This is a genomic window from Arthrobacter sp. B055-34, assembly GCF_059090425.1.
The window spans coordinates 56,390-168,789 of record NZ_JBNHFQ010000008.1 but is presented as its reverse complement, the minus strand read 5'-3'; the positions used below and the strand labels follow the sequence as shown (position 1 = coordinate 168,789).

Genomic DNA, 112,400 nt, shown 5'->3' with positions numbered 1-112,400 from the left:
TGCCGGTCAATGACCTTTGTGAAAGGGACCCGCCTGTGAGCCCCGCGGACATTCCGGTGCCGGAGGGCCATCTGGTCATAGATGCCGTCACCAAGTCCTTTGGAGATACGTTTGTGCTCCGCGGCGTCAGCCTGTCCGTGCAGAGGGGAATTACGACGGCGATCGTGGGCCCCTCGGGCAGCGGCAAGACCACCTTGCTCCGGTTGATTGCCGGCTTCGAGGCACCGGACTCCGGCCGCATTACGCTCGACGGCGAGGCGGTGGCCAACGGTGGCCGGCTGGTTCCCGCGCACCGGCGGAACGTGGGTTATGTGGCCCAGGACGGAGCGCTCTTCCCGCACCTGAGCGTGGGCCGGAATATCGCCTTCGGGCTGGAGAAGAAGCGGTTTACTTCCCGGTCGGCGGTGGAACGCCGGGTCGCCGAACTGCTGGCCATGGTCTCGCTGGAACCCGGATACGCCGGGCGCCGGCCGGACGAGCTCTCCGGCGGCCAGCAGCAGCGCGTCGCCCTGGCCCGGGCGCTGGCTCGCGAGCCGGAGCTGATGCTGCTGGACGAACCGTTCAGCGCGTTGGACGCCGGCCTCCGGGTGGCTACCCGCAAGGCGGTTGCCCGCACCCTTGCCGCTGCCGGCGTGACCACCATCCTGGTCACGCACGACCAGGCCGAGGCGCTCTCCTTCGCCGACCAGGTGGCGGTGATGCGCCGCGGCGTCCTGGCCCAGATCGGCAATCCCTTTGTGGTTTACACCCGGCCCGCGGACCGGGAAACGGCCGAGTTCCTGGGCGATGCGGTGATCCTCAACGCGGAACTGCAGGGCTCCCTGGCCACCTGCGCGCTTGGCGGTATCCCGGTCCGCCGGCCCACATGCCAGGGGAAGGTGCACCTGATGCTGCGCCCGGAGCAGATCCGGATTTCCGATGGCGGCCCTATCCGCGGCACCGTACTGGAGACGGACTTCTTCGGCCCGGAGGTGACGGTGCGGCTGGAACTTCACGGTCCCGAGGACGGCCAGGGAAACAGGCAGCGCGGGGAGACCATCACCATCCGCCACTGGAATGCGACGCTGGCCAAGCCCGGTTCGGAACTGTTCCTGCGGGTGATCGGCGAGGGCGTGGCCTTCCCGGCCTGAGTCTTTCCCGAACCTGGGCTACGGCTTCTTCTTCTGCGGGTACGGTGCCTCATGCCGGGCCAGCATCTCCACGAAACCGGCGATCTTCTTCCGCCGGGCGTCCTCGGTCTTGAGCTGGCTGAGCCGGAAGATCAGCGCGAACCGGTTCTGCGAGGTCAGCACGTCGAACATGGCCTGCGCCCGAGGCACGGCAGCGATCGCTGCGGCGAGATCCGCGGGTACTTCCGCCGTCGCGGGTCCGGCATAGGCTTTGTCCCACCGCCCATCGGCCTGCGCCGCCGCGACCGCCGCACGGCCGGCGTCGTGCATTTTTCCTGCCGCTTCCAGCTGCTCGATCCGCGCCACGTTGCGCAGCGACCAGATGCTGCGCTTGCCCCGCGGACTGAACCGCTGGAAGGAACTTTCGGCGTCGCGCCGCTTGGCCTGCCCGTCGATCCAGCCGAAACACAGCGCTTCTTCGAGGGCGCCGGCATAGTCGAGCGTGGTGACGGTTCCGCCCTTCTTGTGCAGCACCAGCCACACACCGGGCGAGCTGTCATGGTGCTCCTGAAGCCAGGCACGCCAGGCTGCGGCGTCGGGCAGCAGCAGTTCGGGGAGTTCGACAGCCATGCGCAAACACTAGCCGCGCAACCGGCCGCCGCGCCATACTCTGGGAAGAGGCCGCTACCGAGGAGACAAAAAATGCTGCGTGTCCGCCCCGTCCACTACACCTCCCGCATGCACGAGTACAAGGAACTGCTGACCGCGCTCGGGCTCGCCTTCACCGCCGACTACGAGACCTGGATGGAGTTCGACGCCGGCCACGGTCGGCTCGCCGTCCACGCCATGCCCGCAGGGCCCGACGACGGCGTCACCTCTCTCGGCTTCGAGGCGCGGGACCTGGAGGAATTCCGCCGCCGGACCGAGGAAGCGGGGACGCGGGCCGAGCCGTTCTCGGCGGACCACGGCGGCAGCGTGAAGGTCACCTCGCCGGAGGGCACCGTGTTCCTGGTGGACCGGGCGAACGAGGCGGCCGAACCCCATGATGCGGATCGGTCACTGACGGTAGCCGCGGTGTGGACCACAACCGAGCTGCCCACCGCGGCCAAGGTGCTCGCGGACATCGGTGCCCGCCGGCGCTCCGCGGCACGGGCTGGTGGCCAGTCCGAGTTGAGCCAGGTGGACTGGGACCTGACCGACGTGGGCCGGGTTGACTTCGCCACCAAGAACGGCGGGATTATCACGGTGCAGCAGGGCACTGCCGCCGGGATTGCCCTCGGCTTCGAGTACGACGGCGGGCTCGAGGTTCTGCGCGACAGGTTGGCCTCGGCCGGAATCCAGGCACGGCTGGCCGAGGACGACGCCGGCGCCCGCGTCCTCCTCGTGCCGGACCCGGACGCCTCTGAGAGTGCGAGCGGTGCAGGCGGCGCAGGCGGCGGGAATATCAGCATCCGCGAGGCAACCGCACCCCGGGCGTGAACTTACGCTCTACGGAAAACCCGCACCCTCCCGGCTGGCCCCGCGTGACGGGCGCATCAGCCGTGCGGTACAACAAGTACATGAATGTTCGCACTCCCGACCCGTATCCAGGCTGGCTCTCCGAAGAGGATCTCTACGAGGCTCGGCAGCGTTTGCCCATGGTCTATGTGGAGGCCGTGCCGGTACGGCTGGATTCCCTCGGCTATGTGACCGAAGTCGGGCTCCTGCTGCAGGCTTCGGACGAGGGGCAGATGGTGCGCACCTTCGTCTCGGGGCGGGTGATGTACCGGGAGACCATCCGTGCGGCGCTCATCCGGCATCTGGAAAAGGACCTTGGACCGCTGGCGTTCCCGCAGCTGCCGGCCTCCCCCGTGCCCTTTACCGTGGCCGAGTACTTCCCCTCCCCATCGGAAACCGGGATGACGGATGACCGCCAGCACTGCGTCGCGCTGGCCTACCTGATCCCCGTCACCGGTGAGTGCGAGCCCCGGCAGGACGCGCTGGAACTGACCTGGATGACGCCGGACGACGCCCTGAGCTCGGAGGTCCAGTCGGAGTTCGTCGGCGGGCGCGGCAACCTGCTGCGCCATGCGCTGGCCCACGCCGGCTGGTGCCGCTGACCTCCTGATAACGACGGCGGAGGTCCGGCTTTCGTCTCCGGCGCACCGACCGTTGCTCCCGGCGGAATGCCGGACGGCGCGCCCTCCGGCCGCCGTCGTAATCCCTGCCTTCCGCGGCGTGCAGCACCCCAACGGGTGTCCCTGATCCGCTGCCTTCGTTAGCCGCACGGTATGAAGGATGCCGGCTGCTGCCACGTGCTACCGGCGTGGCGCAACTTCGGCTTGAGAGGTAACAAATTCATATACTGAGGTTTGACCCTGAGCTTTGGAGGACCACCCAATGACCGAGCAACAGCCACAGACATACGTCCATAATGTCAAAGCTGAGGCGGTTGAACCGGGCCATATGTTTCTGCGTCGGCGCGGAAAACAATCGGCCGCGGTGGTGTCCTCCGCCGTCGAAAAGGATGATTTCGGCTCGCCGGCCTTGGTGATTGCGAAGCTGGCGGACGGAACGCAGGTGCGCATCGCCCACGGTTCGAGCATCCGGGTTGCCTCCACGCGGCCCTTCCAGAAGGCTCCGACCGTCCTAACCAACAGCGACCTTGAGCTGATCCCGGCCGAGGAGGGCACTCCGGAGGCGGTCATCGTGGGCACCGCGCGGGCCCATCCGAAGGACATCAGGGTCCAGCGCCTCGCCGCCCGCCTGAGCAAGGGACTGAACACTAAGGCCGGCAGCAACCTGCAGGATGTCCGCGATCTGGCCCACCGGCTGTTCGTCGACCTGGCGGATGAGGACAACGCCCTCCGTGTCTGCCGCCTGGTAACGGATCTGCCCTTCGACGGCAACTTCGGCCGCTGGAAGTGGATCCAGTCCACGCTGGCGATCGCCGCCTACATCACCCACGAGGCCGGGGACATCGAGGAGTCGCAGCGGCTCGGCGACGCCATGCGCGCCCCGGACGAGGCCGAAGAGGAAGATCCGCTGCGCGCCAAGATGAACGCCGTGGTACGCCAGCGCCAGCTCAACGAGCCCAACCTCTACGACTCGGAAATCCACCGGGCCATGGCCTCCGGCGACCAATCGGCGGAGCACGAATGGCGCGTCGAACGCCTTTCCACCTTGATGTACCTGCGCACCCACGGCGGCTCCGAGACCCTGGAGCCGGCCGAACTGGACCGCCGCATCGCGAATGAACTGGTGGCCATCCGCGCACTGAACGGCAAGCTGACCGCCCCCTGACCACCGTCCTGCCCAGACCTCTGGCGGGTCCAAGGGGCCGGGGGTAAAGTCGGCCTCATGACGGATAGCGCTGTGAAAACAGAATCAGAATCTGGTCCCCGCAAGCTCAGCGTCCACATCAACGCAGACGCCCAGCAGGTATGGATCATGCTGCGCGAACCGAAACGGCTTGCGCAATGGCACGGCTGGGAGCTGGACGGCCTCGATGAGGAGATCAAAGAGATCTACTTTGCCGGCGCCGTCGAAAGCCCTGATCACAAGAAGCTCACGCTGGGCAATGGCGATACGTTCATCATCGAGCCGGTAGAGGACGGCGTCCAGCTGACGCTCGAACGCGGACTCCTGGACCCGGCATCGGAAATGGCGCATTGGGACAAGGACCTCACCGAGGGGTGGACCACGTTCCTCCAGCAGCTGCGTTTCATGCTCGAGCGGCACCCGAACACCCCGCGCCAGACCACGTACTTTTCCGCTGATTCCGTGCCCGAAGGCGGCTTGCTGCAGAGCCTGGGATTGAAGGACCTGCCGGAGCCCGACGAGCCGTACGAGGCGACCCTGAGCACGGGCGAATCGATCAGCGGGAAGGTCTGGTTCCGCACTGAAGCGCAGCTAGGGCTGACGGTCCAGTCCTATGCCGAGCACGGGGACGGTCTGCTGATTCTCGCCACCATGCCCCAACTTATGGACGAAAGGCCCGACGGCGGCACTCAGGTTCTGATTACCACCTACGGCTTGGGCGCCAAGTCGCTGGCCGCCATCCGGGACGCCTGGGACGGCTGGCGGACGCAGCACTTTCCCTCCTCGGAGCCGTTGTCCACGCGCAGCCGCTCCCGCGACGAACTGCCCGTCCGCTAGAGCCAACGCTTCGCCGGATTGTCCTAAAGACTTAGCTTCTTTTCCGCTCCATCTTTTGAACGTGTTCATTTTCGTGCTTTACTGGAAATTGAACACGTTCAATTCATCGGGCTCCGGTCGGAAGGTGCGCTATGGCAGCCGAAGAGAAACCAGCTCGCACGCCCAAAAGTGCGCAGACCCGGGCGGCTCTCGTCGAGACGGCTCTCCAGATGTTCCGCAGCCAAGGCTATGACAAGACCACCATGCGTTCCATTGCCGATAAGGCAGGACTCTCCGTTGGCAACGCCTACTACTACTTCCCATCCAAGGACGCGCTGGTTCTCGAACTCTATAACCGGCTGCAGGATGAGCACCGGGAGCGGGCCGTTGCCCTCCTGGAGGATGGAAAAGGCCTGAACGCACAGCTACGGGCGATCCTTCACACCGGCATCGACGTGATGACGCCGTACCACGAATTCGGCGCAAACTTCATCAATGTAGCCATTGCGCCGAAATCGCCCACCAGCCCTTTCGGACCAGGCGCAGGAGTTGCGCGCGGCAAGGCTGTCGCACTCTTCCGCGAGGCGCTGCAACGCTCACGCCAGCAACCGCCGCCGGCCATTCGCGAAGAGCTGCCCGAGCTGCTCTGGCTGCTGTACATGGGCATCACTTTGTTCTGGGTCTACGACCAGTCTCCGGGGCAGAAACGAACGCGCAGCTTGATCGACAAGACCGCGCCGCTTGTCGCCAAGCTCGTAGCGCTGTCACGGCTTCCGGGGGTTCGGAAGATCACCGAGGACATCGCGGATCTTGTGCGGGAGGTAAAACATGACTGACCATGCCGAGAAGCCGGCAAACGTTCCCGCGACCGTGGTTTTGGCCGGAGCATCAGGCTTTATTGGACGCTGGTTCCAGGATCAATTTGCCGAAGCCGGCATCGCCGTGCGCACCATCGGACGCCAGCCCGAAGACAGTGCGCACTGGGACAATCCCGAGACGATGGCCAATGCCTTGAACGGCGCCGATTTGCTGGTCAATCTCGCCGGGCGTTCCGTCAGCTGCCGCTACAGCCAGCGCAACCGGGACGAAATCCTGGACTCGCGCACGCGGACCACCGCGCAACTTGGCAGCGCTTTGGCATCGGTTCAGCGGCAGGGCGGAACGCCGCCGTCGTTATGGGTTAATGCGAGCACCGGGACGATTTACCGGCACGCCGAGGACCGCCCGCAGACCGAAGCCGAGGGTGAATTGGGCATCGGATTTTCCGTTGACGTTGCCAAGGCATGGGAGCAGGCCCTGCACGACGCCGCAACACCGGGAGTCCGGCAGGTTGCCCTGCGCATCGCCATTGTGTTGGGTCCCGGAGGCGGTGTGATGGATCCGTTCAAGAACTTGGCCCGCTGCGGTTTGGGCGGCCATATGGGCACCGGGAACCAGAAGTTCAGCTGGATCCATGTCCAGGATCTTTACCGGGCGGTGCTGCATCTTTATGCGCATCCAGAACTGTCCGGGCCGGTCAACGCTGCCGCGCCTGAGGTGGTCAGCAACCGCGAACTGATGCAGGCCGTACGTCACGCCTACCGGATGCCCGCGGGCCTTCCGACGCCGCGCTGGCTGCTGGAGCTGGGAGCAGTGATGATCCGGACGGAGACGGAGCTGGTGCTCAAGAGCCGCTGGGTAGGCGCGGAAAAGCTGGCTCAGTCAGGCTTTGCCTTCCGCTATCCCAACTTGGACGCCGCGCTGGCGAGCATCGTCGGCCTGTCGCCTGGTCCTGCTGTGCCGCGCGCCTGAACCCGTCAGGCCTCGGGATCCTGGTGCTTCCGCAGCCGGCGGCGGGTCTTTTCCCGCAGCGTTCGCTGATGCATCAGGTAGACCAGGCTGAGGCCTACCAGCGCGCCGATGGCCGTCTGGATGGCACGGTCCACCATCAGGGCGGTAGGGTCCGTAGGCGCCGCCAGCTCGGTCATCAGCAGTGCCAGCGGCGTGATGAAGATGAGCGCCAGGGCGTAGTGGCGCAGCACAAACATCTCCGCAGCGAACTGCAGCACGATCACTATCAGCACCATTACCCACGGCGCCGGATGCGGTGCCAGCAGCAGTCCGGCGGCAGCCACCCCGGCAAACGTACCCAGGATGCGGTGGACGCCCTTGTTCACGCGCTGCGCCAGGCTCGGACCGGCGATCGGTGCCACGGCGGCCACCATCGCCCAATAGTTGTGGCCCAGGCCCGCCATCGTTGCCAGCGCCCCCGCGGCAAGGGCGGCAAGGGCGTTGGCGCCGGCTTCGACGCCGAATTCGCGCCAATGTCCGGGAGTCAGGATGCGGTGTTCGGGCGCGGCCATGGAGGTCCGCCAAGCCGGCCGCAAGCGGCTGCTGATGCCGATCAGCATGGCCAGCACCACGCTGGCCAGACCGGTCAGCATCGCCTGCCAGAGCGGCGTCGTCAGCGGGATGGAGCCGACGGCGGCGTAGCCGAAGGTAAAGAAGATGACCCCGGCGGGACGCAGCTGGAAATAGTTCACCGCCAGCGACCACAGCCCGGCCACGATGGTGGTGCCGAAAACGATTCCCCAGGGGCCGGCGCCGGCCGCCGAGGTCAGGGCGCCCGCAAACATGACCAGCAGGATCAGCACGCCGAACTGGCCCTGATGCCGGAGCCGCACGCCGTGGGCCTCGCCGCGGCCGTATATGCCGGTAAAGGCACCGAAAGCGGCGAAGATCATCAGGTCGAAGCGGCCCGCCGCCAGCAGGATGAGCAGCGGCAGTCCCACGCTGACGGCACAGCGCGTGGCCACAACGTGATCCCGGCGGGCCGGGCCCACGCGGAAAAACTCGCGCACATGGTGTTTCACGTTACGGCTCACCGCCTTTCATCAAGCGTTTACAGCCTGCCACGGCCGGACATGCGGCCAATTTATCGTGCAAACAGGAGACTGCCTCAATTTTGTGAGCAGTCAGACAAGGCCCCGGCAGAACCGCCAGCCCCGCGGCGTAAGGCAAAATGGATAGGTGCCGCAATCTGATTTCTCCTTCACCGTAGGCAAACGCCTGTCCGAAACCGCCCCACCCACCGCCGCCCAGATCGAGGCCAACGCCGGTGATTTCAAGGGGCGCACCGGCACCATCGCCACCCCGCATGGCGACATCCAGACGCCGGCGTTCATCGCCGTCGGCACCAAGGCCACGGTGAAGGCTGTGCTCCCCGAATCCATGAAGGACCTCGGCGCGCAGGCACTGCTGGCCAATGCTTACCACCTTTACCTGCAGCCCGGCCCGGAGATTCTTGACGAGGCCGGCGGCCTGGGGAAGTTCATGAACTGGGCCGGCCCCACCTTCACCGACTCGGGCGGTTTCCAGGTGATGAGCCTGGGCTCCGGCTTCAAGAAGGTCATCAATATGGACGCGGCCGCCGAGGCCGGGGCCGGTTCCGGCGCCGATGACCGCGTGGCGGCGGGCAAGGAACGCCTCGCCCACGTGGATGACGACGGCGTCTGGTTCAAGTCCCACCTCAACGGCGACCGGCACCGGTTCACGCCGGAAATCTCTATGCAGGTCCAGCACCAGCTCGGCGCGGACATCATGTTCGCCTTCGACGAGCTGACCACGCTGATGAACTCCCGCGCCTACCAAGAGCTCAGCCTGGAGCGCACCCGGCTCTGGGCCGAGCGCTGCATCGTGGAGCACGAGCGGCTGACCAAGGAGCGCTCGCACCGGCCGTACCAGGCCCTGTTCGGCGTCATCCAGGGCGCCCAGTACGAGGACCTGCGCCGCAAGGCCAGCAGCGACCTCGGCGCCATGAACTTCGACGGCTTCGGCATCGGCGGCGCGTTGGAAAAGGAGAACCTGGGCACCATCGTGCGCTGGTGCAACGAGGAACTCCCCGAGGACAAGCCGCGCCACCTGCTGGGCATTTCCGAACCCGACGACATCTTCACCGCTATCGAAAACGGCGCGGACACCTTCGACTGCGTCTCCCCCACCCGGGTGGCCCGCAACTCCGCCTTCTACACGCCGGACGGCCGGAAAAACCTCTCCAACGCCAAGTTCAAGCGGGACTTCACCCCGCTGGTGGAGGGCTGCGACTGCTACGCCTGCACCAACTACACCCGCGCCTACATCCACCACCTGTTCAAGGCCAACGAGATGGTCAGCCACACCCTGATCTCCATCCACAACGAGCGCTTCACCGTGAAACTGGTCGACGACGCCCGCCTGGCCATCGAGGACGGCTCCTTCTTCGACTTCAAAAGCGAGGTCTTGGGACGCTACTACGCCTGACCCCCGGCCGGCGGAACCTGCGGTACAGCAACCACAAACCAAGTACGACGGCGGCAATCACCACGATCACGAGTGCCGGCAACAGTACGGCAGCCAAGGCGAGCGACAGGCTCGCCGTGTCCTCCACGGTGCTGACCACCGGCGCCGCCGTACCGACGGTCGCGGCGTTCAGCACCGGCCGGGTCATCATCTTCACCAGGTGGACGGCAAAGGCGATAACGATGCCGATGACCACCGGGATCCAGGCGTCGCCGCCGAAGAACGCATCCGGGTCTGAAACGGTCACGGTTTCCGAGGACACGCCGCTCCCGAAGACGATGCCGCCGGCAGCGGGCCGGATGATGGTCTGGATCCAGTCGTTGATGCTGTCCACCATCGGGATTTTGTCCGCGGCGATCTCCAGCACCAGCAGCAGGCCCACAATCAGCAGCACCCACCCGTTGCCCAGCCACGCCCACTCGGCGGGCAGCTGGACCAGGTCCGTGTACCGGTCCAGCAGGCCAAGGATCAGCATCGGAATGAACGCATTCAGTCCCGCTGCCGCAGACAATCCCGTGCCGGTCAGGATTTCGAACATGGCATAAAAGTAATCCCAATTCACGGGTCCGACGTGGCCAAACGCTTCTATACTGGCGCCATGGGACCGTCGCTGGTTTTTGGCGCCGTGGCTTCCAGTGCACTGGTGCTGGGCGCGCTCATCGGAGTGAAGTTCGAGCTGCCCAAGCGGTTCCTGGCCATGTTGCTCTCCTTCGCGGCGGGCGCGTTGATCACCGCGTTGAGTTTCGAGCTCTTCCAGGACGCCTACCAGCACGGCGGCATCTGGCGGGCGGCCATCGGGCTCTTCGTGGGCGCGGCGGTCTTCACCGCCTTGAGTGCCTTGCTTGACCGCTGGGCCCAGCCCAAGTCGCGGCCTACCCCGGCCGACCAATATCAGGGCAGCGCCAAGCTGGACACCAACGCGGCTGCCGAGGACCGCGCCCCCACCAAGGAATCCACCCGGGGTGCAGCAGGCATGGCCCTGCTGGCCGCCGTAACCCTCGACGGCGTGCCGGAGAACGTCGCCCTGGGCGTCGCGCTGACGGAAGGAACCGGCGGGCTGGCCCTGCTGGCCGCGATCTTCGTGTCCAACCTGCCGGAGTCCCTTGTGGGCGCTTCCTCCATGCGCAGCCAAGGCAAGACCACGGGCAAGATCCTCGGCCTGTGGCTGGCGTGCGCGGTGCTGCTCGTCATCGCGGTCGTTATTGGGGCCGGCCCCCTGTCGGGCAGCGACCCGGAAACGATCTCCCTGCCGCTGGCTTTCGCCGCTGGCGCAGTGATCGCCTCGCTTGCGGACACCCTCATGCCCGAGGCGTTCGAGCACGGCGGTCCGGCGGTAGCGCTGAGCACCGCCGCCGGCTTTGTCCTGTCGTTTGTGCTGTCGCTCGCCTAAGGATGACCGCTCAGTTCTCCACCGCCACTTCCCCGCCGCACTTTCCCGTGGCCGGGCCATTGACGCGCGCCCTGCAAGCGGGTAATCCGGTGTACATGACTCCAACAGGATTAACGCAGGACGCCGGCTGGGAAATGGGAGTCCGCAAGACGGTTCCGGCACCGTTGCCCCGGGTCTGGGATTTCCTCATCGGCGAGGGTCTGCCGCTGTGGCTGGGCGAAACGGCCCTCGGCACCCGCCGCCGCGACCAATACGAAACCGCGGACGGCACCCGGGGCGAAATTCGCAGTTTCCACCCGCACGAGCGGATCAGACTGACCTGGGAACCGCAGGACTGGGATCACGATTCCATCCTGCAGATCACACTGATGCAGGTACAGGCAGGCACCACCATCGGCTTCCACCAGGAGCATCTGGCCAGTGCCGCTGAGCGGGAGAAGATGCTGGATCACTGGCACGACGTTGCCGATCGGATCGCCGCCGCCCTTGGCAAGAGAACCGCGCGTTAGGGCGCTGCCGTCAGGGCGCGGCCCGGGGTGAGGTCGCTGCCTGCTTTAGGACGCAACCCCGTACGAAGGTTCCCGCTTCTTCACCCAGCCGATGGCCGCCGTCGTAAGCGGAACGAAGAGGAACTCAACCAGGGTTTTGTAGACAAAGCCGACGACGACGTAGTTCACGAACGTCGGGAAGTCGGTGATGCCGATGACCGAGGCCGCGATCGAGCAGAAGATCAGGGTGTCCGCGAATTCGCCGACGCCGGTGGAGCCCATCAGCCGCGCCCACAGCTTGCGTTCCCCGAAGCGCTCCTTCATCTTGACCAGCACCCAGGAATTCAGCGTCTGGCCGACCAGGAAGCCCAGCAGGCTCGCGAGCACAATCAAGGGCACCGGGCCGAGGGCCAGCTCCAGCGCCTCCTGCTTGGCGAGGCCGAAATCGTCGTTGAAGCCGGGCAGCGCGATGATGACCCAGTAGCAGAGCGAGGCGAAAACGGACAGGGCGAACGTGGTGAGGATGGCCTTGCGCGCCACCTTGAAGCCGTACACCTCGCTGACCACGTCGCCCAGGATGTAGGCCAGCGGGAAGAGGAAGAAACCGCCGTCGGTAATGATCGGGCCGATGGCCACGCCCTTGGACGCGCCGATGTTGGACAGGATCAGCACCACGGCCATGGCCGCAAGCATGATGCCGAAATACGGGCTGCCGATCGAGGCGAACTTGGCCGGCGCGTGGCCGGGGCGGGATTTCTGCAGGTCAGTCATTGTGGTTTTGTACCTTTTTAGAAGTAGTGGTTCGCGCAACGCCGCGATGCTGCCGGTAGTGCCGGCGTCGAAAGGGTTGGCTGTATTAGCACTGGGCCCGTCTGCACCCGGACCGGCATCAATTCTCCCACGTCACCGGAGGAATGGTTGCGTTACCGGCGCTTCGATCTATTCTGGGGTTAGACCCTCAGTCCGGCGCCGGCAGGGGACAGTGCCGCGGCGACTGTCACTGACCTCGGAAGGGGCACGCAATGACGCAGGACGGGACCAACGCGGATCCTCTCGAGCCAGGCCTCCCGGAGGACGAGCAGTTCGCGGACGAACTGCTGGACCACAGGCCCGGCCACCGCATCACGTTCGGCCCGTTGGCGTTCTTTACCGGTTTCTTCGTCACGATCGCCGCCTTCTCGCTCACCCTGATGCTGATCTCGATCGTCGGCGGCACGTTCAGCTGGCGGCAGGTCTGGCCGACCTTCGGAATGGCGTTCGTGGTGCTGCTCTACGCCGCCGGCATCGGCCTGATCATCGGCGCACCCATCGCCTTCCTGCTGGGCCTGGCGCTGCGGCCGGTGCGCCGCCAGTGGGTCCACGTGCTGGTGTTCTTCGTGGTCATTACCCTGGTGGCCTGGTTGATTTTCAGCGTGATGTACGGCGGGGCGGCGTGGGAGACGCTGCTGCTGGCCGCGCTGATCGGGCTGTGCGCCGCCATCGGCCGGGCCTCGGTGTGGAAGCTGGTGACCGTCTACGACTGAGGGTGCAGGGTCCGGTGGCGCCCAGATCCGGCCAGCGGAACGACGGCGGTGCAGGCCCGTGGATCGCGCCCGGTTGGCCATCGGCGGGGGTCACGGTGGAAAATGGACGCATGCCTTCTTCCACTGACATTTCCGCGGACGCTGCCCTGACTGCCCGTCCCGCCATCACGCTGACGATTGCGGGCTCCGAAGCCACCGGTGGCGCCGGTGCTCAGGCGGACCTGAAGACCTTCCAGGAACTCGGCACCTACGGCATCACCGCCCTGACGTGCATTGTCTCCTTCAATCCGAAGGACAACTGGAACCACCGCTTCGTCCCGGTCGACGCGAACGTCATCGCCGACCAGCTCGAAGCCATCCAGACCTGCTACGAGGGCTCGCTGAAGACCGTCAAGATCGGCATGCTCGGCTCCCCCGTCACTATCGACACGGTAGCCAGCGCCCTGGGCAACCAGGAGTGGGACAACATCGTGCTGGACCCCGTACTGATCTGCAAGGGCCAGGAACCCGGCCACGCACTGGACACGGACCAGGCACTCAAGGCGCAGGTCCTGCCGCTGGCTACCTTCGTCACCCCGAACCATTTCGAGGCCGAATCCCTCTCCGGCATCACGATCAACAATGTCGAGGATCTGGAAAAGGCCGCCCGCATCATCCACGAAGCCTCCGGCGCTGCGGTGCTGGCCAAGGGCGGCGTACGCCTTGAGGGCCCGGATGCCGTGGACGTCTTCTTCGACGGCGAGACCCTCGAGGTACTCAGCGCACCGAAGATCGGCGAGGTGGCCGTCAGCGGCGCCGGTTGCTCCTTGGCTGCGGCCGTAACCGCCGAACTGGCCAAGGGTGCCACTCCGCTGGAGGCCGCCCGGACCGCGAAGGCCTTCGTGACGGAGGGCATCAAGGCGCGCGTCTCCTCCCACGCCCCGTTCGACGCACTCTGGCAGGGCTTCGCCAACTAAGGCCGGGTCCGGCGTCCGTTCCGCTCGCTTTCAGGCGTTTCCGCGCCTTTTCCGCCCTGTTCAGACCCAAGTTCAGACTTATCGGTCCAACTTTAGGCTTCAAGCGTCCCGCTGACTTGGGACGATGTTTCGGGTGCGTTTTAAACATGGGTCGCTAGCGGGGACCAGGTCGAACAACGACGGCGGGGGCCGTGTTGGGCAGAGGCCCACAGATTCCGCTGGTCAGAGGTCCCGGGGATTCCGCGTGTCGCGCCGGATCGGGTGGTCCTCCGGGACCTCCACCAGCACGATGCGCACGCCGTCCGGATCGGCGATCCACATCTCCAGCAGACCCCACGGTTCCTCCACCGGCGCACGCAATATGTCCACCCCGGCGGCCTGAAGCTTCTTCCACTCGGCCTCGATGTCGCGGACCTGGATCCACAACTCCAGCCGCCCGGCGCCCTCATCGCCGCGCTGCCCGGATACCTCGAGCAGACCGTTGCCGAGGAAGAATACGATGCCGGGGCTTTCGGGATCGCCGAATTCACGGTAGACGGCCAGCCCCAGGGCGTCGCGGTAAAAGGCCTGGCTCTTCGCCGGGTCGGAAGGCCGCAGGAGTATGCGACTGCTCAATGGCTCCATTCCGCGATCTTGTCCCAGCCATCCCCGGGCGTCAACCGCTGGCGGGTCGGCGGCGGTACGTCGGCGCGGGACCGCTTCGAGCGGGAAGTGGAACAGGCAGCCCTCCCGAACTGCCCTCAGCGGGAGTACTCTAGGGCCAGCGTCGATGCTGCTTCGATGAAGGAGAAGGCTGTGCCCGGGAACTATGTCGCCACCTCGACAATCTTGATCGACGCTCCGACGAGCCAGGTCTGGTCCGTCATCACGGACCCCGAATCGATCCAGGAGTTCATGTTCGGCACCACCGTCGTCACTGACTGGACCGTTGGCAGCCCGATCAACTGGCGGGGCGAGTGGAAAGGCAAGGCCTACGAGGACAAGGGCGTAATCCTTGCGGTCGAACCCGGTAAGCGGCTGGTGCACACACACTTCAGCCCGCTCTCCGGTCAGGCCGACGTGCCGGAGAATTACCACACGCTGACCTGGACGCTTGAGAACAAGGCAGACAAGACCAAGCTGACCCTCTCGCAAGACAACAACGCCAGCGCCGAAGAGGCGGAGCACTCGAAGGGCATGTGGGACAGCTTGGTCCAGGGCGTGAAGACGGTCGCTGAGCGAAGCTAGCCCTTAAGCTACCCCTTGACTGCCCCTCGCAACGACTGCCACCATGAACGGCACATGGCGCATCTTGCGCAGCATGCGCAATTGAAGAGTTCGGACTGGCGCCAAACTCTCGAAGGAGCAGCACCGCATGTCGCAGATCATTCCCGGTTCCGGCCGGGCCCAGCAGGCCGCCGCGAACCTGCCTGGCCCCGTCCCGCATCCCGACATCACGCTCTACACGCGGCTGCGGAAATCACCCTACTTCTGGAAGTCGCGGGAGCACGGCGTAGCAGCCTACAGCGTCTACAACCACACCTACCACCCGCGCCACTATGGCGATCCGGTCAGCGAATACTGGTCCCTGCTGAACGATGTCACCCTTTGGGACGTCGGCGTGGAGCGGCAGCTGCAGATCAGCGGCCCGCAGGCGTTCGACTTCGCCAACATGCTCACCCCGCGCGACCTGACCAAGTGCCAGGTGGGCCAGTGCAAATACGTCTTCATCACCGCTCCTGACGGCGGAATCATCAACGATCCCATCCTGCTCCGCGTGGCGGAGGACAAGTTCTGGCTCTCGCTCGCAGACAGCGACGTGTACCTCTGGGCCATGGGGCTGGCGCACGCAGGCGGCTGGGACGTCACCGTCGAAGAAGTCGACGTCGCGCCGGTCCAGATCCAGGGCCCCAAGGCCAAGGGGCTGATGAGCGACCTCTTCGGGCCCCAGATCCTCGACATGCCCTACTACCACCTGCAGCACCACACTCTCAACGGCATGGACGTCGTGGTCAGCCGCACCGGCTACACCGGCGAGATCGGCTACGAAATCTACCTCTACAACGCCACCCTGAACGCCGGGAAGCTGTGGGATACGATCTGGGCGGCCGGGCAACCTCATGACCTCCGCGTGATCGGCCCCTGCCATATCCGCCGGATCGAGGCCGGCATGCTGGCGTACGGCTGCGACATCACCCTGAACACCAATCCGCTGGAGGTCGGCTACGGCTACGACTGGATGGTTGACCTGGACCAGGAGGCCGACTTCATTGGCAGGGAGGCGCTCCGCAAGGCCCGCACCGACGGGATCGGCCGGCTCATGGTCGGCGTGGAGATCGGCGGCGACCCACTGGGCAGCTACAACGACGGATCCATGATCGAACCGTTCCGTGTCACGACGCACGGCGGCGTCCCGGCCGGCGAAGTCACCAGCGCCTGCCACTCCCCTCGGCTGGAACGCAACATCGGACTGGCCATGGTCTCGATCGCCCACAGCCGCCTCGGCACGGAACTTACTATCCATACGCCCGACGGCGAACGCCCGGGAACCGTCGTCCAGAAACCTTTCGTGGATCCCACCAAGGCAACACCCAAAGACTGAACAACCACCGCCCGGCCCGCCGCGGCGACCCCGCGCCGGGTCGGACACCTCTTTATTACGACGCCGGGGCGCGTCTTACGTGACCGGCGCCGCCTTTGTACGCCTGCGGATAATGTGGACGGACAGACCCGAAGGCGGAAGGAGAGCTGTGGCGGCTCCGGTCATGACTCGGCAGCGCACGGATGCGGCGTGGATCGTCGTCGTGCTTGCGGGCATTACCGCAGCCATGCACATTTGGAAGCTGCCGTCGGCGATCCCCGTCATCCAGTCCGAGCTGGACATGTCCCTGGTGGAGGCCGGGGTGCTGCTGGGACTCGTGCAGGTGGCAGGCATGGCGGGCGGACTGGCCGTTTCCCTGTTCGCCGAGATGATCGGCGCGCGCCGCTGCCTGCTGATCGGACTCGGCCTGCTGTTCGCCGGCTCCGTGGTGGGCGGTTTCGCGGAGACCGCCGGACTGCTGATGGTTTGCCGGGCCGTGGAAGGTGCCGGATTCCTGCTGGCTACCGTGGTCGCACCCGGCCTGATCCGCACCAACACTCCCCTGCGTCGGGTCAACACAGCCGTGGGATTTTGGAGCGCTTACCAAGGATGCGCCACGTTCGTTGGCCTGATCGCGAGCGCGCTCGTGCTGCAGGTGACAGACTGGCATACCTGGTGGTGGATCATGGCCGCCCTGACCCTGGTGCCGGTGCCGCTGGTGCTCGCCTTCGTTCCGAAGGATCCGGCGGGCGACGGCAGCGGACCAAAGGCAGCGGTACGGCGGATCGGCGTGACCGTGCGCTCGCCGAAACCGTGGGTGGCCGGCGTCGTCTTCGGTTGTTACACCATCCAGTGGATGGCCGTGGTTGGCTTCCTTCCGACCATTTACCAGCAGAACGGCGTCACCGGGATCTGGCCGGGCGTGCTCAGCGCGGTGGTCGGCGGCCTCAATGCCGTCGGCGCCATCGCCACGGCTCCCCTGCTGCAGCGCGGCGTCACCGCCCGCCGGCTCATCATCCCCACCTTCATCCTCATGGGTACGACGTCGTTGCTCACCTTTGCGGTGGACTGGACCACGGTGCCGGGAGGCATTGCAATCCAGTTCGCTTGCGTGGCGGCCTTCTCCCTGGTGGGGGCCGCGATTCCCTCCACGCTCACGCGGATGGCCGTCGACCTGGCCCCGCCCGGTGGCTCCACCCCGGCGGCCATGGGCCTGATGCAGCAGATCTTCAACGTCGGCAATTTCACCGGGCCGGCCATCGTCGCCTGGCTGGCCACCGCCACCGGGGGCTGGGACTCCACCTGGTGGATGACCTGTACCTTCGCCGCGCTCGGGATCGGGCTGAGCCTCTACTTGAGCGAGAAGCGCCTCGGCCTGAGCTTCGCGCACCGCTAACTGCACCAGGGCCCGCATCGGCCGCTAGTTGCGGCGGTATCAAGCGTGGATACCGGCGCTCCATTGCTCCCCGACGGCAAGCAGCATTGACTGGAACGCCACCTCCGCCGGCGCCCGCACTCTGTCGTGGCGTTGGGCCAGCATGACCCGCCGCGAAGGCACGGAATCACCCAGCTGCAGCACCTTGACGCCAGGATGCTGATTGACGACAGCAGTCTGAGGCGCCAGAGCGATGCCGAGCCCGACGCTCACCATCGCCTGCGCTTCCTGGTAGTCGTTGGCTTGGAAGGCAATATGGGGTGCGAAGCCGGCGGAATTACAGCTCCGTTCGAGCACTTCGGCCACCGGATGCTCGTTGGCCCGGACAATCCACTGCTCCTGGGCAAGATCGGCCATCTCCACTTTGCCCATCCCTGCCAGCCTGTGTTCGGCGCCGACTACCAGCACCGTGGGTTCGACGAAGACCTGCGTGAGCTCGAACATCTTCGGATCAAGCCGGTGCCAGTCATACTCCCAGAGGAGGCAGAGACCCACATCGCCTTTGGCAAGCAGCTCAACCAGCCCGTCGAGCCTGCTGCTGCGTACGTCCAGCCGGATGGCGGGATACTCGCGGCGGAACCTGCTGATAACGATCGGCAGGAACGATCCTCCAAGCGTCGGGAACGTACCCAGGCTCAAGCTGCCGCGCTTGAGTCCGGCGATCTGCGCAAGGTCAGCAACGGCTGCGTCCATTTCCCTCAGGATAGAGCGGGCATGGCTGGCAAGGACGTGCCCGGCATCGGTAGGCACCATGCCCCGGGAGCGGCGCTGGAGCAACGGCTGACCCACCTCTTCCTCTAGTTTGCGCAGCTGCTGCGACACCGCCGACGGGGTATAGAACAACTCGTCTGCCGCGGCGGTAACCGAACCTGTCTCGACAACCTTCAGTAATATCTGCAGTCTCTTGATATCCAGCATGCCTGACTCCTTTAGCGCTGCTTCAACATACTTTAGAAAACGAGTTTTGGCTACATAGTGTCTCGACTCCCGACCAGTCCGCGGCCGACGTCATGGTGTCTTTCTGGCTGGCGGCGCCCTTCCTGACCCCGACTCATGGTGAATGAAGGAACACTACACATAAGTCCAGTTTTGGTAACTGGTAATTAACTCTCGCTGCCCTCACTATCGAATCAACAAACTTCGTGGGCCCCATCACATCGGGGCGCCCAATCTCCGATTCCTAAAGTAGGTGAGAACAATTACCAGATCAGTCGACGCCGTCTGGATGCGCGGCGGAACCAGCAAGTGCTGGGTGTTCGAACGAGAGCAGCTGGATATCCCCGGCTACACGGTGGACGAGGTCCTGCTTCGGCTTTTCGGCAGCCCGGACTCACGACAGGTCGACGGCGTTGGGGGCGGGACCTCGACAACCAGCAAGGCTGTCATCCTGTCCCCTTCCCAGGAACCGGATACGGATGTTGACTACACCTTCGCCCAGGTCGGCATTGACGAGGGCAAGGTCGATTGGGGCAGCAACTGCGGCAACTGTTCCGCCGTCGTCGCCCTCTACGCGATGGACCGCGGCTGGGTCCAGCCGCAAGGGGACGAGACGCTGGTCCGTGCCCTCAACACGAACACGCAACAGCAGATTGTGCAGCGGGTTGCGACGCCGGGCGGCAAGTGGCAACCGGAGCTCGACACGATGATTCCCGGTGTACCCTTCCCGGGCACCGAAGTGGGCTTGGGCTTCGTCGAGCCGGCAGGCAAGACCACCGGCAGCCTTCTGCCGACAGGCAACGCCGCCGACCTGCTGATGGTGGGCGGCCGCGCCGTCGAGGCTTCAATGGTTGATGCCGGCGCGCCGCTGGTGATCATTTCAGCAACCACAGCAGGCCTCGGCGAGACTGATTTCAGGGAGTGGGGCCTGGAAGTACTTCCCGAGCTGGAGAATCTGGACGCCATCCGCCGCGCCGGCGCCGTCGCCATGGGCCTGTCCGACACACCGGAGAGCGCCGAACGTGCCATCCCCAAGCTGGCCATCGCCGCTCCGTCGGACAGCCCGGGCGAGGCCGACGTCCAGATCATGATGCTCTCCATGGGCAACCCCCACCCCGCTTTGGCCGTCACCGGGAGCATCGGCCTGACGCTGGCGGCGGGTACGCCCGGCACAGTTGTCGAACGTGCTCTCAAGTCACCTGCGGGCACTTCCTTGAACATCCGCACGCCGGCAGGAATCATTTCCACGTGGCGCAGCACCATGGACGGCAGCGAAATCGTCGGCTCGGTCCGCACCGCCAGGATCCTTGCCCGCGCTTCCCTTCCGCTGCCCCCGCTGCTTGCTGCTGAAGGGCACGCACTGGAACCTGCAAGGCACAGCCAGTCAAAGGAGACACCGATGGTCCAGCTGCCCCCTGCGTCGCAGGATAACGACGACGACAACGGGCGCGACGATCTGCCGCCCGCCGACAACGAATTGGCCGAACTGGCCGATCCGCCGCAGCATTCGCGCCGCACAGTGCTGACCGCCGTCGGGCTCTTCGCCGCGCTCGGCCTGGGCACCACCGTATTCGGCGGCGGCCTGCTGCGGCCGCCGGTTACGACAGCCGACGGAGACTACGCCGGGGAGACCATCAAGATGGTCATCCCGCTGGCGGAGGGCGGCGGCACCGATACGTGGGCCCGGTTCATCGGCACGGAGATGGTCCATTTTGTTCCGGGCGTACCCGGATTCGCGCCAACCAACGAGTCCGGCGGCGAAGGCATCACCGGAAGCAATCACTTCGCCACTTCCGCCAAGGACGATGGCACCGAGCTGCTGGTCAGCACCGCAACCACCGTGGTCCCCTGGGTTCTCGGCCGGCACGCGGTCAAGTACTCCTTCAGCGACCTGACGCCGGTGCTGGTCAACGGGACAGGCGGAGTCATCTACGCCCGGACCGCCGCCGGCATCAAGTCCGTCAAGGATCTCATCGGCCGCGACAAGCCGCTGGTCTTCGGCGGCATCAGCGCGACCGGCCTCGACCTGACCACCCTCGTCGCCTTCGACCTGCTCGAGGCGGAGACCACGGCCACGTTCGGCTTCGAGGGACGCGGGCCAGTCAACCTGGCGCTCCAGCGCGGCGAGATCGATATCGACTACACCACCACTTCCTCCTACGGCTCGGCTGTTGAAGGCATCGCCGAGGAAGGAAAGGCCGTAGTACTGATGTCCTTCGGCCAGCTGGACGCAGACGGCAAGGTCATCCGCGATCCGAACTTCCCCGACGTCCCCACCGTCGTCGAGGTCTACCGCGAACTGCACGGAACCGAACCAAGCGGCGAAAAGCTCGAAGCGTACAAGACACTGCTCGGCCTGACCTACACCTACCAAAAGGGTCTGTGGGCGCCCGCCGGCACCCCGGACGAAGCCGTGAAGCTGCTGCGCGAGTCCGCCCACAAGATGGCCACGGACAAGGCCTTCAACGCCAAAGCGGACAAGATTCTGGGCGGTTACCCGATTACGGCCGATGCACAGTTGCCCGCACGCGTTGCCGAGGCCTACACAGTGACGGATGCAACCAAGAAGTATGTGCTGCGCCTGCTCAAAGACACCTACGACATCGAAGTCGACTAAGGAATAACAATGCTTGATTCAGCTATGGCCGCATTGGCCTCATTGGCGGACCCGGCACTGCTGTTAATGCTGCTCGTCGGCGTTGTGGCAGGCCTGGTCATGGGCCTCATCCCGGGCCTCGGCGGCACCGGAGCGGTGGCGATCCTGCTGCCCATCACCTTCGGTATGGAACCCGCCCCGGCGCTGGCCCTGCTCATCGGAGCCCTCGCCGTCGTCCATACCTCGGACACCGTCTCGGCGGTACTGCTCGGCGCACCGGGATCGGCGTCGGCATCGGTGACGATGCTCGACGGCTACTCAATGGCCCGCAAGGGCCAGGCCAAACGTGCACTCAGCCTGGCCTTCCTCTCCTCCATGGCGGGCGGCCTCATCGGTGCCGTTGGCCTGACGCTGGCGATCCCGCTGGCCCGGCCGCTGGTGCTCTCCTTTGCCAGCCCGGAACTGTTCATGCTGACCGTCCTCGGTGTCGCGCTGGCCGCGGTTCTCTCACGCGGCAACGTGGTGAAGGGCCTGGTCGCCGGCCTCATGGGCCTCCTGCTCGGCATGGTGGGCACCTCGCCCACCACCGCAGAAGAGCGCTTCACTTTCGGCAGCCTGTTCCTCGGCGACGGGCTCTCCCTGGTCGCCGTTGCGCTGGGCATCTTCGGTCTCGCGGAGATCGCGTCCCGGGCCAGCCAGCGCCGCGGCGAAAATGCTCCGGTCAAGGTCACGGGCGGCTGGGGTTCGGGTATCCGCGAGTGGCTCACCCACTGGTCGCAGGTCATCCGCGGCTCGCTGATCGGCATCTGGGCCGGCGTGCTCCCCGGCGTCGGCGCGACCGCCGGCACCTGGCTGGCCTACGGCCAGGCCGTGGCCACTGCGAAAGACAAGCGCAAGTTCGGCAAGGGCGACCCGCGCGGCATCGTCGGACCGGAAAGCGCCAACAACTCGGTGGAGGCCGGGGACCTGATCCCCACGCTGCTGTTCGGCATCCCCGGCGGCGTCCCCTCCGCGATGCTCCTGGGCATGCTGCTGACCTACGGGATCCAGCCGGGACCGTCCATCATCACGGACCACCTTGACCTGATGTACCTGATCATCTGGTCCTTCGCCATTGCCTCCGTGCTCGGCGCGTTGTTCTGCTTCCTGACCGTGCGCCCGCTGGCTTCACTGACCAAGGTTCCGTTCGCCGTCTTGGCGTCCGGCCTCGTTGCGGTCATGCTGCTGGGCTCCTTCCAGGAGGGCGGCCAGCTGGGCGACCTCTGGGTCATGGTGCTGCTGGGCGTGGCCGGCTGGGTCCTGAAGTCCACCGGCTTCCCGCGGGCTCCATTCCTGATCGGCTTTGTCCTGGCCATTCCGCTGGAACGCTACTACTTCCTGACCGACAGCCTATACAACGGGTTCGAGTGGATGCTGCGTCCGGGCACCATGGTGTTCCTGGCGATCCTGGTGCTGCCGATCCTGTGGAACATCTTCAAGTGGATCCGTGCCCGCCGCCGGCTGGACCGCGACGACGACCCGACGCAGGAGAATGCCGTCGACGCCGAAAGCCCGCTGAAGAACTCCACCTGGTCGCTGGCCACCGCACTGGTAGTCATCGTGATCTTCGCTGGCTCGCTGGTCGTCTCCTCCGGGTTCTCCCCGGAAGCACGGCTGGTGCCGCAGCTGGTCGGCTGGGGCGGTCTCATCATGGGCCTTGCCCTGCTCGGCCAGGAAATCCTTATCCGGCGACGGGCCGGGCAGCTCCGAGCCGCCATGCCCGAGCGGGTTGCGGTGGAAGCGGCGTCGTCGTCCATCGTCACTGGGTCCACCAGCTCCGCGCACGCCAGCGGCTCGGCTGGTTCCGCCGGGGTCACCGGCTCAACCTCCACCGAATCGATTTCCTCGGCAGGCACGGGGACAGGCTCCCGCCGGGCCGCCAGCTCCGTGTCCACTGCCCTACCTTCGGCGGAGCCGGCAACGAGCGACGCCCCTGCGAGCGGCCAGGCGTCCCCAGGGTATGGGCCGGGCTGGACCAAAGAGGCAGGATTCGCCTTCAAGACGTTCGGCTGGATGGCAGGGTTCCTGATTTTGATCGGCATCCTTGGCTACCTCATTGCCGTCATGATCTTCGTTCCGGCCTTCCTGCTCATCGTCGCCCGGGCCAAAACCAAGACGACGATCATCTACACGGCCGTTCTCTACGTGGTACTGCTGGCCCTGCCGACACTGCTGCCCATCGACCTGCCGCAGGGCTGGCTCAGCCAGCTTGTCGGCTGAGCCAGCGAACGATACGAAAGCGAAAGGAACCAACGATGACAATCCTCGCCTGCTTTACCGACACCCCTGAAGGCCGGACCGCAGTTCGGCGTGCAGTCGAAGAAGCCGGGCGGCTCGACTCCGATGTGCTGATCGCGAATATCGACACCGATCGACGGGAGCTGTCGCTGGCGGAGTTGGACATCGATCCGGCCGAGTTCAACAGTGGAGGCCGTACGGTTGCCGTGTTGCCGCCGTCGTCGGTCATCCATGACGCAGCGGATCTGGTGCTGCAGACCGAGCAGGAGCGCAAGGTCGCCCTGATCGTCCTGGGCCTGCGCCGACGTTCCCGGGTGGGAAAGCTCATCCTCGGCAGCCACGCGCAGCGGATCCTGCTCGACGCCGGCTGTCCGGTCCTGACCGTCAAGGCGAACTGACCGGGAAATGAAACTCGTCCCCGGGCATTGCATGCAAGCGATGCCCGGGGACGAGTTGTTTAAGGCCTCAGGCACGTACCACCGGCAGGTCGCTCCACTCGGTGGTGTAGCGCGGGGAGGAGAAGTCCCGCTTCATGGACCAGGCGGCCGGAACGGCAAGCCCGCCCTGGCCGAGGCCGATGGCCGCTTCGCCGAATTTGGCGCGGACGCTGCCGAGCAGGTCGCCGATGTGCCGCTGGTCCAGATCGCTGACAAACGGATCCAGCGTCTGCTGCCCGTCGGCCGGCTCGAGTCCGGTAAACAAAACACCCGCCCGCACATAGGAAGTCCCTTCAGTGATGCAGGTCCGCATTGTCGCCACCGCCGTCCTGGTCAGCTGGATGGGATCCTGCGTCGGCACCGGCAGCCGGGCGCTTGCGGAGGGAAACGACTTCTCCCCGCCGCCGAACCTGCTGGTTCCCGCCGTCACCGTCAGCACCGAGGCGCTCAGACCCTCGGCCGCCATTCGGGCTGCACCGCGCTGGGCGTAAACCGCCATCACCTGGTCCATCTCCTCTGCGCTGGTTACCGGCGTCGAGAAGCTGCGTGAGAACATGATCTGCTGTTTGTCGGCCCGCTCCTCGGAGTGCGGGATGCAGGCAGTTCCGTTGAGTTCCAGCACCGTCCGCTGAAGCACCACCGAGAACCGCTTGCGGATCAGTTGCGGGTCCGCCGCCTTCAAATCCGCGACAGTCTCGATTCCCATCGCATTCAGCCGCTTCGCGGTCCGGCCGCCCACGCCCCACAGCCCCGTGACCGGCACGCGCGACTGGATCCGCGCGACCTCCGCGGACGGCATGGAGTCCAGTGAGCAGACGCCTTGCATGTGTGGATTGCGCTTGGCGATGTGGTTCACGAACTTGGCGAGCGTCTTGGTGCCGGCTACTCCTACACACACCGGAACACCGACGTGCCGCATGACGGCCGCCCGGATCCGTGCGGCCGTCCCGAGGAGCTGCCGTTCATCCCCGGGCAGCCCCAGGAAACACTCGTCGATCGAGTAGACCTCCTGCCAGCTGCCGAAGCGGCCCAGGACCTCCATCACGCGCGCGCTCAAATCGCCATAGAGTTCGTAGTTGCTGGAACGGGCCACCAGCCCCCACCGCTCGGCCTCCGGCGCCACCTTGAACCACGGCGTTCCGGTGGCGATGCCCAGCTGCTTCGCCTCCTCGGAGCGCGCCACGACGCAGCCATCGTTATTGGAGAGTACGACGACGGGACGCCGCTCGAGCGCGGGGTCGAAGACCCGCTCGCAGGAGACATAGAAATTGTTGACATCCACCAGCGCGATGCGTCCGCCGCAGAGTGCTGGTTCGCTAGACCCGGAGAGTGCTGGTTCGCTAGACATGGTGCAGGCACCGGGTGACGACGCCCCAGATGCTCAAGTCGGCGAGCTCGGGCACTTCGGTGGGGACTCCGCCGTCGTCCGTCTGCAGTCTGACGTGGTCGCCGGAGAGATGCAGGCGCCGGATGATCAGTTCACCGTTGACCACGGCCACAACTACGGAGCCGTCCCGCGGGGTAAGGGACCGGTCCACGATGAGCTCATCGCCGTCGCTGATGCCCGACGCAGCCATGGAATTGCCGCTCACCCGCATGACAAAGGTGCAGGTACGGTCGCGGATCAGATGCCGGTTCAGGTCGATGCCGCCGTGGAAATAGTCCTGCGCAGGAGAAGGAAACCCGCGCGCATCCCCGGGCCCGCTGTCGTCGTCGTTCATCTCCGGGCCTGGACCGGATGGTGAAGGCGTTTCCATACCGAACACAGCAGCCGCCGCCCTTCGAATCTATCTTCGATGGATAACCTTACCACCGGGTGGATGGGGAATTTCTTGAGCTAATTTTGCGCAAGAACCGGCCCAACGCTTGAGTTGCCGCTGGCACGATTATGATCCACAGGCGATGGAGACAGCACAGATTCGGGCACGAGCCCCGACCACCTCCTCGGCTGAGTCATACAGGGTGGGGGACCCTCAGATGAACGAACCAACGGACAACCGTCCATGTATAGCGATAATCAGCGGCCAGTTGCTGTTCGCAGAACTGCTGTCCGGGGCGCTTGCATCCCACAACCTCCTATCCGGAGGCTTTGCCGGCAGCGCGGCGGAAGGCATCGTGCTGTGCCGTGGCCTGCAGCCGGACGCTGTGGTCCTTGACTATCGGCTGCCTGATAGGGAGGGCCTGGAGACGGCCGAGCAGATCCTGTCCGATTCACCGGCTACGCGGATCATCCTGCTGACCGCCCACCCGTCCCACGACCTGCTTGGCCGTGCGGCGGACCTGGGCATCTGCGGACTGCTGCCGCTGCACGGCACAGTCGATTCGCTGTTCGATGCGATCGAGCACGCTCGGCCCGGTGCCATGGTGATCCATCCGTCCTTCCTGGTGCCAATCGCGGCACCCATCGGCGCGCCCGGCCTGCCGACCTTGAGCAGGCGCGAACGGCAGGTTCTGTCGCTTCTGGCAGAAGGTTGCGACGTCAAGACTTCGGCCAAGCGGCTGAATGTCACGATCAGCACCTGTCGTGGGTACGTGAAATCCGTTCTGTCGAAGCTGGACGCGCACACGCAGCTGGAAGCGGTGGCCGTGGCCAGGCGGATGCAGCTGCTGGAACCGGCCCAGCCGGTTTAGCGGCCTGCTCCCCCATGGTCTTTCACTAGGGGTCGGCAACGAGCAGGCCTGGGCTGGTTCGCAATTGCTAACCGAAACTTCATGGGCGACCGTTGACGCCCACGGCCGGAAGATTCGAAAGTTATGGGCGGATTTCACCCGCGGCGTCCCCATCGCTGCTAACGGGCAGGTCCCTGATGTGCTGAGCTATAGCGCGGCTTCCGGGACATAGTCGGAAACCATCCCCAGAATAGGGGGACCGTTGGGGATTGATTTTTGGGACTGAGATTTTTCGAAGGACGGCAGGGCAAGCTTGGTCCTATCTTGATCCCCAGAAACCGCTGACACTGGTCCCGAAGTGATCAAGACTCCGGAGTCCGGCGACGCTCGCCCCAGCCCGCCGGGCTCCGGATCCCCTTATCCCAACAGACGCCGGGAACTTCAAAAAGGTTGAACAGATAACCCGACTCAGCGGTTGCCGCGAATGATGTCGTCTGGCATTCCAACGACATCGTGGGCCCGCTATCGTGTGTCCAGCGTCCTCACGTGCAGGTTGAGCCCGTTGCTCATCGGTGACTGTGTCGGGCCAGGATCGGCACCCCGAACGAGGGCAACAGATGGCAACTCCTTTCCCACCGTGTCGAGGGTCACCGAGACTGGGGGTAATGCCCGGGATGCTCCCGGGCACCGACGGCCGCGATCGGGTCCTCGGTACACCGTGGGGAGCGTCGCACTGCGCGCCTCTCCAACTCTGTTCAAAGGAGAACTTCGTTGACCACAGCCAATTCGCGCGTGAGACGACGGCGCGGCATGGTGGGCCTCGCCGCCGCGCTGCCACTAACCTTCATCCTGGGCGCCGGCGCCGTAGCCGCTGCGCCCCAGTCCACCAATGAGGGCAATCACGGAAAGCCCGCGGCGCTGGAGACCCGCGCCAAGGAGATCATCAAGGTCAAGGGGCGGCAGTTCAAGGACCTGAATGGCAACGGCAAGCTTGACGTCTACGAGGACTGGCGAAAGCCGGTCGAGGCTCGAGTCGCCGATCTCGTCGGGCAGATGACGCTTGAGGAGAAGGCAGGCCTCATGCTCATCGACACGGTGAACGCCTCGTGCGACCCAGCGACTGGCAAGTTCGGCACCGTACCCGATACCGCCCGCGACTACATCGACAGCCAGCAGATGCACCGGTTCATCTTCCGCAACGTCGTCGACAGCGGTGAGCGGGATGCCTGCCAGCCCAGCGGCGGCGGCTTCGGGACCAACGTGCGCGTCACCCCGGGCGAGGCGGCGACGTTCATGAACGAGATCCAGCAGCTGAGCGAGGCCACCCGTCTCGGCATCCCGGTGCTGTACAAGTCGAACGCCCGCAACCACATCGATCCCCAGGCCAGGGCCGGCATCAACGAGGCATCCGGCGCATTCTCCGCATTCCCCAAGGAAGCAGGCATCGCCGCGGCCGCCCTCGGCGAGCAGGCGAAGGCCACCGGCGAGGCGACCGATGGCGACATGTCCGTCGTCGAGGACTTCGCCGACGTCATGGGCGACGAATGGTCCTCCATCGGCCTGCGTGGCATGTACGGCTACATGGCCGACCTGTCCACCGAGCCGCGCTGGTACCGCACGCACGAGACGTTCACCGAGGACGCCGACCTGGGCGCGAACATCATGGGCCAGCTCGTGGAGTCGCTTCAGGGTGAGGTCGGCAAGGACGGCAACTCCCTGAGTGCAGAGACCGACGTCGCGCTCACGATGAAACACTTCCCGGGCGGCGGCCCGCAGGAGCTCGGCCTCGACCCGCACTACGCCTTCGGCAAGGCGCAGGTCTACCCCGGGGATGCCTTCGGCTACCACCTCAAGCCCTTCGAGGCCGCCATCGAGGCCGGAGTCTCGTCGATCATGCCGTACTACGGCGTGCCGGTCGACGTCACCTACGAGGGCGTGGACTACGACGAGGTCGGCATGGCCTTCTCCGACCAGATCGTTAACGGGTTGCTGCGCGACCAGATGGGCTTCGACGGCTACGTAAACTCCGATACCGGCATCATCAACGATCGTGCCTGGGGACTCGAGGACGCTACCGTTCCCGAGCGCGTCGCCGCGGCCATCAACGGTGGCACGGACACCCTCTCGGGGTTCAACGAGGTGCAAACGATCACCGACCTCGTCGAAGCGAAACTCGTGACCGAGGACCGTGTGGACCTCGCCGCGGAGCGCCTTCTCGCCCCGATGTTCGAGATGGGCCTGTTCGAGGACCCATACGTCGACCCCGTGGTCGCGACGGCCACGGTCGGCAGTGACGAGAACCGCGAGGTCGCCCTCGACCTGCAGCGCAAGTCCACCGTGCTGCTGCAGAACCAGGAGGTCGACGGCGACTCCGTGCTCCCCCTCGACGGCGACGAAACTGTGTACGTGCTCGGCAACGTTGACGCAGCAGAGGTTGCGGCCTCCGGCTACGAGGTCATCGACGGCAACGACCCGGCCGAGCAGCGCACTGCTGCGGACGCCGACGTCGCGCTCATCTCGATGACCGCGCGGAACGTCAACACCGGCGGCTACGTCAGCAACGACCCGGCCACGGGCCTCAACCCCGAGCACATGAATCCGAGCGCCATCGAGGGCTTCGACGGCCTCGACGGGCAGAGCCCGTACGGTGCGGCGGACGCGTGTGTGGTCAACGGCGGTGGCGCGTGCACCGATGACGGGCTGCGCTTCGGCGGCTCCTTCCCGTGGGAGTCGAGCACGCTCGACTTCACCGGCATGAAGGACGCCGAGTCATGGGAGGTCACCCCGTCGCTCGACGCGGTGCAGCAGGTGATGACCGAGGTCGGTGCCGAGAACACCGTGCTCGACATCTACTTCCGCCAGCCGTTCGTGCTCGACGAGGCCAGCGGCCTACGCGACGCCGGTGCCATCCTCGCCAACTTCGGCAACACCACCACGGCGCTCATGGACGTCGTCTCGGGCGAGTTCAACCCGCAGGGCCGGATGCCCTTCGCGTTGGCCGGAACTCGTGAGGCGATCCTCCAGCAGAACAGCGACACTCCGGGTTACGACGAAACGGACGACGGGGCGCTCTTCCCCTACGGTTTCGGCCTCAGCTACAAGGAGTAACGCTTTCTCTTCCATTGAAGCGGCGGGCTACCAGAACGGTGGTCCGCCGCTTCACTGTGCCGCGCGAATGGCTAGGTCAGGGAGAATCTGGTGGCGGCGAGACGTCATCCGGGTCCAACTCCGGGCGATAACGCAAGTAGCGTAGGGGGTGCCGGAAGGACTGCCCGGACCAGGCCGTATCGGCGGAGACCTCGACAACGATGGGTTCGATGAGGGTCAGCTCGGTCCCTTCCCTGGTGGCGTTGAACCGGTCCATCGCGGTGGACTTCACGCGTTGCGGCCATGGATGCTGGCCGGCAGGTGGCTGCAGCCGCGACCCCAGTAGTTTGGCCGCCGCCGGCTTGAGCGGAACAGAGCGCCCCACTATCCGCAGCTCACCGTCGAGGGGCAAGCCGGCGACGATTGCTTGCGGCTTGGCCATCGGACCGATGACGGCTGCGCAGACGACGTCCAGCGTTTCCCTGTGCTTGACCTTGAGCCATTGGCGCTGGCCGCCGTCGTAACTTTGACCGGCGCCTTTGATGACCAGACCTTCGACGCCGGTTGCCGGCAAATCGCGGAACCAGGCGGCGGCTTTTTCCGGATCCGCAGTCACCGGCGACAGCTCCAATGGGCCGGACCATTCCTTGGCCAGTTCCTCGAGCAGTGCGCGGCGGTCGCGCAGCGGCTCCTGCCGAATGTCATGGCCGGCCACTGCGAGCAGATCGAAAGCGACGAAGTGCGCGGGCTTGTCCTCAACCTGATGCCACAAGGAGCGGGCAGATGCACTCAGACGCTGCTGCAGGAGCGAGAAATCCAGCCGGTTCTGCGACCAGATCACTGCCTCACCGTCCACCAGACATCCGGGCGGCAGGTGCTCGTGAGCAGCTGCCACCAGGTCCGGGAAGTAGCGGGTGAGGTCCTTGCCCTGGCGGGACTGTAAGAACGTGTCATCACCGTCCCGGCAGACGAGGAGCCGATAGCCGTCCCATTTGGGTTCAAAGAGGCATCCGCCGGGCAGGGCGCCCGGTTTGGGGATCATTGGGACACTGCGGGCCAACGCCACGTCCAGCGGTGGCCGCAGCTCCGGCGGCAGGCGGTCGGACACTAAGCGAACCGGAACGCCATGCCTACACCGGCGCCCCGGCAGGACGTCCGTTCGAGGCCCTGCGCAGGAGGTCGTTCGCGTCCCTGCGGTCGAGTTCCTGCCGGATCTCGTCGACGCGGAATTCCGTCTCGGGGTCGGGGGAACCTGCACGCTGATATTCCAGATCCAGCTGCCGGTGCAACAGGCTGTTGAGCACGTGGAGCCGCGTGTCCGAAAGCGTGGTCAGGTCAGCGGGGAAGGGCGCATCCGGCGGCAGACTGCTGGCGGTCATCGAAATACCTACGCTGCTGCCGGCTGTGCCGGCCTGATCGGCTGGCTGCTGTCCGGCAGTTCGCCCTGCCTGCAAGCGCCTGAATTCGTGGGAAGGACAATGCTCATACTGCCGATTCCCGCGATCTCCAGCTTTCCGGTCATTTCGCCCAACTCGGTGTAGCCGAGGGCGTCCAGGACAGTTGGCTCCAGATAATCGGCCTCGCGCAGGTCAAGACAGATCTGCGCATCAGCGGCCAGGCCTTTGGTACGAATCAGCAGAGGCAGGAGCGCTTTGTAGTTCCGGGCGGTTACACAGCCGCGGACTTCGATGCGGACCGAAGTCATGTCGGTATCGAGGTACACGCAGACGTTCAAACTATGTTCCATTAGTCCTTCTCAAAGGAATGGGAATTGCGGCGCCTGCTTCACCGCTTCAAGACTAGGCATGAGCCTGTTGCGTTCACAATGCCTCGGGGCCACTTTTAGGCCGCGGAAGGGGAAAATAGCTCAGGCAGATGCGAGTGCCCTGCGCAGGAAGGAGTCGATCACGCTGCCGGCGGTCTCGTAGACAGTAGTATCCCGGCCATCGGATTGTTTCAATGTGCACGCTCTGCCTGTCCGGCTCTTGACCCGCTCGTTCAAGCAGATCAGCGCGGACAGCACCTCCTCCAGCTCCGCGTCCTCGTCGGACGTGGAGTGAAGCAGTCGGGCATGTGCGGCCTGCAGCAGCGGTCCTGGGTTGCAGTGCAGCTCACGACGGAACAGCAGCCGGCAGTTGTCGTAGGCCTGCAGCGCTTCAATGTAGCGCGCTCCTTGTTCCAGTCCGTCCACCAAAGCTGTCCATGCGCGTTCGTTCAGCGGCTCCGCCGCAACAGCCTGCCGCGCCCAGTGGACGGCTTCGTCCGTTTTTCCCAGCTTCAGTGCCATCTCGGCTGCCCTGGCACTGCAGTCGGCGACTTGCGCCGCATGCCGGGCGCGAGCTGACTCCGCCCATTCGAAAGTCAGCTCATCGCTCAGCAAGGGCGCGGACGCCAGCTCCAGCGCGCTGACGAGCTTAGAATAAGCCTCCGCCGGTTTGGTGCCGTCTGCCGCGCCGATGGTCCGTTCGAACAGGTCAAGATCCACCTGAACCAGCTTCGGGTCCAGAATGTAGCTGCCCTTGTCGGTGCGCAGCGGGCCCTTCTTCGCCTGCCCTGGCTGTATGTTCCGACGGATGACACTGACGTAGCTTTCCACCGTGGCGCTGGCCGCCGACGGCGGGCTGCCGTGCCAGAGGATATTGATGATTTGTTCCCGCGGGACCGGCCGGCCCAACTGCAGCGCCAAAATTTCCAGGATCTGGCGGGCCTTCGGGCTGCCGAGCTTGGCCGCCGTCAATACCTGCCCGTCCCGCTCCACGCGCAAGGGACCGATGAGTTTGATGGAAATACCCACGGATGGACCAATAAGTCTGTTCATGATGTGCCCCAACCCCCGATAAACCAACGCCCTAGCGGGCATCTGACCTAATAGTCGGCGTACTGCCGCCGGTTCACCAGCCCACGGTGGAGGGTAGGGTGCACCCTCAAATTCGGGGAGCGGGACCCGGGACCTCGGACCCTAGTGCTGATGGAAGAACTAGGGCGCTCGAAGGGATGCAGATTTCAGCGTGTCCCGGCCGAAGTTTTTTGCAAGTTTTCGGCGAATCATGGCGACATGTCAGCAATAGATGTCAGAACTGACGGCCGGGCAAAAACTGGCCGTCGCACGATCGCCATTCCCCTGGCGCTCGTGGCTGTGCTCGGACTTGCGTTCGGGTACCTGTTCCTCACCGCAGAGGTGAAAACCAGTGCTCCGCTGGGCGCATCTGCTGAGGTTGAAGGCGGGGTGGCCAGCATTACCGGGGTCGTTCCGCTCGAAAGCGATGGATGGCAGCCGCCCTCTCCTGTGGCTGCCCTCCAGAAAAATCCGCAGGAAGGCACACACCGCGTTCGCATCCAGGTGCAGTTCACCGCCTTGGAAAAGACCGGCTTGCCGTTGGATCCTGGCGGATTCTTCGTTGACGGACTCGGCTCGGGAAAGCCCGGCCCGCTGTGGACCTCGTCGTCCTCCACGACGCTGGCCCAGGGTGAATTCGCCAACACCACCATGGTGTTCGAACTTCCGGACAAGGCCATCGCCTTGGTCCTCGAAGACGCCGCCGGCAGCCGACTCTCCCTCGGCGTCGAACACCACACGGCTGGCTAAGCAGCCAGCTTGATCCACGAAGTCATCATTGGGAAGTGACTCGATATGTCAGTAACAAGACGGCAACTCCTCACCTGGGGAGGTCTAGGAGTTGTCGGGGCCGGTTTGGTAACCGTCCCCATTTCTACCGTGAGTGCCAAATCGGCCAGCCAACTAAGTTCGCGGGATATGCCTCGGCCATACAAGGCGGCATTTACCAGACCGCCACGGCTTAAGCCGGATTCAGTCAGCTACGAATCCGACGGCACCCCGGTCAACCACTACACCCTCGCGATGCGCCAAGCGCAAGCCCAGATCCTGCCGACGAAAAAGACCGGAATTCTGGGCTACAACGGAATATTTCCCGGTCCGACGATCGAGCTCGACCAAGGCACCAAGGCAGTGGTGCACATGCGCAACCGGATGCCGAAGAACCACCCGCAGTGGAACCACCACCTGTTGGCGGCATCGACGCATCTGCACGGTTCGGCGTCGCTGCCTCAGTATGACGGCTACGCCAGTGATGTCATCCAGCCAGGCTTTTGCAAGGACTACCACTACCCGAATTCCCAGCCCGCACGGACACTGTGGTACCACGACCACGGCGTCCATTTCACCGCGCAGAACGTCTATTCCGGTCTGGCCGGGGTGTATGTGATGCATGATCAGCTGGAACGGGAATTGCTGCCGCAGGGCGACTTTGATGTGCCCTTGGTGGTCAGCGATGCGATGTTTGCAGCGAACGGTTCCCTCGCTTACGACGACCGGGAACATTCGGGTTTGTGGGGCGACATTATTCTGGTCAACGGGCAGCCGTGGCCGGTGATGAAGGTACAGCCCAGGGTCTACCGTTTCCGTGTCCTGAACGCCTCCATTTCGCGGTCCTACCGGTTCGCCCTCAGCAGCGGCCAGCCCTTCCACATAGTCGGAACGGACGGCGGCCTCATGCCAGCGACCCAGTCCGTCAAGAATTTTCGCCAGGGCATGGCCGAGCGGTACGAAGTCCTGATCGACTTCAGCAAATACACGCCCGGGACACGAGTGGAACTGAAGAATCTTTCCAACGACAACAACCGCGATTACGACCACACCAACAAGGTGATGAGGTTCGACGTCGTTGCTGCCGCCGCCGACATGAAATCGGACCCGAAGTGGAACCAAATTCCTACCAAATTGGTGGACAGCGAAGTCATGTCCCTGACCGACGACGACGCAGACGAAAAGCGCCGCTTCCGGTTGGAAAAGGACGGCGTGGTTGAACCGTGGACGTTCAACGGCGTCACCTGGGAAGACGTGATCGCCAGCAACTTCAAACTGGCCAGCGCGGATCCGGCGCTCAATTCCGTGGAAGTGTGGGAGATCGAGAACAAGTCCGGCGGGTGGTTCCATCCGGTGCACATCCACCTGGTCGACTTCAGGGTCCTCAGCCGCAACGGCAAGGCACCTTTCGCCTGGGAGCGCGGGCCCAAGGATGTGGTCTACGTCGGGGAGAACGAAAAGGTGGACCTCGTCATGAGGTTCGGCCCGCATGAGGGCCGCTACATGGTCCACTGCCATAATCTGCCGCATGAGGACCATTCCATGATGTTCCAGTTCCGGGTGGGCCTGGGCGAAGACGATCCAGACCCCTGTGATCCGATGACGGCGGCCATGGCGGAACTCGACACTGACCCGGACTAAGCCGTCATGCCTACCGGCGCGACACAACGTCCCTCCGTTTCCAGTCCCCGGAAACGGAGGGGCCGGGGCGGACTGGTCCTGCTGGGCCTGGCCAGCCTTCTGGCCATCCGAATCTGGGTGGTGGAGCCCGCCTTCGTGGATTCGGACAGCATGGAGCCCACGCTGAATCCGGGCAGCGTGGTGTTTGTCTTCAAGGCGGCACCCCAGCTGTCCGGAATCCATCCCGGCGACGTAGTGGTTTTCCAGTCGCCCGAAGACAATTCGACGATGATCAAGCGGGTGGTGGCCGTGGGAAACCAGACCGTGGAGGTCCGGGACGCCGTGCTGTTTGTCGATGGCATCGCTCCGGATGAGCCGTTTGTGGATTACAAGTCCATTGACGGCACCCACTTCTCCTTGCGGCATGTGCCTCCCGGGGAAGTGTTTGTGCTAGGAGACAACCGCGAGCGCTCCATCGATTCCCGCGATTTCGGTACGCTGCCGCTTTCCTCCCTCCAGGGCCTGGTGCTCGGAGCGGGAAAGTAGGAGCGAATCCGGACATCTGTTCCTCTGGCGCGCCCGCCGGATCTTGCGACCGGGAAGCTAAGGAATTTTCAAGAAGCAGCAGACAGTCTCAATCTCATTCCTGGACGCCATAAACGGCAGCGGCACAGGAAAAACCGGGGGAAATGTCATCAGCTCGGGTCGAGGGTCAGCCAACGGCCCGGGCACACAAACAGCGGATCTGCCGGTCCGCAATTCCTGAAGGGTAAGAAAATGCAACACAGACCAACTGGCCAGGGGCAGCGTAGGACGCGCACAGCTCTGGTCACCCTTACCGCAGCAAGCCTTTCCGCCACGGCCTTGTTCACAGTGCAAGCCGCCATGGCAGCCAATCCGCCAACAGGACCAGGCAATATCGAAATCTTTGCCAAGCGCGACATGGTAGCCATCGAAGGCTACGCGGCGCAGGCCGGGCAGAAGGCCGATATCACGGTCACCCGCGGTGGCAGCGTTATCGGTATGACCAGCGGCACCGTCGATACCACCGGCTTCCTTGAGGTCAACCATCCCGGCGGTGTCTGCTGGGGCATGGTCACTCCGAATATTCAGGGCGGCGACGAGGTCAACGTGCAGTTCGCCGATGGCAGCAGTGACGGCGCCGTCACCGGTTCCGCCAAGATCGATTCAGTCGAGAAGGTTGATATGCCTGCCACGGACGCAGCGGGCGACGTGGAAGGCCAGGTCGTCATCAACGGCACCTACGGCGAGGACGTCGATCCCGCCCGGATGGAAGTCGAGATCGTCAACCCGGACATGCGAGACATGGGCATCGGCGAGCGCGCCATCGGTTGGCCGTCGGACGATGCTCCGACCACCTACGCCGTCGAAGGAACCGCGGAGGGCGGCAACTTCACGGTGACCTATGGCTTCTTCTCCGCGGCAGAGCGGGATGCAGCCTTCGCCGGCGATCCGGCCGTAGCCACCTGGCAGGCAGACGCCACCGGGGTCGAGATGCAGCTCGGCCTGACCATCTCCGAGTTCAAGGAAATCGATGGCCCGGGCTTCGGAGGCTGCCCAGCCGGACCCACCGGCCAAGCCGCGAACGCCCCCGCCAATGTTTTCGCCAGCGCCAATGGCAGCGGCAGCATTACCGCCACATGGGAGCCGGCGACAGTTCCGGCCGACGCTCCGGCCATCACCGGCTACGAGCTGATCGCCAAGGACACCGTGCTCAACCAGGAAGTCAGCACTTACGTCGGCGCGGAAGCAACCGCCGCGACCCTGCGTGGACTCGTGGACGGCCAGGCTTACCCGGTAGAAGTTGTCGCTATGAATGGCCAGTCCAGCAGCACCGCTGCCTCCGGCGGGACCGTCATGGTCAGTGACGCTGCGCCCAGCGAACCTGGTGCACCTGCTGCAGCTGGCGGCGTGAGCGTCAAGGACGGCTCCATGGCCGGTTCAGCGGAGGTGACCTGGACCGCCGCTGCCGCGAACGGGTCCGCCGTCACCGGCTACCGGGTGGATGCGATGGCCGGCGATGGCACCGTCGCTGCCACCACTGACGCTGGAGCTGGCGCCACCTCTGCCTTGCTCGAGGGGCTGACCGGGGGCAGCGAGTATGGCTTCGTTGTCACTGCCATCAGCGCCGCCGGTGAGACGCCGGCCGAATCCGTCAGGTATGCCCTCGGCTCGCCTAAACTGACCGCTCCTACTGCGCCCACCGTGGTTCGGGTCGTTCCCGGCAACGGCTCTGCCAACGTCGAATGGCAGCCGGCAACCGCGGGCAACACCCCGATCACCGGCTATCGCCTCGCCGCCACTCCTGAGACCGGGGAGCCGATCGCCGTCGAAACCGACGCCGCAGCCCGCCACGCCGTACTCGAAGGACTGACCAACGGCACCACTTACACACTGAGTCTGTACGCAACTAGCGCCGCCGGGGACAGCGCAGCGGCAGCCTTCGGATCCAACGCCTCCGTCACACTGACTCCCAACGACCAGCTGACGGGGACCGCAGAGTTCCGTACGCGGGACCGGGAGTGGCGCATCAGCGGCAGCGCCAGCATCACCACCAGCAACACCATCACTATCACCAACGCTGATGGCGCCCGTATCGGCACTGCCACCGTCGGGGCTGACGGCGCCTGGACCTACCGAGGCCGCAACTCGACCACCGCCTACACACCGACTATCAAGGTGACATCCTCCGCTGGAGGATCAGCTACGATCAACGCGACCAGCCGCCGCTGACGCAAAGCCACGCAAAATCATGGCTGCCTGCCCGTCAAACCCGACGGGCAGGCAGCCCATTGTCCAGAAGCCCTGTCCGCCGGATCACCCCGGCGGACAGGTCCTTTGTCGCGTTCGATTCAGCGTTCTACTGCGGCAAGGATGGCCTTGCCGAGCTCGGCAGGTTTCGTGAACTGCGGCCAGTGCCCCGTGGGCAGGTCCACATACTCAACCTCGCGGATGCGCGCCAGCTCCGCCACATAGGGATGGCCGGATGCGATCCATTCGGTAAGCACTGACGACGGGAACTCGCACGCGATGACGGTGGCCGGAACGTCGTAGCGCCGCTTGTCGGTCAAGTGCTGTTTGTCGTACGCGACCCCGCGCGGCTGCGGTATGGCCCGTGCACGGAAAGCCGCCCGAAGCCCGTCGTCCAGATCCACAAGATCAGCTTCGTCGAAGCCGTCCCAGGGAGGCAGCGGAATTTCATCGCCTTCCGCCGGCAGTTCGTCGTTGATGACGCCGCCGTCCGCCAGCGGACCGCTGTCCACGTAGACAGCGCGAGCCACGCGCACCGGTCGCGCATCGACGACGCCGTGGATGATGGCACCGCCTCCGGAGTGGCCGACCAGCACTACCTGCCCGTCAATCCCATCGACCGCCGCAACAACGTCGTCGATATGGTTCCGCAGCCCGATACCCGCCCGTGATGCGTTCACGGACTCCAGCCCAGGCAACGTCAAAGGGTGGACTGTGTGGCCTGCCGCGACCAGCGCCGGCGTGACCTCCGACCACGAGGAAGCGTCCAGCCAGAATCCGGGAACAAGGATGATATCCATGCCCGGTACCCTACGCGGGCCCAATCGCAAATGGTACGCACCGGCCCGAAACTGCTGCCGCCAGCCCGCAGAAAAGAGCCCGCAATCAGGACGGGAGATACCCGATCTTTTCGAGGCTGCCGGATCTAGACTTTAAGCCGAACCGCAACTTCGCCGGTCCGGTGGACGAGAGGAATAGACATGCCGCTCTATCTTTCAAAGTTCAGCTACACTCCGGAGACCTGGGCCAGGTTGATCAGCAAGCCCGAGGACCGGCGCCAAGCCGCACAGGCGTACATCGAGGCGGTTGGCGGCAAGCTCCACGGTTTCTGGTACGCCTTCGGTTCCTATGACGGATACACGCTGTGGGAAGCCCCGGACAACGTTTCCATGGCCGCCGTGGCGCTCGCCATCACCGGAGGCGGCGCGCTGAGCACCTTGGAAACAACCGTGCTGATGACGGTCGACGACACGATGCAGGCGCTGCGGCACGCCGACCAGGTCCGCTACCGCGCTCCCGGCACCTGATTTCAAAAACGTACGACGGCGGGACTTTCGGCCCGATTTTGCCCGACCAAGGCTTCGCCAAGGTTATTTTCAGCTTGTACCCAGCTTCCGCTCCTACCTTGAGAAATCTCATTTCGGATCTGCGGTCGGAGGTCATCCATCCTCCCCGCAGGGGTTCCGGGGTTATCCCGTTGGGACGGGGCTCCGGAAGGGGAAATTCACAGCTGAGGGCGTTTAGCCCGATGGGAAAGTGTGCGCGGTGACGACGACGTCTTCGCGCACAGATCCCGTTTATATCTATGCAATTGGGGCAGAACTATGAACAACAACATCTTGAAAGTCGTAACCGACGTACTAGCAACCGTGGCACTCGTAGCGTTGGGAGCTGGCCCCGTGTCGGCGGCACGGAGCAGTTACGGAGCGCACGTTTACAAAGATTCCGGGTCTGTCTACGAGTACAACATGGTGACGACTCCCAACTCAAAGTTAGTCGTCCAGTACAACGAGCACAGCGGATACGGCAAGGACTCGTCCTGGAAGATCGCCAGCCATGGCCATGAACTCATGGACGACGAGGGGACCAAGGAAACGCACGGCAAATACTCGTACTCCGACAGCAGCGGGTCCAAGTCCGAATACTCATTCCACGCCTCCAAGGGAAAGACTCAGGAACGTTCCCGGTCCAAGGGTGGACACTAGGCGCTATGCGTGCGGCTTCACTGCAGCGCCTCCCCAGCTTCCCGCGGCTCGGTGAAATCGCAGGTACCGGGATGGCGTTCGGGCAGGAGGCAGGTCCGGCCAGTCGGAAGGTGAAGGTTGGCACAGCGGCCGGCCCGCGCTACGTCTTCGCGAACATGCAGGTTGGCCAGGTCGGGCCGTTCCTGGCCAACGTGATGAGACTGCGGAGCTGCGGGATCTGGTTCTTGGGCGATCATCTCTAGCAACCGATCTTCGTAGTGGACGGTTTGTGCGGGAGTCCTGCCATAGCGGCGCGCTTTCCAGTCTGGCGCCGTCACGTTAACTAACGATGTCATCCGGATTGTTTTTCGATGACGGACGAGCCCAAAGAACCTCAGACCTGAGCCAACTTCGCTCAATTTTTCAGGCAGGCGGAATAATTCTCCAGCCTCAGCGTTAACATGAGTCGAAGGTACTCAAGTTCCTGAGGAGGATACATGCCATTGTTCTTCGGACCTGCAGCATCAGGCAGCGGCTCATTCGACGAATTCCTGGCCCGCTACCTGCAGGGCCAGCGGGCCGCACAAGCCCGGCGCCCCATCGACATCACCCGGCTGCTGAGCCGCCGCTCGCATGAGCTGCTCGGTTACGCGGCCCGCTTCGCCACCGACCACGGCCACTCCGAAGTCGACGCGCTGCACATCCTGCGCGTCATGGTCGAACAGGAGCCGACCGCCAGCAACCTCAAGCAGGCCGGCGCCGAGCCAGCCGCCATCGCCAAGGCCGCCGAGCAGCGACTGCCGGGAGAATCGGACGAAAAGCCGGATACTCCGCCGTCGCTCACCCAGTCGGCCCAGCGCGTACTGCTGGACGCCCACCAGGTAGCCCGCTCCTTCGGGTCCACCTACATCGACCCCGAACACCTCTTCATCGCATTCGTCCTTAACACGGAGTCGCCCGCGGGACAGCTGCTGGCTGCGGCCGGCGTCACGCCGCAGTCGCTGCAGGAAGGTGCCCGGGAAGCCCAGTCCAACGGCGCGGGCAACCGGCAGGGCTCAAACGCGGCCGCCGAAAATTCGGAAACCCCGATGCTGGACCAGTTCGGTACGGACCTGACCGCTTTGGCGCGCGAGAACAAGCTGGATCCGGTGATCGGCCGATCGGAGGAAATCGAGCAGACTATCGAGATCCTGGCCCGGCGCACCAAGAACAACCCGGTGCTGATCGGCGAAGCCGGCGTAGGCAAGACCGCCATCGCGGAAGGCCTGGCGCAGGCGATCGAGGCCGGCGACGTCCCGCAGCAGCTGCGCGGCAAGCGCGTGGTCTCCCTCGACCTGCCCGGCATGCTCGCCGGAACCCGCTACCGCGGCGACTTCGAGGAGCGGCTGACCAAGACGATGGACGAGATCAGCGCCAACAGCCAGAGCATGATCGTGTTCATCGACGAGCTGCACACCGTGGTCGGCGCGGGCGGTTCGGGCGAGGGCGGCATGGATGCCGGCGACATCCTCAAGCCGCGCCTTGCCCGGGGCGAACTGCACCTGGTCGGCGCCACCACGCTCGGTGAGTACCGCAAGATCGAGAAGGATCCGGCACTGGAACGCCGCTTCCAGCCGGTCACGGTCGGCGAGCCCAGCGTCGAGGACGCGGTCCGGATCCTCGCGGGGCTGAAGGACCGCTACGAGGAACACCACGGCGTCACCTACACCGACGAGGCGATCCGCGCCGCCGTCGAAATGTCCGCCCGGTACATCACGGACCGCTTCCTGCCGGATAAGGCGATCGACCTGATCGACCAGGCCGGCGCGCGGCTGAGCCTGCAGCGGGGTCCACGCGTCGACGTCGCGGCGCTGCGGGAACAGGCCGCAACTCTGGAAGCGTCCAAGAACGCCGCGGTGGCCGAGGAGCACTACGAGGAAGCCTCCCGCCTGCGCGACGAGATCGAGGCGGTGAACCAGCAGATCGCCGCCGCCGAGGGAACCCAGGCCGGCCACGGCGCAACGGAAGCCAACGACGGCGGGGCGAGCGCCGGCGTCGTACGCTCACCGTCCGTGGTGGGCGAGACCGAGATCGCCGCGATCATCGCCCGCGCCACCGGCATTCCCGCCGCACGGCTGACCGAGGGCGACCGCGCACGGCTCGCCCGCCTCGAGGAGGACCTGCACCAGCGGGTCATCGGGCAGGACGACGCGGTGGCCGCCATCGCCAAATCCGTACGGCGCAACCGCACGGGCATGGGCGACGAGGGCAGGCCCGTGGGCAGCTTCCTGTTCCTCGGCCCCACCGGCGTGGGCAAAACCGAGCTCGCCAAGGCGCTGGCCGAGTCCCTGTTCGGCGACGAGAAGGCCATGGCGCGCTTCGACATGAGCGAGTTCGGCGAGCGCCACACCGTTAGCCGCCTGGTCGGGGCTCCCCCGGGCTACGTGGGCTATGACGAGGCCGGCCAGCTGACCGAACGCGTACGGCGCCGGCCGTACTCCGTGGTGCTGCTCGACGAAATCGAGAAGGCCCACCCGGACGTGTTCAACCTGCTGCTCCAGGTGCTCGACGACGGCCGCCTCACCGACAGCCAGGGCCGCACGGTGGATTTCCGCAACACCGTGGTCATCATGACCTCGAACCTCGGCTCGGAATTCCTGGCCAGCAAGGGCGGCGCCCTGGGCTTCACCGCGAACAACGACGGCGACGGCTTCGGTTCCGAACCGGAGCTGCGCGCCCGGGTGATGGGCCGGCTGCGCGAGAGCATGCGGCCGGAGTTCATCAACCGGATCGACGAGATCGTGCTGTTCCGCAAGCTCAGCCAGGAGCAGCTGCGCGAGATTGTCCGGCTGCAGCTGGGCAAGACCGAAGCCCGGCTGCAGGCCCAGGGCATCGGACTGGCGGTCAGCGAGGAGGCCGTGGCGTGGATCGCCGAGGCCGGTTACGAACCGGAGTACGGCGCCCGGCCGCTGCGCCGCGTCATCCAGCGCGAGCTTGATGACCGGATCGCGGACCTGCTAGTTACCGAGGCACTGCACGACGGCGGAAGGGTCACCGTGACCGTCGACGGCGGACAGCTGCGGGTTTCCGCAGGCCTGGAAGCGCCGATGGCCGCGTAAGGCCTGCGGCACCGTTGCCTGAGCGGTCAGGCACCCAAAGAGCCAGCCGGGAAGAGTTGCATCTTCCCGGCCGGCTCTTTGTCTAATCTGACCAGCAGCTACCTAAGCCGGCGTGTTCTTACCCTTTTCTTCCAGGTCCTTGAGCCGTGCGTGCCGCAGAGCCTCGAACTCCCGGTCCTTCCTCAGTTCCATGACCAAGCATGTTCCGAGGAGGGCCACGATGACGGTGAAGGGCAACGCTGAGAGCATCGCCGCCTGCTGCAGGGCCGTTAGCCCGCCGACCAGCAGCAGGAGAACCGCGCAGGCTCCGGTCAGTCCGCCCCACAGCCCGAGGACCGGCTTGCTTGGCTCCAGGCTTCCCTTCGAGGACAGCATGCTCAGGACAAACGTGTTCGCGTCGGCACCCGATATGAAGAAGAGTGCAACCAGGACAACCGTGACCACTGCTGTGAGCTGGACTAGCGGCAGATTCTCCAGCATTGCAAAGAATGCGCTATTGATGTTCTCAGTTGTCGCCGCACCGATGCCTGCGCCGTTCATGTCCATCTGAATGGCGGAGCCGCCAAAGATCGTGAACCAGGCGAAGAAGACCAGGCTGGGCACGCCGAGCACGCCTGCCACGAACTGGCGGATTGTGCGACCGCGGGAAATTTTCGCCAGGAAGACTCCGACGAAAGCGCCCCAGCTGAGCCACCAAGCCATCATGAAGTAGGTCCACCACTGCATCCACTGCAGATTGTCCGGGGTGCTGGGGGTTATTAGGCTGACCTGCAGGAAGTCACTGAAGTACTGCCCGACAGACCGGAAAAACAGGTTGGAAATGAAGTTGGTCGGGCCGGCGATGAAGACATAGATGGCCAACGCCAACGACAGCGTCATGGTGATCTGGCTGATGTACTTAATGCCACGGTTCACGCCGGAGAGCGCCGAAAGGGTGAAGAGGACCGTCACCACAGCAATAATCAGAATCTGGGTGACGAGGCCGGACGAGACCCCGAAGACACGTCCCAGGCCCTCGGCGATCTGCGAGGCGCCCAGCCCCAGCGAAGTCGTGGTGCCAAAGAGAGTGGCGATGATGGCGAAAACGTCGATCATCTTGCCAAACCACCCGTCCACCAGCTTGCCGAAGATCGGACGCAGCATCGGGGAAACCAAGCCGGGGCGCTTCTTGCGGTGGGTCGAATACCCGATCGCCAGGCCGAAAATTCCGAAGACCGCCCAGGCATGCGGGCCCCAATCGAAGAAGCTGAACTGCATGGCCCGGACTGCGGCTTCCATCGTTTCGGGCTGCGCCAGGGCATGCGGCGGCGCCATGAAATGGGAAATGGGTTCCGCCACACCGTAACTAATGAGGCCGATCCCCATCACAGCCGACAGGATCATGGCCAGCCACGCCCACGTACTGTATTCGGGCCGGTCTGTATCGGAGCCGAGCCGGATTCCACCAAAGCGGCTGAAGCCCAGGTAGAGCATGAGACCGATGCACAGCAGAGTCACCACCAGGTAGCTCCATCCCACGGAGGCTGCCACCCAGTTCATGCTGGCCGTCATGACGTCGCCCAGACTCTGAGGCGACACCGAAGACCACAAGACAAAGGCCGCGATCAGAGCGATGGACGACCAGAAAACGGCACCAAGGCGCGTTGTACCGGCGCCGTTCGGCTCGTCGGGCAAATTATCTTGAGGCATGTCATCCACCGTCGGACGGGTGATTTGTTGAACCATGAGTGGTCTCCGAATCTCAGGAGTAGGGCGTCGCACGGACGTCAGAGCTGGGACAGGCCTTCACTGTCGAAGAAGCGGCCTGCCTGATATACCATCGGCGACGTCTCGCTCACTTCTGCGTGGCGGACGCGGCAAATAAAGATGGTGTGGGTTTTCGCCTGGAAGCGTTCCCGGATCTCGGCTTCAAGCGCCGCGGAAGATCCGTCGATCAACGGTGATCCGCTGGGGCCTGCGTGCCAGTCCAGATCGGCAAACTTGTCCGCCGATTTTGAGGCGAAAGTGGAAACGGTGTCTTTTTGCTGGTTGCTCAGGATATTGATGCCCAGGTGGCTGGAGGCGAACAGGGCGGGGTAGGTGGAGGATGTTTTCTGGATGCAGACCATGACCAGCGGCGGTTCCAGCGAAACGGAGGCGTAGGCGTTCACCGCAAGCCCCTTGGGAACGCCGTTTTCGTTGGTCGTGACTACGGTAACACCGGTGACGAACTGCCGGTTGAAGGTCTTCATGATCTCAAGGTCCGGCTCACCCGCGAGCGAATCGACGACGACGTCGGGGTCTGCCGGTGCCATCGCGTCGCCCAGATGGCGGATGCCGAGGGACGCGAGCAGTTCGCTGCTGTCCCAGGTAACGGTCTCCTGCTTGATCAGGCCGTTTTCCATGGTCAGGAAATTGGAGCCGCGCGTCTGCACCCGGCGTCCCGTGGGCGGTACGCCCATGAACGGAGCCGTATGCGTCCCGGTCGAGGTCCAGAAAATCGCAGCGGTCTCACCGTTGACGACCACAGCATCGACCGAAGTCACCAGATCCGGGAATCCTTCCCGGATCGCGAGGATTTCATTTTGGTGCTGCGTAAGGCTGGAAGCCTTGCCGCTGCCCTTGCTGACCCTGACGTAGTCCGGAGTGACCAGCGAGCCAAGCGCTTCCACTTCTCCGCGGTCCCAAGCGGCTTCCCATGCGTTCGCTACTGCGTTCTCAAAAGTCTGTTGCATGGCAGATAGCGTAATCTGCATCACGTCCAACGGTCAACAGGCAAATCGAAAAACTCGGAAAGTCCTGAAAACATAGGGATTCTTTTCAGTAATTGCCGCCCCCACTTGACGACGTGATGCATGCAACATAATCTCTCATGTATGCAACAGACGATCGTGAATCAGCCGGGCAGAAATGGTGCCCTCCAGGGAGAGCCGCTGCTCGACAAGGTGCGCACCCTTATCCTCGGCGGCGACTATCCACCCGGAGCCCCAGTGTCCGAGGTATTCCTCGCGCAGGAATTCGACGTCAGCCGCACTCCCGTCCGCGAGGCATTGAAGCAGCTGCAGCATGAAGGTCTGGTGGAGATCCGCCCGAAGGTCGGCACCTTCGTCCGTGAACCCACGCGACGCGAGATTGTCGAACTGTTCCAGCTCAAGGAAAGCTTCGAAGGACTCGCAGCAGGCCTGCTGGCCCGCCGGGGCAAAGTACGGGAGATCTCCATCCTTGAACGCAACGTGGAGGAGTCCGACGAAGCCGCGGCCGAGCAGGACGTCGAACGCTATGCCGAGCTGGTCCACGAGTTCCATCACACGATCATCACGGGTGCGGACAACAGCAAACTTGCCGAGCACTACGAGCGGCTGATGAACCAACTGGCCTACCACCGGCTGGTACTGCGCACGGCCGGTCACCCTGGCCGCATCAGCTCCTCCACCTCGGAACACCGCACCGTGCTGGCCATGATCAAAGACAAAGACCATTTCGGAGCCGAAGCGGCCATGCGCAACCACGTCTATGCATCTTCCCGCGAAGTCCTGACGGATTCGCGCGACCGAACTGACTGAAGACATCCTTAGCTAGACCATTTTTGAGCCACCCTGAAAGGACCAACCATGCGCTTTTCGATTTTCCACGGCCTCGGCGCCCCCGGCGATCTGGCCAACTACAACCAGCATATGAAGGACGCCCGCGAGTTCGCGGTAGCCGCTGAGAAGTATGGCTTCTGGTCCACTTGGTACACGGAGCACCACTTCGGGCACGAGGGGCAGGAGCTGACCCCGAACCCGATCATGATGGGTGTCGACATTGCCGCCCGCACCTCTAATATCCGCATCGGCCAGGCCGCCTCGATCGTCACCTTCTGGCACCCGCTGCGGCTTGCCGAGGATCTTGCCCTTCTGGACCAGCTCTCCGACGGCCGCCTCGAAGTAGGCGTGGGCCGGGGTCTGTATGGCCGCGAAGCACTGAACCTGAACCCGGCGGCCGATCCGCGCGACCAGGAAAAGAACCGCGCGCTGTTCGCCGAGACCATGGAGATCCTGCAGAAGGCCTGGAACAACGAGTTCTTCAGCCACAAGGGCGAGTTCTACGAGTTCCCCGCGCCGGGTGTGAAGTGGAGCCACCCGCTCTCGCCGGCCACGCCGGACTTCACCGAAAACGGGGAGATCACGAAGATGGCGGTGGTTCCCCGCCCGCTGCAGCCCGAACTCCCGCTCTGGCAGGTCATCGACACACCCCGCTCCATCATCAGCGCCGCCGAAACCGGCGTGCAGGGCATCTTCTGGCTGCCGCCCGTGTCCGCACTCAAGGGCCGGTTCGAGCTGTACCGCGAGCATGCTTCCAAGGCCCAGGGCCGCGAGGTTCCGCTCGGCGAGGGCATCGCCCTGGTCCGCGATGTCTACGTGGCGGACACGATGGAGCAGGCCCGCGAAGAGTTCGAGGAAGCGGTCCTGAACACCTACAAATGGATCACCCACTGGCGCGGCCTGTCGAACCTGATGGAAGAGGGCGAAGAGCTCACCGACGAGCACAAGCTGGACTTCGACCTCCTGATGGACCGCAACATGCTAGTCGGCACGCCCGAATTCGTCACCGAAAAGATCCACGAGCTGAAGCGCGAAGTCGGCCTCGAGCACATGATGCTCTGGACCACGCACCCGGGCCTGAAGCACGAGAAGGCAATGCGCAGCCTCGAGCTGTTCTCCGAGAAAGTGAAGCCCCACTTTGACTAGCATTGAGCAGCCCAGGCCCGACGCAGCCGCCGGCATCCGGAAGATCGTCTACTACCAGGAAGAGATTCTGGTAGAGAACGGGTCCATGCCGCCGGTGCCGGCCCTGCGTGCCACCGCAGCCGCTGTTATTACCAACCCATGGAAAGGCACCGGACCGGACATCGACTTGGGACCCGAGGCCCAGCGGATCGCTCCGCACATCGCCAAGGCGCTGACCGACCGTCTGATTGACGGACTCGGCGGTGTTGAGGAGATCGAAGCCTTCGGCAAAGCCGCCATCGTCGGAACCGGAGGCGAGATCGAGCACGCCGGTGCACTGATCCACACTCCGTTCTTTGGCAACCTCGTCCGGGAGTACCTCGACGGCTCCTCCATCATCTGCTTCGCCGACGACCGGGCCGAAGCCGGGCAACCGCTGGTCGTGCCGATGTGGCACAAGACCCACGCGGCAACCCGCAGCCACTACCAGACCATTACCGCCCGGATTCCGGACGGGCCCCGGCCCGACGAGATCGTCGTCGTTGCCGCGGCCTCAACCGGACCCCGTCCGCACGCCAGAATCGGCGACCGCAAAACAGACCCTGCAGTAACTTCCCGCACGCTTGAAGGAGCCACCGTATGAACGTCCGCAAGATCGTCACCCTGGTTGAAGAGACTCTCACCGAGGGCGGCCGGCCCGTCGAACCTAACGCCCGTGTCGTCGTCGTCGCCGCGATCATCGAGAACCCCTGGCACGGACAGGGATTCGTCGAAGACCTCAGCGCCGGCATCGACGCGGTAGCGTCCGACATCGGCGAACTGCTCGCACCGCGTGTGGTCAAGACTCTGGGCGGGAACGTCGAAGCGTACGGCAAGGCCGCGATCGTCGGCCTGGACGGCGAGATCGAGCATGGTTCGGCCCTGATCCACACGCTGAAGTTCGGCGACCATTTCCGCAACGCGGCCAACGCCACCACCCTGCTGCCTGCTGTGGAAAAGCGCGGACCGGCCGGAGTCACGTTCGATATCCCGCTCAAGCACATCACCGACGCGACCATCCGCTCGCACCACCAGAGCATTGAGGTCCGTCTGGCCGATGCGCCGCACCCGGGCGAGATCGTCATCGCCCTCGCCGCCGCATCCCAGGGCCGTCCGCAGCAGCGGTTGGCAGCCCTGTCAACGGAACAGTAACCATGGATGCGAAACTGCCCATCGTCCTGCTCCACGGTGTGGGGCTGGACAGCACCATGTGGGACCAGTTCCGGGACGAAATACGCCGGACCAGCGACCGTGAGGTCCTTGCCCTGGATCTGCCCGGCCACGGCAGCCGGCCGCCGCTGGAACGGGAAGTTTCGCTTGGCGACCTGGCCGACGACGTCGGGAACCGGCTCCCAGCGCGAGCCCACCTTGTAGGGTTTTCGCTGGGGGCGCTGATCGCCCAGCATCTGGCCCGGTTCCATCCGGAGCGGGTGGCCACCCTCACCAGCGTCAGTTCGGTCTGCCTTCGGACACTTCAGGAGGCTGAGTCCGTGGATGCCCGGCTGCAGAATGCCTCCGCGGACTTCTCCGGGAGCGTCGAGGCGTCCATCGAGCGCTGGTTCCCGGCCGATGCCGGCACGGATCCGGCCACGGTGGCCGGCGTCCGCCGGACGCTGCTGGCCAACGATCCGAGCTCCTACCTTCACGCGTACCGCGTGTTTGCCACAGCCGACGCCGAAATCGGGGCCGAGCTTGGGACCATCGCGGTGCCGTCCCTGGCCGTGACCGGAGACCAAGACCCGGGCTCCACGCCGGAGATGACCCGGCGCTTAGGCGAGGCAATTCCCGGGGCACGCACCGCCGTCGTACCTAATACCCGGCACATGCTTCCCGTACAGCGCCCGGCGGAACTGGCACGCATCATCATCGAGTTCATCGAAGAATCGAGTCGAGATATCCATGACTAGCCAATACGAGCACTTCATCAACGGCAAATGGGCCACCCCGGCCGAAGGCGCCTATTTCGAGAGCAGCAACCCGGCTACCCTCGAGGTCCTCTACGCGGCCGCCCGCGGCAGCAAGGCCGATGTCGATACGGCCGTCCGCGCTGCCCGCGCCGCCTTTGAGAGTCCGCTCTGGCGTGACCTGAGCCAGACCAAGCGCGGCCATCTCCTGCGCAAGCTGGGAGACCTCGTCGGCGAGCATGCCGAGGAACTGGCGCAGATGGAAACCGCGGACAACGGCAAGCTGCTGCGCGAGATGCGCGGGCAGCTGGCAACGTTGCCCGAGTACCTGTACTACTACGCCGGACTGGCGGACAAGGTGCAGGGCAGCCAGATTCCGACGATGAATCCCGCCGTCCTCAACTACACCCAGCGCGAACCGCTCGGCGTGGTCGGGGCCATCACCCCCTGGAACTCGCCGCTGACCTTGACGACGTCGAAGCTTGCCCCCGCGCTGGCTGCCGGCAACACCGTGGTCATCAAGCCGTCCGAATACACGTCCCGCACTGTGCTGCGGCTGGCCGAACTGACCGTCGAGGCCGGGTTCCCCGACGGCGTGATCAACGTTGTCACCGGCCTCGGTGCCGAGGCCGGCGCCGCCCTGGTGGACCACCCGGAGATTGCCAAGATCTCCTTCACCGGTTCCACCGCCACCGGTTCCGCCATCGCGGCTTCCGCGGCAGCCCGCTTCATCGGCTGCACTCTGGAGCTCGGCGGCAAGAGCCCGAACATTGTGTTCGAAGACGCCAATATTTCGAACGCTGCCATGGGAGTGGTGGCAGGCATCTTCGCCGCGGCCGGCCAGACCTGCATTGCCGGCAGCCGCGTCTTCGCACACCGGTCCGTGTACGACGAGCTGCTGGAGAAAGTCTCCGCGCGGGCCAAGAGCATCGTGATCGGCGATCCCCGCGAGGACAGCACCGAACTCGGTCCGCTGGCGTTCGCTGCCCAGCAGGAAAAGGTCGGCTCCTACGTCGAACTGGGCGTCTCGGAAGGCGCCAAGGTACTGACCGGCGGCGGCCGGCCCGAGATTGATCTGCCCGGTTACTTCTACGCGCCCACTGTCCTGACCGACGTCGATAATTCCATGCGCGTGGTCCGCGAGGAGATCTTCGGACCGGTCGCGGCCATCATGCCCTTCGACTCCGAGGAAGAGGTCCTGCGCCTGGCCAATGACACGCAGTACGGCCTCGCGGCCGGCGTTTGGACGCAGAACCTGGCCAGGGCGCACCGGATGAGCCGCCGTCTGGAAGCCGGCACCGTCTGGGTCAACACCTACCGCGCGATGTCGCCGATGTCGCCGCGGCAGGGATTCAAGAACAGCGGCGTGGGCATCGAGCACGGGCTGGAGTCCATGCACGAATACACGCGGTTGAAGAGCGTCTGGATCAACACCGATGAGGGCCCCGTAGCGGACCCGTTCGTCATGCGCGCATAGGAGAAAAGAATGCCACTGATTGATGTGTCCATAGCCGAGGGCCGCACGCCGGAGCAGCTGCGGGAACTGACCGCTGCCCTGCACCGGGCCGCGGAAGAATCCGTCGGCGCGCTTCCAGAAAACACTACGGTGATTATCCGTGAGGTTCCGACCACGCTTTGGTCGAAGGGAAACCAGACCATATCGGAACGGCAGCAGGCAGCGCTAGAACAGGAGGGTTCCTGATGTATGTGGAGGTCCAGTCTGCCGAGGACACATCCGTGCAGGACGTTGAAAACCTCCGCGAGCTTGCTGTGCGTGCTCACGGCATGGACGTGGATGGGATTACTGCCGCCCTGCAGGCCAGCGGCTTAGGAGCGGTGGAAGGCGACCATGCCTGGCTGGATGTGGAGAGGCTTCGCCGCAGTGGGCCTGCCGAACTGTCCCAGTGGAGCGAGGGCTTCGACGGGATGATCTCGTATGCCGGGAAGCGAGGCTGGCTCAAAAAGGACGGCACCAGGGTCCGCGCCCATCTGGAGCATGTGGCGTAGATGAGTTGAGGAACCAAGGGCCGGCCGGGACGAACCTATCGTCCCGGCCGGCCCTTGTGCTTCTCCAGTACTCTTTGTCGCATGCTGGACGATGAAGATATTGTGCGGGCCTTCAACGACGCGATCAACCGGCGGGACGTCGATGGTCTAGCCGCGCTAATGTCGCCGACCCACCGCTTCATTGATACGTCAGGTGCAACGATCGAAGGCAAGGACGCCTGTATCGAAGCCTGGCGCCAGTTCTTCGCGGCCTTTCCGGACTACCGCAACGTCTTTGACGACGTGCGGGCCGTGGCGAACGGACGGGTGGAAGTGCTGGGCCGTTCTGAATGCAGCGTCCCGGAGTTGAATGGCCCAGCCCTGTGGCAGGTATCCGTCCGGGACGGCTTGATCGACGAGTGGCGTGTCATGGAGTTCCCCAGCGACTGACCGCACGGGTCGAGTACGACGCGCGCGGGCGGCCGGGAGGAGGTGCATCTTCCCGGCCGCCCGCGTACAGCTACGGGTTCTTAGATCCGTACAGCCGCTGTTTCGCCTTCGTTCTGTATGGAAGTGCTGGTCTCTGGGGCCGCTGCCGCCGCAGGCTCGTCCAGCTGCTGGATATCCTGGCCGGACCGGTCCTTCGCCGCAAGCAGGGCCACCAGACTCATGCCGGAGAACGCTATCCAGAGGCACGCCACCATCCACAGGGACCCGCCGCCGGCGACTACCAGCGCCGTCGCAATCAATGGCGTGAAACCGGCACCCAGGGTGGAGGCCAGCTGGTAGCCGATGGAGGTGCCGGAATAGCGTACCGACGTCGGGAACAGCTCGCCCACGAAAGCACCGTAGGGCCCGGAGGTGAAGCCCTGGACAGCTGACAGCCCGAGGAAGATCGCGAGCATGAACGCCACGGTTGAGCCCATTTCCAGCAGGGACATGACGGGGAAGGCCAGCAGCATGGCGCCGATGTTGCCCCAAATCAGAACCTTGCGGCGGCCCAGCCGGTCGGAGAGCTTGGAGGCAATGATGATCATCACGATCGTGCTGACGCCGCCAAGGGCCTTGAGGTTCAGCACCTCTCCCGGTGCGAGCACGGCCTGCTGCACCGCGTAGGAAATAGCCCAGGCACCCATCAGGCCCTGTGCCATCTGGCCGGAGAGCCCGGCGCCCACGGCGATCAGCAGTGACTTGGGATGCTCGCGGAACAGCTCGGCTGCCGGAACACGCTTCTTCTTTGCCTCGCTCTTCGCCGAGATTTCCTTGAAGACCCGGGACTCCGAGACGCGCATCCGGATGAAGATCGCCAGTCCCATCAGTACAGCCGAGAGAACGAACGGCACCCGCCAGCCCCACTCCAGGAACTGTCCGTCCGGCAGCGTTGTCATCGCCGAAAGCATCAGTGTGCCGAGGATGGTGCCGGCAGGTGCGCCCATGTAGGCGAAGGCTGACGCGAATCCACGGGACTCTTTCTTCGCGTTCTCAAAGGCCAGCAGCATCGCCCCGCCCCATTCGCCGCCAACGGCGATGCCTTGGAACAGGCGGAGTGCAACCAGCAGGATGGGAGCCCAGACGCCGATCTGTTCGCTCGTCGGCAGCAGGCCGATGAGCGTGGACGCGATGCCCATCATCAGGACAGTACCGACGAGGATTGCCTTGCGCCCCAGCAGATCGCCAAGATGGCCGAAGATAAATCCGCCCAACGGACGGGCGATATACCCCACGGCGAGGGTGCCGAAGGAAACGAGGATTGCCAGGTTCGGGTCCATACCGGCGAAAAACACCTGGTTGAATACAATGCCGGCGGCGGTTGCGTAGAGGATGAAGTCGTAATATTCGACGGCGGTGCCCAGGAAGCTGGAGAAGAGGATCCTGCGCATTTCGCGCGGGCCCGCGGTATAGCTTCCGCCGGGCACAACCGGATTCTGCGGTTGAGTGGTCATGACGTGTCCTTAATCTTTACCGGGCGGCTGCGCTGCCGGCGGTGACGGGCGTGGCCAGCACTTCGGTGTCGTGGCGGCCGAAAGGGATGACCTCGAGATCATCGGGGATGCTCAAGGTCCCGTTGTAGGTGGAGCGGGCCTCGGCCCAGGCCTCCGGTGGTGAATAACTCGGAACCAGATGGTGCAGCGCAAGGTGGCGCGCACCGGCGTCGTACGCAATTTGGCCGGCCTCCGCGGCAGTTGTGTGGGCGCGGCGGTGATGGTCCATGGTGGCCTGGAGCATCTCCGCGTCCGAGTACTGGCGGGCGAGAATTTCCAGGTTGATTGCCTCGTGCAGCAGCAGATCCGTGCCGCTGGCCAGGCGCACCATGTTGGTGCAGGGGGCGGTGTCGCCCGAGATGGTCACGGAGCCGGCCTCGGTATCGAACCTGAAGGCAAAGGCGGGCGCCGTCGGGTGGTGCGAAACCAGGATGGCGCTCACGGTAACGTTCGCGTCCCGGAACACCTCGAAGGGCTCCATTTCCGGGGCGACGTTGGTGTCCGGATCGAAGCCGCTGCCCGCGGGCAAGGTGATCTCCCGCGGCTCGAACTGCTCGGTCGGACTCTTGGCGAGCGAATCGAAAATCCGGTCGTTGCAGTCCGTGGCATACGCGCCGAGCAGACCCTCCACCAGCCCCGCAACGCCAGGCGTCGGCCGCAGCGGCGCGACGGGCGCCGGGACGGAGGTGGCGCGGGGCGAGAGCGGCGGCAGCTTACCCCGGTCCCCCGGACCAACAATGGGGATGGGCCCGCGCGGAGAGTTCTTCAGCTCGAACGCCCCGAAGAGCAGCAGCGAGGGCAGGTCCACCGTGTGGTCCGAGTGCATATGCGTGATGAAAATGCCGCCCAGATCCGCCATGTCGAGGCCAGCCGCATTGGCCTGGCGGCCCGCGCCCTGGCCGCAGTCCACCAGGTACCACGTGTTATTGACGACGACGGCGGTGGCTATGCCGAAGCGCGGCGCGCCCTGGTGGTCCTTCCACCAGCGGGGTCCGCCGGCGGTGCCGAGGGTGATCACGTAGGGCGCCTGATGCTGCACGGGGCCGGTCCTTTCCAAAGGGGCGAAATTGTTCCTTCTTCGAGGATGGTGTGGCGGATCACATTTGTCGAACTACAATAACTGACGAGACCTACAAGGAGAGCTTATGAAGGAGATCACCCTCCGCCAGCTGGAGTACTTCGCGGCCGTGGCGGAAACGCAGTCGGTGACCGAGGCGGCCAAGCGCTGCAATGTTTCGCAGGCGGCCGTGAGCCTGGCGTTGGCCCAGTTGGAGGAGGCCGTGGGCGCAACACTCGCCATCCGCCGGCGAGGCAAGGGCATGGCGCTCACGGCCGAGGGGCAGACTGTCGCCACCCGTGCACGCCAGGTAGCTGAACAAATCGCCGATCTGGCCGCCGCCGTGGACCGAGTGCACGGCGAACTGTCCGGCAGGCTGGTGATCGGCGTGTTCCGGACGCTGGCTATGCACGCCATCCCGCCTCTGGTGGACTGGTTTACGGCACGGCATCCCCAGGTGGAACTGGATTTTATCGAGGGCGCCGGGCCGGACATACAGGAGGCAATGCTGGCGGGTCGGGCCCAGCTGTGTGTACTCTACGAAGCCCAGTTGATGCCTGATTGCTCGCCCGAGTTGCTCATGGAGGCGAAGCGGCAGGTGGTATTCAGCCCCGATCATCCGCTGGCCGCCAAGGACAAAGTGAGCTTGGCAGAGTTGGCGCAGTATCCTGCCATACTGATCGACGAAGAGCCGGCTCTCCAGCGGACTATGGCCGAGTTTGCCAGGGCTGGAGTGGAGCCATTGGTGCGGTGGCGCTCCGCCAGCGTCCAGGCCATCCACAACGTGGTGGGGCGCAATCTGGCCTACTCGCTGCTGATGCAGCCATCGCCGCTGAGCCCGGAAGGCCGCCCGTTGGTGTTCCGGCAACTGTCCGGGGACGTGCCGACAAACTCGGTGTTGGCCGCCTTGCCCGCGGGAGTTGTGCGGAGCGCGCTAGTCAATGAGGCGCTGGCGGCGCTGCACGCGCACTGGGAAAACTAGGGCAGAGGAGGCAAATTGGCCGCCACTCACTAGCGGCACAGACGCGTGCCAGCAGGCCGGGAAGCACAAGTTCGTCTTCCCGGCCTGGCAGCTTTTAGTTAGCCGTTACGCCAACCGTTTCATCACCGGCTACCGCCAGTTCCGGCTGCGCTTCCCGCCGCTTCGGGATGAGCGCCACTGCGGATGCCGCCAGCACGGCGATGGCAGCAAAAATGATGAAGTTCCACTCGAACGGCAAAGCCGCGCTGCCGATCCAGCCGCCGATCAACGGCCCGCAGATAGCACCAATTCGAGCGAAGCTCAGCGCCCAGCCGGTGGCTGTGGCACGCACCTTTGCCGGATAGTAATCGGCAATGTAGCCGGTCAGGACCAGAGAGGTCGAGATGGATCCGATGCCGGCGAAGGCCACGAATACGAGGTTCACCACCATATTTCCCGGGAACATCAGCAGCAGGATGCCGCCGCCGCCCAGGAGGTAGAAGGCAACGAGGATGAGCTTTTGCCCGTACTTGTCCGCAGCCCGGCCGAGGGCGAGTCCACCTGCCGCCGAGGCGAGGCTGAAGACCAACAGGAAGGTCAGCGAAGAGCCCAGGTCGTAACCGGCGGATTTCATGATGGACGGCAGCCAGGTGTTCAGGCCATAGACAAGAACCATGCCGCAGAACAGGGAAATCCAGAAGAAGACAGTGGAACGCAGGTACCGGGGTGAGAACATCGCGGTGATGGTCCGCCACCATGGTTCCGCGGAGGCCCCACTCGTCGTGGGAGCGGTTACCGCCGGAATGTAAGGTGCAATTCCAAGCCGTGCTGCCAGCCGGTCGGCTTCAGGGCGCTTGCCCTTGGCCTCCAGATAATCCAGCGACTCGGGCAACAGCTTGGCGATAATCGGAAGCAGAACTACGGGGAGCGCGCCGAAGGCGATTACCCAACGCCAGCCGATTGTCGGCAACAGGAACATTGCAACCAGGGCTGCGGCAACAATGCCGAGGGAGTACCCCGAGTACATGACGCCATAGTTATAGGAGCGTTTCTTCGGCGCTGAGTACTCGATAGTCAGGGCAGCTGCGACGGGGATGACGCCGCCCATGCCCAGCCCGCCGATCAAGCGGAAAAGGCCGAAGATCTCCGGTGTGGGTGCAATGGCTGCACCGGCTTGGGTCAAAGTAAAGATGACCATCGAGAGCAGGAGCATCTTCTTGCGGCCGAACAAGTCACTAAGCGTGCCGATGAAGAGGGCGCCGAGCAGCATTCCTACCAGGGCGTAAGCGCCGAGGCCGCCGAGTTCCAGCGGCGAAAGGTCCCAGGCGCGGTATTCCGCCAGCGCGGGCAGGACGGCGCCGAGGACACCGACGTCGTAGCCTTCGGCCAGGATCGCCAGCCAGCAGCAAAAAAGCACCAGGCGGGTTGTCCGCGGGGGTACGTTCCAATCATTTATGGGCGTCGTTGCCACATGTTTCTCATTTCATTTCTTGAAGGGAGGTTGGTATTGCTGAGCTCGGGTGGCGGGACGGATCATAAGGATCTGTCCCGCCACCCATGTTTACCTGAACCCGCTTCCCTGCGGGAACTACTTGACCAAAGCAGGCTCCGCGTTACGCGCGGGACGCCACCGCAGGTGGGCGTTGGCCAGCTCGTCTTCGGTCTCACGCAGCAGGGACAGCCGGGGCCGGACCGCGTCGGTACGCGAGCTCGGCGGCTTACGCCGTCCGGCCCGGAACTGCGGGATCCATTCCGCGCCTTGACCCTTGTAGTCCTGCTCTGCGGCGGCGTGTAGCGTCCACTGCGGGTCATACAGGTGCGTACGGCCCAGTGCGATCAGGTCCGCGCGTCCGGCGAGCAGGATCGAGTTGACGTCGTCGTACGAGGAGATGGCGCCGACGGCGATCACTGCGATCCCTGCCGGTTCGGCCACTTCCTGTCGGATCCGGTCTGCATACGGGGTCTGGTAGCTGCGGCCGTAAGCGGGTTTTTCTTCCTTGCCCACTTGGCCGGTGGAGACGTCGATACCGTCGGCGCCGTGAGCGGCGAAGGCTTTGGCGATCTGAACGGCGTCATCGACGGTGTTGCCGCCGTCGATCCAGTCGGTCGCGGAGATACGGACTGTGAGCGGTTTCTGTGCCGGCCATGCGGCGCGCACGGCGTCGAACACCTCCAGCGGGTACCGCAGCCGGTTTTCAAGGCTGCCGCCGTACTCGTCGGTCCGCTTGTTGGCTACCGGGGACAGGAATGACGAGAGCAGGTAGCCGTGGGCCGCGTGTACCTCGAGCAGGTCGAAGCCGGCTTCGTCGGCTCGGCGGGCGGCGGCTACGAAGTCCGCTTTCACCCGGTCCATTTCGTCGCGGTCCATCTCGCGCGGCGTCTGGCTGCCCTGCCCGTACGGCAGTGCCGAGGGGCCCACCGCTTCCCAGTTGCCGGACTCGAGCGGTTCGTCGATGCCTTCCCACATCAGCCGGGTGGACGCCTTGCGTCCGGCATGCCCGATCTGGGCACCGATCTTGGCCGAAGAGTTGCCGTGGACGAAGCCTGCTATTTCCTTCCAGCTGTCCCGCTGAACATCGTTGTACAAACCGGTGCAGCCAGGAGTGATGCGCCCTTCTGCGGAAACACACACCATTTCGGTCATGATGAGCCCGGCGCCACCGAGGGCCTTGCTGCCCAGGTGTACCTTGTGGAAATCCCCGGGCACGCCGTCGGTAGCCGAGTACATGTCCATGGGCGAGACCACGATGCGGTTCTTCAGCTCCAGCCCGCCGATCCGGTAGGGCTGGAACATGGCAGGTGCTACCTTGGTCAGGCCTTGGGACTCGGCGAACTGGCGGTCCACCCGGTCGGCAAATTCGGAATCGCGCAGCCGCAGGTTGTCCTGGGTGATGCGGCGGCTGCGGGTGAGCAGGTTGAACGCGAACTGGGTCGGTTCCTGGTCCTTGTACTGGCCGATGCGCTCGAACCATTCCAGCGAAGCCTGGGCGGCACGCTGGGTGGATTCGACTACCGGCCGGCGCTCGGTCTCGTAAGCGGCGAGTGCTGATTCAAGGTCCGCGTGCTCATGCAGGCAGGCGGCCAGTGCGAGGGAGTCTTCCATGGCCAGCTTGGTACCGGAGCCGATGGAGAAGTGTGCGGTGTGCGCGGCGTCGCCGAGCAGGACGACGTTGTTATGCCGCCAGCTGCGGTTGCGGACGGTAGTGAAGTTGATCCACTTGGAGTTGTTGGCCAGCACGTCGTGGCCGGCAAGTTCCTCGGCGAAGATCTCCTGGATTTTGGCGATCGCCTTCTCGTCCGAGACGCCGGGCGGGAAGACGTCATTGGCGGTCTCGTCGAAGCCGGCGGCATGCCAGACGTCTTCGTGCATCTCGACAATGAAGGTGGATCCGGCGTCCGAGTACGGGTAGCCGTGGATCTGCATGATCCCGAACTCGGTCTCCTTGACGAAGAACTTGAAGGCCTCGAACACCTGGTCCGTGCCCAGCCACATGAACTTGTTGGGCCGCGGGTCCAGGCTGGGTCCGAAGGAGTCCGCGTACTTCGCACGGATCTGGGAGTTCACCCCGTCCGCGGCAAGCACCAAGTCGTATTCGGCTTCCAGTTCTTCCACTGGCGGGGCCATTGTCGAGAAACGCACGTCCACGCCGAGTTCAATACTGCGGCGCTGCAGCAGTTCCAGCAGTTCCTTGCGGCTCATCGCGGCGAAGCCCTGGCCGCCCACCGTAATGGTCTCGTCCTTGAAGTGGATGTCGATGTCCGACCAGCGGGCGAACCGGCGGCTCATGTAGTCAGCCACCACCGGATCGGCGTTGCCGATCCCGCCCAAGGTTTCGTCTGAAAAAACGACGCCGAAACCGAAGGTATCGCTGGCGGCGTTACGTTCCCACACCGTCACCTTATGTGCCGGATCCAGCTGCTTCATCAGTGCCCCGAAGTACAGGCCGCCCGGGCCGCCTCCGACGATTGCGATCTTCATTTTCATTGTCCTTTCAGCGGCCTTGGCCTGCGCCGGCTAATTCTGTGATTTCTTCCGAGACGGCAGCGCGCAATTTGAAGTGCTGCAGCTTGCCGCTGGGATTGCGGGGCAGTTCGGTCACGAACCGCACGTCCCTCGGATACTTGTACGGCGCGATGGTCGCCTTGACGAAGTCCTGGATTTCTTTGCGCTTGGCTGCATCGGCTGCAACACCGTCGCGCAGCACGATGAATGCGCAGACCACGCTGCCGCGTTCCGGGTCGGGCCGGCCTATAACGGCGTTCTCCACCACGTCCGGGTGCTGGTCGATCGCGGCTTCGACTTCGGGGGCGCCGATGTTGTAGCCGGAAGAGACGATCATGTTGTCGGAGCGGGCCTGGTAGTAGAAGTACCCTTCCTCATCGCGCACGAACGTGTCGCCGGTGACGTTCCAGCCGTTGTGAACGTAGTTCAGCTGGCGCTCGTCGTTCAGGTAACGGCAGCCGGTCGGGCCGATCACGGCCAGCCGGCCGGGCTCGTTCGGAGCGGCCTCGTTGCCGTCCTCGTCGAAGATCGTTGCGCGGAACCCCGGGATGGCAACGCCGGTCGCGCCCGGGCGGATATCGTCTCCGGCGGCGGAAATGAACACGTGGAGCATTTCCGTGGCGCCGATGCCGTTGACCAGCGAGAGTCCCGTGGCCTCGTGCACCGCTTCCCAGGTTTCCTTGGGCAGATGCTCGCCGGCCGAGACCGCGACGCGCAGGTTCTTGAGCAAGTCACCCCGGCCCTCTTTCAGGATGGCCCGGTAGGCCGTCGGCGCCGTGAAGAGCACGGTGGCACCGGCGGCAGCGGCCTGCCGGGCCAGATCCATCGGCGTGGCCCGTTCGGTCAGCAACGCCGAGGCACCGAAGCGCAGCGGGAAGACCACCAACCCACCGAGGCCGAACGTGAAGGCCAGCGGCGGCGAACCGGCGAAGACGTCCTCGGCGGTGGGCTTGAGGATATGCCGCGCGAAGGTGTCGGCGTTCGCCAGGATGTCCCGGTGGAAGTGCATCGTAATTTTCGGCGTGCCGGTGGTGCCCGACGTCGGTCCGAGCAGGGCCACATCATCCGCCGCCGTCCGCACATCCTCAAAGCGTCCGCTCTTCGCGTCGCAACGGACGGTGAGGTCGCCGTCGTCGTTGGCTCCGTAAGTAACGACGGCGGTGCCTGCGCCCACAGCACCGTGCAGGTCGGCGGAAAAACGGTGGTCCGAAATGGCCACCACGGGGCAGGCCAGTTCGCAGATCTTGGCGACTTCGCTGGCCCGCAGTACCGGCATGGTCGTGACAACCACGGCCCCGGCCTTGAGTACGCCGAGCCAGGCCGCCACGAGCCAGGGATTGTTCGGTCCGCGCAGCAGTACGCGGTTGCCCGGGACCACGCCGAGGTCCTCCGTCAGGACCTGGGCTACCTGGTTGGCGCGCTGCTTCAGGCGGCCGTAGCTCCAGGTTTCTCCCTCGGGGGTGTGCAGCGCGGGCCGGTCGGGACCGAAGGCCTCGACTGCCTCGTCGATGAGGGCCGTCGCGGCGTTGAGGCGGTCCGGATACTGCAGTTCATCGAGGGTGAATTCAAGGACCGGCCACTGCTCGAACGGCGGCAGGTTATCGCGTGTGAAGGTATCCACGTGCGCCGATGGTGATAGTTCCATGGCGTTCCTTTCGAATGCTGGATGAAGCGGATGGTGACCGGTGAGGGTCAGTTGCCGGCGCGGATCATGCCTTCCTGGGCAACGGTAGCCAGGAGTCGGCCGGACCGGTCGAAGAACCGGCCGGTGGCCAGGCCCCTGTTGCGCTGGCCGGAGAGTGCCTCCTGGGCGTAGAGCACCCAGTCGTCGGCGCGGCCGTCGCGGTGGAACCACATCGAGTGGTCGAGGCTGGCTGTGGACAGTCCGGGCTGCGACCAGTGCAGCCCTTTGACCCGAAGGATCGGTTCCAGGATGGTGTAGTCGCAGACATATGCCAATGCGGTACGGTGCAGGTCTGCGGTGCTCTGCTCATCCGGGCCGTCGGGCAGGCGGTCGAAGGCTTTGACCCAGACTGCCTGCTGCGGCGCCTGTTCGCCCTCGACCTGCACGTACACCGGACCGGGGACATGGCGCATGTCGAAGCTGCGGCCGGCCGACCAGTAGGCGGCGGCATCACCGTCGACGCCGTCCAGCGCCTGGGCCGCACTGCGCAGTGACTCGGGCTCCACCGCTGCCGGCATCGCGGATTGGAAGTCCGGTCCGTCCTCAGGAACTTGGAACGAGCCCATGGCCGCGAACACGGTCTTGCCGCCCTGGTAGCCGCGGACGCTGCGGGTGGAGTAGCCGCGGCCGTCGCGCAGCCGCTCCACCTCGTAGCGGACCACGGCGCCGATGTCGACCGGACGCATGAAGTAGCTGTGCATCGAGTGCAGCTGCCGGTCCGCGCCGACCGAGCGCATCATCGCCGCGGCGGACTGCGCGACCATGTCTCCCCCGTAGGCCTTGGGCCACGGTACGTACTGCGTGGTTGCCTCGTAGGCCTCGTCGAAGACCTGCGGTTCCACGGCCTGCAGTTCGATGGCGCGCAGGAAGGTCTCGGCGGTGAGGGTGCCCGTCATGGTGTTCATGCCCGGCGGTATCCTTCCAGCGTCTCGTCGGCAACATCGTCGAGATTCACCACAAGGTTTTCCGGGGTGCGGGCGGTCAGCCAGACCAACTCTTCGGTCACTGACATGTTTGCTTCAACGTGCGGCATGAAAGGCGGCACGAAGACCCAGTCGCCGGCTTTCATATCGATGAACTCGGTGTAGTCCTCGCCGAAATAGATGCGGCCGTGGCCGCGCAGAACGTAGCCGCCCGTCTCGGCCTCGCCGTGGTGATGCGGCAGCGAGCGGTATCCGGGAACGTTGGACACCTGGCCAAACCAGATCTTGGTGGCCGGAGTGTGCTGGATGCTGACGCCGGAGATGCGTACGCAGTCTCCGGATTGGGCTGTGTTGGTGTCTTCGCTACCCGCGCGGGTCACCACGGGGACCACCTTGCCGTCGGTTCCAGCGTAGATGGAGTTGTCGCCCTCTGTGCGGTACTGGATGGCTGTCTCGGTCATGCTGCGCTCCTTCTCGGTTGTTCAGTGCCAGTTCAGTTGTTCAAAGCGAGTTCGTGGATCAGGACCCTGTTCTCCAGGCGTCCGATGCCGTCAATTTCGGTGGTAATCACGTCGCCGTCGGCGAGGAAGCGCGGTGGCTTCATGCCCATTCCCACTCCTCCGGGCGTGCCGGTCAGGACCAGATCCCCGGGACGGAGGGTCGTGAACTGCGAAATGTAGGAGAGCAACCGCGCCGGCCCGAAAACCAGCGTCCGCGTGTTGCCCTGCTGCACCAGTTCACCGTTGACGTAGCCGCGGACCTCGAAGCCGCTGCCGTCGAATTCGTCGGCGGTGGCCAGGACCGGTCCCACCGGGGTGGTGGCGTCAAAAGCCTTGCCTTGGAACCACTGCAGGGTCCGGTTCTGCCAGTCCCGCATCGAAACGTCGTTCGCCACCGTGTAGCCGGCGATCGCAGCCTCGGCTTCGGCCTCGTTCGCCCGGGTGATCGTTCCGCCGACCACCACGGCCAGTTCCGCTTCCCAGTCCACCCGATCGCTCCCGCGCACGGTCAGCTCGGCCGTCGGCGCCGCCAGCGTGTCGGCGAACTTGGCGAACAGCGTGGGATATTCCGGCAGTTCCCGGCCCATTTCCTGGATGTGGTCGCCGTAGTTCAGCCCGCAGCAGATCACCTTGCCGACCTGCGGGAGCAGCGGCGCCAGCCCGGATTCCGGAACGCTCAAGACCGCGGACTTGGGAGCAGTGCGGATGCTCTCCCCTGCCTTGGTCCGCCAATACGGATCGGCTAGAAGGGCGCCGACGTTCGCCGCGCCGAGCGGAAGGAAGGCACCGGTACCAACCTGGACTGCCGCCGTCGTTGTCGATGCGCCGCTGCGCACGGTGGCCAATTTCATGCTTTCGGTCTCCTTTGATTCGATGTGTCGACTTTTTTACGGCCGTCACATATGCTCAAGCTAGCACGGTCGAAAGGATCTGCACTAGAGGTTTTTCGAAAATCTTCGATTGGATAGCCCGATGCCAAGGAGGCAGAAAATGAGCAGCCAGACAACAGCGCGCAAACGCACCATCAACCCGGAGTCCCTGCCGAAACCGTCCGGTTACGCGCACGGCATCCTTGCGGGGAACACAGTTTTCCTTGGAGGCCAGACAGCCTTGGACAAGGACATGAACATCGTGCCGGGCGGCATTGTGGAGCAGTTCCGCCAGGCCTTCTCGAACGTCCTGGCCACACTTGAAGAGGCGGGCGGCTCCCCGGAGGACCTGGTCAGCGTGACCATCTACCTCACCGATGTAGACGACTACATGGCCAACGGCCGGGAGATCGGCCGCCTCTGGCGCGAGATGGCGGGCTCCGAATATCCCGCGATGGCGGGAATCGGTGTGAGCCGGCTCTGGCAGAAGGAAGCCATGATCGAGATCCAGGGCATCGCTGTCATCCCGGAAGCCTAGAAACCGGAAGCCGAACAGCGGTCCATCGGAGCATTCTTCCAACGGCCCGCTGTTTTTCCGTGACTGAGCCCTTCCTCAGACCGGCAAACGTGGTTCATGAATTCGGCCTGTTGGTGGCGCACTCGGCGGGCCTCTCCTGCCGCGCACACCGGCTTGGCCGGGCTTCTCGCGGGACCGGTTTCGTGCAAGTCTTGATTCTTGTCAAGGCGCCCGGACGCGGGTTCCGGGTGAACGCGCGTCAGGACGCCGATGCAATCAAAAAGAGGAGGATGGTGCAGTGGTCTCCCTTCTGCCCACGAACCTGCACTACTTCGCAGAGGTTTCCAGGACGGGGTCGGTATCCGAGGCCGCCTTGGCGCTGCACGTTGCGCCCTCGGCCATCAGCCGCCAGATTGCCAATTTGGAACATTCCTTGGGAGCACCTTTGTTTCACCGGCACGCCCGCGGCATGCAGTTGACGGAAACGGGTGAGGGTTTATTGGCCTATGTCCGCCGTGCCGAAATAGAGACGCGTTCCTTAATCGCTTCCATCGCTTCCGGCAGTGCAGGACAAATTCAACAGATCAGTGTCGCCGCGACCGAGGGCTTTGCCCACCGACTCCTGCCGGTAACCATGGCCCAGTTGCGCCGCATCCACCCGTCTGCATCCTTCAAGTTGCACGTTGTCAGCAACCACGAGGCCACCAGGATGGCGCGTGAAGGGCTGGTGGACGTTGCTGCGACATATTCCGTGGGGCATCAGGAAGGGGTACGCATAGAACATTCCTCGACCTGGCCGCTGCACGCGGTGGTTGCCGCCAACCACCCGTTGGCGGGCCGCCAGTCGGTGACGCTCGCGGACTTGGCCGATCATGCGTTGGCGCTGCCTATGCGCGACACAAGTCAACGGGAGCTTCTCGACTCAGCAGCACGCAGCGAGGGGCTCCAGCTCGTGGTGGCCTTTGAATGCAGCAGGGTAGGGCCCATCTACGAGTTCGCCAGGACAGGTGAGGGCGTGGGATTCATCAGTGAACTCGGATCCCACCGGCCCGATGACGACCTTGTACATGTGCCGGTCGCCCACTATGTCTTCGGGCAGCGCAGTGCCCAATTGCAGACTCCGCCGGGAAAGTGGCAGCCACCGGTCGTGCTTGAATTCCTGCGGCTGCTCATTGCTGAACTTGAAAAATCTGCAACTTTTGATCCGGCCGCGGCGAGGAAAGTGGCCGGCGAGTAGCACTGCTGCGCGCAGTGGCTGCAGGCACCGTCCGCCATGGACGCTGCTTTCCGCCTTGCGGTCGTTGATGCGCGCGGCGGGGACAGGAGGGGAGAACTTTACGATGTGTCCGGCAGGAGCCGCTCCAGCAGGCGTCGGCAACAGCGGTAGGCCTTGTGGGACGGATCAATGATGTCAAAGTGGTCCCCCGTGACCTCGTGCAGCTCGACCGGGTCTCCGGCAGCACGGGCGGCCCTGGCGTAGTTGGCCGACTGGTCGAACGGGACGTCCACGTCCTCCGTGCCCTGAACCGCCAGGACCGGCACTCCGATGGGCAACGCCTTCATCGGGTCTGCGACGTCGAAAGCTTCGGGGAGTTCGTCAGGCGTCCCTCCCACGAGGTTGACCGCCGCACGGTCGCTCAGCGCAAGCTTTTCGACTGCAGCCAGATCAAGCAGGCCCGCCTGGCTCACTACCCCGGACGGCCGGACTTTAGGCGCTGCCCCAGGCGCGCCCGGTGGGAGAGTGTGGCGGCCGGCTGCCCAGACAGCCAGATGGCCGCCCGCCGAGTGCCCCAAAACGGCAACCCGGCTCAAGTCCAGCCCGTACCCCGGAACCAGCTCCGCAAGGTGGTCGATTCCAGCGGCAATGTCCTCGAACGTCGCCGGCCAACCGCCGGCACCGATCTTGCCGTCGGTGCCTGCCCGCCGGTATTCCAGGTTCCAGACAATGAAGCCGCTGCACACGAGGTCTTCTGCAATCGGGGCGCCTAGCTCCGCGGTGTACTTGTCCCGCCAGTAACCGCCGTGGATCACCACGACGGTCCCCCGAGGAGTATCCCGGTTCGGGAAATAGAGATCTCCCCATTGGTCGGCATGAGGCCCGTAGGCCAGCCGCTGAGGCGTTGCCTGATAATTGTTATGCACGTCCTTGTCCTATCGAGAGGGGCGCCAGCCTTCAGAGCATTTCCTTCAAGCAGTCCCGGATCGCTTCGATCCCGACCTGAAGCTCTGTGAAGGATGTACTCAGCGGCGACAGACCAATGCGCAGACCATGCGGCGGCCGGAAATCCGGGATGACTCCCCGCTGCCACAGGGTAGCCACCACCTCGCGAAAGCGTGGATGGTCAATGGTCACATGCGAACCGCGCACGGCCGGGTCCCGCGGACTGGCCAGTTCTACTCCAAGGGGGGTGAGTATCTCGTCCGTTAGCGCGATTGCCCGTTCAGTGAGCAGTACCGATTTATCCCGTACGGCCTCGAGACCGGCCTCGGCGATGAGCTCGACCATATGCCTGAGCGGCTGCATGGCGAGGATGGGCGGGGTACCTGTCAGGAAGCGGCGTACGTCTTCAGCGGGCCGGTAGTCGCGTGACATGCCGAAGGGGTCGTGTGCCCCCATCCAGCCCCAGATGGGTTGTTGAAGTTGCTGCTGCAGGCCGGCACTAACATAGCCGAAGGCCGGTGCTCCCGGACCCCCGTTAAGGTATTTGTAGGTGCAGCCGACGGCGAGGTCCACGCCCCATTCGTCCAGATGCACGGGCACTGCCCCCGCTGAATGGCAAAGATCCCACAGCATCAACGCGCCGGCTTCGTGAACGATTTCGGTTATCGTTGCGGCATCGGCGAGGAATCCCGAGCGGTAAGCGACGTGGCTCAGAAGAACTACCGCAGTGCGGGAGCAGACGACGTCTATGAGGTCTTCGGGGCGCACACCACCTGTGGAGCCCGGCTGGATCCATTGGATGGTGGCCCCAAGCTCGGCGGCGATACCTTCGACGATGAACCGGTCGGTGGGAAAATTCTCCCGGTCGAGGACAATTTCGCTGCGTCCCGGCCTGCCACCCATCGCCGCCCGGAGAAGCTTGTAGAGCATTACCGAAGTGGAATCCGCAACGATGGTCTGGCCAGGGGCAGCACCCAGGACCACGTGCGCCAAGCGGTCTCCCAGTCGGACCGGTTCCTGCATCCAGGACTCGTCCCAACTGCGAATCAACCGTTCGCCCCACTGAGTGTCGATAAAGTCCTCTAACTGACCCGGTGTCACGGCCAGGGGGCGCCCCAGCGAGTTGCCATCAAGATAGGCGCGGACTTCCCCGTTCTTTGGCTTCAGGAAGCGGGCGCGGAAGTGCGCCAGCGGATCAGCGGCGTCCAAAGCGGAGGCGGGGATAACGGTTGTGGCTGACGTCATGAGTGATCCTTGGCGAACGAGGGGACGGCAGGGGCGCCGATTTCTGTGCGGACGGCATAAAGCTCCGGAAAGAACGTGAGGTCAAGTGCCCGTTTGAGGAAGTCCACACCGGAAGATCCTCCTGTCCCGGTCTTGAATCCGATGGTTCGTTGCACGGTACGCAAGTGGCGGAACCGCCAGGCCTGGAAGTTGTCCTCAAGGTCAACCAGGTCCTCGCAGGCTTCGTAGACGCCCCAGGGCGTGTCATCGGACTCGTAGACCTGTTGAAAAACCGGAACCAGGTCCTCCCTAAACACCCAGGGTTGGGTGACATCACGGTGAAGGACATCCTCGGGGACGGAGTAGCCCGCGCGGGCGAGGGAACGCAGGAACGCGTCGTAGAGAGTGGGTTCGTTCAGCAGCCCGGCCAGCAGTTCGTACGCTTGGGGCTCGCTCTTGAACACCTCAAGCATCTGCCGGTGCTTGTTGCCGAGGATGAACTCCACGGCCCGGTACTGGTAGGACTGGAATCCTGATGAGCTGCCCAAGGAGTCCCGGAACTGGGCGTATTCGCGGGGAGTCAGAGTGCCAAGGACGGACCACTGTTCGGTCAGCGTGCGCTGGATCGCCTTGACCCGGGCCAGGCACTTGAGTGCCTTGCCGAGATCGTCCTCCTCCAGCAGCCTGCGAGACTCGCGCAGCTCATGAAGAACCAGTTTGAGCCACAACTCGCTGGTCTGGTGCTGGATGATGAACAGCATCTCGTCATGGTGGGCAGGAGCGCTCCGGGGGTGCTGGGCTTCGAGTATCCGGTCCAGTTCAAGGTAGCGGCCGTAGGACATTTGGCCGTGGAAGTCGGTGCGCACCGAAGCTTCGATATTGCGCAAACCGTTGGTCATGTTGATCTCCTGGTAAGAAGCGTGTTTGGGGTGGTCCTGGGAAGATCCGCCGGTTCAGCGAATCCTCTTACCGCACGCGCCGGAAGCGTACTGCGGCCAGCAGGGCTGTGATGCTCAACAATGCAACAATTGCCAGGTAGTACCCGGGCGCAATCTGTTGTCCGGTGAGAGTGATTAGCGCAGCTGCGATAGTCGGGGTGAACCCGCCGAAGACCGCCGTCGCCGTGTTGTAACTGAAGGCCAGTCCGATGGCGCGGGAACGGACTGGGAAGACATCGGCCATGACAGATGGCAGTGCCGCAAAGTACACCGCTTTCAGCGTGCCGAGGATGATCATGACCCATACCAAGGTTCCGAACGAAGGCCGGGCAACAAGCCAGGCGAACATCGGGATTACCGACGCGCCGATCAGCAGGGCCGCCGGAAGCATGATGGCAATTCGCCCTGAGCGGTCGGAAAGGGCACCGATGACAGGGGTGAGGAAAGTGAGTATTGCACCGGTGATCATCAGAGCCACGAACGACAGCGAGGCATCCAGCCCCAACTGCTTGATGCTGAAGGTTGGCAGGTACTGGAGGATGAAGTTCAGGGCGGTGGAAACTACGAGCACGCCGGCGGCGATCAGGAGACCGCCCCAGTGACGGCGAAACAGCGTCCGGACAGGAGTAATATCAGCTTCTTCAGACGTCGCCGTGCTTTCAGTGATGGACGGAGATTCGTCGACATAGCGGCGAATGATGTACCCAACCGGACCGACGAGCAGCCCGAACACGAACGGCAGGCGCCAACCCCAGGAGACCATGTCCTCCTCCGACAGCAGCGCGGTCAAGCCCGCCGCGAAGGAGGCCGCGAGCAGAGTCGCCAAACCTTGGCTGGCGAACTGGAAGCTGCCCAAAAAGCCGCGCCTGCTGCCCTTCTCTCCATCCTGTTCCACCAGGAAGGACGTGGCGGCACCGAATTCACCGCCGGCCGCGAAGCCTTGGATCAGCCGGGCCAAAATGATTCCGATCGGCGCAAGAATGCCGATCGAGTCGTAGTTAGGCATGACCGCCAGGAGCGCGGTTCCGACAACCATCAGACGGATGGTCCACACCAAAGCAGCCTTTCGCCCATGTTTGTCGGCATAGGCGCCGAGGATGAGGCCCCCCAAGGGACGAATGAGGTAGGAGACACCGAAGACGGCGAAGGTCTGGATCAATTCCACGCCGGGGTCGGTTGCCGGAAAAAAGTTCTGGCCTATATAGACGGCGAACAACGCGTAGATGGCGATGTCGAACCATTCCAAAGCATTGCCGATCGTGGCAGCCGCTATGGCTCGGGTACGATGCCTTCCCGTGATTGGGGGCGTTGTCATGCTGGAAGTTGTGCTGGACATGTGCGATCTCCGAGGTTTCGGCTGCCGCGACGAGATGGCGTCGGCAGGAGGACGGCAGTTAGGGATGCAGAGCGGTTGTTTTGTTGAGCGCAGGCGAGGACGGGGACGGATGTTGCCCCGGAGTCCCGAGGTCAGTAAACAAAGCCATGATCATGGCCAAGCCCTCCCGGGCCACCGACTCGAGAAGATGCTCATCCGGGGCATGCTGATTGCAGCCCGGGTAGGAGTGCGGCACCCACAGTGTGGGCATGGCAAGGATGTCGGTGAAGATGTAATTGGGTAGGGAGCCGCCGATGTTGGGCAGGACGGCGAGTTTATCGCCGACCACTCGGCGCAATGACTCCGCTCCCCAACGGGCCCAAGGGTGGTCGGGATCAGTGCGACTGGCGGGGAAAGGAGTGCCAATATTGGCGTGGACCATGGAATAACCATGAGCGTCCAGATGCTCCCTTACTCTCCTCGAAAGATTTTCTATATCAGTACCCACGACGAAACGCAGCTGCAGGACGGCCTTGGCTCGTCCCGGTATGGCATTCATGGGTTTCTGCGAGTTCCCGGCGTCGAGTGCCAAAACCTCCACCGTATTCCAGCCGAACAAGCGTTCCGCAGGTGAGAGGCTGCGGTCCGCCCAGTCGTCATCTGGTGAAGATCCGTCGCCGCAGGCACTGACGTTGACCGAAGCCAATGCGGACCGGACGGAATCCGACAACTGTGGTGGCAGGAGAGCTTCGCAGGTGATCTGGCCATGGCCGTTCACTAATGTACCGACGGCACCGGCAACGGTGGTAGCGGCATTGCGCAGCACCCCGCCCCAATTACCGGAGTGATGCTGTCCGGCACGCAGATCCGCTTCGAGCTCTATGCTGACGCCACCACGGGCCCCCAGAAAAAGGGTGGGGACCTGGGAGTCGAGACGGGGCCCGTCGGAACCGATGAAAACATCGGCCTGTAACTCGTCCCTATGGGAAAGGGCGAACTCAGCGAGTCCTGGTGAACCCACTTCCTCGCCACTTTCGATGAGGACGGTCAGGTTGAACCCGAGCTGCCCGCGCTGCCTGACGAGCATGCGCAGCGCCGCTAGGTTGAGAAGGTGCTGGCCCTTATTGTCAGCCGTCCCGCGCCCATACCAACGATCTCCTATCGCCGTCAGTTCCCATGGGCTGAGACCATCACTCCACCGGTCCGACTGCCCCTCGACCACGTCGGCGTGACCGTAGACCAGCGCGGTGGGCAGGTCCTCGTCTTCGAAACGGTGGGCCAGCAGAAATGGAGCTGAGGGGTGTATATCGTTCTCGACAAGGCGCCAAGTGCAACCAATCTCTTCGAGAACAGCGGCGACGCCTTGCTCCAGGTATGCATTTACGGCAACGCCCGCTCCCGAAGTGGGGCTCGCGGTCTGGTAGCCCACGAGGTCGGAAAGTTCTGCAAAGAAATCACCGGACTCAAAATATTCCTGCAGCATCCCGTCAAGACTTCCGGGAGCAACGGTCGATTCCTGTGAAGTAGATCTCATCATGGTTCGACCTTACGGGCGGCAATCCGGGATAACCAGTCTCAATTTGTCAAGCTCGCATTGCCGAAATTCGAACGCTCAAAGGCGGTTGCAGCAGGCTCAAGTTAGAGACCAGTTTTCCACTTTTGCAAGGAGCGCTGCGCCCGTGCGTTCAAGGCCCGCGATGCATCGTCGCTAAGCCGCCTCTGCTTTCGTCACCAGAGACATTGCGTGGGCCTCAGCCATCGGGGCAATCAACCGGTGCACCCCGAAAAAGATCCGTCTTGCGTCAGGCCCTTGCCAGCCCGCCGGCAGATGCTCCAAGGAGAGTCCCGGATCGCTGTAAGGCAGGCGCCGCCACAGCGTCAGCATCGGGACGTAGTAGCGGAAGGCGTCGCGGCGCAGCTCCGGCGAAGAGTTGGCGAGCGCGGCCTCCGGGTCCTCCCCGACTTCCTCCTTCCATTGCGCCAGTGCGTCCCGGTAGTGCTCCATGAACTCCGAAATCTGGGCGCTCAAGGCTTCCAAATCCCACCACCGCGCCACTTTTGCCCGCATGTCGCCCTCTGCGGAATAAGCCCCCGTGAAGAATTCCACATACTCGGCCAAGCCACGTGCAGCCAGCCGCCGCTGGGCACCTTCGCGGACATCGGACGGGGCAATCCATACGCCGGCGGCCATCGAGCCAAATCCGAGCCGGATCAGCTCGGTGCGCAACTGGTGGCGGCGGTCGCGCATAGTTTCCGGTACGGAAAATATCGCCAACACCCAATCGTGGTCTGGTTCTCCCCTGTACGGCGAGAAGATGCGTTCATCACCCTCGTTGACAATTTCCAGCGAACGTGGCGTCAGTTCGTATTTAGCGACACCCCCGGCCTTGACGCTGCTGAGCACGCCCTTCGCCTTCAACCGGGAAACCGCCGAACGCACGCCCGGGGCGTCATGGCCCAGATCCCCAAGCATGTCAATCAGCACGGAAATCGGCAGCGCCCCGCCTCCTCGACGCCCGTAGAGCCCATAGATGGTGAGGATGAGCTGTTGGTGCCGCAGTGGCGGCGCAGGAACAGCAATCACAATCGGCGCCCTCGTTTCTTCCACTCGTGCTTTCATTTGGGCCTAACTTGTGGGTTGGAGCCGGCGCATGGTCAGTGCCCCTTGAAGGCTTCGGCAAGCCACCAGGCGCCGCCGTCGGACGCTATGCGGGCGTCGATGACCAGCGGGGCCGGTCGAGGTCCGGCAAGCCAAGCGGAGACGGCTTCCAGATCAGCCACGCCCTTCACCACGATGCCCTCTGCGCCGTAGCCCCGGGCGATTGCGGCAATGTCGGTCAACGGGAACCTGACAACGTCGAGGTCCTCGTCACTGACGTCGAAGTGATGTACCTCGGCACCATAAGCGGAGTCGTTATAGACAATAACGACCAGCGGGATTCGTTCCCTGACGGCCGTTTCCAGCTCGGCGACCGACATCAGGAAGCCACCGTCTCCGGTTCCGAGAATGGGCAGGCGGTCCGGCCTCGCGGCCGCCGCACCGATGGCGGTGTACAGCCCCAGGCCGATGGATTGGAAGGCCTGGGTGAAGCAGAAGCCGAATTCGTCCGGAACATCGAGATAGGTGCTCGGGTACCCCATGAAGTTGCCGGAGTCGATGGCGACTATCCGCTCGGCAGGCAGCAGTTTGTCCAGCTCCCGGGTCAGCACCCGCGGATCTATGGTGTCCGAGGTCGACAAATCTTCGGTCGTTACGGAATTCCACCGTGATTCGGCAGCGATCCGCCGGGCCATTTCCTGGCTGCGATGGCCGACCGAACGGTGCGCGGCTGCTTCCAGCTCAATGCGCACCGCGGCCGCAGTTTCCGCGCAGTCTCCTAGTACGCCGAAGGCGATGGGACGGTTGGCGCCCAGCGCGCCGTCTTCCACGTCGACCTGGGCAACCTTTGCATCCGGGGAAATCAGCGAGCCGTGCCGCATGGTCCACATATTCAGAGCGCAGCCCCAGCCGACAATGAGGTCGGCGCCGGCAATGACGTCGGCGGTAAACGGCGAGGAAAAGCCGCCCGAAATGCCGAGGTTGAACGTGTCGCCCTTAAACAAACCGTGGGCGACGGCGGAGGTGGCTACGAGCGCGCCACTGGCCTCGGCCAGCGCTGCAATCTCGGAACCGGCCCCGCGGCCCCCGCGCCCGGCCACGAAAACCGGCCGCTCCGCGCCGCGGATCAGTTCCGCCAGCCGGGCTACGGCCGCACGGCTTGGTCGCACAGCCTGGGGCGGATTGAGCGCTGGCACCTCGCCGAGTTCTGGACCCTCCACGCGGACAGCCTGGATATCAGTAGGCAGGGACAGCACCACTGTCCGGCGCTCGTTCACCGCCGTCCGGTACGCGCGCACGGTGTCAGCCACGGCACTTTCAGGCGAATGGATGCGTTCGGCTACTGCGCCTACGCTTCTGGCCAGGGCGTCCTGATCGATGTTGAAATTGGACCGGATCGCAGACGCTGCCGTGTCGGCCGTGAGCACGATCATCGGTGTGCGGCTCTTCGCGGCTTCACCGATGCCCGTCGTGGCATTGGTCAATCCGCAGCCCTGGTGGGTCGAGACGATACCCACCTTTCCCGACATGCGCCCATATGCGTCCGCCATGGTCGCGGCTCCACCTTCATGCCGTGCGGCGGTGAAGGGCACGCCGGCGCGGCGAAGGGCATTCGTGACCACGAAGTTTCCGCTCCCCACCACGCCGAACACGTGGCCAGCCCCGAGCGTGGCCAGCGTGTAGCCGACGAGTTCGGCAACATTCGTTGGCTCGAACGGCCGGAGGCGATGGCCAGGGGTAGCGGTGCTGGTCATGCTCATGGAGTTTCTCCTCAAGGCTGTCGGGCGGTTATGGACGGTCGGGAACGGATGTACAGTGTCACCCGGAAAGTGACCGATAACCATCGACGGCGGCACGCATGTGATCCGGCCACGGCGCCGCATGTTCGGCGCCTTCAGGGACGTAGGCGGTAGTGAACGTACCGTAGGCGGCCACGCCTCCCTGATAGCGCTCGTGCGGGTGACCATATACCTCGAAGGAGAACGTCATGGATGTACGGCCCACGCTTTGCACCTCCAGGGTTGCAGAGATGGCTTGGCCGAACCACAGCTTGGACCTGTAGTTGATCACCTGCTGAACTCGGGGCGCGCAAGGAAAATAGCCGGGCAGGTCAAGGCGGCGGAACAGCTCTGCCTCTGCGGCCTCCACCCAGCGCATGATCGCAGAGTTATGCTGGTGGCCTGCTGCGTCTGTGTCGACCCATTCGACGAACCGGTCGATCGTCGCGCTGGCCAATGGCGGCCCTTGCTGCTCGTCCATGGCTCTCCTCTCGAACTGCAGGGCGACGGTCGCACCCCGGATACCATTCTATGTCCTCATTCTGACGATCGTCCACAAAACAATATAAAACAGCCTTGTTCCTGGATGGAGCGCCCGTCCCCAGAGCAGAAAGGGGTGCCGGCACCTTGACGATGCCGGCACCCCTCGATTCAACAGGTCAGCCGTTGTACGCGAACCGCTCCTGCAGGCGCATCGCGGTCCGGTCCGGGTTCAGCAGTAGAACGCTGATGACGCCGACCACCATTAAGTAGATACCGATCATCCAGAATGCGGAGTTCATGCCCTCGGCCAGCCGGAGCGCCATTTCGGCCGTGGCGGGCACGCCCTTAGGCGCGGGCAGGTATCCGGCATTATCCATCAGCATGCCGACCATAGCCGGAGCCACGACCCCGCCCATGGAGGCTAGACCGGTCAGCGTTGCCATGACGGCAGCGCGCTGCTTCGAGCAGACGCAGAAGGCAACGGCGGTTGGAGCCAGTGGGTAGATCATGGCCAGGCCGGCACCGAGCGTCACCGCGACGACGGCAGCAGGCCCGGTCAGCTGCGGCAGCAGCAGGAAGCAAACACCGGAACATAGCAGTGTGGCACCAAACAGGGCACCAAGTGCCCAGCGCACCGTCACTCCGCGCCGCATCAGGAAACGCGAACTGTATCCGAGAACCAACAGGGCGAGGGCTCCGAGAATCCAGGGGAAGGTGGAAACCAGGCCGATCATCTCGGGCGAAAGCACGACGACGGACGCCAGGTACTTGGGAGACCATGTCGTGAGGAAGCCCTGGGCCCAGAAGCAGCCAGCGCCGGCGAGGACAGCCGCAACGAACATCCGCGTTCCCAGGACGCGCCGGATCGGCACGATCTGCAGAAGGTCGGCGGAATCGGCGATGCTTCCACCGGTATCCGTCACTGCCATGCTCGCCTCGGCGGGCTGCGGCTCTTCCTCGGCATGGGCCTCGGTAGCTTCATCCTCTTTTGGACGGCGGGCAGTGTGGCTGTAGGGCCCGTCGCGGCCGATAAGCAGCCAACACAGCGACCAGATCAGTCCGACTATGCCCATAAAACCGAAAGCCCATCGCCAGCCAAGGTCAGGATGGGCAATGATCCACGCCAGAACCGGCGCGGCGATGATGGGACCGAGGGTGGAGCCGATGGCGACAGCGCTGCTGGGCAGGCCGCGCTCCTTGGCAGGAAACCAGCCGTGTGCATGCTGCAGGCTGATAGGAGTCGCCGGCCCCTCAGCTGCCCCAAGGAGGATGCGGGTGACCAGCAGGATTGCAGCGCCGCCCCCGAAGAGAATAGGGAACTGCAGGACCGCCCAGGAAATGCCCATGGTCAGGATGATCCACCGTGTGGGCACCTTACCCGCCAGGAATCCCACGCCGACGGCGGCGACGGCGAACAGGAAGAAGAAGGCGCTGCCGATGAAGCCGAACTCTCCGGCCGTCAGGCCCAGTTCGCGCATGGCCGGGTCGGCCACCAGACCGATGACGGCCTTGTCCGCAAAGTTGATGATCTGGAAGACGACGAGCGCGCCGGTCACCAACCAGGCGCGCCGGTTCATTTTTCCGTGCTTGACTGCGGCGCGGAGGGTATGCGGCGGGATCTGGCTCTAGGTCGTCATGCCGCTACCTCAGCTTTCTCCAGCGGTACGTCGCGTTCAGGCACAACGGGGACCATAAAGCAGTCATTATCCTCGGCCACATAGACAGGTCCATCAAAGTCCACGCTGGCGGTCCGCCTCATCTTCTCCACGTCGGCCGCGCCTGGGGTGTTCGGCACAATATGGTGCAGCACGAGTTGCCCGACCCCGGCAGCCCTGGCGACCTTCCCGACCTCATCGAACGATGTATGGGATTCACGCAGGTGAATCTCGATACCGTCGCGAGTGGGGCCATCCGGGAACGTGGTCAGGATGGCCTCCAGATCCATCACTTCGTGGAGCAGCAGGTCGGCGTCGCGCGCCAGCCGGATGCAGTTTTCGGAGTATGCCGTATCGCCGGAGACCACCACCGATCCATACGCGGAATCGAATCTGAAGGCAAAGGCTGGAAAACACAGCCGGTGGTCTACCAGGATCGCCGTCACGGTCACCAGTTCGTCCCGGTATACCTCGAACGGCTCCATCTTGGGATGCCGGGCTAGTACCGGGTCGGCGCTGGCAGCGGCCGGAATCTCGATATCGTGCGCAATGACCCAGTTGTGCGGCTCCTCGCGCCCTTCGTCCGCCATCCGGATGCAGATGTCGGACGCAAATACCTTATCCAGCAAGGCATTAACGACGTCGGTAGTTGCGGTCATTGCCCGTCCGGCAATCCGCGCATCAATCTGCACTGCATGTTCAGCATCCAGGGCAGGAACCCGCGCCGGACGTCCGGGTCCGAAGACTTCTATTGGCCGACTGAATGATTCCCCCGGCACCTGCCATCCGGTGACCAGGAAGGAGCCTAGATCGTAGATATGGTCTGAATGGTGGTGCGTGAGGAAAATCCCCCTCAAATCGGACCAGGCACAGCTGGACCGATAATTCCGGATGCTGCCCATGCCGCAGTCGATGACGTAAGCCGCGTCGTCTACCTTGACGACAGTGCTGGTGCCGGCACGGCTGCCCGAGACAATGGGGCCGCCTCCGGTTCCCAAAGTGTGGACGGTCATTCCTCGTACTGAATTGCTCATACTGCCCCTCGTTTCCTCGATGGCGGGCGGTGCCACAGCTACTCGAAGGAGTGCTGTGGCTTAGCGGATGCTTTGATGTCGGACATGCCAACAAGAACGTGACTCACATCATATGTAGCAGTTTTTGCGATCGCAATAGGTATTGCATATTGAATTTCCATCTGCCATGCTGGCCGCACCTCGTATTCGACGAAAGGACCGGCAATGGAACTGCAGCAAGACCAGGAAATTATTCTCGGAGACCTGCCCAAGGGCATCACCCTGGCCAGTGAGGCTATGGGGAATAAGACGTGGAATGTGCTCGGCCACACCTACCTCGCCAAGGTTGAAAGCTCATCAAGCTTCGCCTGGCTGTCCCTTGATCCCTCCGGCACCGGAGTTCCCCCGCATGTCCATCCCATGCAGGATGAGCACATTTTCATCATGGAAGGCGTCTACACGCTGTACCTTGACGGCGAGTGGACCACCGCTGGTCCTGGCGACACCGTTCGCATGCCGATGGGCCTGCCGCATGCGTACTACAACAAGGGCGAAACTCCGGGCAAGTCGCTATTCTGGGTCAGTCCGGCCGGCAAACTGTCCGAGCTTTTCGACCAGCTGCACAATCTGGAAGACCCGGAAGAAGTAGTCCGCCGCTCCGCCCTCCACGACGTGGACTTCCTGCCGCCGGGCTCAGTTCCCGGTGCGTGATCGCTGGACTAATCTCTGACAGTGTGCCGGCGCCGGGCCTCATTGTCCCGGCGCCGGACCTACCGATAAGGAATCTTGCATGCCATCAGGACTTGTTGCACCTGCGTTGCAGTTGGCTTATGGGCCCCACAGTCACCAGACCGTTGAGTGCTGGGATCCAGACGGTGACGGGCCTCCCCAGGGTGTAGCCGTTCTCGTCCACGGCGGCTATTGGCGTGCTGCGTTCAACGCTTCGCTTATGGCTCCTCTGGCCCGTGACCTTACGCAGAATGGTTGGGCGGTCGCCAACGTTGAGTACCGACGTCAGGGCAACGGCGGTGGCTGGCCGACGACCGGGGATGACGTCAGGGCAGCCGTTGCCGCCGTTGCCGCTGCATCTTGGCGCAAACAATATGAGGGGCCGATGATCGGCGTCGGCCATTCCGTAGGAGGGCAGTTGGCGTTACTGACGGCGGACCTGCTGGACGCCGTCGTCGCCTTGGCCCCGGTCACGGATGTCACCCGCACCTACCGTGAGCGGCTGGGCGAAGATGCCGCCGCAGAATTCTTCGGCTTTTCCCCGGAAGAGGGCCCGGCTGTGTATGAGTCGGCCTCGCCGCTGAACAGACTCCCTCTCTCAGCTCCTGCACTGGTAGTGCACGGGGCAGCGGACCAGCGGGTTCCCGTAGGTCACTCGATGGATTTCGTCACGCGCGCCCGGGCAGCCGGAAGCCGAATTGATTTTGAATCTCCGCATGACTTGGACCATTTGGCTGCGATCGATCCATGCACCCCGTCGTGGTCCTCAGTGCGCACCTGGATGGCGCACGTCGGTTCTCAGTTACCTCGTGCGCGGACCAACTCTGCGGCATAAACCGCTGCCGGTTCTTCAAGAATTCCGTGCAGTGTCAGGAACGCCTTCTTGGCCCGCGGCGCCTTCCAACCTTCCGGAAGGTACTCCAAAGGCAGATTCGGATCCTGGTACGGAAACTTCCGCCACATCGTCAGCATAGGAACGTAGGTGTGGAAGGCATCCAGCCGGTCCTCGGCTGAGAACCCTTCGGCGAGGCTGGCACGGTGCTGCCATTCTTGGACGAGACCCTCATACCGGTCGATGAACTCTGAATACTCCTGATCCAGCGTTTGCAGGTCCCACCACTGTGAAACGTGCTGCCGGATGTCTCCGCCCTTAAGGTAGTCGCCGGAGAAGTATTCGGTGTAGCCATCCAGCTTCCGGGATGCCAACCGCTCCATTGCCTGCTCCATCACGGTGCTGGGCGCGATCGCAACTCCCGCGGCGACAAATCCGAATCCGAGACTGGCCAGCTCCGCCCGCAGTTCATAGCGCCGGTTGCGTTCTGCCTCGGGAACTGAAAAGACCACGAGCGCCCAGGGATCGCCCGGTTTCGATCGCTTCGGCGCGAAGATTCGCTGGTCGTATGCGATAAAGATGTCAAGGATATCCTTGGACAGGGCATAGCGGGCTACGCCATCATCCTTTTGGCTGAGCAGGATGCCCTTGGACTTGAGTCTGGAAACCGTCGACCGAGCTGCCTGCTGGTCAATCCCCAGTGCGGCGAGCATAGCAACCAGAGTGGAGACGCGCAGCGAACCGCCGGTACCTTCGCCATAAAGCCCGTACAACGTCACGATGAGCTGCTGGTGTTGCATGCGTTGGGTGCGGGGCGGTGCCATGGAGGGTCTGCTCTATTCGCTGTCGATTAGGGAACGTACCTATCCTATGAGTACTCCGAGGGCCCGGTTCCATGGGGCTTGACAGCAGTGCGGCGACTTCGGATGCCGCTGGCCTACGACATGCTGGCTGACGTACTCAAATCGCCTTGCCGGGGTTGAGGATGCCCTGCGGGTCTAGGGCGCGGCGGATGGCGTGCTGGACCTCAAGCGAGACATCGCCGAGTTCGTCCCGGAGCCAGTCGCGCTTGAGCAGGCCCACGCCGTGCTCTCCGGTCAGCGTTCCGCCCAGGCTTTGGGCCAGCCGGAACATTTCGCCCAGTGCTGCTTTGGCCGGGCCTTCCGTCACGGATTCATGCGGGTCCACCACGATGATGGGATGCAGGTTGCCGTCCGCGGCGTGTGCAATCGTAAAGATGCGCACCCCGGTCCGCCGGGAGATTTCAGCCAGCCCGGTGACTGCTTCGGCCAACCGGCCGCGCGGCACGCCGATGTCCCCGATGGATACCCGCCCCATCTTTTCGAGCGAAGGAATGGCTTCGCGCCTGGCCGTCAGGAGCGCCTCTGCCTCCGCCGCATCGGCCGCGCGCTTCAGTTCGGCAGTGAAGGGCTCGACGGCGTTGACCAGCACGTCCATCTCTAGGTGGGCGCCAAAGCCGTCCGTCTGCGCAAGCAGGAAGGCGCCGCCGCGGCTGCGGTAGTTGGTTCCAAGCGCGGCGTCGATGGCGGCGAGGGTTGGGCCGTCCACCAGTTCCAGCACAGAAGGCTGGAGCCGCGCGGCAATCACCGCCGAAGCTGCTGCGGCTGCGGCGGCCACGTCGGGGAAGAAGGCGGCCACGGTCGCCGTCGCTATTGGTAGTGGACGCAAGCGGAGCGTCGCTTCAACGACCACGCCCAGAGTGCCCTCCGACCCAATCATCAGTGCGTTCAGGTCGTAGCCGGTGACGCCCTTGATGGTGTCACGGCCCGTGCGCAGTTCGCGCCCGTCGGCCAGCACCACGCGCAGCCCGAGAACCGATTCGCGGGTCACGCCGTACTTGGCGCAGCGCATGCCGCCCGCGTTGGTGGCGATATTGCCGCCGATCGAACAGATTGCCGTACTGGCCGGGTCCGGCGCGTAGAACAGCCCGTGTTCGGCCACGGCCGTGTTGAGATGAGCGTTCAAGACGCCGGGTTCGACGACGGCGATCTGCTCGACCGGATCGACGCTGAGGATACGGTTCATCCGCGAGAGATCCAGCACCACCTCCCCCGCGGACGCTGAGGATGCACCCGCCAAACCCGTTCCGGCACCCCGCGGCACCAGCGGAACCTTGTGCGCGGCCGCCAGTTCCACCGCCTGCACCACGTCCGCCACCGATTCGGCGAACACCACCCCGTCCGGCAAGGACTGCGGGACAAAGCCCGAGCGGTCCGTGTTGGCCGCGGCCCTGTCCGCATAGTTGACCGATGCCCTGCGGGCAGCATCCAGGACGGCGGCTGACGCTCCCAGGACCTCGGGTGCAACATCCATTCCCACGAAAACTCCTTCGTTTCCTCCGGCAAGTGATGCCGATCATACTGCATTGACCGCTGACGGAATTTTGCCCGGTTCAAAGTGTTGACCCGGGCCGCAGCCGGGCGGATACTTGCCTGATCCGGCTGGTCATTGGGGAACGCTGGCCCACCGCGTTATGTGCCGCCGGTGGAAAGCGGGTGCGCCATGCAACGCCGCCATCGAATCGCCGCATTGCTGTCCATCGTGGCCTTGAGCCTCGCCGGGCAGATCCTCCCCAGCGCGGCGAACGCCGCTCCGGCATACAACATGCGCAATGGGCCGAATTACACCGAACGGGTGGTGCTGACGTTTGATGATTGCCCACGGACGTTGTCGGCCTACAGATCAGTGCTCAACTACGCGCGACGGGAGAACATCGGGCTGGTGCTGGCACCATCAGGCGATTGCATAACCAGTTTTAGGCGCGAGTACGGAACCGATATTGTGTCGCTGGCCAGGCGCCACGGCCAATACGTCATCAATCACAGCATCAGCCACAGGGATCTCCGGCAGTTCGACTGTGCCGGAGCGGCTGCCGAGCTGCGGGCACCGGGGGTTGCCACCAACTTTGGCCGGCCGCCGCACGGCGGGCTCAACGAGGCCGTCCTCTGCGGCTACCGCCGAGTCGGCATGTTGCCCTGGCTCTGGACCGGCAGCACCAGGGACTGGACCGGCCTGTCCAGGAGCGAGGTAGTCGATTCCGTCGTCGCCCTTGGCCGAAAGGGCGGCACAATCCTCATGCACATGCAATGGCGGGGCTTCCATCCTAGGGCGCTGGACCGGATGAAGGAAGGATTGGAAGACAAGGGACTCCGAGTTTGCCGAGCCTATGGAGGCGCAACCGGGCGCATCACCACCAGCCCGGCGCTCCTACCGCTACGGTTACCTTGCTGATCGGGCCGAAATCGCCAAGACCAGCAGGGCGTCCTCAGACCCGGATCAGCAGCTTGCCGAAGTTGCGGCCCTCCAGCAGCCCGGCAAAGGCCGACGGTGCGTTCTCCAACCCGTCGACAATGTCCTCCCGGTACTTCATCCTGCCGTCCGCGACCAGTTCAGCCATGTCCCGCTGGAAGTTATCCCAGTGCTTCGCCCGGAATTCCGTCTGGATGAAACCGCGCACGGTCAGGCTCTGGTTCAGCACGGTGCGCATGAAACCGGGAAGCCGGTCCGGCTCCTCCGGAGCGCCGGTCGCGTTGTACTGCGCAACCATCCCGCACACCGGCATCCGCCCATACAGGTTCAGCAGCGGCAGCACAGCCTGGAGCACCTTGCCGCCCACATTCTCCCAGTACACGTCGATCCCGTCCGGGCAGGCGGCTTTCAGCTCGTCCGCGAAAGACTCGGAGCGGTGGTCCACGGCGGCGTCGAACCCCAGTTCATCGACCAGGTAGGCGCACTTCTCCTGCCCGCCGGCGATGCCGACCGCACGCCCTCCCGCGGCACGGGCCAACTGCCCGACGGCGGAGCCCACCGGTCCGGCTGCCGCCGCGACCACAAGGGTCTCTCCTGCCTGGATGCGTCCGATCTCCGCCATGCCGGAATAGGCTGTGAAGCCCGGCATCCCCAGCACGCCCAGCGCGGTCGATTCCGGCTGCCCGTTGTCGCTGACTGGACGCGAGTATTTACCAGGAACGACGGCGGCGCTTTGCCAACCGCCGTACGTCGCCACCAACTGGCCCGGCTTAAAGTCGGGGTCGCGGCTCTCGACGACCTCGGCAACCGTCTCGGCCGGAAGGACGTCGCCCACCGGCGTTGGGGTGGCATAGGACTTCGCCGCGCTCATCCGCCCGCGCATGTAGGGGTCCAGCGAAATGTACCGGTTGCGCACAAGCAACTGCCCGTCGGCGAGCGCAGGGAGCTCTGCGGTTTCCGTCCGGAAAGTCTGATCCGTCGGTGCACCATGCGGCCGTTCGGCCAGCACGATTCGGGTGGTGTGGTTTGCCGTCGTCGTTGTCATGTTCTCCTTAAGCACGGCCTTTTAGAATCAAATGCCAGTAGACTGAGGGAAGATCCGTCTGTCCAGCACCCAAGCCCAGCGCCGCTCCTTGGCTGGGTTCAGCCACGGGATACTGGGCATCGGGCGGTATTGGTGGTCGAACTCGGCGAAAAGAACGGTGTGGCGGGTGAGCGTGAAGGGGCAGACGCCGTAGTGGTTGTACCGGTTCTCCGGCTCGCGCCCGTCCAGCACAGCCTTCAGGTTCAGCGCCAGCATCTTGACCTGTTTACGAAGGGCGCCACCGCACTTTGAGTTCAGGGTTGCGGCGGCATCTCCCAGGGACCAGACATTCGGGTAGCGGCGGTGCCGCAGCAGTTCCGGGTCCACTTCCACACAACCGCTTTGGTCGTCCGGGGCCGGCAACGTGGTGGCCTTCAGCCAGTCCGGCGCAGATTGCGGAGGCACCACATGGAGCAAGTCATAGCCGAGGTCTTCGCCGCCTCCGGGGCCTTGCAGCCGGATGCGCCGGTCCGCTGCCTCTATGGAGGCCACGGTGGTGGAGGTCCGCAGCTCAATCCCGTACTCGGCGATTTTGCGCTCCAGCACCGCATCTACGCCGTCGACGCCGTAAACGGTGGGCGTTGGCACCACCAGGACCACCCTGATGTCTCCCAGCACGCCCTGCTCACGCCAGAAGTCGCACGCCATGTAGGCAATCTTCTGTGCCGCCCCGGCGCACTTGGCCGGGCCCGGGGGCTGGGTGAAAACCGCAGTGCCCGAGCGCAGTCGGCGGACCAGCTCCCAGGTCTTGGTGGGCATCCGCGACTCATAATTCGACGTTCCGTAAGGGGACTCGATGGCATCGGCCATCCCGGGAACGGCTTGCCAGTTTAGTTGCAGTCCCGGACACACCACCAGATGGTTGTAGCGCACCCGCTGGCCGTCGCCGAGTACCACCGCGTTCTCATCAGGTTGGATGTCCACGGCCGCACCACGGATCCAGTTGACCCCGCGGGGCATCACCTTCCGCTGTTCACGGACGGCTTCCTTCATCTGGGCTGCCCCGGCACCGATGTGGGAAAACAACGGCTGGAAGTAGTGCCACGGGCTCGGCTCGACGAGCCCGATATCCTCAACCTTGTAGCGCCGGAGCCGGGCGGCCAGGGAAATGCCCGCATTGCCGCCACCGATGATCAGCACATTGTGATGGGTGTCCACCTCAACAGTGCACAGCACCGGACCGTGCCGGTCAATGGGAACTGGGCAATTCGCCACGCGCAATGGTCAGGGAGACTATGCCGAAACTAGGCAGATTCTTGCGGGAACTGGAACTTCCGGTGCAGTGCCTGAACGTCGTCGGCCAGCTCCGTTGCCGGGCCGTCGACCTCCACTCCGGGTGCGACGGCTTGGACGGGCAATGGGTTGACCGGCCCCGGAGCCACATCCCACTCCCCCAGCCAGTTGCAAAGCTGCTCGGAGGACGCGGCGTAGACAATCCGCCCCAGCCGGACCCAGGCGTGCGCGGCCGAGCACATCGGGCAGTGTTCGCCGGAAGTGTAGACGGTGGCCGCGGCGCGTTCCACGGGACTCAGGTTGCCGGCGGCCCAGCGCGCAATCTCGAACTCCGGGTGCCGTGTCTGGTCGCCGTCCTTGACCCGGTTGCGATCCTCAAAAAGCACGTGGCCCCCGGCGTCGACGAGAACCGAGCCGAAGGGCTCGTCGCCGTCCTCGAGTGCTTCGCGTGCCAGGTCGACGCATCGACGCAGGTGTTCAAGATCGGTCTCGGTGATAGCCATGGTCTCGATTATGGCCCATGGCCTTTTGCCCATGGAATGGTCCAAGATGGCCACATGGGTGATCTTATCGATTTCCTGCTCGCGAGGATCCAGCAGGACGAGGCTCGGATACGGGCGCTGATGACAGACGTCGGCATGGTGGGACAAACGGTCCTGCGGCACCACCTCGCACAGAATCTGGCCGAGTGCGATGCCAAGCGGCGGATGATCGCCCATGTGAGGGACGTTGACTGGGACCACGAACCGGCCAGCGACTACGACTACATGCTGGCCTTTCTGCAGCACATGGCGCTTCCCTATCAAACCCACACCGGCTACCAGTCCGCCTGGCGGCTCTAGAGAACCGCAACGGCGGCCGGGCAGGTGGATTCACCATGCCCGACCGCCGTCCGATAGCCGCTTTCCGCCGTCGTCAGTTTCCCGCCGTCGCTAGCTGGAAACTGAGGCGGTTTCCTTCGCCTCGGCGTGGTCTGCGATGACGCCTGCCTTGAACGTTTCGTAGCGGGCTGCATGGAGCGGGTTGCGGCGCAGGATCGCCCACGCGGCGCCCAGAACTGCGAACCAGATGGGCGTAATCAGCAGGGCCAGCAACGTATCCGGTTGTGTGGTCAGCGCCCACAGCACGAAGCCGAAGAATCCGAAGACCACCCACACCATCACCGGGCCACCGGGCATCTTGAATTTGGAAGCCTGGTGCAGGCCGGGCCGGCGCTTGCGGAAGGCCAGGTAGCTGGCCAGGATGATGGACCAGACGAACATGAAGCATACGGCGGAAACCGTCGTCACCATGCCAAAGGCCTTGCCGACGTCGTCGCCTGCATAGAGCAGGGCCACGGACGCGAACAGCAGCACGCAGGTCAGGAACAGCGCGTTGCGCGGCACCTTCTGCAACGACAGCTTGCTGAAGATTGACGGAGCATCGCCGTCCTGCGCCAGGCCGAAGACCATGCGCGAAGTTGAGTAGATGCCGGAGTTGGCACTCGACATGGCGGAGGTCAGGACCACCAGGTTGATCACGGTCGCTGCCATGCCCAGCCCGGCCAGCGAGAACATACCGATGAAGGGGCTGTGTCCGGCCTCGAACTGGGTCCAGGGAGTGACTGCCATGAGGATGATGAGTGCGCCTACGTAGAAGAGCAGGATGCGGACCGGAATCGAGTTGATAGCCTTGGGCAGGTTCTTCTCGGGATCCTTGGTTTCGGCAGCGGTGGTGCCCACCAGTTCAATGCCCACGAAGGCGAACACGGCGATCTGGAAGCCGGCCACGAAGCCCATGAACTCGTTGGGGAAGAAGCCGCCGTGGATCCACAGGTTTTCGACAGTGGCCGGGCCGGCCTCGGACTTGAAGCCCGAAAGGATCATGAACAGACCGGTAAGGATCAGGGCCACGATGGCGACGATCTTGATCAGCGCGAACCAGAACTCCGTCTCGCCGAAGGCCTTGACGGTAACCAGGTTCAGCACCAGCAGGATGCCGATGGTGACCACGCCCGGAATCCACAGCGGAATGCCCGGAACCAGTTCGTTGGCGTAGCCTGCGATGGCGATGACGTCGGCAATGCCGGTCACGACCCAGCAGAACCAGTAGGTCCAGCCGGTAAAGAATCCGGCCCAGGGGCCCAGCAGGTCACCCGCAAAATCGCTGAAGGACTTGTAATGCAGATTGGACAGCAGCAGCTCGCCCATCGCCCGCATCACGAAGAACAGCATGAAGCCGATGATCATGTAGACGAAGATGACGGAGGGTCCGGCCGCGGAGATGGTTTTCCCCGAGCCCATGAAGAGCCCCGTGCCGATGGCACCGCCGATCGCGATCAGCTGGATGTGGCGGTTGCTCAGCTGTCTTTCCAGATGGGGTGCCCCGGATGACTGCACTGTTGCATCTTTCATTTACTACTCCTTCAGAGCGAGGATATTCGCATGGCTGGATGGCCCTGGGTGTGGGTTGCATGCAGGTTCAGGGTGCCGGTCGCTTCCCCATGTCGGCGACCGGCCCCTGGGCAGGGGCCCCGCGGTCCCTGCCCAGTCCCGGTTAGGCGCCGGCTGTTGCCAGCGGTGCCACGTTCGGGTAGAGCGGGTGCGCGGCGGCCAAAGCCTCCACGCGGTTGCGCAGTCCATCAAGGCTTGCGTCGTTCTCGGCGATCAGCGCTTCGGCAATAATGTCAGCTACCTCGGTGAAGGCCGCTTCGCCGAAGCCGCGGGTCGCCAGCGCGGGCGTTCCGATCCGCAGGCCGGAGGTGACCATCGGCGGGCGCGGGTCGAAGGGAACAGCGTTGCGGTTGACGGTGATGTCGATGGCCGCGAGGCGGTCCTCGGCTTCCTGGCCGTTCAGTTCGCAGTTGCGCAGGTCGACCAGCACCAGGTGCACGTCGGTGCCGCCGGAAACCACGGAAATCCCCTTGGCGGCGACATCGGGCTGCATCAGGCGTTCGGCCAGGATGCTTGCTCCGGCCAGCACGCGCTCCTGGCGCTCCTTGAACTCCGGCGATGCGGCGATCTTGAAGGCCACGGCCTTGCCGGCGATGACGTGCTCCAGCGGCCCGCCCTGCTGGCCCGGGAAGACTGCCGAGTTGATCTTCTTGGCGACGTCCGCGTCGTTGGTCAGGATGATGCCGCCGCGCGGGCCGGCCAGCGTCTTGTGCGTGGTGGAGGTGACAACGTGGGCGTGCGGCACCGGGCTGGGGTGCAGTCCGGCGGCCACCAGTCCGGCGAAGTGCGCCATATCCACCATGAGGTAGGCACCTACGCCGTCGGCGATCCGGCGGAATTCGGCGAAGTCCAGTTGGCGGGCGTAGGCGGACCAGCCGGCCACGATCAGCTGCGGCTTGTGCTCGTGGGCCAGCCGCTCCACTTCCACCATGTCGATCCGGTGGTCGTCTTCGCGGACCTGGTACGGAACCACGTTGTACAGCTTGCCGGAGAAGTTGATCCGCATGCCGTGGGTCAGGTGGCCGCCGTGGGCCAGGTTAAGACCCATGATGGTGTCGCCGGGCTTGATCAGCGCGTGCATGACCGATGCGTTGGCCTGGGCACCGGAGTGCGGCTGGACGTTGGCGTAGGCCGCCTCGAACAGGTCCTTCACTCGGTCGATGGCCAGCTGCTCGATGACGTCGACGTGCTCGCAGCCGCCGTAGTAACGCCGTCCCGGGTAGCCTTCGGCGTACTTGTTGGTCAGCACGGAGCCCTGCGCCTGCATGACTGCGGCGGCGGTGTGGTTCTCCGAGGCGATCATTTCCAGGCCGTCGCGCTGGCGGGTGAGTTCGTCGTCGATCTTGGCGGCGACCTCGGGGTCCAGCTCGGACAGCTGGCTGTTCAGGCTCGGGGACACGACCTGCTGGAAAGTGGACGGTGACTGAATCGTCATAAGGAACTCCATATTTCAGGCAGCGCACAACACGCCACGATGATTCGGGTTCCTCCCCGCTCTGTCTGGGACCTGAGAGTTTCCGCCGCCCGTGGGGGCCGCTTGCACCGTCGGTGAGCCGGTTTCCCGGCTGCTTTCCAGAGTTGCCTAGCCGCGGCGGTACGTGGGCCTGAGAGATTCCTGGGGAGGAGTTGCTCCTACGGCGCCTGACGAACGTACCGGCAGGACTCTCCCGCCGCAGATCAAAAGCGTCGGGCCACAGCCTCGTGACCCGCCTCACATACATTAGCGGCCCGGTGGGACGTAAGCAACATCATTTCTTAACGGCCTAGTCAGCGGCGGATCCGCTGCAGACAACGTGCGACGCCGGCACTCACCTGAGTGCCGGCGCCTCCTGGGCAAACCTTATTGCCCGGTGCCCGTCTGGTCGCCTTCGGTCACGCCGCCGTCCACCGGCGCCGGATCGACGGCGCCGCCATCAGGGGCGGTTTCCTGCTGGCCCGTGTCCTGCCGGCCGGCGCCCGGGTCGGTAACGACCTCCGGCTCCGCCACTTCGCCGGTTTCAGAGCCTGGCGCCGGAACGGGTTCAGGCACGGTCTCCACCGGCGCAGTACCGTCGGTCTCGCCGGTGGCAGGATCCTCGACTCCCGTCGATCCGTCCGTACCGCCGGAAGTGCCGTCGGTGGTCCCGGTCTGGCCAGCGCCGTCGTCGACCTGCCCGGGCTCAGCCTCGCCGGGCTCCGTGGTTTCGCCGCCATCCTCGGCCGGGGCCGCGGTGCCTGTCAGGACGCGGCCCAGGGTGGTCTGTTGCTCGGCGGTCGGCGCACTGCTGGTCGACGATGCCACCAGCGCCGAAATGGGCTTACTGGTTCCCAGTTCGACCATCGTGATCCCAGCCATGGCGATCAGGAAGGAGGCTGCGCTGACCACTCCAATCTTGGCCCAGGTCCGGGGCGTGAAGCGGCGTGCGGTGAGCTTCGCCTTGAAGTCGGCAACGGCGCTGGAGACACCGGCACGCTCGGTCCCGTCGTCGCTCGCCGGCAGGCCGCCGTTGCGCAGGCCGCGCAGCCGCGGCACGGGCAGGGTCTTCTTGGCCGCGACGGCGGCAGAACTCAGCGTCCTGGCGTAGATGGCTGCGGCTACCGTGGCGATGACCGAACCGAGGGCAGCGCCGATCAGGGTTCCCGCGACACCGAGGAAAGAACCCGCGAAGGCCGAGGTCACGGCAGCCAAGGCGGAGGCAATAGTTTGGGCACCGTTAAGGCCGAGGAGTTTCGGCCTATCTTCGGCGGAGGAGTCTTCAGCCATATTTCACACACACTTAAGGTAGGCAAAGTTACGGAAAGGTAACGCCGGCTGCCCCGAACCGGTTCCCCACCTACCGCGTTTCTATGTGAGATGCTGGTCACATTCGGCGCGCGTTGACCATTACCCCAGATCAGGGCGTGACAGGGTCCTCCGCGCCTGCGCCGCAGCTTCAGTCCGTAGCCGTGCCCGCGTCCTCGTCCGCGCCCGCTTCCGCCTCAGCCGCAACCTCTGCGGCCGGCTCCTCTTCTTCGGGCAGGGTCACCAGCAGCGCGGTTCCCTGGTAGGGCTCCAGCTGGATGTAGAAGCTGTGCAGGTCATCCACGCTGCCCACTTCTTCGCCGCTGAACAGATCGGTCACCAAGGCCCCGGTTTCCAACTGCTCGGAGCGCACCGTGCCGGCCATCTCCTGGTCCGAGAAGTTCAGGACGGTGACTTCGCAATGGCCCGATTCAAGCTGGTGCACCATGACCAGCATGCCCCGGTGCGAGACGTCCGGAACATCGAGCAGCGCACTCTTCGCGATGCCGTACTGCTCCCGGACGGCCAGGATTTTGGCCAGCTGCCGGGCAAAGGATGACTCGTCCGCGAGCTGGTCCGGCAACGTCCCGTACAGGCTGACAGCCTTGGGCATGCCGGAGGTCGGAGCCTGCCCCGTATGGTTGACGCCCATCAGGTCATGGGCGCCCCGGTTGATCCAGCGGGTGTCGCCGCGGGACAGCAGCGGGGCCACCTGCGACCGGTCCAGCGTCAGCATGCCGCACAGGTCCCATCCGGAGAGCGCGAAGACTCCCGGCTGCAGCGCGTTGTACATGGCCAGCAGCAGGTGCACCTTGCGGACCTCGATGGTCTGCTCCGGCGTGATGGTGCTTAGGTCCTTGATGCCCAGCACCGCGGTGATCACGCTCGCCGTCGTACATGCAATGCCGTTGGCCGTAAAGACCAAGTTATAGGGAGCGGCCTCCCCGGTAATGCCGTCCCGCAAGGTCTGCTGCACCTTATGGGCCAGTTCTGCGCCGGTCATTTCCTCGCCGTCGAGCTCATAGATATCGTCTTTATGCTTGGTGGTGAAGTGCACCAGTTCATAGGTCAGCTCGTCATGGTTCTGCAGCGCGTGGACCAGGGAGGCCTGGTCCACACCGATCTCCATTGCCAGGCGCAGGGTCAGCCGGAGGAATTCGGTATCGGCGGTGACCAGGGCGTGGTGGTAGCCGGGGCGGGTGACAAAGTCGTAGGACAGGTCGGGGCCGTTGGCGGACGTGGACTTGATGTCGTCGATGCTCAGGTTCAGTTCCTGGAACGTGAAGCCGCCGACCTTGCGGACCATGCTGCCGATGATCTGGTTCGCGGCCTCGGAAATCGGATGGCCCTCCGACCAGCCCGGCGTTTCCTCGGCACTCTTCTCCACGCCCAGGAAACCGTTGGCGTCCAGCCGCAGCGCGCCGGTACCCAGGTCCACCAGCGAGTGCAGGGCGTCGCCCATCACCAGGCGCATGCCGGAGAAGGTGGGGTCCAGCCAGTTGATCGACGGCTGACCCGCCTTGAAGTAGTGCAGGTACACCCACCGCCGCATTTGGCCGGTAACGTCCAGGACCGGGCCGGTGGCACTCCAGTTGGTCTCCTTGACCCCGGGCTCGTAGAAAATGACCCGCTGCAGCTCGCCGATGATGTAGCCGGCCTTTTGGAGTGCGCGTTCGGTTGCGGCGTCGATATTGACGGCGTCTTCGCCGTCGGGCACGTCCGGCAGCAGGTGCCAGTCCGACTCCGGGATGTCGATCATGTGGTAAATGCCCGGGTAGTCGCGGAAGTTCATCTCGGCCAGCCGGAAGTCCGCGCCCTTGCCGGTGTGTCCGGGCACGATGTCATCCACGATCGTTCCACCGTGGTCGTTGGCGACCTGGCACATCGCGCGGAACTCGTCCTCGGTGCCGAACATCGGATCGATCGCCATGCTGATCCGGTCGAAGTGGCCATCCACGCTCGGCGTCTGCTCCCAACCCGAGAGCCCGCCGGCGAGTTTCACCGGTCCGGTATGGATGGCGTTGATACCGATCTGCTCAAATGCCTCCCACAGACCAGGGTCCCCCAGGGCGCCGAGGAAGGACTGACCCGGCTTAGTCATGAAGGACAGCGGGTAGGCGGTGAACCACACCGAGGCCCGCTCCACCGCGGCCCGCGGATTCGGCCAGGCGAAGGGGTTCTGCCACATGCTGGCTTGGCCGGACAGTTGGCGGCCCAGCACCTTGGCGTCGCCGAGCATGGACTGGTTGCGCAGCCACTCCACGTAGACATTGTTGCGGGCATCTGGCTCGAACGGCGGCTGGCCTGGATTGAAGTGCCGCCGCCGGGCTTTGGGACGCAACGCCCTCGGACGGGCCGGATAGAACTGCTCGTCGAAGTTGATTTCCGGAATGTGCGGCTCGAGGGCCTCCTCCTGGACGGCATCAGGTTCGGCAGCTTCCGAGTTGCCACCAGAACCGTCGTCAAGGTGTTCCATCGAAGAAAGCGAATCGACCATCGAGATATCTCCTTGATCATCCTGCAGGCACCGGCCAGTACTGACTTCTTCCACACTGCCAGACGCAGGGAAACCAGACCAGTGCACCTCCGCAATCAGGCGTGCAACGGACAAAACCGCGGCGTGGCGGCGTAATGTCCGCAGAGTCACATCCGGTTCTGGATGGTTAGCCACCATTCATGCGTTTGCATAGATAGAAGCCGGCCAACCAGCCGGACCATCAAAGGGGAAAGAAGGTAGAACATGCAACGGTTCTCAGGTAAATCCGTCATTATCACCGGCGCCGGATCAGGGCTCGGCCGTGCGGCGGCACTTCAGATCGCCAAGGAAGAGGGCAAGCTGACCCTGGTGGATCTGAACGAGGTGGGCCTGAAGGAGACCGCGGAGGAAATCCGCCAGGTCGCACCCAAGGCCGACGTGCTGAACGTTACCGCCAACGTCGCCAACGAGTCCGAGGTCGAGAACTACGTCGCCGAGGCCGTCAAGCGCTTCGGCAGGATCGACGGGTTCTTCAACAACGCCGGAATCGAAGGCAAGCAGAATCCCACCGAGGACTACGGCTCCGACGAGTTCTCCAAGGTCGTCAACATCAACCTCAACGGCGTCTTCTACGGCCTCAAGCATGTCCTGAAGGTCATGAAGGAACAGGGCTCCGGCTCGATCGTGAACACCGCCTCCGTCGGCGGCATCCGCGGCGTCGGCAACCAGTCCGGCTACGCCGCCTCCAAGCACGGCGTCGTCGGACTCACCCGAAACTCGGGCGTCGAGTACGGCCAGTACGGCGTGCAGATCAATGCCATCGCCCCGGGCGCCATCATGACCCCGATGGTCGAGGGCTCGCTCAAGCAGATCGACCCGGAAAACTGGGAAGAGGTCGGCAAGGGCTTCGTCGAGCCCAACCCGATGAAGCGCTTCGGCAAACCCGAAGAGGTTGGCCACCTGGTCGCCTTCCTGCTCTCCGGCGACGCGGCCTTCATCAACGCCGCAGTCATCCCGATCGACGGCGGCCAGTCCTACAAGTACTAACCCAAACCCAGCCGCCGCCGTCGTTGTGAGGAAATAACGACGGCGGCGCCCGGCCGGGCTCAACGTACAGTGAGCAGATGACGCCAACTTCGAAGTCCATGGCGACCACCAAGCTCCCTGCCGGCGCGCTCGGCCTGGCCGCGCTGCTTACCGCCAGCGCCGCCAACCACTTCGTCAGGCCCCGTTTCTACTATCCCGTCGTTCCGCAAGCCATCACTACTGCTTCAGGGCCGCTCACCCGCGATGGCTGGGTGCAGATCAGCGGAGCACTGGAATTCGCAGCCGCCGCCGGGCTGCTGCTCCCGCAGACCAGGCGCGTCGCGGGCATCTGCACCGCAGTGATGTTCGCCGGTTTCACCGCCGGACATCTCAGCGCCCTGAAGCACGCGTTCGGGCCGACGGGCACCAAGCGGGCACGCATCATCCACAGCCTCCGGCTGCCGTTGCAGGTTCCACTCGTGGTTTGGGCGTGGCGCACGCGGCAGGTCTGATCCAACGATGGAAGGCCTCAGGCGCCGTGGCTGCCAGCCACGGTCGACCATCCTAAACGTGAACGGGCGAGTAATGGTGCCGCCATTCTCCGGGCCATTGTTACGATGAGTCGAACCGCGCCCTCCGCTTGAGTGCAGGCACCTTGTGCAGCCGCCAACTGCCGTGGAAGCGCCTGGAGAAACCGAGGAAACAATGCCAGCATCCGTCCTGCTGACCGACGAGCAGCGCACCCGCATGCATGATCTCTACCGCCAGTTGCACGAGCATCCCGAGCTCTCCATGCAGGAGCACCGGACGGCCGCACTGGTTCAGGCTGAACTGCAGCAACACGGGGTCGATACTTTCAGCTGCGGCGGCACCGGCGTCATCGGCGTCCTGCGCAACGGCGAAGGACCGGTGGTGGCGTTCCGTGCCGATATCGACGCGCTGCCGATCAAAGAAGACACCGGCCTGCCCTATGCCAGCACCGCTACCGGCACGCTGGCGGACGGCACCGAAGTTCCCGTCATGCACGGCTGCGGCCACGATGCCCACGCCGCCGCCCTCTTGACGGCCGCGCAGCTCCTGGCCGGCATCAAGGACCAGTGGGCAGGAACCGTCGTGTTCATTTTCCAGCCCGGCGAGGAAACCGGGGCGGGCGCCAGGGCGATGGTGGAGGACGGCCTGTGGGAGAAGGCGCCGAAGCCTGAGGTGGTCTTCGGCCAGCATGTCATGCCGGGGCTGGCAGGCACCGTCCAGTATGTGCATGGCCACCCCATGACCCAGGCGGATTCGTGGAAGGTCACCCTGCATGGCCGGCAGTCCCACGGCTCACAGCCGCAGGACTCCATCGATCCCATCGTGCTCGGCGCCCACATCATCACCCGCATCCAGACCATCGTGTCCCGCGAGGTGGATCCCCGCCGCTCGGCCGTGGTCACCGTCGGCACCTTCCACGGCGGATTGAAGGAAAACATCATTCCCTCTAGCGCCGAATTCACGCTCAACGTCCGCACCTTCGACGAGACAGTGCGTGCCACCGTCCTCGGCGCGCTGCGGCGCATCATCAAGGCCGAGGCCGCTGCATCCAATGCGCCCGAACCCACCATCGAGGTGCTCTCCTCCTTCCCGCCGAACTCCAATCACCAGCAAGCAACCGACGACGTCGTCAACGCTTTTCGGCAGGAACTCGGCGACGCCAACGTCATCGAGGGCGAACCAGTGATGGCCTCGGAAGACTTCGGCAACCTGGTTGAGCCCATCGGCGTTCCTTCCGTCTACTGGTTCTTCGGCGGCCATCCGGCGGAAACCCTGGCCGCCGACCGCATCCCGGTCAACCATTCGCCGCTCTTCGCTCCGGTAATGGAACCGACTCTCTCCACCGGTGCCCGCGCCGCCGTTGCCGCAATCCTGTCCAAGGTCGGTCTTGAGCGCTAGGCAGCAAGGGACGTGGCCGTGGACATCCTGCTGATACTGGATCTTTTCGGTACGTTCTTCTTCGCCATGTCCGGCTGCCTCCTGGCCGCCCGCCGGAACTTCGACATCGTCGGCTCCCTGCTGCTCGGGTCCCTGGTGGGGCTCGGCGGCGGCGTCATCCGCGACCTGATCATCTCCCAGTCCGTCCCGACCGCCTTCGTCGAACCGATCTACCTGGTTGCCCCGGTCCTGGCCGCCGCCGTGGTCTACTTCCATGTGCTCGGTGTCCAGCGGTTCCGGCGGACCCTGCTCATTTTCGACGCCGGCGGGCTGGCTCTGTTCTGTGTCACCGGCACGCTGAAGGCCCTGGATTCCGGCATGGGCCCAGTGACTTCCGCGGTGCTGGGAATTACGACGGCGGTGGGCGGCGGCGTGCTGCGCGATGTGGTGGCCAACGAGGTGCCCCAGATCTTCAACCCCCGCGGCGTCTACGCCGTCCCGGCCATGCTTGGCGCTTCGCTGGTCACCCTGCTCTCCCAGCTGGGCTGGTTCAACGCCTACACCGGCACCGCGATTGCCGCCGTCGTTTTCTTGTTGCGCGTGCTGTCCCTGCGGTTCGGCTGGCGCGTGCCGCTCGCAGGCGGAGCGAAGAACCCGAGCTCGGCTACGGACTAAGCCGCCCCTCCGCCATTCAAAACCCCGCCGATCATCAGTAGGCTGAAGTTTCCGACGTCGTGAGGAAAGAGGTCTGTTGTGAAGGCTGCCCGCTACTACGATCAAAGGGACATCAGGATCGAGGACATTCCGGAACCGGAGCTCAAGCCCGGAACCGTCGCCATCGATGTGGCCTGGTGCGGCATCTGCGGCACCGACCTGCACGAGTACCTCGAGGGGCCCATTTTCATTCCGCCCAAGGGCTCTCCGCATCCCATCTCCGGCGAAGAAGCGCCCATAACCATGGGACACGAATTCTCCGGCACCATCACCGCCCTCGGGGACGGAGTGAGTGACCTGGAAGTGGGCCAGAACGTCGTCGTCGAGCCCTACATAATCCACGACGACGTCGACACCGGGCCCGGCGAGGAGTACCAGCTGTCCAAGGACATGAACTTCATCGGGCTGGGCGGCCGGGGCGGCGGGCTGTCCGAGAAGATCGTCGTCGAGCGGCGCTGGGTCCACCCGATCGGGGACATTCCCCTGGATCAGGCGGCACTGATCGAACCGCTGTCAGTGGGGCACCACGCCTTTGTCCGCAGCCAGGCGAAGTCCGGAGACACCGCCATTGTCGGCGGTGCCGGTCCCATCGGGTTGCTGACCGCCGCCGTGCTCAAAGCCTCCGGCCTGACCGTCTACATCTCGGAACTCAGCGAGGCCCGCAAGAAGATGGCCCGGGACACCGGTGTGGCCGATCAGGTGTTCGACCCGAGGGAAGGCGACGTCGCGGCGAAGGTACGCGAACTGACCGGAGGTAGGGGCGCTGATGTCGGCTTCGAGTGCAGTTCCGTTCCGGTGGTCCTGGACATGCTGATGGACGCGGTCCGGCCCGGCGGCGTCATCGTCAACGTCTCGATCTGGGGCCACAAGCCAGAGGTGGACATGCCTTCCCTGGTGCTCAAGGAGATCGATCTGCGCGGCACCATCGGCTACGCCAATGACCACGCCAGCACCATCAAGTTGGTCCAGGAGGGCAAGCTTGATCTGGCCCCGTTCATCACCGCCAAGATTCCGCTGGACGAACTCATCAAAGGCGGCTTCGAGCAGCTCATCAACAACAATGAGGAACACGTCAAGATTCTGGTGAATCCGAACGAATAATCACCACGATCGCCGGTGTGCGGCTCGACGCAAGCAACCCTCCGCTGGCTAACGACGGCGGAGGGTTGCTTACGTCTTGCGACCTCTTAGACCGTGGCCGCCCCGCTTGGTACAATCACGGCCTCGTCGGTTACCGTGGCTGCTTCGTTCACCAGGAGTGCTGCTGCGCGTTCACCGATCATGATCGACGGCGCGTTGGTGTTGCCCGTGGGCACCAGCGGCATGATGGAGGCATCGGCGATCCGCACGCCGTTGAGGCCATGGACCTTCAGCGTGCGCGGATCCACCACCGCGTCCTGGTCCAGCCCCATCCGGCAGGTGCCGACCTGGTGGTGGTAGGTCACTACGGAATCGCGCACGTACTGTTCCAGGTCCTCGTCGCTGTCCGAGACCTCCGTACCCGGGTAGAGCTCCTCCGCGCCCCAGTCAGCCAGCGCCGAACTGCGTCCGATCTCCCGACACTGCCGAACCGACGCCACCAGGGCGTCGACGTCGGCCTGTTCCGACAGAGCGCCGAGGTCGATGCTGATCGGATCGCTGGCTTTCGGCCCGGTGAGCCGGATTTCGCCGCGGCTCTGCGGCCGCACCAGCCCGCCGAGCATCGAGAAGCCGTTCTCCGGACCGGTCATCTCGCCCTTCGCGTAGCCCTGGGAGTACATCGGAACCGAGAAGAAGATCGGCTGGGTATCGGGCACGGCCAGATCCGGGCTGCTCTTCGCGAAGAAGTGCACCTCCGCCGGGGCCACTTCCGAAGCCGGCACCGGCTTGCTCGTGCTGAAGACCACCGGGGAGAGCAGATGGTCCTGCAGGTTCTTCCCCACGCCGGGCAGATCGTGCACCGGGCGTACGCCGGCCTCACGCAGTTCGTCGGCCGGTCCGATCCCCGAGCGCAGCAGGAGCTCCGCCGAGTTGATGGCACCGGCGGACAGGATGGTCTCCGGTGCCCGCAGCGTCTTGGTTTCACCGTCGTGCTCGAACTCCACACCGGCCACCGCACCGTCCTCGACGATCAGCCGGCGGACGTGCGCACCGGTGAGCAGCGTGAGGTTGGCATTGTCGACTACCGGCTTGAGGTAGGCGTGCCAGGTATTGAAGCGCTTCCCGTCACGGACGTTGAGCTGCATCCGGGACACACCCTCGACGTCGCCCGAGTTGTAGTCCTCGTTGAGCTTGATACCCGTTTCCACAGCCCCTTCCAACATGGCTTCCTGGATGGGATTGCGCGGGAAGTCCTGGGCGACATCAAGCAGACCCGAGTCGCCGCGCGTTTCGGAGGCCCCGCCGTCGTACTTTTCAATGGTTTTGAACACCGGCAGGACGTCTTCCCAGGACCAGCCGGGGCAGCCCAGGTAGGCCCAGGTGTCGTAGTCCTGCTTGGCGCCGCGCACCCAGATGGTGGCGTTCAGGGCGTGCGAGCCGCCCATCACCTTGCCGCGCGGCAGGTGGAGCGTGCGGCCGGAGCACCCCTGCTGCTCGGTGGTCTGGTAGTCCCAGTCCTGCGGGCTGTGCCAGAGGGCGCCGAGGTTGTAGAGGTGCGCGATGTTGGGGTTGGTGTCGTCATCGCCGGCCTCGAGGACGGCGATGCGCTTGCCCGCATCGAGCAGGCGGCGGGCGATAACGTTGCCCGCCGAGCCTGCACCGACGACGATGTAGTCGAAGTCCTGCGCGGTCACTGGCTGATCACCTGCGGGGTGCCCAGGGCCTTGAGGCCGGCGACGCCGAATTCGAGGCCGTAGCCGGACTGCTTGGCGCCGCCGAACGGGACGCGCGGGTCAACGGCGCCGTGCTTGTTGATCCAGACCGTGCCGGCCTCGATCCGTGCGGCGACTTCGCGGGCCTTGGCCGGGTCGGAGGACCAGACCGAGGCGCCGAGTCCGACGTCGAGACCGTTGGCCATGCTGATTGCTTCGTCGACGGTGCTGTAGCGGATGATCGGCAGGGCCGGGCCGAACTGCTCCTGGGCCACCAGCGGGTTGTCGTTGTCGATTTCCGCGACGAGGGTGGTCGGGTAGAAGTAGCCGGGCTGGCCGGTCTCGGGGTTGCCGCCGGTGAGCACCTTGGCGCCGCTGTCCTTCGCCTGCTGGACCAGGTCCGCGACAATGTCGAACTGGGCCTTGTTCTGCAGCGGGCCGAGCACGTTGTTCTCGTCCAGCCCCACACCCATCGGCATGTTCCGGGCGACCTCGATGAGTTCCTCGCAGACCTGGTCGTAAAGGGAATCGTGGACGTAGAGGCGCTTGAGCGCGGCGCAGGTCTGGCCGGTGTTGATGAACGCTCCCCAGAACAGGTCCTGCGCGATGGCCTTCGGGTCCGCGTCCTCGAGCACGATGCCCGCGTCGTTGCCGCCGAGCTCCAGGGTCAGCCGCTTCACCGTGTCCGCGGAGGAGCGGATGATGGCCTTGCCCGTCGCGGTGGAACCGGTGAACATCACCTTGTCGATCTCCGGGTGGGAGGCCAGTGCCTCGCCGACCTCGCGGCCGCCTGAAACCACGTGCAGCAGGTCCGCCGGCAGCGCCTGGTTGATCACCGCGGCCAGCGCCAGCACGCTCAGCGGCGTGTACTCGGACGGCTTCATCACTACCGTGTTGCCCATCCGCAGCGAGGGCGCGAGCTGCCAGACGCTGATCATCATCGGCCAGTTCCACGGGCCGATCGCGCCGACGACGCCGAGCGGGCGGTAGTGCACCTCGGCATGGCTTTCGCCGTCGTCCACCACGACCTCGGGCTCCAGGACGAACGACGCCGTGGCGCGCAGCCAGGCGGCGCAGGCACCGACCTCGAAGCGGGCGTTCGGGCCGTTCAGCGGCTTGCCCTGTTCGCGCGAGAGCAGCTCGGCGAGCGCCTCGGCTGATGCCTCGATGGCGTCCGCTGCCTGATTCAGGTACTCGCTGCGCTTCTCGTGACCCAGCGCAGCCCACTCCGGCTGCGCGGCCTTGGCGGCAGTGACGGCCGCATCCAGATCAGCCGCAGTGTGGACGGGTGCTTCGGCGACGACTTCACCCGTGGCCGGATCCTTGATCGGCCGGGACTCCCCCGCAGGCGCAATTGCGGCCAGCAGGTCCTGGTAGGTCTGTAAGGCGGTGCTCTGGGTCTCGGTCTGTGCCGACATCGACGTCTCCTGTTCATTCGGCGCCGGTCTGACTCCGGCGCGCTGGATCGCTCACTCTCTACTGTGCCTTGGACCACAGTGCACCGTCTTGTGTTTCCCGGCAGGCCCCTTGTCTACCAGCGCCGAAGTTCAGTTGGCATCGCGCAAACTAGACAGATACAGCGCGGGCTTCCACCGCCAGCCGCGTGTCTTCGACCATCAGGTCGGCGTTGATCATCGCCCCCGTGTTGACGCCGGCGGCCGCGGCCACAATCACTTGGGCCGCAAGGTTGGTGACGTTGCCGGCAACGTAGACGCCCGGTACCGATGTAGCCCCTGTCGGTTCGGACGGGACGAAGGTTCCCATCACGAAGTCGCCGAAGTTCTGCTCCGCTGTTTCCAGTCCCAGATCGTCAAGGAAGCCAGCCCGCGCATCCATCCGGGTCGCGACCGCAACCGCCTGCCGGGCAAAGACTTCGCCGCTTGCCAGCCGGACACCTGCCAGCACGTCCGACTCCGTCTCCACCGCGGCGACCTCGCCGGCAACCACTGTGATGCCGCGTGCTTCTAACTGCTCGGCTTGCTCGGGCGAAGGCGCCTCAGCAGTGTGCAGGAACAGCGTCACGTCATCGGTCCACTGGCGCCACAGCAGCGCTTGGTGCATGGCCAACCCGATGTTCACAGCGATGACGCCGATGGCTTGGTCGCGGACTTCCCAACCGTGGCAGTACGGGCAGTGCAGCACGTCGCGTCCCCATCGTTCCGCGAGACCCTCGATGGCAGGCAGACCATCAACCAAACCTGCCGTTACTAGCAGGCGCCGGCTCCGCACGGAACGCCCGCCGTCGATCCCCACCCGGAATCCGCCGTCGTTCTCCTTACTTGCGGTGGTCACCGTTCCCGAGACAATCTCCGCGCCGTAGCCGAGAACTTCTTCCCGGCCGATGGCGTACAGCTCGCCCGGCGGAGTGCCCTCGCGGCCAAGGTAATTGTGCACGTGGCCGGCCGGGGCGTTCCGTGCCTCGCCCGAATCAATGATCAGCACCGAGCGGCGTGCCCGCGCCAGGGTCAGCGCGGCGCCCAGCCCCGCGGCACCGCCGCCCACAATAACGACGTCGTACAGCTCCTTGGCCGGCACAGTTGCCGTTGTTTCAGTCATGTCTTTGTCCTCCATGTTTAAACCGTCCAGCCGATCCTTGAGATCCGCCGTCCCTTAAGTGTTCGCCCTGGGGACGAAAAGTGGCAAGTAAGTTTGCTGGAATGGCAAAATGGAGGCTATGACCGAAAACTTGGGTCCAATGCTCGACGCCGTTGGCCCGCGGCTCAAGTCCATACGGCAGGTAAGGGAGACCACGCTGGCTGAGCTGTCCGCGGCAACAGGCATCTCCGTCAGCACGCTTTCACGGCTTGAGTCCGGGCAGCGACGGCCTACGCTGGAGCTGCTGCTGCCGCTGGCGCAGACCTACGCGGTGCCGATCGACGAGCTGGTTGGGGCGCCGCCAACCGGTGATCCGCGGGTCCATCTGCGTCCCATCAAGCACCACGGTGCCACCATCCTGCCCCTCACCCAGCGGCCGGGCGGGCTGCAGGCCTACAAGTACGTCCTGCCCGCCGTCACCCGTCCTGCCGAGCCCGATCCCCGGTCGCACGAGGGCTACGAGTGGCTCTACATCTTGAGCGGGCGGCTGCGTCTGGTACTGGGCGACAAGGAACTGGTGCTGGTGCCCGGCGAGGCCGCGGAGTTTGATACCCGGCTCCCCCACTGGATGGGCAACGCGGATACAGAGCCAGTCGAGTTCCTCGCGCTCTTCGGGCCGCAGGGAGAACGCGCCCATCTTCGGGCCCGCCCCAAGCGCGCTACTTAACCGGCGTCGGGATCTTCCTCGATGAGGTCGGGCCCGTTGTTGCGGACACTGTTGACCTTGCTGCTGACGCGGCGCGGGACCAAGTGCGGTTCCGGAATCGCGTCGAGCAGCCCCTGCACCTCCGCCTTGTCCGTCAGTTGCGGGTTCAGCCAGTCCTCCTGCAGGTCCCGCGGCACAATCAGCGGTGTCCGGTCATGGATGTGCCCAAGCGCGTCCGCGGCAGCAGTGGTGATGATGGTGCAGGACATCAGCCACTTTTCCGGATGGTCCTCGGGCAGGGCCGGGTCGGGCCACCATTCGTACAGCCCGGCGAACGCGATCAGCGGCTCCGACTCGGAGAACAGATACGTGGGGATTTTCCCGCCGTAGTCCTTCTTCTCCCATTCGTAGTAGCCGGCGGCCGGAACCAACGCCCTCCGCTTGACGGCGGCCTTGCGGAACGACGGCTTCTCGGTGACCGTCTCCATCCGCGCGTTGATCAGCTTGGCGCCGGATTTCGGGTCCTTGGCCCACGCCGGGACCAGACCCCATTTGGCCGTGGCGAGCCGCCGGGACAGCTCGCCGTCGTGATTCAGCCGCTCGGTCACGATCCGCACCCCATCGGTCGGCGCGACGTTCCACGACGGCGGCACATCGTCCCCCACCGTCTCGTCGGTCCGGAACGAGGCAACCAGATCGGCCGTGGCCTTGGCCATTACGTAGCGTCCGCACATGCGTCCATTGTGCCCCAGCCGGGCGCGGGCTTACATCAGAACAGGAGAAACGCGATCGGCGTAACCAGGATCAGTGTCAGCACCACGCGCGACCAGCATCCCCGCGCCTCGGCCCAAGCCCAACTCTGCGGCAAGTATTCAGGCACCTTCCCGCCGGGCATCCGCCCAGTTCTCGGCTGCGGCCAGATGCCTGCGTGCCGCTAGGACGACGGCGTTCGGTTGCGGATTCCTCCACGCCTGCTCCAGTTCTAAGAGCGACGCTTCGGCCGCACGGCGGGCAGACGCCACCACCGCCGACTCTTCCGGCCGGCTACCGACAACTGGTGTTGAGCTCATGCTGTGTATTCGCAGCCGCGGCGGTTCGGGATTGGACTGGCGGAGGCATTTGGCACCGCCAGAAATTACTTCACTGGTTTATGGGCCGATTTAACGAGTAACCCTTGACCATGCAGCAGGCTCTGGCAACGCTTGGTTTGTCCCAATCACTCGCACGAGGAGAAACCAGTGAGCAATTTCGCCCGAAGTCCCCGCAGATTACTCGGCGCCATTGGTGCAGCGACGATGCTGTGCACAATGGTTACCGCTGTCCCGGCTGGAGCCGCTCCAGGGGAATCAGGCGTGCCAGGCGCGGGTATCTGCAAGACGTCCGATGATCCTCAGTTCAGCGGCTGGACCAGTTATGAGGAGCTCGGTCCGCGGCTCGAGCGCATTGAGAAGAACAGCAGCGGCCGTGTAGAAGTCGAAGTGGTGGGCCAATCCGCGCTCGGCCGTGACCTCTACACGGCCCGGGTCGGAACGGGCGACCGAGTGCTGCTCGTCCAAAGCGCCATCCACGGCAACGAACGGACCGGCACCGAGGCCCTCCTCGAGATCCTCCAAAAGCTGGGCTCCAGCAACGACGCGGAAACCCGGCGTGCACTCGAAGGCGTCACCTTGATCGCGATGCCTATGGTGAATCCCGACGGCGGCGAACTCAACCGCCGCACGAATGTCATGTCCTGGGACGACGTCGAAAGTCTGTACCCGCAGCTCGAAGGGTCACAGCCGGCTTGGTACCACCGTCCGGGCAACGGCGGGATCAACCTTCCGGGCTTCGACCTGAACCGCGATTTCAACGCGGACCTGGACTACGTGCCGCAGCCCGAAGATCTACCGGGGCTGCAGGAGGATGCTGGATTCTTCCTCGCGCCGGAGTCCCGGACCATCAGGGATGTTTACGTAGACCTGCAACAAGAGTTCGGCGAGGTGGACGCCGTCGTCGATCTGCACCACATGGGACCGTGCGACCAGCAGACGGGAGGCGAACAGGACGGCAAGCACATTTCCGTCGCCCTGGACTACCCGCCGTTGGGCGTCAACGACGGCGCCGCCTATCAGGAGGACTGGCCGCTACTCGACCAGGACAAGTCGCGCCGGTACGCGCTGGCAGTAGCCGATGGAATCAAGGACAGCTACGGCTCGCAGTCCCCGCTTGCCGCCGTCGGACGTTATTTCCATCCGGAGGAGCGGGAGTATGCGGGGCAGGGCCGCTCCGCATTTGCGCTGAACGGCTCGGCGACCGTGCTTTTCGAAGTGCGGGGCCAGTCCGATGACTTCGGCCAAAAGATGAAGGGCATGCTAGTCCAGACCGTCCAGACCGGGTTGGAGTCGCTGGTTGATTCGATGGCCACCGGCGAAGTCGATTCGCTCAACGGCGACGACTTCTTCGACTACCCCGACTACGGCTGGGACCAGACGGCGGACTAAGTACAAGTCGGCGAGGAAAGAGCAGGAGCCACCGTCTATCCGGCGGTGGCTTCTGCGACTTCACAGCCCAGACCCTCAGCCCGGGAGCCCTAAGTCTTCCCAACGGAGCCCTGATCAACCATGATTTCGTGCATGGAAGTCCGATCATGAACAAGAACCGGCTAGAAGCTTTCAGCGACGGCGTCCTCGCGATCATCATCACCATCATGGTGCTCGAACTCGAGGTGCCGGAGGAGCCCACTTGGCATGCTTTATTCGAGCAAGCCCCCGCGTTTTTCAGCTACCTGCTCAGCTTTGTCTACGTGGGCATCTACTGGAACAACCACCACCACATGCTCCACCTGGCCGGGAAAATCAATGGCACGATCCTTTGGGCCAATCTGCACCTGCTTTTCTGGCTTTCGCTGTTTCCGTTCACCACGCATTGGATGGACCAAACGGGCTTCGTCAACATTCCCGTTCTGGTCTACGGGGCCAATCTTCTGCTGGCCGCCATCGCCTACGACATACTGGAAGTCTGCCTCGTCCGGAACCAGGGCAAGGACGGCGCACTGGCACGGGCGCTGGGCCGGGACTGGAAGGGGAAGGTCTCCCCTGTTATTTACATTTTGGGCATGGGTGCCGCCTTTGTGCAGCCCCTGATCAGCATCGCCGCGTATACCGTAGTTGCCGCGCTATGGCTGATTCCGGATCGACGGGTGGAACGCTTCCTGGCCCACCAGAACAGCGGCGAGGGCTGACAGCGAGTCGGATCCGAGTGTTTTGAAGGGCTGCCGGCAACCCTGACAGGCGGGTTTTAGACGTCCAGTCCCAGCCGCTTGCGGTCGCGCTGCTGGTTGATGAACAGGACGGACAAAAGCCCGATGCCGAACATCATCGCGCCCGTCAGAACGAATGCGTTTTCATAGCCGACGGCGGCACTGGAGGCGGATCCGACCAGCACGCCCACCACGGCGGGGGCGAGCAGCCCCGCACTGGTCAGGATCGCATTGCTGTACTGCAGCATGGCACCCCGCTGGCCGATCGTGGTGGTTTCGGCGACCACCAAGTACGTCAGCGCGAAGATGGATGGGGCTGTGCCGAAGCCGAACGTGAAGCACCCGATGGCCAGAGCAGGCTCTTCCGTATTGGCGCCGGCGAGGATCATGGCACCGGAGAACAGGGCCGTTGAACCGAGCACGAGTCCCCGCGAGTAGCGGGATCGCAATCCCCGGGCGGCCAGGCGCCCGGTGAGCCAACTCAGGCCGACAGTTGCTGCTGTGCCCCAGACGGCCGGCAACGCAATCAGGGAACCCGCCTGCTGGGTACTCATGCCCATGACGTTCTCGAAGTAGGCTGGCATCCACGTCATTGCCACTGTAAAGGTCCAGTAAGCGAGGAACGCTGCGAGAACGGCAAGCAGCCAGCTGAGAGTCGCGATCGAGCGCCAGTAGGAGACCTTCCGGTCCGCCGCATGCAGTGCTTGTTCCGCGGCCTGGTCAGGCGTGGTGCCCTCGATACGGTGCTCGGCACGGATCGAGGTGTAGGGACCATCCTTACCGACGAAGATCCAGGTAGCTGCCCAGACCACACCAATCAGTGCCAGGAAAATGAAAGTCGACTTCCAACCGAAGTCCGCCGTGATCCAAGCCAGCACCGGCGCGAAGACCACGATGCCGAGAGTAACGCCCGAAGCCGCGACGGCCGCCGGGGTGGCGCCCTTGGCGCTGGGAAACCATTTGTAGACGGCATGCATGGTGATCGGCGCCAGCGGTCCTTCTCCGGCGCCGAGCAGGATCCGGCTGAACCACAGAGCCGGAAGCGAGGCGAAGACAAAGATAGGCACCTGTGCGATGGACCAGACCAGGCAGAGGGCCAGCAGGATCCATTTGGAACTGACACGGTTGGCTATGGGCGCCGCTGCAAACTGCGCCACTCCGAAGAGGATGAAGACCGCGCTGCCCAGCAGGCCAAAGGTCCCGGGGCTGATGCCCAGATCACGCATCAAGGGGACCGCGACTATGCCGAGGATGGCCTTGTCCGCCCAGCTGATCATCATCAGGACCAGCAGGAACACGGTGATCGTCCAGCCGCGGCGGGAGCGGCGCTTGGTATCCCAGAATGCCGGGTCGGCCGGCTCTGCAGCTACCTCAGATGCACTCCGGGGAACAGGCATCGCTCTGGAAAACTCTGCCTGCCGTGACGGTCGTACCCGGGGGTGGTGACGCGAAATACGCCTATTAGATGGTCGATGGCCCACAACCTGGCCTCTGTGTCGTTTTCCGGTAAAAGTAGGTCAGAGTCCTATCTCGTCCAGGTCCGACCCGATGACCAGCTTGCCGCTGAAGCCCTTCTGCGCGGCTCGCTGCCATTTGCCCACGGGCCAGTCGCCCGGCACAAAGTGGTTCAGGACCAGGGTGGACACACCCGCCTTCTCGGCAATGGCACCGACTTCTTCCACCGCGGTATGGGACTGGATCAGGTGCTGGTAGGCCGCTTCTGCTTCCGGACTGCGCGGTTCCGGATACCTCTCGGACACCCATTCCTCGGCGATGACTTCGTGGACCAGGAGGTCCGCACCCTGGGCCAGCTCCACAAGGTTTTCGCTGGGACCGGTGTCACCAGAGAAAACCACCACGCCGTCGTCGGTCTCGAAGCGGAACGCCAGGGCAGGGAAGACCGGGGCGTGCTGGACCAGCGTCGTCGACGCTTTCACCCGGTCGTCCTCATAGAACGGCACCGGGCTCATCCGCGGATGGGGGTTGCCATTCGGGTCCGCGAGGTACTGCTCGGGAAGCGGGATGTCGTGGCCGGCAAACAGCTGCTGCGGCACCGGCGTCCCGCCGTCGCGTGCCCTGTCATTGAAGTCGGTGGCGAAGGTGCGGACGATCGATTCGACGGTTTCCTTGGTGCCCGGCGTCGGGCTCTGTGGCGAAACAACCGGCGGTTCGGGCCGATCGCCCGCAACCGGCGGCAACTCTCCGCGGTTGCCCGGACCCCAGATCGGCACCGGCCGGTCTGCGGCAGACAACCCGTTGTAAAGCCCCAAGCTCAGGATGTTCGAGAGATCGCTGATGTGGTCCGAGTGCAAGTGCGTTAGGAAGATGGCTCGAAGCCCGCTCAATGCAGCCCGCGCCTCCCAATTGCCCAGCCTCGCTTCCATGAGCCGGAAGCCCACACCTTCACCGGCGTCGATCAGGTAATAGCGGTCCCCCACCACCAGCGCCGAGGAAATCCCCATGCGCGGCGGATCCGTGAGGCCCCAGCCAGGCCCACCGTTGGTACCTAGGAGGACGGCTTTGGTACGGGTGTTCGCTTGCAGCGGCGCCCGCTTCGCTGCGGCTGCGGCTGTCCCCGGCGCCAGCAACGGCAGTGCTCCCGCGGCCGTAAGCCCTCCGAGCATCGCCCGGCGGGACAGCGCGGGTTTTTCTGATGGCGACATGACGCACTCCGGAATCGATGTGAGGTACGCCTCAAAGCCTAGTCCGTGCGCCTACACAAGCCAACGGACGCCGGATACCCATTGCTGCCCACCCGCGCCGCGCATAGACTCCACCTGTTGCCATCTCCACACCACCGATAGGAGAACCGCTATGCCCAAGCCCGACATCACCCCCGGAGCACCGTGCTGGATCGATCTGATGACCTCGGATCCGGAAAAGGCCAAGAACTTCTACACCGAACTGTTCGACTGGACTTATGAGACCGGCGATGAGGAAAAGTATGGCGGCTACATCACGGCCTTCAAGAACGGCCAGTCCGTCGCCGGCCTGATGAAGAACGACGGCCAGTCCGGCTACCCGGATGTCTGGACTACTTACCTTCGCGTGGATGACATCGACGCCACTACCCAGGCCGCGGCCAGCAGCGGCGGCCAGATTTTCATCCCGCCGATGGAGGTTCCCGAGCAGGGCAAAATGGCGATGATCGGCGACGCCGGAGGGGCCGCCGTCGGCGTTTGGGAATGCGGCGGCCACACCGGCTTCCAGCTCGCAGCCGAACCCGGTTCGCCGGCGTGGCACGAAATCTTCACGCGAGACTACCCCTCCACAGTGAAGTTCTACCAGGACGTCTTCGGCTGGGACACGGATGTCATGAGCGACACCGATGAGTTCAAATACACCACCCTCGGCGCGGGCGAGAACGCCAAGGCCGGCATCATGGACGTCAGCTCGTTCTTGCCCGAAAGCATCCCGGCCCACTGGCGTATCTACTTCGCCGTCGAAAACGCCGACGCCGCGATCGAGAAGACAACGGCACTCGGCGGCCAGGTGGTGCAGCCGGCGGAAGACACCCCGTTCGGCCGCGTCGCTACCCTGACCGATCCCACCGGCGCCATGTTCCTCATCGTCCAGGAACTGCCGCAGCAGTAGCGCTCAAGACCCAAGCAGCCGGGCACCGTTTTCCGTCAAATAACGACGGCGGTGCCCGGCTTTTGCTGTTGACTCACGCGCTGCTCACGCCACCTGCCAGGACACCGGGAGCTGCTTGGGTCCGAAGACAATAGTGCTGTCCACGCGTTCCAGCGGCGGCTCCGGCAACACACTGATTCCAGGCAATCGGGAGAGCACGGCCTGCAGCGCGATCCTGGCCTCCAGCCGGGCCAGCGGTGCACCGAGGCAGAAGTGGACCCCCTGTCCGAAGGCGAGGTGGTGGAATGGCGGGCGGTCGACGTCGTACTTTTCGGCCCGTTCGAACTGCAACGGGTCGCGGTTGGCCGAACCGATCCAGGCGATGAGCACGGAGCCGGCCGGAATACGGCTATCCCCCAACACGGCGTCGGCGGCAGCTGTCCGGTACATGGCCTGGACCGGGGAACGGTACCGCAGAACCTCCTCGATCGCATGCGGCAGCAGTTCCGGCTCGGTCAGCAGCCGCTCGACGGTGCCGGGATGTTCGGTGAAGGTCAGCACTGCGTTGCCGATCAGATTGGTAGTCGTTTCGTTGCCGGCCACCAGCAGCAGGGCGCAGAAGCCGAGCAGTTCGGGGACGGTCAGTTGCTGCCCGTCGATCTCGGCAGCCAGCAAAGCGCTGATCAGGTCGTGTCCCGGGGTTCGCCGTCGCTGTTCGATCATGCTCAGGAAATATTCGATCATTTCCCCGAAGAGCGCGTGGTCGGCTTCACCGTCGCCGGCCGTGGTTTGGCTGACGATGGAATCGGACCAGAGCTTGAAACGGTCGCGGTCTTCGGGCGGTATGCCCATCAGTTCCGCGATCACGATCACCGGCAGCGGGTAGGCGAGCTCCTTGACTAGGTCTGCTGTTCCCGCCGAGGCGAACCGGTCCAGCAGTTCCTCAGTAATGCCCGTGATGCCCGGGCCCAGCGCCTCAACTGCCCTTGGCGTGAATGCCTGGCTGACCAGCGAGCGCAGCTGCCGGTGCCGCGGCGGATCGGTGTTGATCAGGCTGGCCGCGAACAACTGGCCGGTTTCCGACTGCTCGCCGGGCGGCATCTGGGAGGAAAACGTGGCGTGCTCGGACAGGACGCGGTGGACGTCGTCGTACTTGAAAACTTGCCAGATGCCGGTCTGCTCATCGTAGAAGACCGGCGCGGTTTCACGCATCACTTCGTAGTGGGGGTAGGGATTCATCGACTGCGCGAGGGCCCGAACGTGCTCCATGGCTCGCCTTCCTGCTCAGCCCGGCAAACTTTCGGCCTGTTCCCGGCCGAAGCGCCAGGACGGACCGGTCTTCCGGCCCGATGAGGCCTGATCTTATACCCGCTGCCGCTTCGGTTCCATCAAAATCTGCGCGGCCAAGACTGGAGCCGGACGAGTCCTGCGGCCCTACGGCGGCAGCTGCATCTCCGGCCTGGTTTTCGCCACCTCGGCCAGCACCAGGGCTACCGCTTCGCGAACAACTTCGCCCTCCGCACCTGCGTCCTGGGATTGTTCGACCAGGATCTTCGCGCGCCGGGCAAATCTGTCCCAGTCCCCTCCTCCTTTCCGGAGAGCCCGCAACGGCGAGAGCACGACGGCGCGCCGCAGCCACACGTCGTCGTCCTCCGCCCAGCGGTCCAACACCGCATCCGCGCGGACACGTAGCGGTGCGTCCAGCCCCTCGATCATGGGGCCGATGACGTCAGCGGCAAGCGGATCGACCAGGGCACGCAATCTCGCCGAGCGCACAAAGCCCTCCAACCGCGTCAGGTCGGAATTGTCCAGCAGGCGGAGGTTGGATTGCAGCAGAACCACGGCGGCAAGGCGGCGCTCGAACACGGGCACCGCCCACAGCTCGGAGCTCAGCGCGGTAATGTCGTCGTGCGACAGCTTGGGGTAACGCCGTCCGGCGTCGCGAATGCTCCCGCGCACCGCCCCGACCGATGCTCCGTAGTAACTCAGGCTGTTTCCCAGCTGCGCTTCCCAGGACTCGGCCCGCTCCCATGAGGACTCACGCTGGAGAGCGGCATCCACGAATTCAGCGGCGTCACTCACTCAAGCGCCCTTCCCCTGGTTGTGGATCCGTCACTAGCCCGGCCAGCGCTGCTTCAACCGGCCACCAATAGAGTAGGCGCATGAAGACCCTCGGTATCGATCTTGCCGCCGATCCGAAGAAAACCGCTGCTGCCGTCCTCGACTGGGCGCCGGATGCCGCACGGTTGACCCATCTGCAGCTCGGCGTCACCGATGAGGAAATCGTCGACCTCTTCACCGATGCCGATGCCACCGGGATTGACTGCCCGGTCGGCTGGCCGCAAGCGTTGCTGCCTTTTCTCAGCGGCCACCTGAACCGTGACGCGGATGCCGTGCTCCAGCACGATGGCATTGCTGGCCGACGTCTCCTCGCTTACCGGAACTGCGACCGCTTCGTCACGAGTATCACCGGCTTGATTCCTCTGAGTGTTTCGGCCGATCGACTGGCCCATCCCGCCATGCGCTGCGCTGTCATCCAGGCCAAGATCGCAAAGGAACACGGCTACCAACCTCTTGATGGATCGGGCCGGCTCATGGAGGTTTATCCGGCGGCTTCCCTCAAGCTGTGGAACATCGAAGCGCGGAAGTACAAGGGCAAGGGAACGCCCGAATCGGAGATCCGCCACCTCATTCTGAAACAGCTGGAAGAAGGTGCGCCCTGGCTGGATCTCGGACCGCATCGGAACGCCTTGGTTGCGTCGGATGACCTGCTGGACTCCCTCATCGCATCGCTGACAACTCGCGCCACGCTCATTGGAACAACGCTTCGGCCAGGCGACGACCACCTCGAAGCAGCCCGCCAATAAGGATGGATCCATCTTCCCAACGGCCCGCTCGGCGATCTGCTGGCCCACTGAAGGCAGGGCAATACGACGGCGAGCGCTCACCTAGGTTGGCCCACGCCGTCGTCCTTCACTCTCCTACGTGGAACCTGTCCTGAGCACAATTTTGGACCACAATAAGAAGCAACCGACTCGAGGAGAACATCATGACCGCCACGTACACCTTCGACGTCTTTTCCAGCCTCGATGGCTTCGGCGCCGCCAGCGGCAACTGGACCGGTTACTGGGGCAAACAGGGTCCGGAGCTGCTCGACCACCGCCTCGCCGTGTATGACGCGGAGCAACGGATGGTCTTCGGAGCCAACACGTACCGGGCGTTCGCGCGCATGCTGGCCTCGAGCACCGAGGAGTCCGAGGTGCGTGACCCCTGGGTCACACGGATGAGGAGCCTGCCGGCAACCGTGGTGTCAACGACGCTGGAGGATCCCCTCGATTGGCCGAACGCCACCCTCGTGAGCGGTGACGCCGTCGACGTCGTCACCCGGCTCAAGGAAGAGTCCAAGGTGCCGTTGCGCTCCCACGGCAGCCTGTCGATGAACCGGGCGCTGATGGCCGCCGGCTTGATCGACCGTGTCCAGGTGACGCTCTTCCCTGTGATCACAGGTCAGACCGGACTGGAGCCAATCTTCCAAGGTGCGGCCGACTTCGACCTCGAACTGATCGAGACCAGGACGCTCGACGGCAACATCCAGGAGCTCATCTACCGGCCCGCCCTGCATGTCTGAGTCCGTTCCTGCGCCCTCGGCCAACGTGTCCGCCAGTTCAGGCAGCAGGCCCGTCCGCTACATTATCCGCGCATGACTCCAGCGAAGAAGGACGCCAGTTCCTGGTGCGCGTCCAACGGCAGGACGTGCGCCACGTACTGGTCCGGACGGACCACCACCAAGGCCCCCTGCTCGCGGTCGATGCCGCGCAGGTCGAAGATGTCCTCGCCGGACTTCAGGTCCGGGGCGAAGACCTTTTCGTAGTCGGTCAGCCCGAACGGACCCTTCTTCGGCAGCAGGAGCTCCGGCA

Annotated in this window: 107 protein-coding genes and 1 riboswitch (2 of these 108 running past the window's edge); of the genes, 55 read left to right on the top strand and 52 right to left on the bottom strand. The window is 64.4% G+C overall.

All coding sequences use genetic code 11. The features are described from left to right. A protein-coding gene (locus AC5RWO_RS16130) for an ABC transporter permease (protein ID WP_498732550.1) crosses the window boundary here: on the top strand, positions 1–13 show its end. The gene continues 1,505 nt to the left of window position 1, outside the view; only the last 13 of its 1,518 coding nucleotides appear in the window; the start codon falls outside the window, past its left edge; it ends in the stop codon at positions 11–13. 22 nt (positions 14–35) lie between these two features. Next, positions 36–1,130 carry an ABC transporter ATP-binding protein gene (locus tag AC5RWO_RS16125; protein ID WP_498732549.1) on the top strand — a complete coding sequence of 365 codons (1,095 nt, stop codon included), beginning with the start codon at positions 36–38 and terminating at the stop codon, positions 1,128–1,130. A gap of 18 nt (positions 1,131–1,148) precedes the next feature. Here AC5RWO_RS16125 and AC5RWO_RS16120 read toward each other — a convergent pair whose 3' ends face one another. After that, the gene (locus tag AC5RWO_RS16120) at positions 1,149–1,739 is read right to left on the bottom strand and encodes a YdeI/OmpD-associated family protein (RefSeq protein WP_498732548.1); all 591 of its coding nucleotides are present in this window, start codon (positions 1,737–1,739) and stop codon (positions 1,149–1,151) included. A 72-nt stretch (positions 1,740–1,811) separates the two neighbouring features. Here AC5RWO_RS16120 and AC5RWO_RS16115 point away from each other — a divergent pair, with 72 nt between their 5' ends. From AC5RWO_RS16115 to AC5RWO_RS16090, 6 genes are all read left to right on the top strand, one after another. Then, entirely contained in the window at positions 1,812–2,588 is a 777-nt protein-coding gene (locus tag AC5RWO_RS16115; RefSeq protein WP_498732547.1) for a VOC family protein, read from the top strand. An 80-nt stretch (positions 2,589–2,668) separates the two neighbouring features. Continuing rightward, entirely contained in the window at positions 2,669–3,208 is a 540-nt protein-coding gene (locus AC5RWO_RS16110) for an NUDIX hydrolase family protein (protein WP_074703084.1), read from the top strand. Positions 3,209–3,488: 280 nt separating this feature from the next. Next, positions 3,489–4,391 carry a DUF6707 family protein gene (locus AC5RWO_RS16105; protein WP_498638953.1) on the top strand — a complete coding sequence of 301 codons (903 nt, stop codon included), beginning with the start codon at positions 3,489–3,491 and terminating at the stop codon, positions 4,389–4,391. Between the two features lie 72 nt (positions 4,392–4,463). Further along, positions 4,464–5,246, top strand: a complete 783-nt coding sequence (locus AC5RWO_RS16100) for an SRPBCC family protein (RefSeq protein ID WP_498732546.1) — start codon at positions 4,464–4,466, stop codon at positions 5,244–5,246. A 131-nt stretch (positions 5,247–5,377) separates the two neighbouring features. Continuing rightward, positions 5,378–6,061, top strand: a complete 684-nt coding sequence (locus tag AC5RWO_RS16095; protein ID WP_498732545.1) for a TetR/AcrR family transcriptional regulator — start codon at positions 5,378–5,380, stop codon at positions 6,059–6,061. Further along, entirely contained in the window at positions 6,054–7,016 is a 963-nt protein-coding gene (locus tag AC5RWO_RS16090; protein WP_498732544.1) for a TIGR01777 family oxidoreductase, read from the top strand. Before AC5RWO_RS16095 ends, AC5RWO_RS16090 begins: the two co-directional genes overlap by 8 nt. 5 nt (positions 7,017–7,021) lie before the next feature. On the opposite strand, the gene AC5RWO_RS16085 is transcribed toward AC5RWO_RS16090, so the two are convergent. Further along, a complete protein-coding gene (locus AC5RWO_RS16085) occupies positions 7,022–8,089 on the bottom strand; it encodes an FUSC family protein (protein WP_498732543.1) in 1,068 nt (355 codons plus the stop codon). A gap of 145 nt (positions 8,090–8,234) precedes the next feature. On the opposite strand from AC5RWO_RS16085, the gene tgt reads away from it, so the two are divergent. Further along, complete coding sequence (gene tgt / locus AC5RWO_RS16080; RefSeq protein WP_498732542.1) at positions 8,235–9,503, top strand: tRNA guanosine(34) transglycosylase Tgt; 1,269 nt, start codon at positions 8,235–8,237, stop codon at positions 9,501–9,503. On the opposite strand, the gene AC5RWO_RS16075 is transcribed toward tgt, so the two are convergent. Beyond that, on the bottom strand, positions 9,469–10,104 hold the full coding sequence (locus AC5RWO_RS16075) for a DUF4126 domain-containing protein (RefSeq protein WP_498732541.1): 636 nt from the start codon (positions 10,102–10,104) through the stop codon (positions 9,469–9,471). The genes tgt and AC5RWO_RS16075 overlap by 35 nt on opposite strands. A 36-nt stretch (positions 10,105–10,140) precedes the next feature. On the opposite strand from AC5RWO_RS16075, the gene AC5RWO_RS16070 reads away from it, so the two are divergent. Together AC5RWO_RS16070 and AC5RWO_RS16065 are read left to right on the top strand one after the other, a co-directional pair. Then, entirely contained in the window at positions 10,141–10,932 is a 792-nt protein-coding gene (locus AC5RWO_RS16070) for a ZIP family metal transporter (protein WP_498732596.1), read from the top strand. A 95-nt stretch (positions 10,933–11,027) separates the two neighbouring features. Then, on the top strand, positions 11,028–11,441 hold the full coding sequence (locus tag AC5RWO_RS16065; protein ID WP_498732540.1) for an SRPBCC domain-containing protein: 414 nt from the start codon (positions 11,028–11,030) through the stop codon (positions 11,439–11,441). Between the two features lie 45 nt (positions 11,442–11,486). Here AC5RWO_RS16065 and AC5RWO_RS16060 read toward each other — a convergent pair whose 3' ends face one another. Beyond that, on the bottom strand, positions 11,487–12,191 hold the full coding sequence (locus AC5RWO_RS16060) for a queuosine precursor transporter (protein ID WP_498732539.1): 705 nt from the start codon (positions 12,189–12,191) through the stop codon (positions 11,487–11,489). 251 nt (positions 12,192–12,442) lie between these two features. Between AC5RWO_RS16060 and AC5RWO_RS16055 the strand changes: the two genes are divergently transcribed. After that, complete coding sequence (locus AC5RWO_RS16055; protein WP_498732538.1) at positions 12,443–12,943, top strand: hypothetical protein; 501 nt, start codon at positions 12,443–12,445, stop codon at positions 12,941–12,943. 110 nt (positions 12,944–13,053) lie between these two features. Further along, entirely contained in the window at positions 13,054–13,899 is an 846-nt protein-coding gene (gene thiD, locus AC5RWO_RS16050) for a bifunctional hydroxymethylpyrimidine kinase/phosphomethylpyrimidine kinase (RefSeq protein WP_498732537.1), read from the top strand. 222 nt (positions 13,900–14,121) lie between these two features. Here thiD and AC5RWO_RS16045 read toward each other — a convergent pair whose 3' ends face one another. After that, positions 14,122–14,523, bottom strand: coding sequence for a VOC family protein (locus AC5RWO_RS16045; protein WP_498732536.1), 402 nt, complete (start codon positions 14,521–14,523; stop codon positions 14,122–14,124). Between the two features lie 171 nt (positions 14,524–14,694). Here AC5RWO_RS16045 and AC5RWO_RS16040 point away from each other — a divergent pair, with 171 nt between their 5' ends. From AC5RWO_RS16040 to AC5RWO_RS16030, 3 genes are all read left to right on the top strand, one after another. Next, positions 14,695–15,126 carry an SRPBCC domain-containing protein gene (locus tag AC5RWO_RS16040; RefSeq protein ID WP_498732535.1) on the top strand — a complete coding sequence of 144 codons (432 nt, stop codon included), beginning with the start codon at positions 14,695–14,697 and terminating at the stop codon, positions 15,124–15,126. Positions 15,127–15,253: 127 nt separating this feature from the next. After that, complete coding sequence (locus tag AC5RWO_RS16035) at positions 15,254–16,480, top strand: glycine cleavage T C-terminal barrel domain-containing protein (RefSeq protein ID WP_498732534.1); 1,227 nt, start codon at positions 15,254–15,256, stop codon at positions 16,478–16,480. Between the two features lie 148 nt (positions 16,481–16,628). Further along, positions 16,629–17,855 (top strand): MFS transporter, encoded by a 1,227-nt coding sequence (locus AC5RWO_RS16030; RefSeq protein WP_498732533.1) that lies wholly within the window; start codon positions 16,629–16,631, stop codon positions 17,853–17,855. A 39-nt stretch (positions 17,856–17,894) separates the two neighbouring features. On the opposite strand, the gene AC5RWO_RS16025 is transcribed toward AC5RWO_RS16030, so the two are convergent. After that, on the bottom strand, positions 17,895–18,812 hold the full coding sequence (locus AC5RWO_RS16025; RefSeq protein WP_498732532.1) for a LysR family transcriptional regulator: 918 nt from the start codon (positions 18,810–18,812) through the stop codon (positions 17,895–17,897). A 271-nt stretch (positions 18,813–19,083) separates the two neighbouring features. Between AC5RWO_RS16025 and AC5RWO_RS16020 the strand changes: the two genes are divergently transcribed. Genes AC5RWO_RS16020 through AC5RWO_RS16010 form a run of 3 tightly spaced genes read left to right on the top strand, consistent with a single transcriptional unit; the run spans position 19,084 to position 24,101 of the window. After that, the gene (locus AC5RWO_RS16020; RefSeq protein ID WP_498732530.1) at positions 19,084–21,447 is read left to right on the top strand and encodes a PrpF domain-containing protein; all 2,364 of its coding nucleotides are present in this window, start codon (positions 19,084–19,086) and stop codon (positions 21,445–21,447) included. A gap of 9 nt (positions 21,448–21,456) precedes the next feature. After that, a complete protein-coding gene (locus AC5RWO_RS16015) occupies positions 21,457–23,685 on the top strand; it encodes a tripartite tricarboxylate transporter permease (protein WP_498732528.1) in 2,229 nt (742 codons plus the stop codon). A 35-nt stretch (positions 23,686–23,720) separates the two neighbouring features. Next, positions 23,721–24,101: a universal stress protein gene (locus AC5RWO_RS16010; protein WP_498732526.1), complete on the top strand. Its 381-nt coding sequence runs from the start codon at positions 23,721–23,723 to the stop codon at positions 24,099–24,101. A gap of 67 nt (positions 24,102–24,168) precedes the next feature. Here AC5RWO_RS16010 and AC5RWO_RS16005 read toward each other — a convergent pair whose 3' ends face one another. Together AC5RWO_RS16005 and AC5RWO_RS16000 are read right to left on the bottom strand one after the other, a co-directional pair. Then, complete coding sequence (locus tag AC5RWO_RS16005; protein ID WP_498732525.1) at positions 24,169–25,488, bottom strand: Y-family DNA polymerase; 1,320 nt, start codon at positions 25,486–25,488, stop codon at positions 24,169–24,171. After that, complete coding sequence (locus AC5RWO_RS16000) at positions 25,481–25,861, bottom strand: LexA family protein (protein WP_498732523.1); 381 nt, start codon at positions 25,859–25,861, stop codon at positions 25,481–25,483. The genes AC5RWO_RS16005 and AC5RWO_RS16000 overlap by 8 nt, the downstream gene beginning before the upstream one ends. A gap of 256 nt (positions 25,862–26,117) precedes the next feature. Here AC5RWO_RS16000 and AC5RWO_RS15995 point away from each other — a divergent pair, with 256 nt between their 5' ends. Next, a complete protein-coding gene (locus tag AC5RWO_RS15995; RefSeq protein WP_498732522.1) occupies positions 26,118–26,771 on the top strand; it encodes a response regulator in 654 nt (217 codons plus the stop codon). Between the two features lie 750 nt (positions 26,772–27,521). Continuing rightward, entirely contained in the window at positions 27,522–29,858 is a 2,337-nt protein-coding gene (locus AC5RWO_RS15990) for a glycoside hydrolase family 3 protein (protein WP_498732521.1), read from the top strand. A 76-nt stretch (positions 29,859–29,934) separates the two neighbouring features. Here AC5RWO_RS15990 and AC5RWO_RS15985 read toward each other — a convergent pair whose 3' ends face one another. From AC5RWO_RS15985 to AC5RWO_RS15970, 4 genes are all read right to left on the bottom strand, one after another. After that, positions 29,935–30,945 (bottom strand): ATP-dependent DNA ligase, encoded by a 1,011-nt coding sequence (locus AC5RWO_RS15985; RefSeq protein WP_498732519.1) that lies wholly within the window; start codon positions 30,943–30,945, stop codon positions 29,935–29,937. Between the two features lie 22 nt (positions 30,946–30,967). Beyond that, positions 30,968–31,216 (bottom strand): hypothetical protein, encoded by a 249-nt coding sequence (locus tag AC5RWO_RS15980; protein ID WP_498732517.1) that lies wholly within the window; start codon positions 31,214–31,216, stop codon positions 30,968–30,970. 8 nt (positions 31,217–31,224) lie between these two features. Next, positions 31,225–31,584 (bottom strand): hypothetical protein, encoded by a 360-nt coding sequence (locus tag AC5RWO_RS15975; protein WP_498732516.1) that lies wholly within the window; start codon positions 31,582–31,584, stop codon positions 31,225–31,227. Positions 31,585–31,704: 120 nt separating this feature from the next. After that, positions 31,705–32,655 carry an AfsR/SARP family transcriptional regulator gene (locus AC5RWO_RS15970; RefSeq protein WP_498732515.1) on the bottom strand — a complete coding sequence of 317 codons (951 nt, stop codon included), beginning with the start codon at positions 32,653–32,655 and terminating at the stop codon, positions 31,705–31,707. Positions 32,656–32,892: 237 nt separating this feature from the next. On the opposite strand from AC5RWO_RS15970, the gene AC5RWO_RS15965 reads away from it, so the two are divergent. The 4 genes from AC5RWO_RS15965 (at position 32,893) to AC5RWO_RS15950 (ending at position 37,815) form a co-directional block, all read left to right on the top strand. Beyond that, a complete protein-coding gene (locus AC5RWO_RS15965) occupies positions 32,893–33,423 on the top strand; it encodes a hypothetical protein (RefSeq protein WP_498732514.1) in 531 nt (176 codons plus the stop codon). A gap of 168 nt (positions 33,424–33,591) precedes the next feature. Then, positions 33,592–35,082 (top strand): multicopper oxidase family protein, encoded by a 1,491-nt coding sequence (locus AC5RWO_RS15960; RefSeq protein ID WP_498732513.1) that lies wholly within the window; start codon positions 33,592–33,594, stop codon positions 35,080–35,082. 6 nt (positions 35,083–35,088) lie between these two features. Continuing rightward, a complete protein-coding gene (lepB, locus tag AC5RWO_RS15955; RefSeq protein ID WP_498732512.1) occupies positions 35,089–35,607 on the top strand; it encodes a signal peptidase I in 519 nt (172 codons plus the stop codon). 339 nt (positions 35,608–35,946) lie between these two features. Beyond that, the gene (locus AC5RWO_RS15950; protein WP_498732510.1) at positions 35,947–37,815 is read left to right on the top strand and encodes a fibronectin type III domain-containing protein; all 1,869 of its coding nucleotides are present in this window, start codon (positions 35,947–35,949) and stop codon (positions 37,813–37,815) included. Between the two features lie 119 nt (positions 37,816–37,934). On the opposite strand, the gene AC5RWO_RS15945 is transcribed toward AC5RWO_RS15950, so the two are convergent. Then, positions 37,935–38,633, bottom strand: a complete 699-nt coding sequence (locus AC5RWO_RS15945; protein WP_498732509.1) for an alpha/beta fold hydrolase — start codon at positions 38,631–38,633, stop codon at positions 37,935–37,937. A 180-nt stretch (positions 38,634–38,813) separates the two neighbouring features. Here AC5RWO_RS15945 and AC5RWO_RS15940 point away from each other — a divergent pair, with 180 nt between their 5' ends. From AC5RWO_RS15940 to AC5RWO_RS15930, 3 genes are all read left to right on the top strand, one after another. Further along, positions 38,814–39,140 carry a GYD domain-containing protein gene (locus AC5RWO_RS15940; RefSeq protein WP_074699899.1) on the top strand — a complete coding sequence of 109 codons (327 nt, stop codon included), beginning with the start codon at positions 38,814–38,816 and terminating at the stop codon, positions 39,138–39,140. 441 nt (positions 39,141–39,581) lie between these two features. Continuing rightward, positions 39,582–39,818, top strand: coding sequence for a hypothetical protein (locus AC5RWO_RS15935; RefSeq protein ID WP_498732508.1), 237 nt, complete (start codon positions 39,582–39,584; stop codon positions 39,816–39,818). Positions 39,819–40,294: 476 nt separating this feature from the next. After that, on the top strand, positions 40,295–42,895 hold the full coding sequence (locus tag AC5RWO_RS15930; RefSeq protein ID WP_498732507.1) for an ATP-dependent Clp protease ATP-binding subunit: 2,601 nt from the start codon (positions 40,295–40,297) through the stop codon (positions 42,893–42,895). 102 nt (positions 42,896–42,997) lie between these two features. On the opposite strand, the gene AC5RWO_RS15925 is transcribed toward AC5RWO_RS15930, so the two are convergent. Together AC5RWO_RS15925 and AC5RWO_RS15920 are read right to left on the bottom strand one after the other, a co-directional pair. Further along, positions 42,998–44,584, bottom strand: coding sequence for a BCCT family transporter (locus AC5RWO_RS15925; RefSeq protein ID WP_498732505.1), 1,587 nt, complete (start codon positions 44,582–44,584; stop codon positions 42,998–43,000). 77 nt (positions 44,585–44,661) lie between these two features. Beyond that, on the bottom strand, positions 44,662–45,609 hold the full coding sequence (locus AC5RWO_RS15920) for a flavin reductase (RefSeq protein WP_498732504.1): 948 nt from the start codon (positions 45,607–45,609) through the stop codon (positions 44,662–44,664). Positions 45,610–45,729: 120 nt separating this feature from the next. Between AC5RWO_RS15920 and AC5RWO_RS15915 the strand changes: the two genes are divergently transcribed. The 9 genes from AC5RWO_RS15915 (at position 45,730) to AC5RWO_RS15875 (ending at position 51,962) form a co-directional block, all read left to right on the top strand. Beyond that, entirely contained in the window at positions 45,730–46,437 is a 708-nt protein-coding gene (locus AC5RWO_RS15915; protein ID WP_498732503.1) for a GntR family transcriptional regulator, read from the top strand. Between the two features lie 48 nt (positions 46,438–46,485). Next, positions 46,486–47,604, top strand: a complete 1,119-nt coding sequence (locus AC5RWO_RS15910) for an LLM class flavin-dependent oxidoreductase (RefSeq protein ID WP_498732501.1) — start codon at positions 46,486–46,488, stop codon at positions 47,602–47,604. After that, entirely contained in the window at positions 47,597–48,226 is a 630-nt protein-coding gene (locus AC5RWO_RS15905; protein WP_498732500.1) for an amino acid synthesis family protein, read from the top strand. Before AC5RWO_RS15910 ends, AC5RWO_RS15905 begins: the two co-directional genes overlap by 8 nt. Continuing rightward, entirely contained in the window at positions 48,223–48,774 is a 552-nt protein-coding gene (locus AC5RWO_RS15900; RefSeq protein WP_498732498.1) for an amino acid synthesis family protein, read from the top strand. The genes AC5RWO_RS15905 and AC5RWO_RS15900 overlap by 4 nt, the downstream gene beginning before the upstream one ends. Positions 48,775–48,776: 2 nt before the next feature. Further along, positions 48,777–49,529 carry an alpha/beta fold hydrolase gene (locus AC5RWO_RS15895; protein WP_498732497.1) on the top strand — a complete coding sequence of 251 codons (753 nt, stop codon included), beginning with the start codon at positions 48,777–48,779 and terminating at the stop codon, positions 49,527–49,529. Further along, positions 49,522–51,003 (top strand): aldehyde dehydrogenase, encoded by a 1,482-nt coding sequence (locus tag AC5RWO_RS15890; RefSeq protein ID WP_498732495.1) that lies wholly within the window; start codon positions 49,522–49,524, stop codon positions 51,001–51,003. Before AC5RWO_RS15895 ends, AC5RWO_RS15890 begins: the two co-directional genes overlap by 8 nt. A gap of 9 nt (positions 51,004–51,012) precedes the next feature. Then, positions 51,013–51,228 (top strand): tautomerase family protein, encoded by a 216-nt coding sequence (locus AC5RWO_RS15885; protein ID WP_498732494.1) that lies wholly within the window; start codon positions 51,013–51,015, stop codon positions 51,226–51,228. Then, positions 51,228–51,533, top strand: coding sequence for a hypothetical protein (locus AC5RWO_RS15880; protein ID WP_498732492.1), 306 nt, complete (start codon positions 51,228–51,230; stop codon positions 51,531–51,533). Before AC5RWO_RS15885 ends, AC5RWO_RS15880 begins: the two co-directional genes overlap by 1 nt. An 81-nt stretch (positions 51,534–51,614) precedes the next feature. Then, positions 51,615–51,962 (top strand): nuclear transport factor 2 family protein, encoded by a 348-nt coding sequence (locus tag AC5RWO_RS15875; RefSeq protein WP_498732491.1) that lies wholly within the window; start codon positions 51,615–51,617, stop codon positions 51,960–51,962. Positions 51,963–52,042: 80 nt separating this feature from the next. Here AC5RWO_RS15875 and AC5RWO_RS15870 read toward each other — a convergent pair whose 3' ends face one another. Further along, entirely contained in the window at positions 52,043–53,455 is a 1,413-nt protein-coding gene (locus tag AC5RWO_RS15870; protein WP_498732489.1) for an MFS transporter, read from the bottom strand. 16 nt (positions 53,456–53,471) lie between these two features. Continuing rightward, positions 53,472–54,533 (bottom strand): MBL fold metallo-hydrolase, encoded by a 1,062-nt coding sequence (locus AC5RWO_RS15865; RefSeq protein ID WP_498732487.1) that lies wholly within the window; start codon positions 54,531–54,533, stop codon positions 53,472–53,474. 106 nt (positions 54,534–54,639) lie between these two features. Here AC5RWO_RS15865 and AC5RWO_RS15860 point away from each other — a divergent pair, with 106 nt between their 5' ends. Beyond that, the gene (locus AC5RWO_RS15860; RefSeq protein WP_498732485.1) at positions 54,640–55,533 is read left to right on the top strand and encodes a LysR family transcriptional regulator; all 894 of its coding nucleotides are present in this window, start codon (positions 54,640–54,642) and stop codon (positions 55,531–55,533) included. A gap of 94 nt (positions 55,534–55,627) precedes the next feature. Here AC5RWO_RS15860 and AC5RWO_RS15855 read toward each other — a convergent pair whose 3' ends face one another. The 6 genes from AC5RWO_RS15855 to AC5RWO_RS15830 all read right to left on the bottom strand — a co-directional run bounded on the left by AC5RWO_RS15855 (position 55,628) and on the right by AC5RWO_RS15830 (position 63,473). Further along, entirely contained in the window at positions 55,628–56,983 is a 1,356-nt protein-coding gene (locus AC5RWO_RS15855) for an MFS transporter (RefSeq protein ID WP_498732483.1), read from the bottom strand. A gap of 117 nt (positions 56,984–57,100) precedes the next feature. Beyond that, the gene (locus AC5RWO_RS15850; RefSeq protein WP_498732481.1) at positions 57,101–59,491 is read right to left on the bottom strand and encodes a bifunctional salicylyl-CoA 5-hydroxylase/oxidoreductase; all 2,391 of its coding nucleotides are present in this window, start codon (positions 59,489–59,491) and stop codon (positions 57,101–57,103) included. A gap of 13 nt (positions 59,492–59,504) precedes the next feature. Beyond that, entirely contained in the window at positions 59,505–61,160 is a 1,656-nt protein-coding gene (locus tag AC5RWO_RS15845) for an AMP-binding protein (RefSeq protein WP_498732479.1), read from the bottom strand. A gap of 47 nt (positions 61,161–61,207) precedes the next feature. Further along, positions 61,208–62,104, bottom strand: coding sequence for an acyl-CoA thioesterase (locus AC5RWO_RS15840; RefSeq protein ID WP_498732477.1), 897 nt, complete (start codon positions 62,102–62,104; stop codon positions 61,208–61,210). Next, the gene (locus AC5RWO_RS15835) at positions 62,101–62,583 is read right to left on the bottom strand and encodes a cupin domain-containing protein (RefSeq protein WP_498732475.1); all 483 of its coding nucleotides are present in this window, start codon (positions 62,581–62,583) and stop codon (positions 62,101–62,103) included. The genes AC5RWO_RS15840 and AC5RWO_RS15835 overlap by 4 nt, the downstream gene beginning before the upstream one ends. A gap of 32 nt (positions 62,584–62,615) precedes the next feature. After that, on the bottom strand, positions 62,616–63,473 hold the full coding sequence (locus AC5RWO_RS15830; RefSeq protein ID WP_498732474.1) for a fumarylacetoacetate hydrolase family protein: 858 nt from the start codon (positions 63,471–63,473) through the stop codon (positions 62,616–62,618). Positions 63,474–63,612: 139 nt separating this feature from the next. Here AC5RWO_RS15830 and AC5RWO_RS15825 point away from each other — a divergent pair, with 139 nt between their 5' ends. Together AC5RWO_RS15825 and AC5RWO_RS15820 are read left to right on the top strand one after the other, a co-directional pair. After that, positions 63,613–64,029 carry a RidA family protein gene (locus AC5RWO_RS15825; RefSeq protein WP_498732472.1) on the top strand — a complete coding sequence of 139 codons (417 nt, stop codon included), beginning with the start codon at positions 63,613–63,615 and terminating at the stop codon, positions 64,027–64,029. Positions 64,030–64,306: 277 nt separating this feature from the next. Beyond that, positions 64,307–65,245 (top strand): LysR family transcriptional regulator, encoded by a 939-nt coding sequence (locus AC5RWO_RS15820; RefSeq protein ID WP_498732471.1) that lies wholly within the window; start codon positions 64,307–64,309, stop codon positions 65,243–65,245. Between the two features lie 98 nt (positions 65,246–65,343). Here the strand turns inward: AC5RWO_RS15820 and AC5RWO_RS15815 are convergent, their stop codons facing one another. From AC5RWO_RS15815 to AC5RWO_RS15770, 10 genes are all read right to left on the bottom strand, one after another. Beyond that, on the bottom strand, positions 65,344–66,150 hold the full coding sequence (locus AC5RWO_RS15815) for an alpha/beta hydrolase (protein ID WP_498732469.1): 807 nt from the start codon (positions 66,148–66,150) through the stop codon (positions 65,344–65,346). Positions 66,151–66,181: 31 nt separating this feature from the next. After that, entirely contained in the window at positions 66,182–67,414 is a 1,233-nt protein-coding gene (locus AC5RWO_RS15810; protein WP_498732467.1) for a kynureninase, read from the bottom strand. Continuing rightward, positions 67,411–68,292 carry a tryptophan 2,3-dioxygenase gene (kynA, locus tag AC5RWO_RS15805; RefSeq protein WP_498732466.1) on the bottom strand — a complete coding sequence of 294 codons (882 nt, stop codon included), beginning with the start codon at positions 68,290–68,292 and terminating at the stop codon, positions 67,411–67,413. The genes AC5RWO_RS15810 and kynA overlap by 4 nt, the downstream gene beginning before the upstream one ends. 67 nt (positions 68,293–68,359) lie before the next feature. Next, positions 68,360–69,667, bottom strand: a complete 1,308-nt coding sequence (locus AC5RWO_RS15800) for an MFS transporter (protein ID WP_498732465.1) — start codon at positions 69,665–69,667, stop codon at positions 68,360–68,362. A 58-nt stretch (positions 69,668–69,725) separates the two neighbouring features. Next, on the bottom strand, positions 69,726–71,183 hold the full coding sequence (locus AC5RWO_RS15795; RefSeq protein ID WP_498732464.1) for a M20 family metallopeptidase: 1,458 nt from the start codon (positions 71,181–71,183) through the stop codon (positions 69,726–69,728). 171 nt (positions 71,184–71,354) lie between these two features. Next, complete coding sequence (locus AC5RWO_RS15790) at positions 71,355–72,254, bottom strand: PaaX family transcriptional regulator (protein WP_498732462.1); 900 nt, start codon at positions 72,252–72,254, stop codon at positions 71,355–71,357. 47 nt (positions 72,255–72,301) lie between these two features. Next, positions 72,302–74,005, bottom strand: coding sequence for a thiamine pyrophosphate-binding protein (locus tag AC5RWO_RS15785; RefSeq protein ID WP_498732460.1), 1,704 nt, complete (start codon positions 74,003–74,005; stop codon positions 72,302–72,304). Between the two features lie 58 nt (positions 74,006–74,063). Continuing rightward, complete coding sequence (locus AC5RWO_RS15780; RefSeq protein ID WP_498732459.1) at positions 74,064–74,504, bottom strand: acyl-CoA thioesterase; 441 nt, start codon at positions 74,502–74,504, stop codon at positions 74,064–74,066. A 178-nt stretch (positions 74,505–74,682) separates the two neighbouring features. Then, positions 74,683–76,083: an MFS transporter gene (locus AC5RWO_RS15775; RefSeq protein WP_498732457.1), complete on the bottom strand. Its 1,401-nt coding sequence runs from the start codon at positions 76,081–76,083 to the stop codon at positions 74,683–74,685. 56 nt (positions 76,084–76,139) lie between these two features. Then, the gene (locus tag AC5RWO_RS15770; RefSeq protein WP_498732456.1) at positions 76,140–77,195 is read right to left on the bottom strand and encodes an MBL fold metallo-hydrolase; all 1,056 of its coding nucleotides are present in this window, start codon (positions 77,193–77,195) and stop codon (positions 76,140–76,142) included. A 204-nt stretch (positions 77,196–77,399) separates the two neighbouring features. Here AC5RWO_RS15770 and AC5RWO_RS15765 point away from each other — a divergent pair, with 204 nt between their 5' ends. Further along, positions 77,400–77,885 (top strand): cupin domain-containing protein, encoded by a 486-nt coding sequence (locus tag AC5RWO_RS15765; protein ID WP_498732454.1) that lies wholly within the window; start codon positions 77,400–77,402, stop codon positions 77,883–77,885. Positions 77,886–77,964: 79 nt separating this feature from the next. Continuing rightward, complete coding sequence (locus AC5RWO_RS15760) at positions 77,965–78,738, top strand: alpha/beta hydrolase family protein (protein ID WP_498732452.1); 774 nt, start codon at positions 77,965–77,967, stop codon at positions 78,736–78,738. On the opposite strand, the gene AC5RWO_RS15755 is transcribed toward AC5RWO_RS15760, so the two are convergent. Further along, positions 78,702–79,559 (bottom strand): PaaX family transcriptional regulator, encoded by an 858-nt coding sequence (locus AC5RWO_RS15755; protein WP_498732450.1) that lies wholly within the window; start codon positions 79,557–79,559, stop codon positions 78,702–78,704. The genes AC5RWO_RS15760 and AC5RWO_RS15755 overlap by 37 nt on opposite strands. A 136-nt stretch (positions 79,560–79,695) precedes the next feature. Continuing rightward, a complete protein-coding gene (locus tag AC5RWO_RS15750; RefSeq protein WP_498732448.1) occupies positions 79,696–81,069 on the bottom strand; it encodes an FAD-binding oxidoreductase in 1,374 nt (457 codons plus the stop codon). Between the two features lie 189 nt (positions 81,070–81,258). On the opposite strand from AC5RWO_RS15750, the gene AC5RWO_RS15745 reads away from it, so the two are divergent. Then, positions 81,259–81,987 carry a polysaccharide deacetylase family protein gene (locus AC5RWO_RS15745; protein WP_498732446.1) on the top strand — a complete coding sequence of 243 codons (729 nt, stop codon included), beginning with the start codon at positions 81,259–81,261 and terminating at the stop codon, positions 81,985–81,987. Positions 81,988–82,021: 34 nt separating this feature from the next. Here the strand turns inward: AC5RWO_RS15745 and curA are convergent, their stop codons facing one another. From curA to AC5RWO_RS15730, 3 genes are all read right to left on the bottom strand, one after another. Next, positions 82,022–83,050, bottom strand: coding sequence for an NADPH-dependent curcumin/dihydrocurcumin reductase (gene curA / locus AC5RWO_RS15740; RefSeq protein WP_498732445.1), 1,029 nt, complete (start codon positions 83,048–83,050; stop codon positions 82,022–82,024). A 27-nt stretch (positions 83,051–83,077) separates the two neighbouring features. Further along, complete coding sequence (locus AC5RWO_RS15735) at positions 83,078–84,247, bottom strand: NAD(P)/FAD-dependent oxidoreductase (protein ID WP_498732443.1); 1,170 nt, start codon at positions 84,245–84,247, stop codon at positions 83,078–83,080. A gap of 86 nt (positions 84,248–84,333) precedes the next feature. Beyond that, entirely contained in the window at positions 84,334–84,825 is a 492-nt protein-coding gene (locus AC5RWO_RS15730; RefSeq protein WP_498732595.1) for a nucleoside deaminase, read from the bottom strand. A gap of 54 nt (positions 84,826–84,879) precedes the next feature. Between AC5RWO_RS15730 and AC5RWO_RS15725 the strand changes: the two genes are divergently transcribed. Then, positions 84,880–85,164 carry a DUF6221 family protein gene (locus tag AC5RWO_RS15725; RefSeq protein ID WP_498732441.1) on the top strand — a complete coding sequence of 95 codons (285 nt, stop codon included), beginning with the start codon at positions 84,880–84,882 and terminating at the stop codon, positions 85,162–85,164. A gap of 90 nt (positions 85,165–85,254) precedes the next feature. Here the strand turns inward: AC5RWO_RS15725 and AC5RWO_RS15720 are convergent, their stop codons facing one another. The 4 genes from AC5RWO_RS15720 to treS all read right to left on the bottom strand — a co-directional run bounded on the left by AC5RWO_RS15720 (position 85,255) and on the right by treS (position 92,012). Next, complete coding sequence (locus tag AC5RWO_RS15720; protein ID WP_498732439.1) at positions 85,255–86,715, bottom strand: amino acid permease; 1,461 nt, start codon at positions 86,713–86,715, stop codon at positions 85,255–85,257. A 142-nt stretch (positions 86,716–86,857) separates the two neighbouring features. Then, positions 86,858–88,189: a serine hydroxymethyltransferase gene (glyA, locus tag AC5RWO_RS15715; RefSeq protein ID WP_498732437.1), complete on the bottom strand. Its 1,332-nt coding sequence runs from the start codon at positions 88,187–88,189 to the stop codon at positions 86,858–86,860. A 147-nt stretch (positions 88,190–88,336) separates the two neighbouring features. After that, positions 88,337–88,434, bottom strand: a riboswitch (glycine riboswitch). A gap of 160 nt (positions 88,435–88,594) precedes the next feature. After that, a complete protein-coding gene (locus AC5RWO_RS15710) occupies positions 88,595–89,497 on the bottom strand; it encodes a hypothetical protein (RefSeq protein WP_498732436.1) in 903 nt (300 codons plus the stop codon). Between the two features lie 169 nt (positions 89,498–89,666). Then, positions 89,667–92,012: a maltose alpha-D-glucosyltransferase gene (gene treS / locus AC5RWO_RS15705; RefSeq protein ID WP_498732434.1), complete on the bottom strand. Its 2,346-nt coding sequence runs from the start codon at positions 92,010–92,012 to the stop codon at positions 89,667–89,669. Positions 92,013–92,255: 243 nt separating this feature from the next. Here treS and AC5RWO_RS15700 point away from each other — a divergent pair, with 243 nt between their 5' ends. From AC5RWO_RS15700 to AC5RWO_RS15680, 5 genes are all read left to right on the top strand, one after another. Continuing rightward, positions 92,256–93,038, top strand: a complete 783-nt coding sequence (locus AC5RWO_RS15700; RefSeq protein ID WP_498732433.1) for an SDR family oxidoreductase — start codon at positions 92,256–92,258, stop codon at positions 93,036–93,038. A gap of 77 nt (positions 93,039–93,115) precedes the next feature. Beyond that, entirely contained in the window at positions 93,116–93,529 is a 414-nt protein-coding gene (locus AC5RWO_RS15695) for a DoxX family protein (protein ID WP_498732432.1), read from the top strand. 193 nt (positions 93,530–93,722) lie between these two features. Further along, positions 93,723–94,946 carry an amidohydrolase gene (locus AC5RWO_RS15690; RefSeq protein WP_498732430.1) on the top strand — a complete coding sequence of 408 codons (1,224 nt, stop codon included), beginning with the start codon at positions 93,723–93,725 and terminating at the stop codon, positions 94,944–94,946. Positions 94,947–94,964: 18 nt separating this feature from the next. After that, complete coding sequence (locus AC5RWO_RS15685) at positions 94,965–95,600, top strand: trimeric intracellular cation channel family protein (RefSeq protein ID WP_498732594.1); 636 nt, start codon at positions 94,965–94,967, stop codon at positions 95,598–95,600. 78 nt (positions 95,601–95,678) lie between these two features. Beyond that, complete coding sequence (locus tag AC5RWO_RS15680) at positions 95,679–96,740, top strand: 2,3-butanediol dehydrogenase (protein ID WP_498732428.1); 1,062 nt, start codon at positions 95,679–95,681, stop codon at positions 96,738–96,740. Positions 96,741–96,826: 86 nt separating this feature from the next. Here AC5RWO_RS15680 and AC5RWO_RS15675 read toward each other — a convergent pair whose 3' ends face one another. The 3 genes from AC5RWO_RS15675 to AC5RWO_RS15665 form a co-directional block, all read right to left on the bottom strand. Continuing rightward, on the bottom strand, positions 96,827–98,413 hold the full coding sequence (locus AC5RWO_RS15675; RefSeq protein WP_498732427.1) for a GMC family oxidoreductase: 1,587 nt from the start codon (positions 98,411–98,413) through the stop codon (positions 96,827–96,829). Further along, positions 98,410–99,849, bottom strand: coding sequence for an aldehyde dehydrogenase family protein (locus AC5RWO_RS15670; protein ID WP_498732426.1), 1,440 nt, complete (start codon positions 99,847–99,849; stop codon positions 98,410–98,412). Before AC5RWO_RS15670 ends, AC5RWO_RS15675 begins: the two co-directional genes overlap by 4 nt. A 148-nt stretch (positions 99,850–99,997) precedes the next feature. Continuing rightward, the gene (locus tag AC5RWO_RS15665; protein WP_498732425.1) at positions 99,998–100,987 is read right to left on the bottom strand and encodes an NAD(P)/FAD-dependent oxidoreductase; all 990 of its coding nucleotides are present in this window, start codon (positions 100,985–100,987) and stop codon (positions 99,998–100,000) included. Positions 100,988–101,105: 118 nt separating this feature from the next. Between AC5RWO_RS15665 and AC5RWO_RS15660 the strand changes: the two genes are divergently transcribed. After that, positions 101,106–101,693, top strand: a complete 588-nt coding sequence (locus tag AC5RWO_RS15660) for a helix-turn-helix domain-containing protein (protein WP_498732424.1) — start codon at positions 101,106–101,108, stop codon at positions 101,691–101,693. On the opposite strand, the gene AC5RWO_RS15655 is transcribed toward AC5RWO_RS15660, so the two are convergent. Together AC5RWO_RS15655 and AC5RWO_RS15650 are read right to left on the bottom strand one after the other, a co-directional pair. After that, entirely contained in the window at positions 101,690–102,406 is a 717-nt protein-coding gene (locus AC5RWO_RS15655) for an SOS response-associated peptidase (RefSeq protein WP_498732422.1), read from the bottom strand. The two genes, AC5RWO_RS15660 and AC5RWO_RS15655, sit on opposite strands and share 4 nt — an antisense overlap. A gap of 138 nt (positions 102,407–102,544) precedes the next feature. Further along, positions 102,545–102,742, bottom strand: a complete 198-nt coding sequence (locus AC5RWO_RS15650) for a hypothetical protein (protein ID WP_498732421.1) — start codon at positions 102,740–102,742, stop codon at positions 102,545–102,547. Between the two features lie 168 nt (positions 102,743–102,910). Here AC5RWO_RS15650 and AC5RWO_RS15645 point away from each other — a divergent pair, with 168 nt between their 5' ends. Both AC5RWO_RS15645 and AC5RWO_RS15640 read left to right on the top strand, forming a co-directional pair. Continuing rightward, entirely contained in the window at positions 102,911–104,152 is a 1,242-nt protein-coding gene (locus AC5RWO_RS15645) for a M14 family zinc carboxypeptidase (RefSeq protein WP_498732419.1), read from the top strand. Positions 104,153–104,298: 146 nt separating this feature from the next. Continuing rightward, a complete protein-coding gene (locus AC5RWO_RS15640) occupies positions 104,299–104,892 on the top strand; it encodes a TMEM175 family protein (RefSeq protein WP_498732418.1) in 594 nt (197 codons plus the stop codon). Positions 104,893–104,948: 56 nt separating this feature from the next. On the opposite strand, the gene AC5RWO_RS15635 is transcribed toward AC5RWO_RS15640, so the two are convergent. Both AC5RWO_RS15635 and AC5RWO_RS15630 read right to left on the bottom strand, forming a co-directional pair. Then, positions 104,949–106,307, bottom strand: a complete 1,359-nt coding sequence (locus AC5RWO_RS15635; RefSeq protein WP_498732417.1) for an MFS transporter — start codon at positions 106,305–106,307, stop codon at positions 104,949–104,951. A 120-nt stretch (positions 106,308–106,427) separates the two neighbouring features. Beyond that, complete coding sequence (locus tag AC5RWO_RS15630) at positions 106,428–107,573, bottom strand: MBL fold metallo-hydrolase (RefSeq protein WP_498732416.1); 1,146 nt, start codon at positions 107,571–107,573, stop codon at positions 106,428–106,430. Between the two features lie 151 nt (positions 107,574–107,724). Here AC5RWO_RS15630 and AC5RWO_RS15625 point away from each other — a divergent pair, with 151 nt between their 5' ends. Continuing rightward, entirely contained in the window at positions 107,725–108,504 is a 780-nt protein-coding gene (locus tag AC5RWO_RS15625) for a VOC family protein (RefSeq protein WP_498732415.1), read from the top strand. 84 nt (positions 108,505–108,588) lie between these two features. Here the strand turns inward: AC5RWO_RS15625 and AC5RWO_RS15620 are convergent, their stop codons facing one another. Further along, positions 108,589–109,752, bottom strand: a complete 1,164-nt coding sequence (locus tag AC5RWO_RS15620) for a cytochrome P450 (RefSeq protein WP_498732414.1) — start codon at positions 109,750–109,752, stop codon at positions 108,589–108,591. A gap of 165 nt (positions 109,753–109,917) precedes the next feature. Further along, positions 109,918–110,565 carry a DNA alkylation repair protein gene (locus AC5RWO_RS15615; protein WP_498732413.1) on the bottom strand — a complete coding sequence of 216 codons (648 nt, stop codon included), beginning with the start codon at positions 110,563–110,565 and terminating at the stop codon, positions 109,918–109,920. 80 nt (positions 110,566–110,645) lie between these two features. On the opposite strand from AC5RWO_RS15615, the gene AC5RWO_RS15610 reads away from it, so the two are divergent. Together AC5RWO_RS15610 and AC5RWO_RS15605 are read left to right on the top strand one after the other, a co-directional pair. After that, positions 110,646–111,350 (top strand): DUF429 domain-containing protein, encoded by a 705-nt coding sequence (locus AC5RWO_RS15610; protein ID WP_498732412.1) that lies wholly within the window; start codon positions 110,646–110,648, stop codon positions 111,348–111,350. A 182-nt stretch (positions 111,351–111,532) separates the two neighbouring features. Next, complete coding sequence (locus tag AC5RWO_RS15605; RefSeq protein WP_498732411.1) at positions 111,533–112,111, top strand: dihydrofolate reductase family protein; 579 nt, start codon at positions 111,533–111,535, stop codon at positions 112,109–112,111. 62 nt (positions 112,112–112,173) lie between these two features. Here AC5RWO_RS15605 and AC5RWO_RS15600 read toward each other — a convergent pair whose 3' ends face one another. After that, positions 112,174–112,400: the 3' end of an FAD-binding monooxygenase gene (locus AC5RWO_RS15600; protein ID WP_498732410.1), read on the bottom strand. 1,693 nt of this gene lie beyond the right edge of the window; only the last 227 of its 1,920 coding nucleotides appear in the window; its start codon lies beyond the right edge, outside the window; its stop codon occupies positions 112,174–112,176.

What these genes read in the sequence shown, in the direction of transcription:
- AC5RWO_RS16120 (WP_498732548.1), bottom strand. Translation starts at nt 1,739, where the DNA reads ATGGCTGTCGAACTCCCCGAACTGCTGCTGCCCGACGCCGCAGCCTGG.
- AC5RWO_RS16115 (WP_498732547.1), top strand. Translation starts at nt 1,812, where the DNA reads ATGCTGCGTGTCCGCCCCGTCCACTACACCTCCCGCATGCACGAGTAC.
- AC5RWO_RS16110 (WP_074703084.1), top strand. Translation starts at nt 2,669, where the DNA reads ATGAATGTTCGCACTCCCGACCCGTATCCAGGCTGGCTCTCCGAAGAG.
- AC5RWO_RS16105 (WP_498638953.1), top strand. Translation starts at nt 3,489, where the DNA reads ATGACCGAGCAACAGCCACAGACATACGTCCATAATGTCAAAGCTGAG.
- AC5RWO_RS16095 (WP_498732545.1), top strand. Translation starts at nt 5,378, where the DNA reads ATGGCAGCCGAAGAGAAACCAGCTCGCACGCCCAAAAGTGCGCAGACC.
- AC5RWO_RS16090 (WP_498732544.1), top strand. Translation starts at nt 6,054, where the DNA reads ATGACTGACCATGCCGAGAAGCCGGCAAACGTTCCCGCGACCGTGGTT.
- AC5RWO_RS16070 (WP_498732596.1), top strand. Translation starts at nt 10,141, where the DNA reads ATGGGACCGTCGCTGGTTTTTGGCGCCGTGGCTTCCAGTGCACTGGTG.
- AC5RWO_RS16065 (WP_498732540.1), top strand. Translation starts at nt 11,028, where the DNA reads ATGACTCCAACAGGATTAACGCAGGACGCCGGCTGGGAAATGGGAGTC.
- AC5RWO_RS16060 (WP_498732539.1), bottom strand. Translation starts at nt 12,191, where the DNA reads ATGACTGACCTGCAGAAATCCCGCCCCGGCCACGCGCCGGCCAAGTTC.
- AC5RWO_RS16055 (WP_498732538.1), top strand. Translation starts at nt 12,443, where the DNA reads ATGACGCAGGACGGGACCAACGCGGATCCTCTCGAGCCAGGCCTCCCG.
- thiD (WP_498732537.1), top strand. Translation starts at nt 13,054, where the DNA reads ATGCCTTCTTCCACTGACATTTCCGCGGACGCTGCCCTGACTGCCCGT.
- AC5RWO_RS16045 (WP_498732536.1), bottom strand. Translation starts at nt 14,523, where the DNA reads ATGGAGCCATTGAGCAGTCGCATACTCCTGCGGCCTTCCGACCCGGCG.
- AC5RWO_RS16035 (WP_498732534.1), top strand. Translation starts at nt 15,254, where the DNA reads ATGTCGCAGATCATTCCCGGTTCCGGCCGGGCCCAGCAGGCCGCCGCG.
- AC5RWO_RS16025 (WP_498732532.1), bottom strand. Translation starts at nt 18,812, where the DNA reads ATGCTGGATATCAAGAGACTGCAGATATTACTGAAGGTTGTCGAGACA.
- AC5RWO_RS16015 (WP_498732528.1), top strand. Translation starts at nt 21,457, where the DNA reads ATGCTTGATTCAGCTATGGCCGCATTGGCCTCATTGGCGGACCCGGCA.
- AC5RWO_RS16010 (WP_498732526.1), top strand. Translation starts at nt 23,721, where the DNA reads ATGACAATCCTCGCCTGCTTTACCGACACCCCTGAAGGCCGGACCGCA.
- AC5RWO_RS16005 (WP_498732525.1), bottom strand. Translation starts at nt 25,488, where the DNA reads ATGTCTAGCGAACCAGCACTCTCCGGGTCTAGCGAACCAGCACTCTGC.
- AC5RWO_RS16000 (WP_498732523.1), bottom strand. Translation starts at nt 25,861, where the DNA reads ATGAACGACGACGACAGCGGGCCCGGGGATGCGCGCGGGTTTCCTTCT.
- AC5RWO_RS15995 (WP_498732522.1), top strand. Translation starts at nt 26,118, where the DNA reads ATGAACGAACCAACGGACAACCGTCCATGTATAGCGATAATCAGCGGC.
- AC5RWO_RS15980 (WP_498732517.1), bottom strand. Translation starts at nt 31,216, where the DNA reads ATGACCGCCAGCAGTCTGCCGCCGGATGCGCCCTTCCCCGCTGACCTG.
- AC5RWO_RS15975 (WP_498732516.1), bottom strand. Translation starts at nt 31,584, where the DNA reads ATGGAACATAGTTTGAACGTCTGCGTGTACCTCGATACCGACATGACT.
- AC5RWO_RS15970 (WP_498732515.1), bottom strand. Translation starts at nt 32,655, where the DNA reads ATGAACAGACTTATTGGTCCATCCGTGGGTATTTCCATCAAACTCATC.
- AC5RWO_RS15965 (WP_498732514.1), top strand. Translation starts at nt 32,893, where the DNA reads ATGTCAGCAATAGATGTCAGAACTGACGGCCGGGCAAAAACTGGCCGT.
- AC5RWO_RS15960 (WP_498732513.1), top strand. Translation starts at nt 33,592, where the DNA reads ATGCCTCGGCCATACAAGGCGGCATTTACCAGACCGCCACGGCTTAAG.
- lepB (WP_498732512.1), top strand. Translation starts at nt 35,089, where the DNA reads ATGCCTACCGGCGCGACACAACGTCCCTCCGTTTCCAGTCCCCGGAAA.
- AC5RWO_RS15950 (WP_498732510.1), top strand. Translation starts at nt 35,947, where the DNA reads ATGGCAGCCAATCCGCCAACAGGACCAGGCAATATCGAAATCTTTGCC.
- AC5RWO_RS15945 (WP_498732509.1), bottom strand. Translation starts at nt 38,633, where the DNA reads ATGGATATCATCCTTGTTCCCGGATTCTGGCTGGACGCTTCCTCGTGG.
- AC5RWO_RS15940 (WP_074699899.1), top strand. Translation starts at nt 38,814, where the DNA reads ATGCCGCTCTATCTTTCAAAGTTCAGCTACACTCCGGAGACCTGGGCC.
- AC5RWO_RS15935 (WP_498732508.1), top strand. Translation starts at nt 39,582, where the DNA reads ATGGTGACGACTCCCAACTCAAAGTTAGTCGTCCAGTACAACGAGCAC.
- AC5RWO_RS15930 (WP_498732507.1), top strand. Translation starts at nt 40,295, where the DNA reads ATGCCATTGTTCTTCGGACCTGCAGCATCAGGCAGCGGCTCATTCGAC.
- AC5RWO_RS15925 (WP_498732505.1), bottom strand. Translation starts at nt 44,584, where the DNA reads ATGCCTCAAGATAATTTGCCCGACGAGCCGAACGGCGCCGGTACAACG.
- AC5RWO_RS15920 (WP_498732504.1), bottom strand. Translation starts at nt 45,609, where the DNA reads ATGCAACAGACTTTTGAGAACGCAGTAGCGAACGCATGGGAAGCCGCT.
- AC5RWO_RS15915 (WP_498732503.1), top strand. Translation starts at nt 45,730, where the DNA reads ATGCAACATAATCTCTCATGTATGCAACAGACGATCGTGAATCAGCCG.
- AC5RWO_RS15910 (WP_498732501.1), top strand. Translation starts at nt 46,486, where the DNA reads ATGCGCTTTTCGATTTTCCACGGCCTCGGCGCCCCCGGCGATCTGGCC.
- AC5RWO_RS15900 (WP_498732498.1), top strand. Translation starts at nt 48,223, where the DNA reads ATGAACGTCCGCAAGATCGTCACCCTGGTTGAAGAGACTCTCACCGAG.
- AC5RWO_RS15895 (WP_498732497.1), top strand. Translation starts at nt 48,777, where the DNA reads ATGGATGCGAAACTGCCCATCGTCCTGCTCCACGGTGTGGGGCTGGAC.
- AC5RWO_RS15890 (WP_498732495.1), top strand. Translation starts at nt 49,522, where the DNA reads ATGACTAGCCAATACGAGCACTTCATCAACGGCAAATGGGCCACCCCG.
- AC5RWO_RS15885 (WP_498732494.1), top strand. Translation starts at nt 51,013, where the DNA reads ATGCCACTGATTGATGTGTCCATAGCCGAGGGCCGCACGCCGGAGCAG.
- AC5RWO_RS15880 (WP_498732492.1), top strand. Translation starts at nt 51,228, where the DNA reads ATGTATGTGGAGGTCCAGTCTGCCGAGGACACATCCGTGCAGGACGTT.
- AC5RWO_RS15875 (WP_498732491.1), top strand. Translation starts at nt 51,615, where the DNA reads ATGCTGGACGATGAAGATATTGTGCGGGCCTTCAACGACGCGATCAAC.
- AC5RWO_RS15870 (WP_498732489.1), bottom strand. Translation starts at nt 53,455, where the DNA reads ATGACCACTCAACCGCAGAATCCGGTTGTGCCCGGCGGAAGCTATACC.
- AC5RWO_RS15860 (WP_498732485.1), top strand. Translation starts at nt 54,640, where the DNA reads ATGAAGGAGATCACCCTCCGCCAGCTGGAGTACTTCGCGGCCGTGGCG.
- AC5RWO_RS15850 (WP_498732481.1), bottom strand. Translation starts at nt 59,491, where the DNA reads ATGAAGATCGCAATCGTCGGAGGCGGCCCGGGCGGCCTGTACTTCGGG.
- AC5RWO_RS15845 (WP_498732479.1), bottom strand. Translation starts at nt 61,160, where the DNA reads ATGGAACTATCACCATCGGCGCACGTGGATACCTTCACACGCGATAAC.
- AC5RWO_RS15840 (WP_498732477.1), bottom strand. Translation starts at nt 62,104, where the DNA reads ATGAACACCATGACGGGCACCCTCACCGCCGAGACCTTCCTGCGCGCC.
- AC5RWO_RS15835 (WP_498732475.1), bottom strand. Translation starts at nt 62,583, where the DNA reads ATGACCGAGACAGCCATCCAGTACCGCACAGAGGGCGACAACTCCATC.
- AC5RWO_RS15830 (WP_498732474.1), bottom strand. Translation starts at nt 63,473, where the DNA reads ATGAAATTGGCCACCGTGCGCAGCGGCGCATCGACAACGACGGCGGCA.
- AC5RWO_RS15825 (WP_498732472.1), top strand. Translation starts at nt 63,613, where the DNA reads ATGAGCAGCCAGACAACAGCGCGCAAACGCACCATCAACCCGGAGTCC.
- AC5RWO_RS15810 (WP_498732467.1), bottom strand. Translation starts at nt 67,414, where the DNA reads ATGACGTCAGCCACAACCGTTATCCCCGCCTCCGCTTTGGACGCCGCT.
- kynA (WP_498732466.1), bottom strand. Translation starts at nt 68,292, where the DNA reads ATGACCAACGGTTTGCGCAATATCGAAGCTTCGGTGCGCACCGACTTC.
- AC5RWO_RS15800 (WP_498732465.1), bottom strand. Translation starts at nt 69,667, where the DNA reads ATGTCCAGCACAACTTCCAGCATGACAACGCCCCCAATCACGGGAAGG.
- AC5RWO_RS15795 (WP_498732464.1), bottom strand. Translation starts at nt 71,183, where the DNA reads ATGATGAGATCTACTTCACAGGAATCGACCGTTGCTCCCGGAAGTCTT.
- AC5RWO_RS15785 (WP_498732460.1), bottom strand. Translation starts at nt 74,005, where the DNA reads ATGAGCATGACCAGCACCGCTACCCCTGGCCATCGCCTCCGGCCGTTC.
- AC5RWO_RS15780 (WP_498732459.1), bottom strand. Translation starts at nt 74,504, where the DNA reads ATGGACGAGCAGCAAGGGCCGCCATTGGCCAGCGCGACGATCGACCGG.
- AC5RWO_RS15775 (WP_498732457.1), bottom strand. Translation starts at nt 76,083, where the DNA reads ATGAACCGGCGCGCCTGGTTGGTGACCGGCGCGCTCGTCGTCTTCCAG.
- AC5RWO_RS15770 (WP_498732456.1), bottom strand. Translation starts at nt 77,195, where the DNA reads ATGAGCAATTCAGTACGAGGAATGACCGTCCACACTTTGGGAACCGGA.
- AC5RWO_RS15765 (WP_498732454.1), top strand. Translation starts at nt 77,400, where the DNA reads ATGGAACTGCAGCAAGACCAGGAAATTATTCTCGGAGACCTGCCCAAG.
- AC5RWO_RS15760 (WP_498732452.1), top strand. Translation starts at nt 77,965, where the DNA reads ATGCCATCAGGACTTGTTGCACCTGCGTTGCAGTTGGCTTATGGGCCC.
- AC5RWO_RS15755 (WP_498732450.1), bottom strand. Translation starts at nt 79,559, where the DNA reads ATGGCACCGCCCCGCACCCAACGCATGCAACACCAGCAGCTCATCGTG.
- AC5RWO_RS15750 (WP_498732448.1), bottom strand. Translation starts at nt 81,069, where the DNA reads ATGGATGTTGCACCCGAGGTCCTGGGAGCGTCAGCCGCCGTCCTGGAT.
- AC5RWO_RS15745 (WP_498732446.1), top strand. Translation starts at nt 81,259, where the DNA reads ATGCAACGCCGCCATCGAATCGCCGCATTGCTGTCCATCGTGGCCTTG.
- curA (WP_498732445.1), bottom strand. Translation starts at nt 83,050, where the DNA reads ATGACAACGACGACGGCAAACCACACCACCCGAATCGTGCTGGCCGAA.
- AC5RWO_RS15730 (WP_498732595.1), bottom strand. Translation starts at nt 84,825, where the DNA reads ATGGCTATCACCGAGACCGATCTTGAACACCTGCGTCGATGCGTCGAC.
- AC5RWO_RS15725 (WP_498732441.1), top strand. Translation starts at nt 84,880, where the DNA reads ATGGGTGATCTTATCGATTTCCTGCTCGCGAGGATCCAGCAGGACGAG.
- AC5RWO_RS15720 (WP_498732439.1), bottom strand. Translation starts at nt 86,715, where the DNA reads ATGAAAGATGCAACAGTGCAGTCATCCGGGGCACCCCATCTGGAAAGA.
- glyA (WP_498732437.1), bottom strand. Translation starts at nt 88,189, where the DNA reads ATGACGATTCAGTCACCGTCCACTTTCCAGCAGGTCGTGTCCCCGAGC.
- AC5RWO_RS15710 (WP_498732436.1), bottom strand. Translation starts at nt 89,497, where the DNA reads ATGGCTGAAGACTCCTCCGCCGAAGATAGGCCGAAACTCCTCGGCCTT.
- treS (WP_498732434.1), bottom strand. Translation starts at nt 92,012, where the DNA reads ATGGTCGATTCGCTTTCTTCGATGGAACACCTTGACGACGGTTCTGGT.
- AC5RWO_RS15700 (WP_498732433.1), top strand. Translation starts at nt 92,256, where the DNA reads ATGCAACGGTTCTCAGGTAAATCCGTCATTATCACCGGCGCCGGATCA.
- AC5RWO_RS15695 (WP_498732432.1), top strand. Translation starts at nt 93,116, where the DNA reads ATGACGCCAACTTCGAAGTCCATGGCGACCACCAAGCTCCCTGCCGGC.
- AC5RWO_RS15690 (WP_498732430.1), top strand. Translation starts at nt 93,723, where the DNA reads ATGCCAGCATCCGTCCTGCTGACCGACGAGCAGCGCACCCGCATGCAT.
- AC5RWO_RS15670 (WP_498732426.1), bottom strand. Translation starts at nt 99,849, where the DNA reads ATGTCGGCACAGACCGAGACCCAGAGCACCGCCTTACAGACCTACCAG.
- AC5RWO_RS15665 (WP_498732425.1), bottom strand. Translation starts at nt 100,987, where the DNA reads ATGACTGAAACAACGGCAACTGTGCCGGCCAAGGAGCTGTACGACGTC.
- AC5RWO_RS15660 (WP_498732424.1), top strand. Translation starts at nt 101,106, where the DNA reads ATGACCGAAAACTTGGGTCCAATGCTCGACGCCGTTGGCCCGCGGCTC.
- AC5RWO_RS15655 (WP_498732422.1), bottom strand. Translation starts at nt 102,406, where the DNA reads ATGTGCGGACGCTACGTAATGGCCAAGGCCACGGCCGATCTGGTTGCC.
- AC5RWO_RS15650 (WP_498732421.1), bottom strand. Translation starts at nt 102,742, where the DNA reads ATGAGCTCAACACCAGTTGTCGGTAGCCGGCCGGAAGAGTCGGCGGTG.
- AC5RWO_RS15640 (WP_498732418.1), top strand. Translation starts at nt 104,299, where the DNA reads ATGAACAAGAACCGGCTAGAAGCTTTCAGCGACGGCGTCCTCGCGATC.
- AC5RWO_RS15635 (WP_498732417.1), bottom strand. Translation starts at nt 106,307, where the DNA reads ATGCCTGTTCCCCGGAGTGCATCTGAGGTAGCTGCAGAGCCGGCCGAC.
- AC5RWO_RS15630 (WP_498732416.1), bottom strand. Translation starts at nt 107,573, where the DNA reads ATGTCGCCATCAGAAAAACCCGCGCTGTCCCGCCGGGCGATGCTCGGA.
- AC5RWO_RS15625 (WP_498732415.1), top strand. Translation starts at nt 107,725, where the DNA reads ATGCCCAAGCCCGACATCACCCCCGGAGCACCGTGCTGGATCGATCTG.
- AC5RWO_RS15620 (WP_498732414.1), bottom strand. Translation starts at nt 109,752, where the DNA reads ATGGAGCACGTTCGGGCCCTCGCGCAGTCGATGAATCCCTACCCCCAC.
- AC5RWO_RS15610 (WP_498732412.1), top strand. Translation starts at nt 110,646, where the DNA reads ATGAAGACCCTCGGTATCGATCTTGCCGCCGATCCGAAGAAAACCGCT.
- AC5RWO_RS15605 (WP_498732411.1), top strand. Translation starts at nt 111,533, where the DNA reads ATGACCGCCACGTACACCTTCGACGTCTTTTCCAGCCTCGATGGCTTC.